This window comes from Rossellomorea marisflavi, assembly GCF_001274775.1.
GTDB lineage: Bacteria > Bacillota > Bacilli > Bacillales > Bacillaceae_B > Rossellomorea > Rossellomorea marisflavi.
Genome location: NZ_LGUE01000001.1, coordinates 633,303 through 746,402, shown reverse-complemented (window position 1 = coordinate 746,402; position 113,100 = coordinate 633,303). Strand labels below are relative to the sequence as shown.

General features: G+C 48.9%; 126 protein-coding genes, 1 other RNA gene and 1 pseudogene (2 of these 128 running past the window's edge). 16 read left to right on the top strand and 112 right to left on the bottom strand.

The annotated features are described in order from the left end of the window. The 4 genes from AF331_RS03785 to AF331_RS03770 all read right to left on the bottom strand — a co-directional run. Positions 1-501: the 5' portion of a M15 family metallopeptidase gene (locus AF331_RS03785; RefSeq protein ID WP_053426824.1), read on the bottom strand. 339 nt of this gene lie to the left of the window's left edge; 501 of the gene's 840 nt are visible here — the first part of the coding sequence; its start codon is at positions 499-501; its stop codon lies off the left edge, out of view. 136 nt (positions 502-637) lie between these two features. Then, positions 638-1,342 carry a purine-nucleoside phosphorylase gene (deoD, locus tag AF331_RS03780; protein WP_053427772.1) on the bottom strand — a complete coding sequence of 235 codons (705 nt, stop codon included), beginning with the start codon at positions 1,340-1,342 and terminating at the stop codon, positions 638-640. Between the two features lie 94 nt (positions 1,343-1,436). Then, entirely contained in the window at positions 1,437-1,757 is a 321-nt protein-coding gene (locus AF331_RS03775; protein WP_082346709.1) for a YodL domain-containing protein, read from the bottom strand. Between the two features lie 88 nt (positions 1,758-1,845). Then, the gene (locus tag AF331_RS03770; RefSeq protein ID WP_053426823.1) at positions 1,846-2,619 is read right to left on the bottom strand and encodes a sporulation protein; all 774 of its coding nucleotides are present in this window, start codon (positions 2,617-2,619) and stop codon (positions 1,846-1,848) included. A gap of 172 nt (positions 2,620-2,791) precedes the next feature. On the opposite strand from AF331_RS03770, the gene AF331_RS03765 reads away from it, so the two are divergent. After that, on the top strand, positions 2,792-3,868 hold the full coding sequence (locus AF331_RS03765) for a DUF2515 family protein (RefSeq protein WP_053426822.1): 1,077 nt from the start codon (positions 2,792-2,794) through the stop codon (positions 3,866-3,868). Positions 3,869-3,936: 68 nt separating this feature from the next. Here AF331_RS03765 and AF331_RS03760 read toward each other — a convergent pair whose 3' ends face one another. Then, complete coding sequence (locus AF331_RS03760) at positions 3,937-4,116, bottom strand: YozD family protein (protein WP_053426821.1); 180 nt, start codon at positions 4,114-4,116, stop codon at positions 3,937-3,939. A 166-nt stretch (positions 4,117-4,282) separates the two neighbouring features. Here AF331_RS03760 and AF331_RS22305 point away from each other — a divergent pair, with 166 nt between their 5' ends. Continuing rightward, positions 4,283-4,420: a hypothetical protein gene (locus AF331_RS22305; protein ID WP_160316480.1), complete on the top strand. Its 138-nt coding sequence runs from the start codon at positions 4,283-4,285 to the stop codon at positions 4,418-4,420. On the opposite strand, the gene AF331_RS03755 is transcribed toward AF331_RS22305, so the two are convergent. The 9 genes from AF331_RS03755 to AF331_RS03715 form a co-directional block, all read right to left on the bottom strand. Beyond that, positions 4,415-5,056, bottom strand: coding sequence for a hypothetical protein (locus AF331_RS03755; protein ID WP_053426820.1), 642 nt, complete (start codon positions 5,054-5,056; stop codon positions 4,415-4,417). The genes AF331_RS22305 and AF331_RS03755 overlap by 6 nt on opposite strands. A gap of 181 nt (positions 5,057-5,237) precedes the next feature. Further along, a complete protein-coding gene (locus AF331_RS03750; RefSeq protein WP_079516241.1) occupies positions 5,238-5,462 on the bottom strand; it encodes a YozE family protein in 225 nt (74 codons plus the stop codon). A gap of 85 nt (positions 5,463-5,547) precedes the next feature. Then, on the bottom strand, positions 5,548-5,832 hold the full coding sequence (locus AF331_RS03745) for a YokU family protein (protein ID WP_053426819.1): 285 nt from the start codon (positions 5,830-5,832) through the stop codon (positions 5,548-5,550). Then, entirely contained in the window at positions 5,829-7,244 is a 1,416-nt protein-coding gene (gene kamA, locus AF331_RS03740) for a lysine 2,3-aminomutase (RefSeq protein ID WP_053426818.1), read from the bottom strand. Before kamA ends, AF331_RS03745 begins: the two co-directional genes overlap by 4 nt. 46 nt (positions 7,245-7,290) lie before the next feature. Then, positions 7,291-8,121 carry a putative beta-lysine N-acetyltransferase gene (gene ablB / locus AF331_RS03735; protein ID WP_053426817.1) on the bottom strand — a complete coding sequence of 277 codons (831 nt, stop codon included), beginning with the start codon at positions 8,119-8,121 and terminating at the stop codon, positions 7,291-7,293. Positions 8,122-8,289: 168 nt separating this feature from the next. Next, positions 8,290-9,558, bottom strand: coding sequence for a peptidase (locus AF331_RS03730; RefSeq protein WP_053426816.1), 1,269 nt, complete (start codon positions 9,556-9,558; stop codon positions 8,290-8,292). 6 nt (positions 9,559-9,564) lie between these two features. Further along, positions 9,565-10,230, bottom strand: coding sequence for a 3-oxoacid CoA-transferase subunit B (locus tag AF331_RS03725; protein WP_053426815.1), 666 nt, complete (start codon positions 10,228-10,230; stop codon positions 9,565-9,567). Beyond that, positions 10,209-10,907, bottom strand: a complete 699-nt coding sequence (locus AF331_RS03720; RefSeq protein WP_053426814.1) for a 3-oxoacid CoA-transferase subunit A — start codon at positions 10,905-10,907, stop codon at positions 10,209-10,211. Before AF331_RS03720 ends, AF331_RS03725 begins: the two co-directional genes overlap by 22 nt. A 5-nt stretch (positions 10,908-10,912) precedes the next feature. Then, positions 10,913-12,220: an aspartate aminotransferase family protein gene (locus AF331_RS03715; RefSeq protein WP_053426813.1), complete on the bottom strand. Its 1,308-nt coding sequence runs from the start codon at positions 12,218-12,220 to the stop codon at positions 10,913-10,915. A 354-nt stretch (positions 12,221-12,574) separates the two neighbouring features. Between AF331_RS03715 and AF331_RS03710 the strand changes: the two genes are divergently transcribed. Continuing rightward, positions 12,575-14,341 carry a methyl-accepting chemotaxis protein gene (locus AF331_RS03710; RefSeq protein WP_082346706.1) on the top strand — a complete coding sequence of 589 codons (1,767 nt, stop codon included), beginning with the start codon at positions 12,575-12,577 and terminating at the stop codon, positions 14,339-14,341. A gap of 173 nt (positions 14,342-14,514) precedes the next feature. Here AF331_RS03710 and AF331_RS22850 read toward each other — a convergent pair. The 5 genes and pseudogenes from AF331_RS22850 to rsgA form a co-directional block, all read right to left on the bottom strand. Then, positions 14,515-14,604 (bottom strand): annotated as a pseudogene (locus AF331_RS22850) (YjcZ family sporulation protein); the annotation flags it as partial. 183 nt (positions 14,605-14,787) lie between these two features. Beyond that, the gene (locus tag AF331_RS03705) at positions 14,788-15,288 is read right to left on the bottom strand and encodes a PTS sugar transporter subunit IIA (protein ID WP_053426812.1); all 501 of its coding nucleotides are present in this window, start codon (positions 15,286-15,288) and stop codon (positions 14,788-14,790) included. 70 nt (positions 15,289-15,358) lie between these two features. After that, positions 15,359-15,784 carry a peptide-methionine (R)-S-oxide reductase MsrB gene (msrB, locus tag AF331_RS03700; protein WP_053426811.1) on the bottom strand — a complete coding sequence of 142 codons (426 nt, stop codon included), beginning with the start codon at positions 15,782-15,784 and terminating at the stop codon, positions 15,359-15,361. Next, the gene (gene msrA / locus AF331_RS03695) at positions 15,781-16,323 is read right to left on the bottom strand and encodes a peptide-methionine (S)-S-oxide reductase MsrA (RefSeq protein ID WP_053427769.1); all 543 of its coding nucleotides are present in this window, start codon (positions 16,321-16,323) and stop codon (positions 15,781-15,783) included. The genes msrB and msrA overlap by 4 nt, the downstream gene beginning before the upstream one ends. A 268-nt stretch (positions 16,324-16,591) precedes the next feature. Continuing rightward, positions 16,592-17,632: a ribosome small subunit-dependent GTPase A gene (gene rsgA, locus AF331_RS03690; RefSeq protein ID WP_053426810.1), complete on the bottom strand. Its 1,041-nt coding sequence runs from the start codon at positions 17,630-17,632 to the stop codon at positions 16,592-16,594. Between the two features lie 294 nt (positions 17,633-17,926). Here rsgA and AF331_RS03685 point away from each other — a divergent pair, with 294 nt between their 5' ends. After that, entirely contained in the window at positions 17,927-18,667 is a 741-nt protein-coding gene (locus AF331_RS03685; RefSeq protein WP_053426809.1) for a DUF4397 domain-containing protein, read from the top strand. Between the two features lie 35 nt (positions 18,668-18,702). Here the strand turns inward: AF331_RS03685 and AF331_RS03680 are convergent, their stop codons facing one another. Both AF331_RS03680 and AF331_RS03675 read right to left on the bottom strand, forming a co-directional pair. After that, positions 18,703-19,296 carry a YpmS family protein gene (locus AF331_RS03680; protein WP_048005813.1) on the bottom strand — a complete coding sequence of 198 codons (594 nt, stop codon included), beginning with the start codon at positions 19,294-19,296 and terminating at the stop codon, positions 18,703-18,705. A 14-nt stretch (positions 19,297-19,310) separates the two neighbouring features. After that, positions 19,311-20,078 (bottom strand): SGNH/GDSL hydrolase family protein, encoded by a 768-nt coding sequence (locus AF331_RS03675; protein WP_235576304.1) that lies wholly within the window; start codon positions 20,076-20,078, stop codon positions 19,311-19,313. Positions 20,079-20,420: 342 nt separating this feature from the next. Between AF331_RS03675 and AF331_RS03670 the strand changes: the two genes are divergently transcribed. Continuing rightward, the gene (locus AF331_RS03670) at positions 20,421-20,879 is read left to right on the top strand and encodes a PCYCGC motif-containing (lipo)protein (RefSeq protein ID WP_053427768.1); all 459 of its coding nucleotides are present in this window, start codon (positions 20,421-20,423) and stop codon (positions 20,877-20,879) included. A 42-nt stretch (positions 20,880-20,921) separates the two neighbouring features. Here AF331_RS03670 and AF331_RS03665 read toward each other — a convergent pair whose 3' ends face one another. Both AF331_RS03665 and AF331_RS03660 read right to left on the bottom strand, forming a co-directional pair. Continuing rightward, on the bottom strand, positions 20,922-21,764 hold the full coding sequence (locus tag AF331_RS03665; protein WP_053426807.1) for a DegV family protein: 843 nt from the start codon (positions 21,762-21,764) through the stop codon (positions 20,922-20,924). Between the two features lie 187 nt (positions 21,765-21,951). After that, the gene (locus AF331_RS03660; RefSeq protein ID WP_053426806.1) at positions 21,952-22,197 is read right to left on the bottom strand and encodes a DUF2535 family protein; all 246 of its coding nucleotides are present in this window, start codon (positions 22,195-22,197) and stop codon (positions 21,952-21,954) included. A 183-nt stretch (positions 22,198-22,380) separates the two neighbouring features. On the opposite strand from AF331_RS03660, the gene trhA reads away from it, so the two are divergent. Continuing rightward, the gene (gene trhA / locus AF331_RS03655; protein WP_053426805.1) at positions 22,381-23,019 is read left to right on the top strand and encodes a PAQR family membrane homeostasis protein TrhA; all 639 of its coding nucleotides are present in this window, start codon (positions 22,381-22,383) and stop codon (positions 23,017-23,019) included. Between the two features lie 317 nt (positions 23,020-23,336). Here the strand turns inward: trhA and AF331_RS03650 are convergent, their stop codons facing one another. The 13 genes from AF331_RS03650 to AF331_RS03590 form a co-directional block, all read right to left on the bottom strand. Next, complete coding sequence (locus AF331_RS03650; protein ID WP_053426804.1) at positions 23,337-23,822, bottom strand: dihydrofolate reductase; 486 nt, start codon at positions 23,820-23,822, stop codon at positions 23,337-23,339. Continuing rightward, positions 23,819-24,613: a thymidylate synthase gene (locus AF331_RS03645; protein ID WP_053426803.1), complete on the bottom strand. Its 795-nt coding sequence runs from the start codon at positions 24,611-24,613 to the stop codon at positions 23,819-23,821. Before AF331_RS03645 ends, AF331_RS03650 begins: the two co-directional genes overlap by 4 nt. Before the next feature lie 334 nt (positions 24,614-24,947). Then, positions 24,948-25,433 (bottom strand): NUDIX hydrolase, encoded by a 486-nt coding sequence (locus AF331_RS03640; RefSeq protein ID WP_053426802.1) that lies wholly within the window; start codon positions 25,431-25,433, stop codon positions 24,948-24,950. A gap of 232 nt (positions 25,434-25,665) precedes the next feature. Continuing rightward, the gene (locus AF331_RS03635) at positions 25,666-26,256 is read right to left on the bottom strand and encodes a YpjP family protein (RefSeq protein WP_053426801.1); all 591 of its coding nucleotides are present in this window, start codon (positions 26,254-26,256) and stop codon (positions 25,666-25,668) included. Between the two features lie 354 nt (positions 26,257-26,610). Then, positions 26,611-27,381, bottom strand: a complete 771-nt coding sequence (locus AF331_RS03630) for a class I SAM-dependent methyltransferase (protein WP_053427767.1) — start codon at positions 27,379-27,381, stop codon at positions 26,611-26,613. 83 nt (positions 27,382-27,464) lie between these two features. Beyond that, positions 27,465-27,896, bottom strand: coding sequence for a BrxA/BrxB family bacilliredoxin (locus tag AF331_RS03625; protein WP_053426800.1), 432 nt, complete (start codon positions 27,894-27,896; stop codon positions 27,465-27,467). Between the two features lie 16 nt (positions 27,897-27,912). Continuing rightward, a complete protein-coding gene (locus AF331_RS03620; protein ID WP_053426799.1) occupies positions 27,913-29,031 on the bottom strand; it encodes a conserved virulence factor C family protein in 1,119 nt (372 codons plus the stop codon). A gap of 71 nt (positions 29,032-29,102) precedes the next feature. Continuing rightward, positions 29,103-30,980, bottom strand: coding sequence for an ABC-F family ATP-binding cassette domain-containing protein (locus AF331_RS03615; RefSeq protein ID WP_053426798.1), 1,878 nt, complete (start codon positions 30,978-30,980; stop codon positions 29,103-29,105). Beyond that, a complete protein-coding gene (locus AF331_RS03610; RefSeq protein ID WP_053427766.1) occupies positions 30,977-31,597 on the bottom strand; it encodes an HD domain-containing protein in 621 nt (206 codons plus the stop codon). The genes AF331_RS03615 and AF331_RS03610 overlap by 4 nt, the downstream gene beginning before the upstream one ends. Positions 31,598-31,682: 85 nt before the next feature. Continuing rightward, positions 31,683-32,528 (bottom strand): DegV family protein, encoded by an 846-nt coding sequence (locus tag AF331_RS03605; protein WP_053426797.1) that lies wholly within the window; start codon positions 32,526-32,528, stop codon positions 31,683-31,685. Between the two features lie 40 nt (positions 32,529-32,568). After that, a complete protein-coding gene (locus tag AF331_RS03600) occupies positions 32,569-33,048 on the bottom strand; it encodes a hypothetical protein (RefSeq protein ID WP_048005827.1) in 480 nt (159 codons plus the stop codon). Between the two features lie 17 nt (positions 33,049-33,065). Then, positions 33,066-34,754, bottom strand: coding sequence for a formate--tetrahydrofolate ligase (locus AF331_RS03595; protein WP_053426796.1), 1,689 nt, complete (start codon positions 34,752-34,754; stop codon positions 33,066-33,068). A gap of 53 nt (positions 34,755-34,807) precedes the next feature. Beyond that, entirely contained in the window at positions 34,808-35,482 is a 675-nt protein-coding gene (locus AF331_RS03590; protein WP_053426795.1) for a class I SAM-dependent methyltransferase, read from the bottom strand. A 141-nt stretch (positions 35,483-35,623) separates the two neighbouring features. Between AF331_RS03590 and AF331_RS03585 the strand changes: the two genes are divergently transcribed. Next, positions 35,624-35,809 (top strand): DUF3892 domain-containing protein, encoded by a 186-nt coding sequence (locus AF331_RS03585; RefSeq protein ID WP_053426794.1) that lies wholly within the window; start codon positions 35,624-35,626, stop codon positions 35,807-35,809. 48 nt (positions 35,810-35,857) lie between these two features. On the opposite strand, the gene mntR is transcribed toward AF331_RS03585, so the two are convergent. The 5 genes from mntR to AF331_RS03560 form a co-directional block, all read right to left on the bottom strand. Next, positions 35,858-36,274, bottom strand: coding sequence for a transcriptional regulator MntR (mntR, locus tag AF331_RS03580; RefSeq protein WP_053426793.1), 417 nt, complete (start codon positions 36,272-36,274; stop codon positions 35,858-35,860). A gap of 71 nt (positions 36,275-36,345) precedes the next feature. After that, on the bottom strand, positions 36,346-37,221 hold the full coding sequence (locus AF331_RS03575) for a metal ABC transporter permease (RefSeq protein WP_053426792.1): 876 nt from the start codon (positions 37,219-37,221) through the stop codon (positions 36,346-36,348). Continuing rightward, a complete protein-coding gene (locus tag AF331_RS03570; RefSeq protein WP_082346701.1) occupies positions 37,218-38,477 on the bottom strand; it encodes a metal ABC transporter permease in 1,260 nt (419 codons plus the stop codon). The genes AF331_RS03575 and AF331_RS03570 overlap by 4 nt, the downstream gene beginning before the upstream one ends. Before the next feature lie 15 nt (positions 38,478-38,492). Next, positions 38,493-39,230, bottom strand: coding sequence for a metal ABC transporter ATP-binding protein (locus AF331_RS03565; protein ID WP_053426791.1), 738 nt, complete (start codon positions 39,228-39,230; stop codon positions 38,493-38,495). 12 nt (positions 39,231-39,242) lie between these two features. Next, positions 39,243-40,166, bottom strand: coding sequence for a metal ABC transporter solute-binding protein, Zn/Mn family (locus AF331_RS03560; RefSeq protein WP_053426790.1), 924 nt, complete (start codon positions 40,164-40,166; stop codon positions 39,243-39,245). A gap of 343 nt (positions 40,167-40,509) precedes the next feature. Between AF331_RS03560 and cspD the strand changes: the two genes are divergently transcribed. Then, positions 40,510-40,710, top strand: a complete 201-nt coding sequence (cspD, locus tag AF331_RS03555; protein WP_048005834.1) for a cold-shock protein CspD — start codon at positions 40,510-40,512, stop codon at positions 40,708-40,710. 55 nt (positions 40,711-40,765) lie between these two features. Here cspD and AF331_RS21730 read toward each other — a convergent pair whose 3' ends face one another. Next, the gene (locus AF331_RS21730) at positions 40,766-40,942 is read right to left on the bottom strand and encodes a zinc-finger domain-containing protein (RefSeq protein WP_079516262.1); all 177 of its coding nucleotides are present in this window, start codon (positions 40,940-40,942) and stop codon (positions 40,766-40,768) included. 65 nt (positions 40,943-41,007) lie between these two features. Then, positions 41,008-41,658: a reverse transcriptase-like protein gene (locus tag AF331_RS03550; protein WP_235576350.1), complete on the bottom strand. Its 651-nt coding sequence runs from the start codon at positions 41,656-41,658 to the stop codon at positions 41,008-41,010. Positions 41,659-41,737: 79 nt separating this feature from the next. Here AF331_RS03550 and AF331_RS03545 point away from each other — a divergent pair, with 79 nt between their 5' ends. Continuing rightward, on the top strand, positions 41,738-42,124 hold the full coding sequence (locus AF331_RS03545; protein ID WP_053426788.1) for a reverse transcriptase-like protein: 387 nt from the start codon (positions 41,738-41,740) through the stop codon (positions 42,122-42,124). 33 nt (positions 42,125-42,157) lie between these two features. On the opposite strand, the gene AF331_RS03540 is transcribed toward AF331_RS03545, so the two are convergent. The 9 genes from AF331_RS03540 to AF331_RS03505 form a co-directional block, all read right to left on the bottom strand. Next, positions 42,158-42,424, bottom strand: coding sequence for a DUF6123 family protein (locus AF331_RS03540; protein ID WP_053426787.1), 267 nt, complete (start codon positions 42,422-42,424; stop codon positions 42,158-42,160). A gap of 24 nt (positions 42,425-42,448) precedes the next feature. Next, on the bottom strand, positions 42,449-42,919 hold the full coding sequence (locus tag AF331_RS03535; protein WP_053426786.1) for a divergent PAP2 family protein: 471 nt from the start codon (positions 42,917-42,919) through the stop codon (positions 42,449-42,451). A gap of 48 nt (positions 42,920-42,967) precedes the next feature. Further along, positions 42,968-43,870 carry a 5'-3' exonuclease gene (locus AF331_RS03530; RefSeq protein ID WP_082346698.1) on the bottom strand — a complete coding sequence of 301 codons (903 nt, stop codon included), beginning with the start codon at positions 43,868-43,870 and terminating at the stop codon, positions 42,968-42,970. Between the two features lie 56 nt (positions 43,871-43,926). Then, on the bottom strand, positions 43,927-44,769 hold the full coding sequence (locus AF331_RS03525; protein ID WP_053426785.1) for a sulfurtransferase: 843 nt from the start codon (positions 44,767-44,769) through the stop codon (positions 43,927-43,929). Then, the gene (locus AF331_RS03520) at positions 44,766-44,954 is read right to left on the bottom strand and encodes a hypothetical protein (protein ID WP_053426784.1); all 189 of its coding nucleotides are present in this window, start codon (positions 44,952-44,954) and stop codon (positions 44,766-44,768) included. The genes AF331_RS03525 and AF331_RS03520 overlap by 4 nt, the downstream gene beginning before the upstream one ends. Beyond that, positions 44,941-48,522, bottom strand: a complete 3,582-nt coding sequence (locus tag AF331_RS03515; protein ID WP_053426783.1) for a dynamin family protein — start codon at positions 48,520-48,522, stop codon at positions 44,941-44,943. The genes AF331_RS03520 and AF331_RS03515 overlap by 14 nt, the downstream gene beginning before the upstream one ends. Positions 48,523-48,694: 172 nt before the next feature. Then, a complete protein-coding gene (locus AF331_RS22300; protein WP_160316479.1) occupies positions 48,695-48,859 on the bottom strand; it encodes a hypothetical protein in 165 nt (54 codons plus the stop codon). 62 nt (positions 48,860-48,921) lie between these two features. Further along, the gene (locus AF331_RS03510) at positions 48,922-49,488 is read right to left on the bottom strand and encodes an isoprenylcysteine carboxyl methyltransferase family protein (protein ID WP_053426782.1); all 567 of its coding nucleotides are present in this window, start codon (positions 49,486-49,488) and stop codon (positions 48,922-48,924) included. A gap of 2 nt (positions 49,489-49,490) precedes the next feature. Further along, positions 49,491-50,555 carry a type III polyketide synthase gene (locus AF331_RS03505; RefSeq protein ID WP_053426781.1) on the bottom strand — a complete coding sequence of 355 codons (1,065 nt, stop codon included), beginning with the start codon at positions 50,553-50,555 and terminating at the stop codon, positions 49,491-49,493. Positions 50,556-51,064: 509 nt separating this feature from the next. Here AF331_RS03505 and AF331_RS03500 point away from each other — a divergent pair. Both AF331_RS03500 and AF331_RS03495 read left to right on the top strand, forming a co-directional pair. Next, on the top strand, positions 51,065-51,541 hold the full coding sequence (locus AF331_RS03500; RefSeq protein WP_053426780.1) for a cupredoxin domain-containing protein: 477 nt from the start codon (positions 51,065-51,067) through the stop codon (positions 51,539-51,541). 1 nt (position 51,542) lies between these two features. Next, positions 51,543-53,177, top strand: a complete 1,635-nt coding sequence (locus tag AF331_RS03495; RefSeq protein WP_053426779.1) for a b(o/a)3-type cytochrome-c oxidase subunit 1 — start codon at positions 51,543-51,545, stop codon at positions 53,175-53,177. A gap of 138 nt (positions 53,178-53,315) precedes the next feature. Here AF331_RS03495 and AF331_RS03490 read toward each other — a convergent pair whose 3' ends face one another. From AF331_RS03490 to AF331_RS03455, 10 genes are all read right to left on the bottom strand, one after another. Next, entirely contained in the window at positions 53,316-54,827 is a 1,512-nt protein-coding gene (locus tag AF331_RS03490) for a carboxypeptidase M32 (protein WP_053426778.1), read from the bottom strand. Between the two features lie 153 nt (positions 54,828-54,980). Then, positions 54,981-56,897, bottom strand: a complete 1,917-nt coding sequence (locus AF331_RS03485; RefSeq protein ID WP_053426777.1) for an ATP-dependent DNA helicase — start codon at positions 56,895-56,897, stop codon at positions 54,981-54,983. A gap of 122 nt (positions 56,898-57,019) precedes the next feature. Continuing rightward, the gene (locus tag AF331_RS22295) at positions 57,020-57,190 is read right to left on the bottom strand and encodes a hypothetical protein (protein WP_159640171.1); all 171 of its coding nucleotides are present in this window, start codon (positions 57,188-57,190) and stop codon (positions 57,020-57,022) included. Between the two features lie 78 nt (positions 57,191-57,268). Continuing rightward, positions 57,269-58,417: a THUMP domain-containing class I SAM-dependent RNA methyltransferase gene (locus tag AF331_RS03480; protein WP_053426776.1), complete on the bottom strand. Its 1,149-nt coding sequence runs from the start codon at positions 58,415-58,417 to the stop codon at positions 57,269-57,271. Positions 58,418-58,564: 147 nt separating this feature from the next. Further along, positions 58,565-58,949, bottom strand: an RNA gene (rnpB, locus tag AF331_RS21725) — RNase P RNA component class B. Positions 58,950-59,010: 61 nt separating this feature from the next. Beyond that, complete coding sequence (gene gpsB, locus AF331_RS03475) at positions 59,011-59,322, bottom strand: cell division regulator GpsB (protein WP_053427764.1); 312 nt, start codon at positions 59,320-59,322, stop codon at positions 59,011-59,013. A 70-nt stretch (positions 59,323-59,392) separates the two neighbouring features. Continuing rightward, positions 59,393-59,944, bottom strand: a complete 552-nt coding sequence (locus AF331_RS03470) for an SLOG family protein (protein ID WP_053426775.1) — start codon at positions 59,942-59,944, stop codon at positions 59,393-59,395. A gap of 160 nt (positions 59,945-60,104) precedes the next feature. Beyond that, complete coding sequence (locus AF331_RS03465) at positions 60,105-60,392, bottom strand: CotD family spore coat protein (RefSeq protein ID WP_053426774.1); 288 nt, start codon at positions 60,390-60,392, stop codon at positions 60,105-60,107. Positions 60,393-60,725: 333 nt separating this feature from the next. Further along, complete coding sequence (locus AF331_RS03460; RefSeq protein ID WP_053426773.1) at positions 60,726-61,949, bottom strand: ribonuclease H-like domain-containing protein; 1,224 nt, start codon at positions 61,947-61,949, stop codon at positions 60,726-60,728. Between the two features lie 11 nt (positions 61,950-61,960). Beyond that, positions 61,961-64,225 (bottom strand): DEAD/DEAH box helicase, encoded by a 2,265-nt coding sequence (locus AF331_RS03455; protein WP_053426772.1) that lies wholly within the window; start codon positions 64,223-64,225, stop codon positions 61,961-61,963. 164 nt (positions 64,226-64,389) lie between these two features. Between AF331_RS03455 and AF331_RS03450 the strand changes: the two genes are divergently transcribed. Further along, the gene (locus AF331_RS03450; RefSeq protein WP_053426771.1) at positions 64,390-64,842 is read left to right on the top strand and encodes an Hsp20/alpha crystallin family protein; all 453 of its coding nucleotides are present in this window, start codon (positions 64,390-64,392) and stop codon (positions 64,840-64,842) included. Positions 64,843-65,097: 255 nt separating this feature from the next. Here the strand turns inward: AF331_RS03450 and AF331_RS03445 are convergent, their stop codons facing one another. Beyond that, positions 65,098-65,544: a YppG family protein gene (locus AF331_RS03445; protein ID WP_053426770.1), complete on the bottom strand. Its 447-nt coding sequence runs from the start codon at positions 65,542-65,544 to the stop codon at positions 65,098-65,100. Between the two features lie 225 nt (positions 65,545-65,769). Between AF331_RS03445 and yppF the strand changes: the two genes are divergently transcribed. Beyond that, positions 65,770-65,940 (top strand): YppF family protein, encoded by a 171-nt coding sequence (gene yppF, locus AF331_RS21720; RefSeq protein WP_079516278.1) that lies wholly within the window; start codon positions 65,770-65,772, stop codon positions 65,938-65,940. Between the two features lie 68 nt (positions 65,941-66,008). Here the strand turns inward: yppF and AF331_RS03440 are convergent, their stop codons facing one another. The 3 genes from AF331_RS03440 to AF331_RS03430 form a co-directional block, all read right to left on the bottom strand. Then, a complete protein-coding gene (locus tag AF331_RS03440) occupies positions 66,009-66,365 on the bottom strand; it encodes a YppE family protein (RefSeq protein WP_053426769.1) in 357 nt (118 codons plus the stop codon). A gap of 94 nt (positions 66,366-66,459) precedes the next feature. Then, entirely contained in the window at positions 66,460-66,669 is a 210-nt protein-coding gene (locus AF331_RS03435; protein ID WP_053426768.1) for a hypothetical protein, read from the bottom strand. A gap of 324 nt (positions 66,670-66,993) precedes the next feature. Then, positions 66,994-67,998 carry a DUF2515 family protein gene (locus AF331_RS03430; protein ID WP_152915528.1) on the bottom strand — a complete coding sequence of 335 codons (1,005 nt, stop codon included), beginning with the start codon at positions 67,996-67,998 and terminating at the stop codon, positions 66,994-66,996. 114 nt (positions 67,999-68,112) lie between these two features. On the opposite strand from AF331_RS03430, the gene recU reads away from it, so the two are divergent. Together recU and AF331_RS03420 are read left to right on the top strand one after the other, a co-directional pair. Then, a complete protein-coding gene (gene recU / locus AF331_RS03425; RefSeq protein ID WP_053426767.1) occupies positions 68,113-68,721 on the top strand; it encodes a Holliday junction resolvase RecU in 609 nt (202 codons plus the stop codon). A gap of 104 nt (positions 68,722-68,825) precedes the next feature. Continuing rightward, positions 68,826-71,546 (top strand): penicillin-binding protein 1A, encoded by a 2,721-nt coding sequence (locus tag AF331_RS03420; RefSeq protein ID WP_053426766.1) that lies wholly within the window; start codon positions 68,826-68,828, stop codon positions 71,544-71,546. A gap of 19 nt (positions 71,547-71,565) precedes the next feature. Here AF331_RS03420 and AF331_RS03415 read toward each other — a convergent pair whose 3' ends face one another. From AF331_RS03415 to AF331_RS03335, 18 genes are all read right to left on the bottom strand, one after another. Continuing rightward, positions 71,566-71,991 (bottom strand): YpoC family protein, encoded by a 426-nt coding sequence (locus AF331_RS03415; RefSeq protein WP_053426765.1) that lies wholly within the window; start codon positions 71,989-71,991, stop codon positions 71,566-71,568. Continuing rightward, positions 71,988-72,644, bottom strand: coding sequence for an endonuclease III (nth, locus tag AF331_RS03410; protein ID WP_053426764.1), 657 nt, complete (start codon positions 72,642-72,644; stop codon positions 71,988-71,990). The genes AF331_RS03415 and nth overlap by 4 nt, the downstream gene beginning before the upstream one ends. A 107-nt stretch (positions 72,645-72,751) precedes the next feature. Next, entirely contained in the window at positions 72,752-73,462 is a 711-nt protein-coding gene (locus tag AF331_RS03405) for a DnaD domain-containing protein (protein ID WP_053426763.1), read from the bottom strand. 133 nt (positions 73,463-73,595) lie between these two features. Then, entirely contained in the window at positions 73,596-74,888 is a 1,293-nt protein-coding gene (gene asnS / locus AF331_RS03400; protein WP_053426762.1) for an asparagine--tRNA ligase, read from the bottom strand. A 112-nt stretch (positions 74,889-75,000) separates the two neighbouring features. Beyond that, a complete protein-coding gene (locus tag AF331_RS03395; RefSeq protein WP_152915566.1) occupies positions 75,001-76,185 on the bottom strand; it encodes a pyridoxal phosphate-dependent aminotransferase in 1,185 nt (394 codons plus the stop codon). 23 nt (positions 76,186-76,208) lie between these two features. Beyond that, complete coding sequence (locus AF331_RS03390) at positions 76,209-76,685, bottom strand: cell wall elongation regulator TseB-like domain-containing protein (protein ID WP_152915527.1); 477 nt, start codon at positions 76,683-76,685, stop codon at positions 76,209-76,211. A 13-nt stretch (positions 76,686-76,698) separates the two neighbouring features. After that, on the bottom strand, positions 76,699-76,869 hold the full coding sequence (locus AF331_RS21715) for a YpmA family protein (RefSeq protein ID WP_079516288.1): 171 nt from the start codon (positions 76,867-76,869) through the stop codon (positions 76,699-76,701). 176 nt (positions 76,870-77,045) lie between these two features. Beyond that, a complete protein-coding gene (gene dinG / locus AF331_RS03385) occupies positions 77,046-79,829 on the bottom strand; it encodes an ATP-dependent DNA helicase DinG (protein WP_053426759.1) in 2,784 nt (927 codons plus the stop codon). 131 nt (positions 79,830-79,960) lie between these two features. Next, entirely contained in the window at positions 79,961-80,344 is a 384-nt protein-coding gene (panD, locus tag AF331_RS03380; protein WP_053426758.1) for an aspartate 1-decarboxylase, read from the bottom strand. After that, positions 80,337-81,200, bottom strand: coding sequence for a pantoate--beta-alanine ligase (gene panC / locus AF331_RS03375; protein WP_053426757.1), 864 nt, complete (start codon positions 81,198-81,200; stop codon positions 80,337-80,339). The genes panD and panC overlap by 8 nt, the downstream gene beginning before the upstream one ends. After that, the gene (gene panB, locus AF331_RS03370; protein ID WP_053426756.1) at positions 81,197-82,036 is read right to left on the bottom strand and encodes a 3-methyl-2-oxobutanoate hydroxymethyltransferase; all 840 of its coding nucleotides are present in this window, start codon (positions 82,034-82,036) and stop codon (positions 81,197-81,199) included. Before panB ends, panC begins: the two co-directional genes overlap by 4 nt. Positions 82,037-82,312: 276 nt before the next feature. Continuing rightward, positions 82,313-83,296 (bottom strand): biotin--[acetyl-CoA-carboxylase] ligase, encoded by a 984-nt coding sequence (locus AF331_RS03365; RefSeq protein ID WP_053426755.1) that lies wholly within the window; start codon positions 83,294-83,296, stop codon positions 82,313-82,315. Continuing rightward, positions 83,281-84,459: a CCA tRNA nucleotidyltransferase gene (locus AF331_RS03360; protein WP_053426754.1), complete on the bottom strand. Its 1,179-nt coding sequence runs from the start codon at positions 84,457-84,459 to the stop codon at positions 83,281-83,283. The genes AF331_RS03365 and AF331_RS03360 overlap by 16 nt, the downstream gene beginning before the upstream one ends. A gap of 12 nt (positions 84,460-84,471) precedes the next feature. Continuing rightward, a complete protein-coding gene (gene bshA / locus AF331_RS03355) occupies positions 84,472-85,593 on the bottom strand; it encodes an N-acetyl-alpha-D-glucosaminyl L-malate synthase BshA (protein ID WP_053426753.1) in 1,122 nt (373 codons plus the stop codon). 5 nt (positions 85,594-85,598) lie between these two features. Beyond that, a complete protein-coding gene (gene bshB1 / locus AF331_RS03350; RefSeq protein WP_053426752.1) occupies positions 85,599-86,300 on the bottom strand; it encodes a bacillithiol biosynthesis deacetylase BshB1 in 702 nt (233 codons plus the stop codon). Next, entirely contained in the window at positions 86,293-86,697 is a 405-nt protein-coding gene (gene mgsA / locus AF331_RS03345; protein WP_053426751.1) for a methylglyoxal synthase, read from the bottom strand. Before mgsA ends, bshB1 begins: the two co-directional genes overlap by 8 nt. Positions 86,698-86,709: 12 nt before the next feature. After that, the gene (dapB, locus tag AF331_RS03340) at positions 86,710-87,480 is read right to left on the bottom strand and encodes a 4-hydroxy-tetrahydrodipicolinate reductase (protein ID WP_053426750.1); all 771 of its coding nucleotides are present in this window, start codon (positions 87,478-87,480) and stop codon (positions 86,710-86,712) included. Beyond that, the gene (locus AF331_RS03335) at positions 87,467-87,817 is read right to left on the bottom strand and encodes a nucleotide pyrophosphohydrolase (protein WP_053426749.1); all 351 of its coding nucleotides are present in this window, start codon (positions 87,815-87,817) and stop codon (positions 87,467-87,469) included. The genes dapB and AF331_RS03335 overlap by 14 nt, the downstream gene beginning before the upstream one ends. Before the next feature lie 168 nt (positions 87,818-87,985). Here AF331_RS03335 and AF331_RS03330 point away from each other — a divergent pair, with 168 nt between their 5' ends. Continuing rightward, positions 87,986-88,855 (top strand): YitT family protein, encoded by an 870-nt coding sequence (locus tag AF331_RS03330; RefSeq protein ID WP_048005868.1) that lies wholly within the window; start codon positions 87,986-87,988, stop codon positions 88,853-88,855. A gap of 65 nt (positions 88,856-88,920) precedes the next feature. Here AF331_RS03330 and AF331_RS03325 read toward each other — a convergent pair whose 3' ends face one another. The 28 genes from AF331_RS03325 to AF331_RS03190 form a co-directional block, all read right to left on the bottom strand. Beyond that, positions 88,921-89,601, bottom strand: coding sequence for a zinc metallopeptidase (locus AF331_RS03325; protein ID WP_200908235.1), 681 nt, complete (start codon positions 89,599-89,601; stop codon positions 88,921-88,923). A gap of 59 nt (positions 89,602-89,660) precedes the next feature. After that, positions 89,661-90,449 (bottom strand): sporulation protein YpjB, encoded by a 789-nt coding sequence (ypjB, locus tag AF331_RS03320; RefSeq protein ID WP_053426747.1) that lies wholly within the window; start codon positions 90,447-90,449, stop codon positions 89,661-89,663. Between the two features lie 60 nt (positions 90,450-90,509). Continuing rightward, positions 90,510-91,100: a lipoprotein heptaprenylglyceryl N-acetyltransferase LhaT gene (lhaT, locus tag AF331_RS03315; RefSeq protein WP_053426746.1), complete on the bottom strand. Its 591-nt coding sequence runs from the start codon at positions 91,098-91,100 to the stop codon at positions 90,510-90,512. A gap of 65 nt (positions 91,101-91,165) precedes the next feature. After that, positions 91,166-91,933, bottom strand: coding sequence for a menaquinol-cytochrome c reductase cytochrome b/c subunit (locus tag AF331_RS03310; RefSeq protein WP_053426745.1), 768 nt, complete (start codon positions 91,931-91,933; stop codon positions 91,166-91,168). A 33-nt stretch (positions 91,934-91,966) separates the two neighbouring features. Beyond that, a complete protein-coding gene (qcrB, locus tag AF331_RS03305) occupies positions 91,967-92,641 on the bottom strand; it encodes a menaquinol-cytochrome c reductase cytochrome b subunit (RefSeq protein ID WP_048005872.1) in 675 nt (224 codons plus the stop codon). A 14-nt stretch (positions 92,642-92,655) separates the two neighbouring features. Then, positions 92,656-93,168: a QcrA and Rieske domain-containing protein gene (locus AF331_RS03300; RefSeq protein WP_053426744.1), complete on the bottom strand. Its 513-nt coding sequence runs from the start codon at positions 93,166-93,168 to the stop codon at positions 92,656-92,658. 141 nt (positions 93,169-93,309) lie between these two features. Next, positions 93,310-93,774, bottom strand: a complete 465-nt coding sequence (locus tag AF331_RS03295) for a YpiF family protein (protein ID WP_053426743.1) — start codon at positions 93,772-93,774, stop codon at positions 93,310-93,312. Positions 93,775-94,195: 421 nt separating this feature from the next. Then, on the bottom strand, positions 94,196-94,738 hold the full coding sequence (locus tag AF331_RS03290; protein ID WP_053426742.1) for a ReoY family proteolytic degradation factor: 543 nt from the start codon (positions 94,736-94,738) through the stop codon (positions 94,196-94,198). A gap of 69 nt (positions 94,739-94,807) precedes the next feature. Further along, the gene (locus AF331_RS03285) at positions 94,808-96,067 is read right to left on the bottom strand and encodes a tetratricopeptide repeat protein (RefSeq protein ID WP_053426741.1); all 1,260 of its coding nucleotides are present in this window, start codon (positions 96,065-96,067) and stop codon (positions 94,808-94,810) included. Positions 96,068-96,106: 39 nt separating this feature from the next. After that, on the bottom strand, positions 96,107-97,000 hold the full coding sequence (locus tag AF331_RS03280; protein WP_053426740.1) for a hypothetical protein: 894 nt from the start codon (positions 96,998-97,000) through the stop codon (positions 96,107-96,109). Between the two features lie 54 nt (positions 97,001-97,054). Next, on the bottom strand, positions 97,055-98,353 hold the full coding sequence (gene aroA, locus AF331_RS03275) for a 3-phosphoshikimate 1-carboxyvinyltransferase (RefSeq protein ID WP_053426739.1): 1,299 nt from the start codon (positions 98,351-98,353) through the stop codon (positions 97,055-97,057). Between the two features lie 11 nt (positions 98,354-98,364). Beyond that, positions 98,365-99,468 carry a prephenate dehydrogenase gene (locus AF331_RS03270; protein WP_053426738.1) on the bottom strand — a complete coding sequence of 368 codons (1,104 nt, stop codon included), beginning with the start codon at positions 99,466-99,468 and terminating at the stop codon, positions 98,365-98,367. Between the two features lie 64 nt (positions 99,469-99,532). Beyond that, complete coding sequence (gene hisC / locus AF331_RS03265; protein ID WP_053426737.1) at positions 99,533-100,633, bottom strand: histidinol-phosphate transaminase; 1,101 nt, start codon at positions 100,631-100,633, stop codon at positions 99,533-99,535. Positions 100,634-100,635: 2 nt separating this feature from the next. Beyond that, the gene (aroH, locus tag AF331_RS03260; protein WP_053426736.1) at positions 100,636-101,007 is read right to left on the bottom strand and encodes a chorismate mutase; all 372 of its coding nucleotides are present in this window, start codon (positions 101,005-101,007) and stop codon (positions 100,636-100,638) included. Positions 101,008-101,025: 18 nt separating this feature from the next. Continuing rightward, the gene (gene aroB / locus AF331_RS03255; RefSeq protein ID WP_053426735.1) at positions 101,026-102,114 is read right to left on the bottom strand and encodes a 3-dehydroquinate synthase; all 1,089 of its coding nucleotides are present in this window, start codon (positions 102,112-102,114) and stop codon (positions 101,026-101,028) included. A 2-nt stretch (positions 102,115-102,116) separates the two neighbouring features. Next, complete coding sequence (aroC, locus tag AF331_RS03250) at positions 102,117-103,283, bottom strand: chorismate synthase (RefSeq protein WP_053426734.1); 1,167 nt, start codon at positions 103,281-103,283, stop codon at positions 102,117-102,119. 235 nt (positions 103,284-103,518) lie between these two features. Beyond that, positions 103,519-104,286, bottom strand: coding sequence for a CheR family methyltransferase (locus AF331_RS03245; protein ID WP_053427762.1), 768 nt, complete (start codon positions 104,284-104,286; stop codon positions 103,519-103,521). A gap of 211 nt (positions 104,287-104,497) precedes the next feature. Further along, the gene (gene ndk / locus AF331_RS03240; RefSeq protein ID WP_053426733.1) at positions 104,498-104,944 is read right to left on the bottom strand and encodes a nucleoside-diphosphate kinase; all 447 of its coding nucleotides are present in this window, start codon (positions 104,942-104,944) and stop codon (positions 104,498-104,500) included. 111 nt (positions 104,945-105,055) lie between these two features. Then, on the bottom strand, positions 105,056-106,018 hold the full coding sequence (gene hepT / locus AF331_RS03235) for a heptaprenyl diphosphate synthase component II (protein WP_053426732.1): 963 nt from the start codon (positions 106,016-106,018) through the stop codon (positions 105,056-105,058). A gap of 35 nt (positions 106,019-106,053) precedes the next feature. Continuing rightward, positions 106,054-106,755 carry a demethylmenaquinone methyltransferase gene (locus tag AF331_RS03230; RefSeq protein WP_053426731.1) on the bottom strand — a complete coding sequence of 234 codons (702 nt, stop codon included), beginning with the start codon at positions 106,753-106,755 and terminating at the stop codon, positions 106,054-106,056. Between the two features lie 4 nt (positions 106,756-106,759). After that, a complete protein-coding gene (locus AF331_RS03225; protein ID WP_053426730.1) occupies positions 106,760-107,596 on the bottom strand; it encodes a heptaprenyl diphosphate synthase component 1 in 837 nt (278 codons plus the stop codon). 177 nt (positions 107,597-107,773) lie between these two features. Then, positions 107,774-107,995 carry a trp RNA-binding attenuation protein MtrB gene (gene mtrB, locus AF331_RS03220; protein WP_048005887.1) on the bottom strand — a complete coding sequence of 74 codons (222 nt, stop codon included), beginning with the start codon at positions 107,993-107,995 and terminating at the stop codon, positions 107,774-107,776. A 19-nt stretch (positions 107,996-108,014) separates the two neighbouring features. Next, positions 108,015-108,581: a GTP cyclohydrolase I FolE gene (gene folE, locus AF331_RS03215; RefSeq protein ID WP_053426729.1), complete on the bottom strand. Its 567-nt coding sequence runs from the start codon at positions 108,579-108,581 to the stop codon at positions 108,015-108,017. A gap of 162 nt (positions 108,582-108,743) precedes the next feature. After that, entirely contained in the window at positions 108,744-109,016 is a 273-nt protein-coding gene (locus AF331_RS03210; RefSeq protein ID WP_032087878.1) for an HU family DNA-binding protein, read from the bottom strand. A gap of 805 nt (positions 109,017-109,821) precedes the next feature. After that, positions 109,822-111,300 carry a stage IV sporulation protein A gene (gene spoIVA, locus AF331_RS03205; protein ID WP_048005889.1) on the bottom strand — a complete coding sequence of 493 codons (1,479 nt, stop codon included), beginning with the start codon at positions 111,298-111,300 and terminating at the stop codon, positions 109,822-109,824. 243 nt (positions 111,301-111,543) lie between these two features. Beyond that, a complete protein-coding gene (locus tag AF331_RS03200; RefSeq protein WP_412177705.1) occupies positions 111,544-112,251 on the bottom strand; it encodes a hypothetical protein in 708 nt (235 codons plus the stop codon). Between the two features lie 76 nt (positions 112,252-112,327). Further along, positions 112,328-112,525 (bottom strand): DUF2768 domain-containing protein, encoded by a 198-nt coding sequence (locus AF331_RS03195; RefSeq protein WP_053426728.1) that lies wholly within the window; start codon positions 112,523-112,525, stop codon positions 112,328-112,330. A gap of 284 nt (positions 112,526-112,809) precedes the next feature. Beyond that, positions 112,810-113,100, bottom strand: the end of a protein-coding gene (locus tag AF331_RS03190; protein WP_235576349.1) for an NAD(P)H-dependent glycerol-3-phosphate dehydrogenase. 699 nt of this gene lie beyond the right edge of the window; only the last 291 of its 990 coding nucleotides appear in the window; its start codon lies off the right edge, out of view; the stop codon is at positions 112,810-112,812.

Genomic DNA, 113,100 nt, shown 5'->3' with positions numbered 1-113,100 from the left:
GAGAAGCATTTTTTGATAATCATATGACCTGTATCCGGAAATAGCAGTCAGATAAAGATTGTCCTTTTTGGCACCGGCGAACATGTCTTCAAGATGTTCTGCCGCTTCCTTACGCATATGGGCTTTTTCCAGGTCCTCTTCGCCGAAAACGAATGGTACGTCCGGACGTACGAGATCATCCGGTTTGTATTCACCCAGTCCATAGTCCTTATTGACCATGGCGAGGATGTTGGAAGGGTTTTGAATGATGGCATGTCCATCCACTTCCTTGATGTCGTTGAAGAACCTGGCATCCAACTGAAGCTCTGATGGTGTGGTTTCTTCGGGTGCGGAGGCATTTCCTTTTTCATCCGCAGGTGTTTGTTCAGGTTTTTTTTCGTCTTGTTGTTTTTCTTCTGTCTGATCTTTTTTACCTGTAAGATCATTAGACCAGTCCTTGACTTGCTGACATCCTGAAAGCAGGACGAGGGATGCAGCAGAGACCATGATGATCTTTTTCATACTTTCACCTAGTTTCTATTTTGATTGCATTTAACATATTACCATTAATTTTTGATTCTGTAAGCAGGAGAAACTTCACAAAATAAAGACTGCGCCTCCCCAAGTTTTGGGAAAACGCAGTCTATTCAGCATGAGCTTACGCCTTGATGGCCGCTTCAAGTGCCACTTCGATCATATCGTTGAAGGTAGTCTGTCTTTCTTCTGCAGAAGTTTCTTCTCCTGTGATGATGTGATCACTCACAGTCAGGACGCTCAATGCATTCCGGCCGTATTTGGCAGCCAGTGTATATAGGGCACTCGTCTCCATTTCAATGGCAAGGATACCGTACTGTGCCCACTTCTCATGTTCTGCATTGTCATTGTAGAACATGTCAGCGGTGAAGACATTCCCCACCTTCAGGCTCAATCCTTTTTCCGTCCCACTGTCGTAAGCACGTTTGAGAAGGTCAAAGTTTGCCGTCGGGGCATAGTCGATACCGTTGAATGTCAGCTTGTTCATTTGGGAATCAGTCGAAGATGTCATGGCGAGGATGACATCCCTGACCTTCACATCTTTCTGGATCGCACCGCATGTCCCGACCCGGATGAGGTTCTGCACATTGTAGCTTTGCATCAGTTCATTGATATAGATCGAGATCGACGGGACACCCATACCTGTTCCCTGGACCGAAATCCGTTGTCCTTTATATGTTCCCGTATAACCGAACATATTGCGGACTTCATTGTAGCAGACAGGATTGTCAAGGAACGTCTCCGCTATATATTTCGCCCTTAGGGGATCACCCGGTAAAAGGACCGTTTCTGCAATTTCATTTTCTTTCGCACCAATATGTACACTCACCATTCATTCCTCCTGATAGTAGGTTTATGAACCTCCATTGTAATCCTTTTCAACAGTCGTGACAATGGGTGAGGAAAAAATGGTGAATGGGATGTCACTGAAGGATGACCCTGTTCACCTGGGCCCAGCCATCAGATTGAAGGCGATAATAGAAATGCCCTTTCCTTCCCTCATCGATGAAGACAATGTCTTTAGAGGTCAGGTATCGACCGTTGAAATCCTTCGGCATCAGGTCGGATACATTGAACATGCGGAATGTCCGATAAAGGGCATCGGCATGGTCTTCTGCTTCAATGGATAATCGATACACATTTCGATAACCTTTATCTTCCCCGTAGGATGGCGTTTGGAAGATGGTCATATCATAGGTCGTACGGGATCGCTTCGGGCGCATCATTCTATCAAGAGTCAGCATGGTCATCCCTCCAAAAGATCTTTTCAGATGTATTAGACAAATGCGCTGTCGAATCCTTCATCGACTGGTGGGAACCTTTGTCGAAACATTATGAGCAGACGCGGTCGATGGCCTTTTGGATGATCCGTTTAAGGTCGGGTGCATCGGAAGCATCCACATTGAGTGTGACGATTGACTCGTCCATGTCAAGTGCTTCTGCTAAGAACCCACCAAGCCCCCTTGCCCTGCGGTCCACTTCAAGTAGAATTTCCACCTTATCCTTGGACTGCTCATTGAACATGACCTCCAGCTCATCCAATTTTCCTGCATAAGGCCCCGACATGGGCACGAATTCAAACTCCTGGATGAATGGAAAATGTCTTCGAAGACGCTTTGGTGCCTGTTCACACTCCACTTTCCGCGTTCTGAATCCGAGGTCCTGGATAGCGGAGAGGACCGATTCCTTCAAGGGGTGAGGGGCGATTTCGATATAGTCCTTATCTTTGGGATCTATGGAATTCTTAATATCCATACCCGTGGATACCCATACTTTTGTATTCCCATAGGTGACGGGTGTTTCATAGGACAAATCAAACGCGAATGGAATCTCTTTCCTCTCATTCTCTTTGATGATGAACGGTTCTGCCACCTCGATTTTCTGGATGATCGCCTGATCGGTGAATTTCTTATCATCAGATTCACGGATGTACGTGGTGTGCAGGGTGAGATAGATGGCATCGACCTCCTGTTGGGTGCTGCCTCCCTTGATCCCGATCATGCCTTGTACCCTCTCTCCGGCCACATAATGTGATTTCTCCAGTACCGTATCCACCGTAGCTGCCCCGATACCGATTGTAGCGAGGACTTTATTAAAAAATGACATGTTGTTTCCCCCTCCGGAAATAGTTACTGACTTCCTTTAAGATGTTTCTCTCCTCTCGTCCCATAATCCTTCTTTTGACGTGCAGATGGACCGCCATTGCCAAGCATCGGGTATAATGCCCTGTAAAGTTAAATAGCTTAAGAGTACATGGTTCAAGAAAGGAGCGGGATTCATGTCACGCAAAATGGCCCGCGGGACTGTCATCAACGGGTCCCTTCCCCTGCTGCCAGTCCAGGAAGCGGAAGCCATGCTTCAGCCCTGGGAAGATGATCAACCCGTATTATTCTTTTCCGATGAGCGTGAAAGGCTTCAACACATGAAAGGGCAGACCACCAATGGAAACCGGGACAATTTGACGCGTACGTCAAGGTATTTGAACTTCTACCGGAAACACCCGGAAATCCATTGGGCATTCCTTGCCCATATGGTTTCACGGAACGCGGGTTATTATATGACCGATCTTCGGGGAAGCCTTCTATCAAATGTCTTGCCGAAGGGGGTCCAGGAAGATTTCTTTTCATTCCTTGAAACTTGCAATGCGGCGATCTTCGAGGATGCCTATCCTCAGCTGATGCTTTATGAAGAATGGAAGGAAAAGGGGTCATTTCACTGGGGCCTCCTGTCAAAACTCCAAGTGTCGTCCTTCATGAAGCCATTTTGGCAGGCTTTCTTCAAATCTGGAGATAGCAACCTTCTCACAACGGCACTGATCATCAATGAACAGATGCTCATCGAAAATCGAATCGTTTCACAATGGATGGAACAAAAGGAACTGACCAGGTGGTTATTTACCCTTCAGGATTCCCTGGGATTCACGTCGATCCTTTTCCCCTACGGAGAAGAGCCTTCCCTTTCTCTGGCTGGAGATACGATTTATGGATTTGACGATGTCCATGCGCGGATTGTAGCAGGTAAGAAGCTTTACCGGATCTTATTCCACCCTCACATCCATCAATCGTCCCTGCGATATGCCCTTATAAGGCGCCATACCGCTTCCCGGCAGGATTATTGGCCCCGTGTATATTCGAATGATCCTGCAAGCATCCGTACGTTGTACAGCCCCCGGCTAGTGGATGTTTGGCCGGATGCCGCCCGCCTGCCCTATCCATCTCGCGAATGGTACAAAGGTGATCCGTCCGAGATCAAAGAGCATCTTCTGTCCATTCCACCTCCAGGTAGCTTCACATTGACAAAACGTTGGAAGAGGGCTGTATCAGGTTTGATAAAATCTGCCTCGAAGAAGCGTTGATCCGGAAATGGTATGCACAGCAAAAAGAGGGTGCCCTCCAAAGGGCTCCCTCTGCTAATGATTGACCTCTATTCTATTTCTTCTTCCCATTCCTCATCGATGATGGACTTGGCAATCAAATACTCGAAAGTGATATCCGCGAGCTCTTCGATTTCGGCTTCAGAAGGGACAAAGCCTCTTTCGATCAACTCTTTCATAAAGAAATCCGCAATTTCCTCCGTATCGATAAAGACTTCGATTTCTCGCATAAGATCGCCCCCTTTGATTCTCAATTTATGAGCCGTCCTCCCATGTTATGACTGTAAAAAAGATTTCATAACATGGGAGGGACGGGCATACACTCTACTATTCAATCACGAACCGGACTGGTTCATAGAGGAGTGGAGTCAATTGTTGAATAAAGCGCTCAAGGTAATGGAAAGAAATGCAGATGAAGTGGAAACGACGATCCTGAAGGGAATGCAATGGGTCCTCCGCTTCATCTTGATCTCATTCATGATTCTCAGTGTTCCCATGTTCCTCTATCTCATGTGGATGATTCCTTCTTTATGATTCGTGGCTCGAATGGTACTTGAGCTGTTCAAGGACATGATCCATCTTGCTTTTGTACACAGGATCGTTAAATAACTCATAGAGAAGCTTGTAGTCATTATAGTGATCCAATAGTTGATCGATCCAGTTCGGCTTCTGACCCATCGGGGAAGGGAGCTTTTTTGTTTTCATCCCCTTCTTGGCCGGAAAGACGAACCCATATTTCTTGATGAAGGCCTCTGCCTGGCCTTCGTCGGCCACGAGGGTGATTTCGTTCTCATCCGCCTCCAGCCATTCACCATCCGTCACCCTCATGAGCTCATAGATGACATCTTCCCATGCATCATCTTTATAGCGCCAGATTTCAGTGCGAAACCCTACAATCTTGAAGAGGTCTTCGTCGTAACCCTTGACGACCACCAGATCGCCGAAAAGGAATTTGTATTCGATGTCGATTTGCTCCTGCTCGAAAATATATCCATCATACGATTCAAGGAGTTCGAGTGCTGATTCCTTGAACAGTCCTTCACTCTCATTTACTTCGTAGAGGAATTCCCCGTCGATTTTCTTAATATCGGTTATCTTCCCGACAGTCCCATATATGGTCACAACCACCGTTTCACCGACCCTGAACCTGGGATCTTTTCGCTTTTTCATTCTCCCCTCACCCTAATCGACTTTTTTATATGATATGCAGGGACCCTTGTATCGGTAAATAAGATTTACGTTTCAACAACAGAGCTTAGAGTTGGAGAAAGGCCGGGAAATGACGTCAGTCCCCGGCCTTTTGGCTATCGGCAGCGCATTTGCGCTTATGAAAATGTGCGGGTGCCTGCCCTCAGGCTTTTTCATCCTGCAGATACATCTCCCACGCACGGTCGAAGATGACCATGCTGTCGAGGTAATGACCGTTGAATTCCAAATAGGAACTGATTTCGTCATATTCTCCGGAGTGTTTCGGGAAGGCATGATCATCGTAGGCAGCATTGGCAAATGCTGTGAGATCATCCTTTGCAGATGGCTGTCTATGTTTCATCAGGTAGTGGTAAAATGATTTTCTCACTGGCCGTCACCTATCCTTCAATTCGTTTTCTAAAAGGATAGCCGATGATATTCCGTTCGTAAAGGGAAAGGCTCCGGACCAGGTGCTAAAACCGGAAGTAATTCTTTTTCAAGAATTTGGGCATCTGGAGCAACTCCTTGAAATCTACAGATTTTGGAATCGCCTTGGTGTCCATGAGCATGAGCTGATCTTCGATGTCCATGATCACCTCTTCATCTTGATATTCCATGCCGCATGACCCACAGAGGATCCCGGGAACATCATGGATTTCAATCGATCTTGTACCGTCCGGAAGCTCCCAATAGACGGTTGTCACTGAATCTGTCACACCACTGCCGCACCATTCACACGTCTTACCGTCTGCGGTCATTTTTCATTCCCCTCCTTAGGGGACGACTGATTTTCCAACTTGGACAGCATCGCCTGGTGCTTCTTCTCCTTCAATTGGTCCCGTTTGTCCCTGAAGTTCTTCAGGGAATGATGATCAGGGTTCTCTTCATACGCCTTTCTCCGTTCAAGCCGCTTCAGACCCGACGGCGTCAAGGACGCATGGGTATCGTGCATGAGTCCAGCAATGCCGATGGTAGGCTCCTTCAGTTCCTCATCATGATAGATGCCCTTAAAGTACTCATCTGCCCTTCCAGCTACGTAGCCTTCCGGTTCTGGATAGGTGGAAATGACCCCTTCGAAGTTCCTCACCACTACTTTCGATGCGCTCTGTGAGATCAGGTAGTTCGGTTGAAGGGAGATCTTCCCTCCTCCACCCGGTGCATCCAGAACGAAGGTAGGCACCGCATATCCCGACGTATGCCCCCTTAATCCCTCGATGATCTCCAACCCTTTGGAAACGGGGGCCCGGAAATGTCCGATTCCCTCGGACAGGTCACACTGATAGATGTAGTATGGGCGCACCCTGATCTTCACCAGGTCATGCATGAGCTTCTTCATGATCGGCACGCTGTCATTGATGCCTGCCAGTATGACTGCCTGATTGCCGACAGGCACCCCTGCATCTGCGAGCATCTCGCACGCTTTCTTCGATTCCTCCGTGATTTCAATCGACGTATTGAAGTGGGTATTCAGCCATATTGGATGATACTTTTTCAAGATGGAACATAGATTCTCTGTAATCCGCTGGGGGAATACCACAGGCGCTCGCGTCCCGATCCGGATGATCTCGACATGGGGGATCTCCCTGAGATTCTTCAGGATGTATTCAAGGATCTGATCATTGATGAGAAGACCATCACCTCCGGATAGCAACACATCCCGGACGGCAGGCGTATTCCTGATATAGTCGATGGCAGCGTCAAGTTGCTTTTTGGGTACACCCATTCCGATCTGTCCGGAAAACCTCCTTCTCGTGCAGTAACGGCAATACATGGAACATTGATTGGTCACGAGGAATAGTACACGATCCGGATAGCGGTGGGTGAGTCCCGGCACAGGAGAATCTTCATCCTCATGAAGGGGATCCTCCAGGTCATATCTCGTTTTGTTGATTTCCTGTCCGATCGGCACCGATTGCATGCGGATCGGACAGCGCGGGTCATCCTCATTCATGAGCCACGCGTAATAAGGGGTTATATTCAGTGGAATCGTTTTCGTGGAAATCTTGACTCCCTCTTCTTCTTCAGGGGTCAGATTGACCACCTTTTTCAGATCATCAAGGGTCCTGATCGTATTGGTCAGCTGCCAAAGCCAGTTATCCCATTGCTCCTCCGTGACATCTTTCCATAAGTCAATTTCCTTCCAATGCCTTTTAGGGGAATACAGATTCATTTTCAAATAAAACACCCGCTTTGCTCAATATTAAACCTGATCGCCATCAACGGCTCAGGTCTTTTTCCCAAATGTTCATATCTTCCATTTTATCGAAGATGATGCAGTTATTCGCCAGTCTCCCCATATACCGATAGCCAAGCTGCCAAAACGCCGCATTCATCCCGGGTGAAAGAGACCTGGCAATGGTATAGGAGCAGAAAATCTTCCTCTTCACGAGCTCTCGTTCAAGGCGGAGCAGAAGATGCTTCATGTGCCCGCCCTTTCTGTGCAAGGGGCTGGTTGCGCAGTCGGTCAGCTCTGCATTGCAAAACGTGGGGTTGACTTCCGCAGATGCTGCACTGATGATCGTCCCGTTTTCTTCGATGCACACAAAGATTGTCCCATTTTCCATCGAGTGCCGGATATAGGAAGGATCATGAAGTGGAACCGGATATACCTCGAATACGGCACGGTATAGGTCAGCAAGCTGTTCTACGTGGCTCTCCCCGCAAACCTGTATCTCCTGTTCCGGTGAAACCGCCCCCCCTTTCTTTTTCATGATTGCCTGGAGAATGTCATCTTCCTTTTTCCAGTACAAACTGTTACGCCGTTCATCCGTCAGGAATTTACTCATCCAGATGGCTTCACTTCCGTTGAAATAAGCAGACAGCCTTCCTTCCCTCACGTACCCCTGTTCCGTCAAGGAATCACACTGACCCTTCTTCGCTTTGACAATGATTTTTTCATACGCACCCGCTCGGCACTCCTCCTCCACATGCCGGACGACCTGATCGACACTGCCGTTGATTTCATCGATCCGCAGGCGGCGATTCGGTAGATCTTTATAGATGGATGCCTTTCCATGTGTCAGGGTGATGGTTTCATATGTTTGCATAGCAGCCTCCCCTTTTTACCAACATATGAATGCTCCAAGAGGGTTATGAAGTCTTCTTATAAGACCTTTACCCACAATTAGACAGGTCAAGATTATTTTTACTGTTTATTTTGAATTTTTTGTCTTTTTATTCCGACAGCGAGAAATTACGTTTACCATCACTCACCGTCATACGGGTTGGTTGCACCATTCAACGATGAATCCCGCCAGGATTTCTGCCGACTTGAATAGATGCTCAAGCTCGATGGACTCATCGGCGTCATGGGCGAGTTCCGTTGTCCCGGGTCCAAACACGGCAACCGGTATCCCCGCCCCTTTGGACAGGATCCCACCGTCGGTCCCCCATGGGGAAGCTTCGATTACCGGCCGGACAGCGCACACCTTTTGAAACTCCTCCGAGAGCGTTTGGATCAATGGATGACCGGGTTCAAGACTTCCGGGCTGCCACCTGCCGCCGAACCACTCGATTTCCACGGGGTGCTGATCGAACCATTCATCGATCTTCTTCAAATCTCCGAGTGCTTCAATCAATTCTTCCTCGACCGATTCCATATCCTCCCATGGACCGACGCCGATCCTCCCTTCGATGATGGCCACATCCGGAACACTTGACGGCCATTCACCGCTTGAAATCTTGCCGATATTAATAGGCAGGGGAATGGGGATGTTCTCATACAGCGGGTCGTCCACACGGTCGTTACGATCCCTTTCCAGTTCATGCAGTCTTTGGATGACGGTGACCGCATTGTCGATTGCACTAACACCTTCATACCTCGTGCCGCCATGGGCGGACTTCCCCTTCACCTTCAGCCTGAACCACATGGAGCCCTGCTGCTTCGGGAAAATCTTCATATTCGTCGGTTCCGGAATGATGGCCCCATCGGCTACATACCCCCTCTTGAGAGCAGCGAGTGTCCCGGCACCACCGCTTTCTTCTTCGATGACGCTCTGAAAGATCACCGATCCCTTCAATGGAACCCCAAGACTTTGGACCGCTTCGATGGCCAGAAGAAGGGAAGCTGTACCCCCTTTCATATCGGTGGATCCACGACCATATAAGCGGCCATTCTCCACCTTTCCACTATAGGGATCGGCACTCCAATCCTTTCTGTCTCCCGCGGGGACGACGTCGATATGTCCATTTAATATCAGGCTTTTTCCTCCCCCAGTTCCCTTCAGGACCCCTACGACATTGGGGTTGCCAGTAAACTGTTCGCGGTCGCATCGAAAAAAGGGATGGGATTCCACTTCGGTTCGATCAATCTCCCAAATATCGAGTTCCATTCCTAACTTCCGGCATTTTTCAATGATCACTGCCTGTGCTCCCGCTTCATTTCCTCTAATACTGTCCTCCTGTACAAGACGTTGAAGAAATGCAATGGTTTCTTTTCTTCGTTCCGCTACGGCCTGTGCAATCAGATGTCGCTCCACGGTCATCCCCCCTTATCCTTCCACGAACAACATATGCGGATCTACAGAAAACTCTGCTTCTGTCGATGAGCGAATGTCTTCGATGGTAAAAGGCTTGAAGATTTCCTTCAATACCATCTCTCCGTTCTCGAATCGGAATACCGCCTGATCCGTGATGATCATGGATACGCATTCCCTGGCTGTCAATGGGAGCGTACATTCCCCCAGGATCTTTGGGCCCCCGAACTTATCCGTATGGGTCATGACGACGATGACCCTGCGAGCACACGCCGCGAGTTCCGTCGCTCCGCCCATCCCCGGGACCTTCTTCCCCGGGATGATCCAATTCGCCAGGTCTCCCTTGCCGCTCACCTGCAAGGAGCCGAGGATCGTCAAATCGATGAGTCCCCTCCGGATCATGGCAAACGCCACCGCGCTGTCTGTGAATGCCCCGCCCTTCACCATTGTGACAGGGTAGCCCCCGGCATTGCAGAGGGCAGGATCTTCCCTTCCTTTTCCTGGTGCTTCCCCGATTCCGATGATCCCGTTCTCCGATTGAAAGAGGACTGGAAATCCCCCTGGAAGATAATCAGGAACCAGACTCGGGATCCCGATGCCTAGATTGACAACCGTATTCTCTTCCACTTCCTGAGCGGCCCTCCTTGCCAGGCGCTCTTTTAGACCGTTTCCCACACCCATCTCCAATCGACTCCTTCCGATGGTACAATGTAGTCCACAAATACTCCTGACGTCACGATTTCTTCAGGATCCAATTCCCCAAAGGGAACTATCTCCTCCGCCTCCACAATGGTGATATCAGAAGCCATGGCCACAACGGGGTTCGTGTTCCTGGCACTCTTGTCAAAGATGAGGTTACCGAATGTGTCTGCCGCTTTTGCCATGACAATCCCCACTTCCGCCGTCAGGGCCGTTTCAATCAGATAGTTCTGCCCATCCAGGAGAACGGTCTGCTTTCCTTGATTCAGGTAGGGGTCGTCAGAACCGATTGAAGTGATGATCGCCTGAATCCCCACCCCGCCTGCCCGGATGCGCTCGGCGAGGATTCCCTGAGGCGAGAACTCTACTTCAAGCCGGCCATCACTCATCATGGTCCCCGCGATGGGGTTCGAACCGATATGGGAAGCAATCACCTTCTTCACACGCTGTGCGGCCACAAGCTGTCCGATGCCGATATGGGGAAAACCCGTATCGTTCCCGATGATGGTCAGGTCCTTCACTCCCCATGACAATACATGCTTCACAATGGTCGGAGGGGTCCCGATTCCCCCGAATCCCCCAAACATCATGTGCATTCCGTCCCTGAAGACCGGTTTGATCTCTTCAAAACTACATAGCTTGCTTTTGTGAGCACCCATCCTTTCTACTCCTTCCATTCTGCCGCTGACTCCCTCAAGGCCGCTTTCAGCCGCAAACAGATTTCCTCCAAGTCCCGCTTTGAACTGTTGAGAGGTGGGGCAATCATGATGGCAGACCCGCTCCTTCCGTCGATCCCCGCTGCGGCAGGATACAGAAGGATCCCGTTTTGGATTCCCTTCTTGACAATCAGGGAAGTGAATGGGCTGCCCGCTCCTTCCACCATTTCTAGACCGATGAGCAGTCCTTTCCCACGGACCTCCTCGATAAAGTGGAATTCTCCCTTGAGCTTTTCAAGGAGATTGCGCATATACGTTCCTTTTGATTGGACTTGTGAAATGATGTCCTCTTTGTCGATCAATTTCAGTACTGCAAGGGCTGCTGCAGCCGATAAGGGATTACCGCTGAATGTATGCCCACTCATGACGACCTTCGATCCGCTCAGAACGGGATTCATGACCCGGTCAGAGACGAGTGTAGCCGCAATGGGGGCGTATCCAGCGCTCAACCCCTTTCCGATCGTCACGATATCCGCTTCCACTCCGGACTGTTCCAGAGTCAAAAATGTACCCGTCCTCCCGCAACCGGTCATGACTTCATCGGAAATGTAGAGAATGTCGTGGTGATCACAGATTTCCCGGATCCTTTTCTCGTATCCCTTCGGAGGCACAATCGCCCCTCCTGCAGCACCGATGACGGGCTCGGCAACAAAGGCGGCAATTTGATCTGCTCCTATGCGGCGGATCATGGTATCGAGTTGGTCTGCACAGAATAAGCCGCAAGATGGATATACTTTACCGAATGGACAGCGAAGGCAGTACGGGGGCTCCACTGTCGGCCAATCCCCCAGATGACCATCAAAACGTTCACGCCTGACAGGGTGACCGGATGCAGAGAGTGCACCCATCGTGATGCCGTGATAGCTCAGCCATCTTGATAGAATACGAGTCTTCGAGGATCTACCCTGCTCCTGCCAATGCTGAATCGCAATCTTGATTGCCGTCTCTACTGCTTCCGATCCGCTGTTGACAAAGAAACTCCAGGCATACCCCGTCTTTTCATATAAGAATGCAGCCAGATCCTCAGCCGGCTGATTGCTGAACTGCGAGCGATAGACGAATGCCACCTTATTGCCCTGCTGCACGATCGATTGCAGGATATCCTCCATCCCGTGACCCAGATTGGCGGTAACCGCCCCTGAACACGCATCAATATATTCTTGTCCACTATCATCATACAAATAGATCCCTTTTCCATAATCGATCGTCGGATAATATTCACCGATAAGCGGCTTGATCAAATGTGAACGAAGCATAGCGTCCCTCCTGAACGGATAATAATCTCTCTTTGTTCGATCTGGTTGGAGGCGATACATCAACCATCGATCCGGAAAATCCACGATTATTCAGCAGGATTCCAGCGGACACCATGTGTTGATAAGAAAATTCCTTCTCCACTATATTTATGTGGAAATCCTGGAATCTTTCGTCTTCCTTGAAAAAACTTTGATTCCATCCGTTTATCTGAAACAGGATAATAGTCCCGAAAAATTCTACCTTTTTCGACAATTTGATGGATTGACCACTAGATTAATCCTATGTATACAGTTAAAATAGTGGTAAGTTCAACCTGTCATACTACTTTTTTCTTATAAAAGGAGGGGGAAACGGTGAAGAAAAAAATAAAACACCGAAAAAAAAAGCAAGATAAAGAAAAAAAGGGAAAGAAAAACCCTTACTTTCGATCAATTCGTGGAAAAGTCGTCCTATCATTCAGCGTACTTGCCATCATCATATGGGTCATTGCGTATACATCCTATCTGAATACAACCAAGCTTGAAGCCGAAATGGACAAATTGATTGAATCGGACATGGCCATAGACGCCACAGCTAAGGATCTGTCGCGATTGCTCAATGAAATCGAGATCGGAGAACAAGGCTATGTGATCACAGGGGCGAGCGGTTTCCTTGCTCCGTATGATAATGGAAAAAAACAAGTGAATGAGAATTTGGCAGAATTAAAGAAGCTCCTTAAAGAGAACCCTGATCAAATGAGCAAGCTCGAAAAAATCGACAAGCAGTACTCATTCTGGATCCAATTCGTCGACCGCGTCATTGATAAGAGGGAAACAGATGGCTTCAAAGAGGCCGCAGCCCTTGTGGAAACCGGAACCGGTAAGAAATACATAGACGGAATCCGCTCCTATGTGGATATGATCACCGAGACACAGGAGAAAGATCTCGAAAAGCGTATGGATTCCCTCAATACCTTGGTGATGAACTCCAAGATCATCACGGGGAGCCTATCCATGCTAGCCATCATCCTGATTGTGATCTTCAGCATATGGCTGTCGAGGACGATCCTGAAGAATACACGTAAAATCAGTACATCCATACTCGAAATCGCCGATGCCGGCGGAGACTTGACGAAACGCATCCATGTCAAGAGCCGTGATGAGCTCGGTGGTCTCGCAGAGGATACGAATAAGCTGATTGCAGGCATATCCGTCCTTGTCCGCCAGGTGACTGAAATGGCGGAAAATGTATCAGCAAGCTCACAAGAACTGCTTGCTTCTGCAGAGGAAACCTCTCACACGATCTCATCCATTGCCGAAACTTCAAGTGAAATCGCGGCAGGTAGCGAAGACACCACGACCCGCATGTCTGCTTCATTACATAAGATGAACAGCCTTGAAGAAGCTTCCCGCTTCCTGTTCCAGCAGGCGGAGCAAGTGAAATCCACCGCAATCGGGATGAAGAACGCTGCAGAAAAAGGCGGAGAATCCGTACGGGAATCCTCTGCAAAGATGCAGGGAATCGAAGAAACAATGGCCCACACGACCCGGACAGTCGAAGCCCTTGGGAAGCGCTCATCTGAAATATCCGCCATCATTGCAACCATCACGGATATTTCAGAACAAACGAATCTTCTAGCACTGAATGCCGCCATTGAAGCCGCCCGGGCAGGAGAGCACGGACGCGGATTCGCCGTGGTGGCCGATGAAGTAAGAAAACTTGCCGAACAATCAAGGGATGCAGCAAAAGGTGTGACGGGAATCGTCCACAGCATCCAGGAGGAAGTCGATCTTATCATCGATCAGAATGCCGAGGGTGTGAAGGAAGTCATTGCTGGAGTGGAAACAACCAATATGACCAATTCTGCACTGAAGGATATCCTCAAGCACACAGAGAGAACTTCTTCCGTAGTGGAAGAAATGGTGGGGCATATCCATGAAACGCTTAACCTCTCCCAGGAAGTAGCTTCATCATTTGCCGCCGTAAACGAAATCAGTGAGTCTACGGCTGCCAATACCGAAACGACAGCGGCCGCTGCTGAAGAAGGTTCTGCGGCGATGGAACAAGTGACGGCAAGCGCCTCAGAGCTCTCAAAGCAGGCAGAAGCACTAAAAGGGATCATCTCGAACTTCAAGATTTAAGAATCCATCACCGATGCCATCCCTTACAAACCGGAGAAAAGATCCAATACAACGCAAAAACCACGCTTGGACTCCAAGCGTGGTTTTTGTATGTGCAAAGTTGAATTCATGGCTCCCCATCATCAGAGGGTATTCCCCTACCCAGGATTCCACGGGAGCTTCTGTTTGTTTTATCAATCCCCGCAGTAGCAAACGGCTCCAATAATGATCAATAGAATGAAAAGGACGACAATCAAGGCAAATCCGCCTGAATAGCCACCTGTCGGGTAGCCATACCCGCCCTGGTAACATGGGTCACAACCGTATCCATAATTCACGTAAACCACTCCTTAAGGTTAAGTGATTGAATCAAATTTCTATACACTGTATGTCAATCACCCACAAAAGGTTTGTGTTTTTCCCCAAAAAGAAAAGAGGACCGGTCATGATTCCCCGGTCCTCTCCGTTCATTTTGAAGAAATCTCCAGGATTTCTCCGCTTCCTGCCTCTACCTTGGTTCCATCCTTTTTCACAAGCTCTCCCATATCGTCTCCGTTTGTCAAAATGATCGGAGTGATGGTGCTCTTGGCCTTTTCTTCTACCAGCCTTACGTCAAACGTAATGAGGGGATCGCCCGCTTGTACCTTGGAGCCTTCAGACACATGAGCCTCGAACCCCTCTCCTTTCATGGAGACCGTTTCAAGTCCGATATGGATGAGTAATTCCGCACCGTTCGCTGCCTTGATGCCGACGGCGTGCTTGGTTGGGAATAGCTGCATGATTTCTCCGTCTACCGGGGAAACCACTTTTCCGTTATCGGGAACGATTGCGATCCCGTCCCCCATCATTTTTTGAGAGAACACTGGATCCGGTACTTCTTCCAATGATTTGATCGTTCCCGATAAAGGAGCAACGACCGAGATTGTTTTAGGGCTTTCTTCTTTCTTACCGAATAATTTCTTGAACATATCATTCACCATCCTACTGTATATTTACACCTATGTACTCCGCCATAAACCTGGCGGATGGCATGTTGATTCAATCAAAAAGCTTTTTGTATTCCCCGTAGCCTTCTTCTTCAAGTTCATCTAACGGGATGAATCTGAGGGCGGCCGAATTGATGCAATAACGGAGCTTGGTTGGACCAGGACCGTCATCGAATACATGCCCGAGATGAGAATCGGCTTCTTTGGAACGGACCTCTGTCCGAACCATGAAATGACTTCTGTCCTGTTTTTCGACGATGTCTTCCTTTTGGATCGGCTTCGTGAAGCTGGGCCATCCGCAGCCGGCGTCATATTTATCCCGTGAGCTGAAAAGGGCTTCACCGGACACGACATCCACATAGATCCCATCAGAGAATTGGTCCCAATACTCATTCCTGAAAGGAGGCTCGGTTCCATTGTTTTGTGTCACTTCATATTGTTCTGCTGTGAGTTTATTTTTGAGATCCTCTTTACTCATCCTTCATCCCTCCAATGATGCTGTATGAATCCGGCGCGTCCGGATCCTATGCTGTATTGACGATAGTGTGTGGGATTCTTTTTATAGTAATCCTGGTGATATTCCTCTGCTGGGTAGAACTCGGATGCAGGGAGGATCTTGGTTGCGATGGGCTGACTGAATCGCCCCGATGCTGCAAGTTCTTCTTTTGAAGCCTCCGCAGCCTCCTTTTGGCTGTCATCATGGTAAAAGATGACGGTCTGATACGATTGTCCCCGATCATGGAACTGCCCTCCGGGATCAGTCGGATCGATCTGCTGCCAGTAAAGCTCCAACAATTTTTCATATGGGAATACATCGGGGTCATATTCGATTTCGACTGCTTCATAGTGCCCGGTTGTCTCAGAGCATACCTGACGGTAAGTCGGATTCTTGACATGACCTCCCGTATAACCTGAAGTGATGCCATAAATACCAGGCTGTTCATCGAATGGTTTGACCATGCACCAGAAACATCCTCCGGCGAAGGTCGCCTTTTTTTTCTTCTTTTCACCCGTCATGATCAACACCCTTTCCTATTCGTGATTTCATACTGTAAGTGTACCCCAAATGCACTGAAAAGTTAAACAATCCGCCTTCCGGGACGTGGTACAGAAACATTGTCCGCATGATGCATTCAATCAATTTAAAAATCCCTTTACATACGGGTGTTGACACACCTCGTGTTAAAGGGACAAGACCGTTATCATCAGAAAATCGTTCTACCGGCTGTTCACTTTTCCAACCATCCCTATTCCATCCCAGGGTACAAAGAAAGGGACAGTTGCATCAGTTTTTCCGTTTCTTGCTCATGCTCTTCCATTTTTTCCTCTCAAGGGACTCGAGGCGTTTATTGCCGCGCCTTTCCATGTAGGCGATTTCCCTTTGCAGCTTCTCATAATGAAGGTATCGATCCTCACTTAACGACCCTTCCTCGATGGCGATTCTGATGGCACAGCCCGGTTCGCTCCCGTGAGAGCAATCATTGAATCTGCAGGAACGTGCAAGCTCCTCCACGTCGTTGAACTGGGTGGACAGACCTTCGCTTCCTTGGAGGATCTGGATCTCCCTCATACCGGGCGTATCGATAAGGGCAGCTCCCGAATCGAGGAGGAATAGCTCCCGATGGGTCGTGGTATGCCTTCCTTTATCATCTGAATCCCGGACTTCCTTCGTTTTCTGAAGGCTTTCTTGAAGAAGTTCATTAGTAAGGGTGGATTTTCCCACGCCGGAAGAGCCCGTCAAGGCGACGGTCTTACCAGGGGTAAGATACGGATACAGCGCCTCCAACCCTGTACGGTCCAGGGAACTGATGGCCAGGACGGGCACCCCTACGAGCGCAGCCTCTACTTCAGAGACCCGTTCAGCCACATCGGTACAGACATCTGCCTTTGTAAGGATCACAACGGGGTTAGCACCGCTCTCCCAGCACAGGATGACGTACCGCTCGATTCGATGAAGATTAAGATCGTCATTCAATGAGCTCAAAATGAAAACCGTATCAATATTCGCGGCGATGATTTGTTCTTCCGCCTCATTCCCTGCCATTTTCCGTGAGAACTTGCTCTTCCTGGGAAGGACACGCTCGATGATGGCTTCATCCTTCCTGATGGTCACCCAGTCACCGACTGCCGGAAGGTTTTCACGGGAAGCTGATCGGAACCTCATCTTTCCTGTCACCTGACACAGCAATCCTTCTTCCGTGTCCGTCATCACCTTATAGAATCCCTTTTGTTCCGTGACCACCCGTGCCACTTCCGAATGGTCTGCCAGATGAAGGGCATATTCCTGCCTGGCGGTATTAAAAATGATTGATTTATACTGATTCAATGGTAATTCCTCCTAAAATAAAAAATCCGTCCGCGTTCATCACGCAGACGGATTCTTCTTCAGGCAGAATGGTCCCTGTTAACCCCGTTAGAGCACGGAAGCGTGATGAATGCGGTTTTGGTATTGGTATGTGTGGTTGAATGCTCCAGTCGAGAATCCCATATTCATCACCTGCTCTCTTTTGTCGTTATTCCAATTATATCATCAATATTCCGAAGTGCAAGAATATTTTCACCGTTTGGGCGTTCATGCATATTCTATCCTGTCAAGTCCGTACGAAGGAGAGATGTCTTCATGAGCCAGGAACAGTATTTGAATAAAGCCGCGATGTATGATCTTTTATCCTGCTATTACAAATATTCCAATCCGAATATGCATCATCATTATTATCTGAAACACCTTAAATATATGAGGCTTGCCCTCGAGGCCCAGAGAGCCGATCTGACGACGGCTTCCCAACCGAGCTATGTCCGGGTATTCCACGGGGTGCCGGATGCAGGGGAAGTCGATGTATACGTCAACGGACACCGTGTACTGAGGAAACTCGCATTCAAGGATGTCAGCGACTACCTCACCCTGCCGGGAGGCAAGTATCATATTGATGTGTATCCGACAGGTACCAGCACAGAAACGATCATCAGCAAAAAGGTCAAGGTCGACCCGGGCAAAGCATACACGTTGGCAGCAGCCGGAACGACGAAAAAGCTGCAGCTCCTTCCGTATGTGGATGAACCTGGAGTACCGGCGGGAGAAACGAAAGTGAAGTTCATCCACCTTTCACCGGATGCACCTGCCGTCGACATCGCGGTCAAAGGAAGAGATGTCATCTTCCCGAATGTCTCCTTTAAGCAGGCAACGGAATACTTGGGATTGACCCCCATGACCGTCGACCTCGAAGTCAGGCCGGCAGGATCCAAGGACGTTGTCCTCTCCATCCCTGACGTCAAATTCGAGGCGAATCAGGCCTATACCATCATTGCAGCGGGCTTCGCAGGCGGCGAGCCTGCCCTGGAAGCTGTGCTCATCAAGGGATAAATGAGAAAGAAGGCAGCCGGGTCGGCTGCCTTCTTTTAATTTTGCAGGGCACGATCAACGGGAACGAGCAATCGGAATGAGATACGGTCATCCTTCAAATTGAATTCATTCGCACGCACCTTGATGTCGCTCTTCAGCTCCATATCCTGAAGGGCCACATAGATTTCTTCATCATTTGGTCGAATCTTCACCCACTCGGGGAAATTATAGGAGTCCCTAACGATTTTAAGCACGTAAGAGACTGGTAGCTTAAGTTTACCGAGTGAGATGGATTTTTGCTTCAGCAGGATATCCCCATTCTCGAGGGCTTCCGGTTCGAATGTCAATTTGAAATCAAGATTCGAGGTGAATACGGGTACAGAGCCGATAAGTTCAACATCATCCTTCAGCTGCACTCCGTAATCAACCGGGCCATCCATGCCCTCTTCTTCGATATAATGTTCGATGATCAGGTTCAAGTCCTCTTTATCTGTCTGGATATTGAATCCGACATCATTGTTTTCGTCAGGATTCCCTTTAGGAACCGGGTCGTCCTTGATCGGTGCAGACACCATGATCAGAAGGACGATGATCACTGCCAGCATCAGCCCGGCTAATGCAAAGAACCCCACTTTCCATTTGCTCTTCATGGCGACTCCTCTTCCTATTGATTTTTCTCTTTACGTGTCAACGAAGCTAATGTTTCCCCCTTCGTCATCCTTTTAAACATACGCTCTGCAATGAGCTCATACCCATCGTCATTCGGATGGAAATAATCCTCGAAGAGCAATTCGTCACCGGCATCAATGAACAGATCGTCGATCTCGACGAACAGGGAACGATCATAGTCATCCAGCACTTCACGACTTCCTTCATTCCAACTATCAATGATTTCTTCGACCTCTTCAATATCGGAAAACCATGTATTGAAAGGATTATAAAGCCCGACAAGGACGATTCCGGCATCGGGATTGTATTCCCTGATCGTATCGAGGATTTCTTTCAACCTCTCCTGATAGGCAATCTGCTCCTGTTGAAAGACATCAAGCTTGAGCTTGGAAAGATTCTGCTTGAAGATCTTCATGATATCATTGCCACCGATCGTGATCATGACCACATCGGATTTTTCGATGGAAGACTTCACTTCATCGGTTTTGATTTTCTTCAACAATTGATCGGTCCGATTGCCCCTGACGCCATAATTATGGAAGTCGGCATCCTTCACGCCATCGGTGGATTCAAGAAGCTTCTCAAGATAAGGTACATAACCCCCGCTGTCGGTACTGTCTCCAACCCCCTGAGTCAGGGAATCCCCGACGGAGGTGACATTCAAATTCTTCGGAATGAACGCTTCGGGAGGCTGGTCTTTTTCCCAGTCGGAAACCTGCCTCGAAACATGCTTCGCCGCATCTTCAATGGAACACCCCGACAAGAAAAATACAAAAGCGAGAATGAGAACACTCCATTTTTTCATCATATTCACCTCGCCTTTCCTTTATATATAGTATATCACTCTTCATTCAGACCGAAACATGATCCAGACGTTTTGAAGTTACTAGTGTATCAGATAAAGAGGCTTCAGGGCAATAAGTCCGTGTCACAAGCGACAGATGAAGGCGGATACAATCCACTAGCCGATTTGTGACAAAACGTTCAACATTCTATGACTATTGTATGTATGGCACGGTGATAAATGAATGTTACAATTCAATTACATACGATAGTATAGGGGGTTTTTTGAGTGAAACAACGTCATGTGTTTATCTCACCTTTCATGGTGATGACGCTTCTCATTGCCGGATGCTCCGAAGAGGAAAAAACAACAAAGGAGCATGATCACGAAAGTCATGCCATCATGAATGAGGATATCCAGGAAAAAACGGCGTCACCCGACATTCTTCCCTCATTCCTTGACGGGAAAGAGGATACCATGAGAACGATCTATGCGGCATCGGCACAGCACCAGGAACTTCTCGAGTACATACCGTGCTACTGCGGCTGTGGTGATTCTGCCGGACATAAAAGCAATTTTAACTGCTTTGTCCAACAGAAGGATGGTGAGGAGACCATATGGGATGACCATGGTACCCGCTGTGGGGTATGCCTTGAAATTGCCGCCGAATCCATTGTCGAATATAACAAGGGAAAGTCGATCAAGGAAATCCGCAAAGCCATTGATGAGAAATACAATGAGGGCTATGCCAAGCCGACCCCGACTCCCATGCCTTCCTGATAACAAAAAAGGACGAAAGCTCAGGCTTTCGTCCCTTTTTGATCAATCCGTATAATAGGTGAAGCCGATTGCCCCGATCCCCGTGTGGGTGCTGATGATCGGTGTCGTGACGCCGATATCGAATTGATCGTATCCGGTCTTTTCGGCGATTTTTGATTTAAGGTTCTGGGCGAGGGCCAGCCCGTCGGCATGACAAAGCCCTACGCCTTTTATGGTTTTGCCTTTCACATCTTCCATGAATTGCTGCACAAGGAATTTCACGACCTGGGTGTGGCTCCTGACTTTTGCCACCGGTGTGTATTCTCCTCCTGCGAGGGAAGCAATCGGCTTGATGTTCAGCAAGGAACCGATCATGGCTTTTCCTTTTCCGATACGCCCTCCCTTGACGAGATTTTCGAGCGTATCCACTACCACATAAAGCTGTGTCTTTTCGCGGATTTCTGTAATGGCCTTGAGGATTTCCTCCAAGCCTTTACCCTCCCTGGCGAGCCTCGCCGCCTCGATCACCTGAAAACCGAGTCCCCTTGAAATGAACCGGGAATCGACAACCGTGACATCTGTATCGGTGATCTCAGCCGCGGATTCCGCAGAACGGACTGTACCGCTCATGCCACCCGTCATATGGATGGAAATCACTTTCGATCCATCTTTGCCCAGTTCGTCATACAGTTCTGCGAACACCCCTGCTGAAGGCTGTGAACTTTTTGGTAGTTCATCCGACGCTTTCATCTTTTCCAGGAACATTTCAGGTGAAAGGTCCACTCTATCTAAATACGTTTCCCCTTCGATGAAAATCGAAAGTGGAACCACGTGTATATCCAACTCCCCGATCATGTCTTCCGATAAGTCTGCTGTTGAATCCGTTACAATTTTGATTTTCTCCATGTTAGCCACATCCTATCTTCCTTATCCCTCTCATTATAGCGTGCTTCGTTTGGGATTTAAATAGATGAAAAGGATTTCACCGTTTCTCCACAAACGGGACTCCTGGTGACCGCTGCCAGTAACCCGGTCACATACGAATAAAGTGCCACCGCCAAGCCATATAGCTTAGCAGTGGCACCCTCCCCGGTCAAGCGTTGCTCTTCAGCTCTTCTGATTGATAAATCTTTTCGAATTCCGACCATTTCAACGTTCTCTTCAAGTATTCCCTGAAACTGTAGGTCCCTGGTCCCTGCTTATGCAGGCCGCCCAGATAAAGGCGCAGCCTCATATTTACGGTGAACCAGTGGGGATGGTCATTCTTCATGACCGGGATCCCGTGGACTTTAATCTTCTGTCCATACTTTGTTTTGAACTCAATGGTTTTTGTCAGCAAAGTATCAATCCTCTTTTATGCCCGTTTGTACTTCTATTATACCTCAATTCCCACTGCAGAATATGTCAAAACCTACACTGGTAAAAAATTTATATCCCCATCCCTTTAATGTGATAAAGTTTGCATTCCCTCCTTAAGAGATTTATCATGGAGAGACAATCTCATTCAGAAAGGATGTTTTGATTGACCTATGATTTCGATTTTTCAAACTGGAAGGAAGAGATAGCCAACGCCATCACCCATGGAATCGGCTTGATCTTGAGTATCCCGGCACTCATCATGCTCGTCCTCTTCGCCGTGGATAAAGGTTCGGCCTGGCACGTGGTCAGTTTCTCCATTTTTGGAGCATCCATGATCCTGCTATATCTCTTCTCCACCCTCCTTCATAGCTTTAAACCTTCGAAGGCAAAGAATGTCTTCGCCGTCCTGGACCATTCAGCCATCTATGTGCTCATCGCCGGCACTTATACGCCACTCATGCTCGTGAGTGTGAGAAGTGCCCTTGGCTGGACATTATTCGGTATTGTTTGGGGGCTTGCCATCATAGGCATCATCTTCAAGTGTTACTTCGTGGATCGTTTTCAAATCGTATCGACCCTCTTTTACCTTGTCATGGGATGGCTCGTGCTTGCAGCCATCAAGCCCCTTTACGAAAGTCTGACTCCTGCGGGATTCGATTTGTTGCTTACAGGTGGTATCCTATATTCTGTCGGAGCCGTATTCTATGTATGGAAGAAGATCCCTTACAATCATGCCATCTGGCATCTTTTCGTACTGGCAGGCAGCAGCTTCATGTACTTCTGCATCCTTTTTTACGTATAAGATCACAGCAAAAAAGAGGCTGGGACAAAACTAAAAGAGTCCCCTTTAATGCCGAACACGATCAGTATAGGATCTTACTACCGCTCATGATCTCCGTGCAAGACTACGCTTTCCGCGGGTAGCCCGTGAGCCTCCTCGGCAAGCCTGCGGGGAGCCACTCTTCCCGCTGGAGTCTTCCTCTTGCACTCCGATCAACCGCTGGAAACGATGAAATTTGAATGTTCATCAAAAAATTCAAAACCCGCATCATTTGCTTTATCGTAGGCAAATGATGCGGGTTTTACTATGACTAAAACATAGTTGTCTCAGCCTCTTTTTCATTTACGCAAGAATGTCTTGAACTCATAATCATAAGGATTTTTTTCGTTTTTCAACCCTTTTTCCGACGAAACAAGGGTGAAGTCATCCCAAGGGACTTCCGCCATATGGGTGTCACCTTCGAATGCATGGTGGATCGTGGTCACATAAAGTTTATCCGCATGGGGCAGGAACTGTTCGTACACATTGCTTCCACCGATAATGAACGTCTCTCCCTGCTGTTTTTCAACAAATGCCAGGACTTCTTCCACGTGATGGAAGACCGTGCATTCATCATGTGAGAAAGAAGCATTCCTCGTCAGAATCACATTCTCCCTCTCCGGAAGCGGCTTGCCGAAAGACTCGAATGTTTTCCTCCCCATTACAACCGGATGACCCAGCGTCGTGCGCTTGAAGAATTTCAGATCTTCCGGTAGGCGCCACGGCAGGGCATTGTCCTTGCCTATCAACCCGTTTTCATCCATTGCCCAGATAAATGAAATCATACAGACACGACTCCTTTGATATGGGGATGGGGATCATAGCCGCTCAACGTGAAGTCTTCAAAGCTGAATCCGAATATATCCTTCACATCTGGGTTGATTCCGAGTTTCGGAAGTGGACGGGGATCCCTTGTCAGCTGCAGGTTCACCTGTTCCACATGGTTCTGATAGATGTGAACATCGCCGAATGTATGCACGAATTCACCCGGCTCCAGATCGCATACTTGTGCCACCATCATGGTAAGGAGAGCATACGAAGCGATGTTGAACGGCACACCGAGGAAGACATCGGCAGAACGCTGGTAGAGCTGACAGGACAGCTTGCCTTCCGACACGTAGAATTGGAACAAGCAATGACAAGGCGGGAGGGCCATGGAATCTACATCGGCAACGTTCCAAGCACTGACGATCATTCTCCTGGAGTCTGGATTATTTTTGATGGTGGTGATGAGATTTTTGATCTGGTCGATCGTTTCTCCGTCTTTTCCAGGCCATGATCTCCACTGATGACCATAAACAGGTCCCAACTCGCCGTTTTCATCGGCCCACTCATTCCAGATCCTTACCCCATTATCCTGCAGATATTTCACATTCGTATCCCCATTCAAAAACCAGAGAAGTTCATGGATGATGGATTTGACATGAAGTTTCTTCGTTGTAACGAGGGGGAAACCTTCCTGAAGATCGAACCTCATCTGGTATCCGAAAGTACTGATCGTACCCGTCCCAGTCCTGTCCCCTTTTTCCGTACCATGATCAAGTACATGTTTGCATAAATCTAAATATTGTTTCATCTGTCATCACCTTCATATCTTATTGATTGGCCGTCATCTTCTATCGGTCCATAGGGTGCAAAAGACCATTCTACCAGAAAGAGCCCGATTATCATATGATGACGGTAAACGGTATCCATATCCATAGTGTACATGATTGCTACTTTCCTCACAATGATCCGGAGATTTTGGAATACAGCGTTGGTGGATACAGGATTTTAAAATCCAGAATGGCCGCTTGATTCCAATTGTATGGATCTTCAATGTAAAAGCCAACCAGAGTATAGAGGACCTTATCCCTGTCGGCAGGTTTATTTCTTCTTGTCAGGAACGTTCGCTTGGAAGGCCCCCCGACTTATATGGTTCTCTTTGATTTCACTTCAAACTCCGGCTTGGTCACGTAGTCCATATAATGGACACTTCCCTCAAAATTCAAATAAGCCTGATAGCGTGTACGAAGGGCAGGGGCGGATATCATGTTCAGCACGTCTTCTTTATGGACCCAGCGGACATCTGATGTTTCATCCGAAGTGGTGAATTCACCGCCAACGGGTTCACAAACAAAATCAAACATCACTTTTGTCGGTACAATCTTAACTCCGCTATGTCCCTCATACGTGGCTGTGTTCGAAAAAACCCCTACCAGATGGGAAACTGTCACATCCATTCCGCTTTCTTCTTTGACCTCCCTGATCACCCCATCGATCAGGTTTTCCCCGACCTCTATTTGTCCTCCTGGAAACACCCAGTGACCGTCCCGTCGGGTTTTGACTAGTAAAACCTCATCGTTCTCATTTGTAACAAACCCTCCTGCTGCCACAATATGTACCGGCATTTGCATACGAATCTCCTCCAACATAGTTATAGTAAGCCCTCTTCCTTCAGAAGGAAATCGGGCGAGTGGGACATGATGGTAACTTACTCAGCATCGACTAAATGCCTTCAGACTTCTCCTGCTTCCAATCGTAGAAGCCTTGGTTCTTCATGCAAGAATGTACCTGGGTTCCAATAGGTGGACTCATTTTATCCTCCATATAAAAAAGCGCGACCACTGTGCATCGCGCATCTTCCTATCAAGAAAGGCTCCTCCACTGAGGAGGCATATTCTTGTTCCAGTAAATGCTTCCAAGATCATGATGGGCCATGAATTGATCATGTGCCGTATGGTAGTGGAAGTTGAAGTAATATCCATCTTTCGGTGGGTGATCTTTCCTTACATGGAACCGGATGACGTCCTTTCCTGTACGGCTGTCATAAATGTGAAAGATCTTCTCTGTTTTGGCGTATTCCGGCACTTCTGAAATGACAAGTGAGCTCAAGTCTTCATCAGGGAAATCGGTAGCGGTCTTTTCAATGGCTTTTTCAAGATTTGGGAGTACGACCGACCTGAATTCATCTTCGATCACAGGTTTGATTTTCGTACCGAATTTTTCATATGAATGAAGTTCAGCCTGAGCCATGATGGTATCCAGGAAGTCCTCCCTTGAAAGCATCCCCTCTTCTTCCACCGGGTCTTCCGTACTTGATTCGAAGGTGGATGATTTCCCGTTACCCTTTGCAAGGGCATGATTGTCCTCATTCAGGAATGGCTGAGTAGGAGAAACCAGACCGAATGTCAGGATGGATAATAGGATGAAAAACGATTTTTTGATCCAGATCGACATAGGGAACGTCCTTTCTTTTTTTGGTAGCGTATATCGTCGTTGGAATGGTCGTGTGATGTTTCATTGGATAAACTGCCCATAGCATGTATGGGTCTAAGCTTGATTATCTATCATTATACTATCTTTTCTGAAAAAGTGGTGAAAAAGCTTTCATTTTCCGAGGATAACATGCAATGGATGTGGTAGTATAGGATTAGAAGTATGTGTAAAGGAGAGAAAAAGATGGATACTGGCTTGATGATCAGCATTGGTTTCTTGCTATTGTTAGGGTATTTTTGTGTTTTGGCTGTTACCGATTGAGTAATAAAGGGACCTGGAAGCGAATGCTTCCAGGTCCCTTTATTTTCACGCCCATCAAAGATCGATGGTGCCATAGTGGAATTTCGAGGAAGGTCTGATCAGGACCTTGAAGTCATGTTCCACGAACAAAGTAGAACGGAAATGTTCCTTCAGGAGGACCCTCTCTTTTGCCACCCGTTTTGCTTCTTCTATCGTTTCACCGGTGAGCCGTTCATAGTGGGCCCAGCTCCGGATCGGGTTGATGCCATGTGAATCGGTCAAGCCTTCTTCAAACATGGGATCGAAGTAGACAACGTCGAAGGAGTCATCCGGCAGTTGCTTCAAGAGGGACTGTGACAGACCACTGATCACCTTGACTCTCTTCATGGCATCATTGAGCTCAGGCAGTGGGGATACCCACTCCTTCAGTCCACGTTTTAAGATATGGGCGACATACGGATTAGCTTCGACTCCCGTTACAGATCCGGTCCGGCCGACCACCGCACTCGCGATGATACTATCTGATGCAAGGCCCAATGTGCAGTCGAGCATGGTCATTCCCTTTTTCAATCCGGCCGCTTCAATGAACGGATCGGATTCTCCCCTCAGGACTCTTTTGATCCGGAATGAAGCGGAGTTCGGATGGAAGAAGAAAGGCTGCTCACCCCTTCGATGCAATTCATCGCGCTCTTTCCCCAGGACCAGGCAGTCTGCCTGATGGTGCCCCATATAATTGGCGATGGACCTTTTCTTCCGTTCAATATAGGGGATCTGGAAATCCCCTGCAAGGGTTTTAGCTCTCAACTTGACGGATTCATCGGCCCTGCCAGAAGTTGTAACAAACATCTCTTCCATTTGGATTCACCTGTTTTCCTGATAAAGTCTCTACATAAAAAAAGGACGGATGGCCATACGCCATCCGCTGCCTATTAGCAGTGCTTCTCGAACGCACCTGTCAAATTGGAGATGATGCTTCCGATATCATGGTCTTCAATTTCTTCACGTGGAATGAAATGGACGACTTCCTTTCCTTTCAGGAGTGCCATGGAAGGAGAGGAAGGCTCGTAGCCCTTGAAGTACTCACGCATCTTCATCGTGGCTTCTTTGTCCTGCCCTGCGAATACCGTGACCAGATGATCCGGGGCCTTGTCATTCAATACCGATTGCGTCGCAGCCGGACGGGCAAGTCCTGCTGCACACCCGCAAACCGAGTTCACGACAACAAGGGTCGTACCTTCCGCTGCTTCCATAAAGGTTTTTACTTCCTCTTCATCCTTCAATTCTTTGAATCCTGCTCCAGTCAGCTCTTGTCTCATAGGCTGTACAAGCTGTCTCATATATTCTTCATATGCCATTGACATATTGTCATCATCCTTTCTAGTCTTTTTTTGAACGGGCTTCAGTCATTTGCTTCCAAACGGATCCTTTGGCTTCTTCTCCACCTTCAATCCTTTCGATGGCCATCTTCACCTGTAGTCGCACCTCGAACTCTGGATCATCCTCTGCAGCCTTCAATCCCTCGAGTGCGCTCTCATCACCAACCTCATACAGATACATGGCGGCGCGCCAGCGGACCAGCTTGCTCTTGTCTTTCAAGGCATCTATCATGAACGGAATCGCCTGTGTGAATCCAAGATCCGAAAGACAGTCACCTGCTGTACGCCTGACGGACACAGAGGAATCCTCCAACCCTTTATATAATAGGGGAAGGACCTTCTCATTCTCGATCATTCCTGCATAAACGACCGCCAGCCTACGGATAGACACTTTTTCATCATCCAGCGCCTTTTCCAAGAGGGGAAGGTCGTCAAGTGTAGGATCTTCCATGGCATCGAGACGCTCATAGCGAATTTTCCAATCCGCTTCTTCAAGATCAGCAGGAGTGAGCTTACGTCTTTTCCTCGGCTCGGGGATGGTGGTATCGCCAGCCTGCTCGACCAGTTCATTCAGGCGCCTTTCAGGGAAGGCTGCCTGAAGTTCATCCACTACCTGGGCACCAATCTCCTCCAAGTCTCCGTATCGGATACCGTAGTCTTTCCATTTTCTGAGCAGGACGACGTTGTCCCCTTCTTTTTGAGCCTCACCGATGGCTTCAATATAAGCTGAAGGAAGAGAGAATCGTTTTTCAACTTCCCCGTCGGTCAGTTTTACCTGCATCGGGATTCCTTTGAACATCTGTACGGACACATTTACCTCTCCGAAATGTTCTTCCATCTGTCCCGTTTCCGATTGGGATCCCTCTTCACCAAAAGCCTGTCTTACTTCTGACAGGAGGGCCTGCCAGTCGAACTTGGCATTACGCTCGACTGCAAGGAAATCCGCGACATGATAGACCCCTTTGATCCCTTCTATGGAAAGGATGCTTTTAATGATGGCAGGTGCCCCGTCTGCTTGATCTTTCTTATAATTATTACTCCGGCCGGCCTTCAATTCTTCGTCGAGAAGAACCTTCATTGTATTCGGACTCGGAGTCGGTTCGATCGAGAGTATCCTCATTGCACGCTCCCCTTTCTCAAGATCTTTTACTCATTTTATCATAACGTGTGCTTTCGTCTAAATGATCGGCCCTACTCGGCGAATTCAGACAGATAGCTCCACCGTTCAATCAGGTGTTCAAGCTGTTCGTTGAGCTTGGCACTCTCGTCCATAAGCTGCTGGGCTTTTGTGAAATCACTGCCGATCCCCTGCAGTTCCATATTGACCTGTTCGATTCTTGATTCGATGTCTGCCATCTTGTCTTCCAGCTCATCCCATTCCCTTTTTTCCATATAGGATAGGCGTTTCTTCTCTTTCTGGACTGCCTGGGGAGCCGGTTCCTTCTTCGCGGCCGGGGATTTGACGGCTACCTGCTGAGATCGTTCAAGGTATTCGGTATATTCCCCTATATAGGAATCGATGCTTCCCTGCCCGTTGAAGATCAAGAGCTCTCTTGCCGTCTTGTCGAGGAAATAACGATCATGTGATACGGTGATGACCACGCCGGTAAATTCATGGATATAATCCTCCAGGACTGTCAATGTTTCCGTATCAAGGTCATTCGTCGGCTCATCCAGAAGCAGGACATTGGGTTTCCCCATGAGGAGCCTCAAAAGGAACAATCTCCTCTTCTCTCCACCAGAAAGCTTCCGTATCAGGGTCCCATGTGTGCTCATCGGGAACAGGAACCGCTCGAGCATGGATGTGACTGAAATCTGCTCACCCTTATCGGTGGTCACGTACTCCCCAGCTTCCCTGAGATATTCAATCATCCTCATGTTTTCATCAAGTTCTTCATGCTCTTGGGTATAATAAGCAATCTTTACGGTCTGACCCGTAATGAGTTCACCGGAGGTCAATTCCTCGCGGCCGGCAAGGATATTCAAGAGCGTGGACTTGCCACTGCCGTTCTTCCCGACAATCCCGATCCGGTCCTTCGGTTTGATGAGCCGGTTGTATCCATCCAGGATGACATTCCCTTTGAAAGTCTTCACGGCATCCTTCAACTCGAATACCTGCTTCCCGAGTCGATCACCGCCGATGGAAACCTCCATCTCCGAACTCCTCCCACCTGATCCTTTCGCATCCTCCAGCTCGTCAAAGCGCTGGATGCGTGCTTTTTGCTTGGTGGAACGGGCCTTCGCACCCCTCCTCATCCAGGCGAGCTCACGGCGATAGAGGTTGTTCTGCTTGATCGACTGTTGACGTTCATTTTCTTCCCGGACGGCCTTGGCTTCGATGAAGTCGGCATAGTTCCCTTTATAATGGAACAGCTTCCCACCATCCAGTTCAAAGATGCGATTCGTGACCGCATCAAGGAAATAGCGGTCATGGGTGACCAATAGGACCGATCCATTGTATCTGCCCAGGTAATCTTCCAGCCATTTGATGGACTGGTAGTCGAGATGGTTCGTCGGCTCGTCCAAAATGAGAAGATCCGGTGTCTCGATGAGTACGCCGGCAAGTGCGACACGCTTCTTCTGTCCTCCCGATAATTCCCCCATCCGCTTTGAGAATTCGGTGATTCCAAGCTTGGTCAGGATCGCTTTCGCCTCTGCACTCGCTTCCCACGCATTCAAAGTATCCATCTCTTTCTGCGCGTTCATGAATTCAGATTGGATCCCTTCATCTTCGTAGCCGCTTTCCATTTGGATGAGGGCCGATTCGTATCTCCTCATGGCCTTCATCACAGCGGCCTCCCCTTTAAAGATCTGCTGCAAGACCGACAGATCAGGATCGAAGGATGGATCCTGTGGAAGATACGCAATCCTGTAGTCATTCGGCTTCATGATTTCGCCTGAATCACCTTCTTCTATGCCGGCAATCAGTTTCAACAGACTCGACTTACCCGTTCCATTGACGCCGATGAGGCCGACACGCTCCCTTTCTGCAATGGAGAAGGAAATCGCATTGAAGATCGTCTTCTCCCCATATGTTTTCGACAGGTGTTCCCCTGTAATCATTCTCATTGTGGACCATTCCATTCTATAGTGAATTGCCTGATGAAGTCTTCCATGACTGCATGGCGCTCTTCTGCGAGGCGTTTTCCCGTCGGTGTCAGCATGAGGTCTTTCAACTTGAACAGTTTCTCATGGAAATGATTGATGCTTGTGGAAGGCCCCTTCCTGTATTCATCGTTCGTCATTCGCTCCCTGACGGGAAGGTCGGGAAGATGGATCGGTTGGCCCTTCCAACCGCCATAAGCGAAAACCCTTGAAATGCCGATTGCACCCATGGCATCGAGACGGTCTGCATCCCTGAGCACCTTTGCTTCAGGTAATACGGGGTCATCGGTGCTTCCACCTTTGAACCCCATAGCGTGTATCACTTCCCGGATCGTCTCCAAGGTTTCTGTTGTAACAGGCAATTGACGGAGCCACCCTTCAAGCTTCCTTGTTCCTTCAGCGGGTGTCGAATTGAGCTTTTCGTCGGCCACGTCGTGGAGGATCGCTGCCCACTCTAAAACGTCTCGATCTCCGATTTGGTCTTCTTCTGCTATGTATAAAGCGAGCTTCCTCACGCGCTCCAGATGATGCCAGTCATGACCACCAGGGTCGAGACCATACGTCCGGCGCATCTCTTCCATCAGATCTAGCTTATCCAAAACCCTCACACCTTTCACCCCATTGTACCAATTTCCCCTCCCCATTTGAAGAAAAAGAGCGGAAGGCTTAAGCCTTTCCGCTCCCATTTTCCTCGTACCAGCTGATCCCAAGTGTATCCGAGCCCGCATGGATCCCGATCACGGCAGCAAGGGGATAGGGAGAGAAGTGAATCTTGGGAAATTCACCTTTCAGTTCCTCCATCCACTTGTTGGCTTCCTCCCTGTTCAATCCATAGAGGATGAATGCCTCCCTGACATTGGACGCAGAGAGCCGTTCTTTCATAAGGGCAAGGCCCTTCCGGTGATTCCTTACCCGTTGATCGACGGAAAGCTTCCCGTCACGTATGGTGAGGAGAGGTTTGATGTGAAGCATGCTTCCGAGAAAAAAACTGAGGCCGCTCATCCTTCCGCTCCTATGAAGCTGTTCAAGACTTCCCACCATCACAAACGTCCTTGACTGTGCAGCCCTTTCTTCAAGGCGCGTTTTGATCTCTTCATGCGAGACGCCCTCCCGGTCAAGGTCCTGCCCATAACGGATGAGATCCGTCAGAGGATAGGATAGGATCTTGGAATCCACGCAGTAGATGGATGGGAAATCATCTTTCATCAGATCCGCCGCCTGGACCGCCGAAGCATACGTGCCGCTGAAATGGGATGAAACATGCACAGAGAAGATGGCATCATGATCTTTAGCCAATTCCTCATACAAAGAGGCAAATGTCCCGATGGACGGCTGGGAGGTCTTGCCTGCCACCCGTTCCTCCTCCAGCTTTTCGTATAACCCTTCCAGCGTCAGGTCTACTCCATCCAAATATTCACGATCCCCGAAGCTGATATGCATGGGAACCACATGGAAGTCTTCAATGCCATCCCCCACAAATGCTGTGCTGTCTGTCACCCAGGCCACTTTCATCTGGACGACCCCCTTTTTCCCTACTATATGTGAATTCCTTTTATTTCAGAAGCGATTCGATGGAATGAGCCACCATTTCAATCACATCATCGACCATTTCCTCTGTAATGACCCTGAAGAATGTGAGGATGCCTTCCACCCGGGTCTCCCCATGTGATGAAGAGATGGTGAGCCATTCCCATGAGGTTCCTTGCCCCCAAAACTCTTCCAGAGCGTTACGGGATGACAGGAGGGATTCATCCCCCAGGTAGGTGAACGCTATAACGGCACCTGCACGATTCCCCCTGACAAAACCATTCCGTTCTGCCAAGAAGTGACCGGCATCGGCCTTCAGTTCCAGACGGACAGATGCTCCCTGTGTTCCTTTCAACCGGTACTGTATCTGATACTTTCTCTCATAATGGGCGAAATCGAAGAGATCCTTGCGATCAACGATGTCGATTTCCCCGCCGAGATCGAAGTCATAGACGGCACCTTCCAGTACCACCTTCAAATTATCAAATGCCGTAGGGTCGAACATCTCTCCCCCTCCTCTCGTTAAAACAGGCCGATGGCCCTGCCATCGGAAGCCACGTCCATTTGATTGGCCGCCGGTGATTTCGGCAGGCCAGGCATGGTCATGACGTCACCGGTCAGGGCGACGATGAATCCAGCACCGATCTTTGGCTTCAATTCCCTGATCGTAATTCTGAATCCAGATGGGCGGCCAAGTTTAACAGGATCATCAGACAGTGAGTATTGGGTCTTCGCCATACATACAGGAAGGCCTCCCCATCCTTCTGATTCGAATTGCTCGATCTGTTTAAATGCCTTCGGGGAAAAGTCGACTCCCTCGGCACCATAGACGGTCATGGCAATTTTTTCGATCTTTTCGGAAATGGAATCGGTCAGCTCATAGATCGGCTTCAAGACTTTTTTGTTCGTCTCGATTTCTGATAGGACTTTTTCGGCAAGCTCCAGTCCCCCTTCGCCGCCGTTGGCCCAAACATCGGTAAGGGCAACAGACACACCACGGTCTTCACACCACTTCTTCAACAGGGTGATTTCAGTTTCACTATCGGTGATGAACCGGTTGATGGCCACCACATAAGGGACCTCGAATGCCTCGAGGGTTTCCATATGCTTCTCGAGATTGGCCAGACCCGCTTCTAGTGCCTTTGTATTTTCCGTTGCCAGTTCCATCTTATTGACCCCTCCGTGCATCTTCAGGGCGCGTATGGTGGCCACCAATACAACGGCGGAAGGGGCAATACCCGCCGCCCTGCTCTTGATATTCAGGAACTTCTCGGCACCGAGATCCGCTCCGAAGCCCGATTCCGTCACAACATAGTCGCCGAGCTTCATGGCTGTACGCGTGGCCATGACACTGTTGCACCCATGGGCGATATTGGCGAAAGGACCGCCATGCACCAGTGCAGGAGTGTGTTCGATGGTCTGTACCAGATTGGGTTTAAGGGCATCCTTCAACAGGAGGGTAAGAGCCCCCTCTACCCCAAGGTCTCTGACGTAGACGGGCTTACGGTCATATCCATAGGCGATGACCATGCCGGCAAGCCTGTCTTTCAGTTCATCCAGGCTGTTCGACAGACACAGGACGGCCATGATTTCGGAAGCCACCGTGATATCAAAACCTTCTTCACGCGGTACACCTTGAACCGGTCCTCCGAGACCGATGACCGTATGCCGCAGGGCCCGGTCATTCATATCAAGCGCACGCTTCCATACGATTCTCCGCGGGTCGATCCCGAGCTCGTTTCCTTGATGGATATGATTATCGAGGAGGGCGGCCAGGGCATTATTGGCTGATGTGATGGCATGGATGTCCCCGGTGAAATGAAGATTGATGTCTTCCATCGGGACGACCTGGGCATATCCACCTCCAGCTGCCCCGCCTTTGATCCCCATCGTGGGGCCGAGGGAAGGCTCCCTCATGGCGATGATGGACTGTTTCCCCAGACGGGTCAGGGCATCCCCAAGTCCTACTGTCACCGTGGATTTCCCCTCACCCGCAGGGGTCGGATTGATGGATGTGACCAGAATCACCTTTCCTTCAGTCGCCCCCTTGCGTTTTTCAATCGCATCAAAGGTGATTTTGCCTTTGAACCTGCCGTATAGCTCGACTTCATCCTCTGCAAGGCCGATGGATGAAGCGATGTCCAGGATCGGATGCAGCTCGGCTTCCTGGGCGATGGTAATATCGGATTTCACTTGTTTCGTCGTTGTCATATATGTGTCACCTACTCATGAAAGATAGAATCATTCCATTATTCTATCATGATTCAGCCGGAGGATGTAAACATGAACAGCGTCATGAATGACAGTGCCTGTTTCAGCTCAGGATCAAGTCCTGTGATAGCGTCCCCTTTCACACCTTTCTTGAATACCCATTCTTCATCCACAGCCTCCCATCCAAGCTCGTTTGAAAGTTTCACGAGCTCCCAGGGCATCATCGTATTGCACACCGCTTTCCCGCCCGTCAATCGAGGAAAGGCATTCTCCCTCGGATGTGCCGTCGGACCGAGGAGCCCGATGACGATATGCCCCCCAGGGACCACTACCCGTTCCACTTCTTTGAGTGCCTTGAGTGGATCTTCCACCCACTCGATGGAATTGATGGCCATCACACCATTGAATGCATGATCACGGAAGGGCATGGATGTCAGATCACCCTGGACAAATCGAAGATCATCCCCTTCGTATCGCTTCGCAAGATCGATCATATTGTTCGAAAAATCCATTCCTGTCACTTCGTAGCCCGCTTGCCGCAACAGATGGGAACCGGCCCCGTCACCACAGCCGAGATCCCCTATGTGAGAAGCTTTCTTAACATGCTTCTCCACAAAAGGCAAAATCTGTTTCCTGCTGCCCGTCAGCCACATCTCTTCGCTTCTGGAATGCCAGCTTCCCGCATTCCCCTCCCATTTTTCCTGTGCTGTTTTTCCCCATTCTTCCATAATGATCCTTCCTTTCACTGATTCTCTCTCCCTTCATTCGCGAGAAGGGGGGTAAAAACCTCCCTATGGGAAGCAAGTTATGAATCTGGCGCTTTCAGTCCATACTAACATACGAACCTTTGTGAAACAGGAGGAATCCCCATGGAACAGATTGTCGCAGTACAGAGGAATGAAGCAGGTGGGATCATCAACTTCGAGACCTCATCCGGTCGCATCATTTCATACAGGAAGGCCGTCATGGAGGCGAATGAAGGCACACTCCAGTTCCCACCCGACGGTGAGGGAGAATCGGATGACCAGTTCGAGCAGTATCCTTCGATCTTTTAATTCCATCAAAAAAAGGAAGGGCTGAATCTCAATCAGCCCTTCCCTTGCTTATTCACTTCGATTTTGTATGAAGCGGAGCTCTTCCACCCGCTTTTTGTCTTCTTCAAAATACTGTACAAGGTCCCCGATCCGGTCGATGGAATCCCAGCTGAGGTGATGTTCGATCCCCTCCACGTCTTCATAGATATGTTCATCCTTCACGCCGATGACGGTCAGGAATTGCTCCAGCAGTTCATGTCTATACACTAAACGTTTTCCAACTTTATTCCCTTTGGGAGTCAGAACGAGCCCACGGTATTTCTCATAAACGAGGTAGTCATCCTTATCTAGCTTCTGCACCATTTTGGTTACTGAGGAGGGATGGACGGACAATGCCTCTGCAATATCCGATACTCTTGCGTATCCTTTATTCTCAATCAGCAAATAAATTTGTTCTATATAATCTTCCATGCTTGGTGTAGGCATTCTGTACCCTCCAAATTCCCTTCAATATCATTAAAAGTTTACTATAAGAATTGGATGAATACAACCCGAGCTTATCCCCTGCCTGCCCTCAAAACGGAAAATCGTGCCATCAGCCCATGACGGGGTGACAGGATCCAGGTCAGAAGGAAAACCAATCCGGCGGCGACTGCCATGCTTCCTGATATGGAAACATCCAACCACTTGGCTGCATAGTAACCGGCGATGCTATCGAATACACCGATGATTACACTCAATAAAATCATCTTCAGGTAGCGGTCGGTCCATAAATAGGCCGTGGCCCCAGGTGCGATGAGCATGGCCACCACCAGGATCGCCCCCACGCTGTCAAATGCCGATACGGTCGTAACCGAAACAAGGGTCATCATGACATAATGAAGGAGGAGGATGGGAAAGCCCATGGCTGCCGCCATACCCGGGTCGAATGATGTCAGTTTGAACTCCTTGAAAAGCAGGAGGACCACGACAAGATCGAGGAGCAGTACGGCTGTCAGCATCACCACCGATTTAGGAACCTCACCAAACATGGGGAGGGTCAATGTATCCCATGGGATGAACGCAATCTCACCCATGAGGGCATGCTCCACGTCCAGATGGACGTTCTGTGCGAACAAAGAAATCAGGATGACGCCAATCGCGAAGAGGGTCGTGAACACCACACCGATCGAAGCATCCTCTTGTATGCCCTTTGCATTCAGCACCTGTATCAAGTAGGTAGTGAACAGACCGGCAGCGGCTGCCCCCACGAGCATGATGCCGCCGTTCAAAGACTGACTGATCAAAAAGGCAAGCACCAGGCCGAGGAGAACCGTGTGGCTGATTGCGTCGGCAAGCATCGCCATCTTCCTCAGGATGAGAAAACACCCCATCATTCCACAGGTCCCCCCGACCAAAGCCCCTGTAAGCAGGATCCAAAACTCATATGTCATTGTCCTCTTACTCCTTTCAGCATGTAGGGATGGCGGTTGTATACGTCTTTTCTTTCATGGATCAACACCATCAGGTTCTCATATGAAGGAGCCTGCCCCGCAGCTTCTTCCAACCAGCCTTCGTCATATGCTGCCATTTCGGCAGGATACATTTCCTTCAGTTCACGGAGTTCATCCGCGTAAAGAATGTGGGTGGCTTGGAGACGCCCTTGTTCTGTCAGCACAATTTCGTCCTCATCACTGTACAGCCATCCGGAATGCATGCAATGGTGGATCGCATCATTCATTTTCCGCTCATTCGTGCCCAGGCGCACGTGCATCTCTGAAATCCCCCACCCCCCGGCTAGACATGCTTTCAACAGGCTCCGTCTGAGGAGGATCTGATCATTCCTTCTCCGTTCCACTCCTTTTGAAATCATGCCCTTGGATGGAGCAAACAGAATGGATATAACAAAGATCGCACTCGCGGTCAGTACGATGAACGGACCAGTGGAAAGCCCTTTTCCCATGGCACTGATGATGGTACCCACGACACCGGATACACCACCGAAGGCCCCAGCGATTGCGACCATCCGATGCAGGGAATCCGTCCAGTAGCGTGCAGAGATGGCAGGTGTAATCAATAATGCCGCCATCAGGATCACACCCACCGCCTGAATGCCTACGATGACGGTGATGACGAGGAGCGACAAGAACAAGAAATTCAGGCGCTGTACCGGCAATCCGATCCCTTTGGCAAACTGGGCATCGAACGTAATCAGCTTGAACTCTTTGAAAAGGACGGTGATCATCAGGATCATAACGAAGGCCGTCCCCCCCATCAACCAGACATCCTTGCCAACCAGGGAGGCTGCCTGACCGAAGATGAAGTGATCAAGACCGCTTTGATTCCCGCTCGGCATCTGGGCCACCTTGGTCAAGAGGACGATCCCCAGGCCGAAAAAGACAGAAAGGAAGAGACAAATGGCCGTATCTTCCTTGATCTTGGACGTACGTGTGACAGCCTGGATCAAGTAGGCCGCAATCAGTCCCGTGACAGCAGCTCCCACCAAAAGTCCAAAAAAGTCCTTCTCACCCATGATCATGAAGGCGAGGCAAATGCCCGGTAGCGCACTATGGGCTACGGCATCACCGATAAGGCTTTGTTTCCTCAGGAGGGCGAAACTCCCCATCACCCCGCTTGCGATTCCGAGCAAGAGGGTGCTCAGGAGGACCCACTGTGTATTGCCATCCTTTAAGATGCTTAACCATTCCATTCCGTACTTCCTCCTTCACCGGCTCCCGATCTTATCCAAAAAGGCTAGCTTTCCACCGTACGTACTCCTTAAATTCTCTGTGGTAAAGACTTCTTCAGTCGGGCCGCACGCGATCACCCTGCGATTGAGCAAAAGGGTCCAGTCAAAATAGTCGGTAACCGTCTGAAGATCATGATGGACCACCAGGACCGTCTTGCCCTGATCCTTCAGTTCGGTCAACAGGGCGATGATGGATTTTTCCGTTGCAGCATCGACTCCTGCAAAAGGTTCATCCATAAAATAGACTTCGGTATCCTGGGCAAGTGCCCGTGCCAGGAAGACTCTTTGCTGCTGTCCGCCGGAAAGCTGGCTGATCTGTCTCCCAGCAAACCCCTCCATGCCTACTTGCTTCAGGCAATCCAGGGCCATTACAGTATCCTTTTTGGAAGGAAGTCGGAACCAACCGGTGTGTCGGTATCTCCCCATGCGGACGACATCAAGGGCATCCGTCGGAAAGTCCCAATCCACCGTTCCCCTCTGTGGCACATATCCTACTTTGTTGGACTTGGGGGAATATGCTTCACCCAGGACACTCACCTCTCCGGTGGAGCGCTGGACGAGACCCAGGATCGCTTTCATCAATGTCGTCTTACCCGCCCCGTTTGGCCCCAATATCCCGATGATCACTCCCTTCGGCAGTTCGAATGTTACATCGGACAAAACAGGTTTTCGATGGTAGGCCACCGTCAGACCATGCACGTTTATCGAAGTCATCTTCTCATCCCCCTATTTCAATGCTTTCACGATTGTATCGACATTATGTTTATACATCCCTACATAGGTTCCTGTTTCCGTGCCCTCTTTTCCCATGGCATCGGAGTACAGCTCACCGCCGAGATCGATGTCTTTCCCCTTTTTCCTTACGCCCTCCATCACGGCTGTGATTGATTTCTCCGAAATGCTTGATTCGACGAAAACGGCCTTGATCTCCCTTTCCGCAAGAGTCTCAACAAGCCCCTGGACGTCCCCCAATCCGTATTCGGCATCCGTACTCAAACCCTGAAGTCCCATTACCTCCATGTCATACGCATCACCGAAATAGTGAAAAGCATCATGTGCCGTCACCAGGACGCGCTGCTCAGGGGGGATCGAGCCTATTTTCTCTTCAGCATATTTCTTCAATTCATCCAGCTTGTCGTAGTAGGCTTCTGTATTTTTTCTGTATTCCTTCTCATGGGCGGGATCCTCCTTGATCAATCCATCCCTTACCTCACCGACAGCGATCTTCCAGAGCTCGATATCGAACCATACATGCGGATCCACAGCCGCAGCATTGGCCTCATCTGCACGAAGGCGTTCTTTTGGAATGCTTTCGGAAATCGCATAAGCGGGCTTCGTTTCGTTCACTTTCTGAAGTACTTCGAGCATCTTCCCTTCAAGATGAAGTCCGCTATAGAAGATAAGGTCTGCTTCTTGAAGCTTTCCGATATCAGATTGCTTCGCTTTGTAGAGATGGGGATCGACTCCAGGTCCCATCAGCGTTTGCACCTCCACACGGTCTCCACCGATCTCCTTGACGGCATCCCCGATCTGCCCGATCGTCGCCGTCACCCTCACCTTCCCGCTCTCTTTTGTGCCACTCTCCTGAGCGCAGCCACCCATCATGAAGACAACTGCCATCACCGTGGCGATCATGAATCTCCCTTTCATTCGACCATTCCTCCCTTTCTCTCCACTTACCCTATTCAATACTTTTACTCTTTGCCACCATTTTTGCTAAAGTTTATTTATTTTACCTTTATCTATAAAAGTTTCCTTAGTGCAAATTTTAAGGTGTGACCATCCAGTTGTCAATCCTGTTTTCTTAATGATTTGTAAAATTTACTCAAAAAGCCCCTCCTGATGTTGACTCGAAAAACGTCATATTGTATAGTAAAGACATCATTGAAGTGAACGATTAGTAGGCGCTTGCAAAAGCGGGAATATCAACATTTCGTGATAAATATTTCCCATGGCACTCAACGTGCTTGAACGACTTAGGAGGATTTAGATTATGCAAAATGGTAAAGTAAAATGGTTCAACAACGAAAAAGGTTTCGGTTTCATCGAAGTTGAAGGTGGAGACGACGTATTCGTACACTTCTCTGCTATTCAAGGTGACGGCTTCAAGTCTCTTGAAGAAGGTCAAGACGTTTCTTTCGATATCGTTGAAGGAAATCGCGGACCACAAGCAGCAAACGTTGTAAAATTATAATCCATAACCACCCATAAATGAAAAAGGCATCGATCCTCCGGATCGATGCTTTTTCTTATCCCAGTCTTTCTCCGTAGCGTCGGATTTCCCTTCCTACGGTACATTCTTCTATGCAAAAACGGTGGGCATGGGTTTTGCCATACTCCTTGCGGAAATGAGCCTTCAAAAGGCAACCCTTGCAATAAGCATCCGACAGCTCATCCACCTTATCGATCAATTCTTTGCGCTCCACTTTCCGGTTTCACCTCCGTGTTCCATGTTCATGATCTTTTATAGGATATAATGATCGGTGCTACTTTATTCCAGACTTTTGTGGCTTTCCACCCTTGTTCCTTCAAGTGCCTGGTTGGCGAGCTTATCAGCTTCTTTATTATCTTTCCGGCCGATCACGTGCAGGGAAGTTTTGATCCTGATCTTTTTGATGAGGGTTTCGGTCCTCTCCAGCCATTTTGCCAGACCGGCTTCATAGCAGGGCCACTCTCCACCAAGCTGATTCAGTACTACCTGAGAGTCTCCGTAAATAGCGCAAGGCTGGTTTTTGACCCCCAATTCTTGAAGGATCGATAGGGCGTAATGAAGCGCTGCGTATTCTGCTTCATTGTTGTTTTCAAGTGAATCCAGCAGATCATTCCGCCGGATCCGGAAACCTTCACCGTCCTTTTCGTAATAAATGACGATGCCGATTCCCGTCATGGACGATTCCTTATCAAAGCCCCCATCAAAGTATAGCCGGATGTTTTCCGGCTCCTTTTCCAATTCTTCATTCAGCTTGATGAATTCTTTCCTCGTCCAGGATGAACCCATCTCGTCGATGATTTCAAGGTCAAGCACCCTTCCCGTCTTCATGAGATCATCTACATGGATGAGGGTTTCCTTCCTCGGGAAAGGACTTGATTCGAACTCTATTGATGATTTTGTTTTCGTCTTATACGTAAATCGGATGCGCATATCCACGTTTCAACACTCCTTGGTTAGGTGATTGACTCCGTCCTTGCCCTGATATAAGGTAGGGAGGAGGTGAATGCATATGATCGAGTTAAACATCGATGGTGCGAGCGCAGGCAACCCCGGGCCGAGCGGTGCAGGTATCTTCATTAAAGAAAATGGCAAGATCACCACTTTTTCTTTACCCCTTGGCACGATGGATAACCACTCGGCCGAGTTCACCGCCTGCCTGAAAGCGCTCGAGTATTGTACGGGTGAAAAGCCGGACATCGTATGGCTTCGCAGTGATTCACAAGCCGTGATCCATGCGATTGAAAAACGCTTTGTCCGTCATTCCGAATACAAACCGATCCTTGCAGCCATCCTTGAAGAAATCGATAAGCTGGATCTCTTCTTCTGCAAATGGATTCCAAGCAAGGAAAATAAGGCAGCCGATGAGCTCGCACGAAAAGCCATCCATTTGAACTAAAAGAAAAAGGAAGCCACTCGGCCTTCCTTTTTCTTATGCAAGTCCTTGGGCATCCATCCACTTCAGCGCTTCTTTCCTGGAGGAAATCCTCTGCGTATGGAGCCTTTCAAGTATGGACATATAAAAGCTGCTGTCAAATGCCTTCTGGGCCTTCAGGGTGATTTCGATGGCGCTGTTGACAACTTCATCAGGTGCACCGGTATATTGTTTACCGAAGTATATGAAACCGATGGCATCTTCTTGAAATTTAAATCCCCTGCTTTCCAGATCAATCAGAAATTCCTCTGTTGTTATTTTCACGTTTCCCCTCACCCTACTGAAGCGTTATCTGCTTTTACGATTTCCCCAGGTCCTATGGGAGATCAGCCCTGTGATCACTCCGAGGACCGCACCGCCTACCACTTCTTCCGGACGATGCCCGAGCATCTCCTTCAAGCGTTTTGGCTGCTTCTCTTCAAATGGGACCCCTTCTTGTTCATTTGCTTTCTGGACCAGGTCATTCAAGCTGTTCACCTTTAACGTGAGTTCACCCGTCTGTCTCCTGATCCCCTGGGCATCATACATGACGATGATGCCAAAAATGAATGCCAGGGCAAAATCCATCGTCCTGAATCCTCTCTTCAGGGCAATGAAGGTTGCAAGAGATGCGACCCCGGCGCTATGGGAGCTCGGCATCCCGCCGGTCTGGAAGAACAACCCGCCCTTCCATTTGCCTGATTTCACGTAATGAAGCGGAATCTTGAGGCCTTGTGCCACGATGATGCTTACTAATGCCGTGAGTATTCCCTTATTCATGCCCATCCCCTCCTATGAGGATAGTGTGCCCTGAAGGAGGGTTTCCTTTCATCCGGAGATAGGGAGCATGACATTGGAACCGAGGAGGTACCTTCTGAGCACCTTCAGCTCCATTTCCTCTACTACATCAAGATGTTCCGATGATACTTGATTCCACACACACTCTGAAAGCTTCACATCCAGGGGAACCTGACAGTGAATTTCAGCCAGTTTCCTTGAGAGATGGAGCATATCCAGGTCGGCTTCGATTTTTTTCTTTTGGGAAGGCGTCAAGGAAGACAGGTTTTGAAGGATGCCCTCGATATCCCCGTGCTCCTGAATGAGTTTCATGGCCGTCTTTTCCCCGATTCCCTTGACTCCAGGATACCCGTCACTTGTGTCACCCATGAGGGCCTTAACATCGATGAATTGTTCGGGTGTGATGCCTTTTTCTTCTACAAACCCGTTCTTCGTATACGTTTTGTAGTTGCCGAACCCTTTTTGTAGGAGCATGATTTCAATGCCTTCATCGAGTAGCTGCAGGAGGTCCTGATCACCGCTGACAACCGAAACTTTCCGCTCACCCTTGTATTCCTTTGCAAGGGTCCCGATGCAGTCATCTGCTTCATAACCTGAAACACCTACATTCGACAAGTTGAATCGACCTGCGACCTCTTTGGCGAGATCAAACTGGGGAATGAGCTCCACCGGCGGGGCATTCCGATTCGATTTATAGTCTTGATACACTTCATTCCTGAACGTTTTACTCCCCATGTCCCAACAGATGATAATATGCGTTGGATCCGCGTGCTCCGCTGCCATGAAGAGATGCTTCATGAATCCCTGGACGCCGTTTGTCGGCAACCCCTGAGAATTCACCATGAACTGACCGCTGACGGCCGTTGCAAAAAAGGAACGGAATAAAAGCGCCATTCCGTCCACAAGTAATATATGCTCTTGTCTTGATTCCAAACTGAACACCACTTTTCATCAAATTCGATGATTACAGTATACCATAGATATACGGCTTACTGGTTGGAAATACCCGGATTCGCCACTATGTGTTCAGGGTAGGAAACCCAGTCGCTGTAGCTTCCCGCATACAGTCTGACATCTTCAAACCCTGATTCGAGCATAGAGATGATATTCGGGGTGGCCGTAATTCCTGAACCGCAATAAACGATGACCCGCTGTTTTTTGTCCAAACCGGCGTACCGATGTTCCTGGAATTCCAGATCAAGGTATCTTCCATCTTGGAGTGCATCCAGCCATGGAAAATTGACGGCACCGGGGATATGACCCGCTACACGGTCGAGTGGTTCTTCCTCTCCGCGATATCTCTCACTGCTCCTTGAATCGATGAGGGCCACTTCACTCTCTCCACGTGCAATGGACCTCACTTCCTCTACTCCTGCCAACATGTCCGTTTTCAGTGTGGGGTGATACTGTCTTTCCACAGGGTCAGGAACTTCTTTTGTGATAGGGAAGCCCTTTTTCCTCCATTCCTTCAGACCACCATCCATTACATAGACCTTTTCATGACCGATAAAGCGGAACAGCCACCAGCCCCTTGCAGCAGGGGCAGCGTCTCCGCCATCATAGAGGACGATGGTCGAATCTTGATGGATGCCGGCTTTTCCGACTTTATCCACGAAAACAGCTAAATCGGGCAGCGGGTGACGTCCACCGTGTTCTTGGACTGGACCGCTAAGATCCTGACCAAGGTCGAAGTGGACGGCTCCCGGTATATGTTCTTCATTATAAAGACTTGATCCTTCACCGGTGGATAGGACTGCTTGACAATCGATCACAGCGAGTGACGGATCCCCTAAGCGTTCGTAGACCCACTCACAGCTTTTGATGAAGTTCATGATTTCCACCCTCTCTTTTCCATTAATTTCACAACCTGATCTTTAGGTACCCAGCAGTCGAACCGGTAGGATGGCTGGGTATCGAAGCCGAGACGTGCACACATGTAGCGCGTTCCTCCGGGCTCTTTGTAAGCACGGAAATGGATGCAGGTGGCACAGACGTGGAAAGGATTAGGCTTCGGCATTCTTCACATCCTCCAGACGTGCAAGATCCGATGCCAGACTTTCAAGGTCCAGCACTTGGGTCGTCACGTTGATGAGCGCGTCGAGCTGCTCTGATAACTGTTCCTTGGAATCGACCATCAGCTTTTCATGGTCCCTTTCCAGTAGGGATTCAGCCCACGTTGATAGGCGTGTTTCTTCTGTTGAAAGATAGGCATCTGCAGGAGACGAAAGGGATTTTTCCACTCTTGCCTGTATTTCTTTCTTCCCTCCACCTTCAAAGAAGTGCTTGGCATTTTTAAACGAGTGGAACGCACTCTCCACATCTGCTTCCTGAAGCCCTTCGGTAAATTCGATAGACGGCCGGTCGTCAAAATCAGGCTGAGCTAGGTAAAGCTCTGATTCCATTGCTTTGATCCGCCTTTCCAACTCCTCCATCTTCCCTTTCAATGCCCGGTCGATGAATCGCTCGATCCGGAGTGAGGTCGCCCTCATTTCCTGTGTAAAATCATAGGATATGCTCTGCTTCAACTCTTCTGATCCGGCAGAGATGGCTTCGCCGGGGTTCCCATTTGAAGGAAATTTCCCTGGATGGAAGGCTTCCTTGAAGAAATCGGGGAGCCTGTAAAACACCCTTTGCTTCACATAGTGTAGGAGCTCGGAAAGTTCTTGACGCATTTCGGTGAGTAGAGGGGCTGGTGTTTCCCCATTCAACATGCGCAGGACACCCTCTTTCGTTTCCAAAAGTTGCTCCCTGCGACTTTCCTTGGATGCCTGATCCGTTGAGGCGAATCCCACCCACTGACGGAATCGGTTGTAGCCCCTTTCCCATTCGTGGATGGCGGCATCGATACTCATCTGTACGAGTTCCTCTTCTATGAAGGAGTGGAATGCCTCCCTGAACGGGATCATTCCCGAGGCCGCTTCTTCCTCCATGGCCTGAAGGGAGGAGACACCGTAAATGCGAGGGAAACGGATGCCGTACTGCAGGAGCTGGGACTCCACGTAGCCGAGGACCTCATCTTTTTCTCCTTCGTTTGCGGCAAGGTCGATGGCATTCACGATGAAGAACATTTTATCAAGCTCAAAGGAATCCTTCACCCTTCCAAGCTGTATGAGGAATTCCCTATCTGCCTTGGCAAAAGCGTGATTGTAATACGTAACGAAAAGGACGGCATCCGCATTCTTGATGTACTCGAACGCCACTCCTGTATGACGTGCATTGATGGAATCGGCACCCGGCGTATCCACAAGGGTAATCCCCTGACGTGTAAGGGGACAATCATAATAAAGATCAATGCTCTCCACGAAACATGAGCGTGATTCATTGGCTACGTATGTGCGGTACTCGTCGATTGGTACTCGTTTGACAGAGCCTAGATCCGCTGCAAGCTTTTCATAACCTGAGTGGAATGCCGACAGGAAGGACCAATGGACATTTTCTCGATCCTTCGACTGAAGGATCGATGGAATCAACGAGTAAACCGACTCCAAGGAATCCGCCTTTTCACCGAAATGGGATAGAGAGTGATTCAGGTCACCTAGCATCTGCTGGGGTGATTTGAAATGAATATCGGCGGTCTCATGCACGTGATGATCCGATACCGGACAGATCCTATTGATCGAAGCCGTGGTGGGATTCGGACTTACAGGCAAAACCGATCGTCCGAGGAGTGCATTGGCAAAGGAAGATTTGCCTGCGCTGAATGCCCCGAACAAGGCGATTGTAAATGATTGATTGGAGATGCGCTCCCGTTTCCCTCTAAGGTAACCCGCGGTTCTCCGGAATCCTTCATACTTGGTGAAAACTTCTTCAAGGACAGTCAGCTTTCTGGCGGCTTCTTCCCTGGTTATACGGTCAGGCGATTCTTTGAGAAGCTCGGGGGCCTCCGAGTGAATCTCCTCCGTGGTTGTGGCCGAAGGTTTTTCAAGATCTTCCTGACTGCGGTAATGGGTATGTCTGATGTCCCACTTCTTCAGCCAGGATGACATGATCTCCTCCAAAACGGTCGGGTCTCCCGTTCCTTTACGGATGCGGGTGGCCTGCTCCAATCGCTCTTCTTCGATCTGGTTCCATTTCAAAAACACAGCCGTTTTTTCCTGCACAGTCCGAAGTTCTTCTTCCATACGCTCATTTTCATCTGCAAATGCCGTGTTTACCTCTTCTGTCATTTCTGTCATAAGGTCGTTGGTTTCCAACCGGCACCTCTTCTTGATCTCTTCTGCCAGTTCATTGCAGTATTGAAGGACATAATCCCCATTCAATCCTGCCCCCTCGCGGATAACGTCCGTGATGAAAGCTGAATCGACTTCAAGAGACAATTCGTCCCATCTCTCAATGAATTGTCCGGAAAGACCGGCACTTTTCACTAATTTTTTCCCAAGGGTCCTGATATGCCACTGAAGCTGTGAGTCGATTCTGCCATTGAGATCGGAGAGGAAGGCGTCCAGCCTCAATTCCTTCTCTTCTTCGGTTTTCTGACCCGTGAAGAGGAAGCCTACTTTGAAGCCTTTTTGACGACTTTCAAGAAACCGTTCCGCTAATTCCCTCGTTTCAAAGGGCATGAGATACGCATTCTTAAGGATATCGGCCCGCTCCTCTTCGAATGTATTCCTTATTCCGGTCCTGGCCAATAATCGGTCTATCAGTTCTTTTTCCAGGGTGAACGCACTGTCCATATCTTCCCATTCTTTATCTTCAAGTCCGCTTTCTTCCTTTAGATGGTCAAGTTTGGTTTTATACCATTCATCATGCTCATGGATCAATTGGGAGAGGGATGCTTGAAGGGAGTCCTCGATAAGGGATTGTCTATTCGTAACCTGTCGTTCAACGAGTTCCTCCAGTTCAGGCAGGTCATTCCCCTCCATATCCGGTTTCCTGAGGCTCGTATAGAAAATGCCTTCCGGCTCCACTCCCCACGATTGGAACGCATCCTTCACAGCCGTCTTGAAATCCCCGAAAGAGATTTCCCTTTCATTATGTTTGTCGATCTGATTGATCACAAGATACTGCTTTACTCCGTGCAGGCTCAGTTCCCTGGTGAATTCAAAGTTCACTTGTGATTGGACATGGTTGTAATCCATCACGTAAAATACAGCATCCGCCAGATGCAGGGCAGATTCCGTTGACAGACGGTGAGCATCATCCGTGCTATCTACACCGGGAGTATCAAGGATGGATACATGTTTATCCATATCCGACCTGCCGATTTCAACCGAATATACATCACGATCTTTGCACCATTCCCTCACCTTGTCTTCATCATACGGGGCAGGAATGTAGACAGGATGCTGATGCTGATAGTAGATCTTGGCATAGTCAGAATCCGTTTTCTTCACCTTTACCAGGTTGGCACTGGTGGGTATGGGGGATGCGGGAAGGACACTCTCGCCAATAAGGTGATTGATCATACTGGACTTCCCTGCGGAAAAATGTCCGCAGAATGCAAGGATGAGCTCCTCCTCATACATTTTTTCAGCCAAGCGTTCAGCCTTCTCAACCCGTTCCTCGTCGCCCGCCAAACGGAAGCGCTCACTGAGGGAAGCGATTGTTTGCATGGATGTATGTATGGTTCGTTTCGTTGTATTCATTGGACAATCCTCTTTTCAACCCGAGTTATGGTAACGCTTCTATTTTAGCGCATTTCCGTTATATTCTCTATGATATTCTCCCTTGAAGTGTTTGGTTTACCCAACCTTCTTTTTCTCCGAGCCCGCTCCTTTTCTACATAAAAAAACCACCCCTGCAGGATGGTTTTGTAAGTTATCTGGTCGTTTCGTTCGGAATGAGATTGGACCTTGAGGCGGTTCGCTTCTCGAACTTCAATGCCGTTTTACGAGGTTTTTCAGCTTTCATCACGTTGGATAATACATTTTTCATCACAAATCCGTAAACCAGCACCGTCAGTAGTACAAGAAACCAAACCATATACGTCCACTCCTTAATGAGAATCATCTTCAATTAGATCTTATCAAAAACGATAATCATTTTCAATAGGAATCGCTATTTTTTCTGAAAACGGGGTATCCCCTTGTCCTTCCATGCTTGTCGCAGTAGTCGGTTTCATTCTGTAAAGCCCGTTCTTCTTCGGGAATCCTGACAGAAAGCATCCACTGATTGAGGAGGGTGAACACCACCATTGTGAGATAGGCATTGAAAAGCAGCGGGATGAGGATGAGTTCCAGGGTGACGATCAGGTAATTGGGATGTTTGAAAAAGCGGTATGGACCTTTTGCTACAACACGGGCACCCTTGCAAACGATGATCTTCGTATTCCAGTAGCGACCAAGGGATACGATGGCCCACACCCTCCCGCACTGCACAGCAAGGAATAGGGCGAACAAAGGAATCCAATATGGATTCAACTCGAATCCTATGCTCCATGCTTCCATGAGAAGGACAAGAAAGAAAGCGGCATGCATGGCCACCATCCATTTGTAGTGATTTTGTCCGTATTCTACACCTCCCCGCTCCTTCATCCATTTTTCATTGGAACGGGCGATGAGGAGTTCCCCGAGCCTCTGGAGGATCAGGATCATGAATATGACGCCAAACATGTTCATCCCTCCCACCTGAGCAACAATAATTCGGAGCTGAATCCCGGTCCAAGTGCCATGGCAAGGCCATGCTCCCCTTCTTTACCTGCATGCAGCATTTCCTTCATCACATACAGGATCGTAGCGGAGGACATATTTCCGTATTCCTGCAGGACAGCAAGGGACGGGGCCATCATGGTTTTGGGGAATCCGAGTGATTTTTCATACGCATCGAGTACTTTCTTCCCCCCGGGATGGGCCACGAATTGCCGGATATCGGCAAGGTCCACTCCTTCTTTTCGGAGGAACTCTTCCACATTCGGTCTCAGCCATGTTTCTACGAGATTTGGGATGGACTTCGAAAATACGACATACAGCCCATCATTCCTGACTTCCCACCCCATGACGTCCAGAGAGTCCCGCAGGAGGGTCGAACGAGTCGAGATGACCCGGGGGAGCGGCTTATCTCGTTTTTGCAAAAGGGGACTGTCATCTCCGCACAAAACGGCACATCCGATACCGTCGGCAAATAAAGAGGTCCCGATCAAATTGCTTTTGGAACGGTCCCCGTGCTGGAAGGTGAGGGAGCAAAGTTCGACGGCTAGAACGAGCACCGTCGAGGATGGAAAGGCACGGCAATATTCATGGGCCCTTGCCAGGCCGCTCGCTCCGCCGGCGCAGCCAAGACCCCAGATCGGAATCCGTTTGATATGTGGATCAAGACCGAGCTCATTCATGATCCTCGCTTCGATGGAAGGGGTGGCGATTCCAGAGGTGGAGATGGTGAATATCGCCTCCACGGGCCCCCCTCCTATCGTTTCAAGCGCTTTTCTTACAGCATCTTTGCCCAATTGCACAGCAAACTTGATGTATTCTTCATTTTTTTCTTCGAAGGAGTGTGGGGTGCCGAACCACTCCAAATCCTTTACAAAATACCTGCTGTTGATCTCCCCGTTTTGGAAAACGGTCAGTAGTCGATCGATATCTTTGAAACTTTCCTGAAAAAGCTGTTTGGCGAAAACGGAGGCATCCTCCTGATCGATCCGATGAGGGGGGATCGCCGTTTCAACTGAATAAATGACAGGCACGCTCAATCCATCTCCTTGTTTTACAGATATGGATAGAATCCCCTGTTCAGGATGGATCCATGCATGCACTCATGACTTTTTAGGCTGATGGTGAAGGATGATATCAATCTCTATATCTGCCGGGGCCAGGCAGAATCTACATGACTGTTTCCTCACATAAAGGAAACAGCAGTGGCTGCAATAAAACCGTTTCATATTCATTCCCCCATTCCTTTTTAACACTATATGCCGACATTTCCTTCTCAAGGCAATGAAATCTTCGAGACCTTCACATTCTGTTCAAAAGTAGTGTGACTTATATCACAGAAGTCTTCCGCCAGTTCAGCTAAGATGATGGGGAAGGAACAATTAGGATGGGAGTGAGGAAGGTGAAAGATCCTCAAAAGAAAGACAGCTCTTTACAGGGGTCCTTCGTGTCTGTATTGGCTATGGGACTCTTTTTGGCCTTGAGCTGGCTAGGGGTATTTCTATTATTCATGTCGCGATTTTAACGCAAGGAGTGAAGGGTCATGCATATGCATCGTTATGAAAAATGGTGGTTGACGCTTGGGACGGGTGCCCTTGTCCTTTTCTTATTCATACTGGGGGTCAGCGCCTTTCATCAGGGCCATAAGCCACCGAGTGCCAAGGCGTTTATCAATCCTGAACGGGTGGATGCAACAGCCCCGTTCGACCAACCGGGGCTTAAAGAGGTAACCGGAAAAGACTGGGATTATGAATTGGTGATCGTCGCCTCTGCCTTTCATTATGAGCCTGGGGAATTCACCATTCCAAAGGGCTCAAAGGTGAAGATCATGGCTACAACCAAAGATGTGATCCACGGGTTCGAAGTAGCGGGTACCAACATCAATATGATGCTTGAACCCGGGTATGTCAGTGAATATGTGACCACCCTCGATCAAACAGGGGAATTCCTGATCGTGTGCAATGAATACTGCGGGGCGGGACACCATACGATGAAATCCATGCTGAAGGTGGTAGAGTAATATGAAAAACATGTCTGACACGCGGGGCAGAAGCCTCTCTCTCGCTCATCTGTATGTCGCTTATTCCGCCCTGGCACTGGGGGGACTCGCTGGTCTCCTGCAGGTTCTGGTCCGCTCCGGCGGCTTGACCCTGCCTGCTGGGATCGACTACTATCAGATCCTTACCGTGCACGGGGTGCTATTAGGATTGATCCTCACCACTTTCTTCATCATCGGCTTCCTTCATGCCTCCATCATCCGGACTTCCGGACCCTACTCCAACCGTTCAATTGTATTGGGATGGCTGGGATTCTGGATCATGCTCATAGGCACAATCATGAGTGCATCCATGATCTTGTTGAATGAGGCAACCGTGCTCTATACCTTTTACGCCCCCCTCATGGCCCATTGGCTTTTTTACCTCGGCCTCACCTTCGTGGTCGTGGGGAGCTGGTTTTCCGGCGCCGCCATGATTTCAGCCTATCGTCATTGGAGAAAAGAACACCCTGGTCAGACGAGCCCATTATTGACCTTCATGGCGATCATCACCATCGTACTTTGGATCATTGCCACGCTCGGGGTCGCAGGGACCGTGCTCTTTCAACTTCTCCCATGGTCCCTCGGCATCGTGGAGCGGGTCGATGTGTTGACGAGTAGGACGCTGTTCTGGTATTTCGGTCACCCCCTAGTCTATTTTTGGCTGCTTCCCGCCTATATGGCCTGGTATGCGATCATTCCGAAAGTCATCGGCGGCAGGGTATTTTCAGACTCACTTGCCAGACTATCTTTTCTTTTATTCCTGTTGTTCTCGATTCCCGTCGGATTCCACCACCAGCTCGTAGAGCCCGGGATCGATGCCTTTTGGAAGTATCTCCAGGTGGTGCTCACCTTCATGGTGGTCATCCCCTCCCTCATGACCGCCTTTTCGCTCTTTGCCACGTTTGAAATCAGGGGAAGGGAGCTCGGGGCAAAGGGTTTATTCGGCTGGCTGCGAAAGCTTCCTTGGAAGGATGCTCGCTTTACGGTCCCCTTCATCGGAATGCTCGCTTTCATACCTGCAGGCGCAGGCGGATTGATCAATGCTTCCAACCAGATGAATCAGGTGGTTCATAACACCATCTGGGTGACGGGTCATTTCCACCTCACCCTTGCGACGACCGTCGTCCTTACGTTCTTTGGAATCTCCTATTGGCTCATCCCCCATCTGACGGGACGTGTCCTCACAAAAGAGATGAACAGGCTTGCCATCATACAGGCAATCGTTTGGACAGTGGGGATGGGCATCATGTCCTTGTCCATGCATGCGGCCGGATTGCTCGGAGCACCGAGACGATCAGCGTTCTCCACTTATGGGGATGCCCCGCAGGCACTTGCCTGGATCCCTTATCAGGCAGCTCAGGCAATTGGAGGTACGATTCTTTTCATCGGCATCATCCTTGTTCTCTATATCGTGGTGAGCCTGGCCTTCTTTTCACCAAAAGGCACCGAAACATTTCCTGTCGCTGATTCCGGATCTGCCAAGACCCCGAAAGCCCTTGAGGACTGGCGGATCTGGCTGACCATCCTCACCGCCCTGATCCTGATTGCTTACAGTGTCCCTTTCATCGATATGATCCAACAGGCTCCCCCAGCGTCGAAGGGATATCGCCTTTGGTGACAGGAAACAGGCATGGAGGTTTGTTCACGTGTGTTTCGGAATAAAGATGGTTTGAATAAAAAAATCCGAACGGATTCGACTTTCTCCAGGGAAAGTCGGATCATCGTTCGGATTTTTTTGCTACCCACTTCGTCCGGGTCAGAGAGAATAGACGCCGGCATACTTCTCTGTGAGGTAGTCCGCGAGGTATTTGGCATTCAATCCCTCACCGGTGACGTCTTCAAGAATTTCCAAAGGCTTCTTCAGTTTGCCCCATTGATGGACCCTCTCCGTCAACCATTCCTTCACGGGTACGAGATTCCCCTCTTCCAGGAGCTGATCAAAGTTCGGAATGTCTTCTCTCATGGCTTCCCTGAACTGGGCGGCGTACATATACCCGAGTGCGTAAGAAGGGAAATACCCGAAGCTCCCGCCGGCCCAGTGTACATCCTGCAGGACCCCTTCCCCATCGTTAGACGGACGGATGCCGAGATACTCTTCATATTTTTCATTCCAGATGCGCGGGAGATCTTTTACCTCGATCTCATCGTTGAATAGGCCCTTCTCGATTTCATAGCGGATGATGATATGCAGTGCATACGTCAACTCATCTGCTTCGATCCGGATCAGGGAAGGTTTGGATTCATTGATGGCACGGTAAAATTCTTCGAGGCCAACCTCATCGAATTGCCCCGTGCTGAAGTCTTTCAATAGGGCATAATTCTTTTTCCAGAAGGAAAGATTCCTGCCAACGAAATTTTCATAGAAAAGTGACTGAGATTCGTGGATTCCCATGGAGGTACCTGTGCAAAGAGGTGTCCCGACGAGCTTTTCTGATATATTTTGCTCGTAGAGGGCATGTCCCCCTTCATGGATCGTGCCGAATACGGCCGTCCGCCAGTCCTTTTCATCATACTTTGTGGTGACCCTTACGTCCCCGGGATTCAAGCCGATGGCAAATGGATGGACCGTTTCGTCGAGGCGTCCGGCACTGAAATCATATCCCATCTGTTCGAGGACCTTGAGACTGAAGTCCTTTTGCTTTTCCTTAGGGAAGTGATCGAAAAGGAATTCTGTCCGAGGAGCTTCTGCATGCGATATTTTATGTACGAGCGGAACGATTTTCCCTTTAAGTTCATTGAACACTTCATCCAGTACACCGACCGTCACGCCAGGTTCGTATAAGTCGAGCAATGTATCATATTTGTTCTCTCCGTACCCCCAGTAGTCGGTGAACCGTTTTGTCGTGGCCACAAGTTTTTCAAGGTACGGCTGGAACATGGAGAAGTCTCCTTTTTCTTTTGCCTCTTCCCAGATCCCCTCGGCTTTTGATTGAAGGACCACATAGTCCCGGTATTCCTTGGCCGGGATCTTTTTATTCCGGTCATATTCCTTTTGACACTCATCCAACAGGGCGCATGTGATCTCATCAAGATCACCGTCAACCGGCGTCAGCTTTGCCAGATAGGCGGCCATCTCACTTGATGTGGACATTTCGAATACTTCAGACGAAAGCATACCGATGACTTCGGAGCGCTGTGAGGCACCCTTCTTCGGTGCACCCGTCCTCAAATCCCAGAACATGAGTCCCAATGCTTCATTATAGGCGCTCATCTTACTTGAGTATTCCTTGAATGCTGTACTCACTTTTTTAATCTCTTCTTTATTCATGTTTCATTCCCCCTTTACCCTCCTATTTTACCACAAAAGTCAGACTAGGCAGATGATTCAATCTTGAAATCAGCGGGGCTTTCACCGGTGGGCGAAATCGGAATAAAAAACGGCTCCACCCGCCCTTGGAAAGGACGGAATGGAGCCGGCTCTTCATGCTTCGATGGATTCAATGCCCACAGGCAGGATCGCCTGTACTTCTTTTTGGAATGCCCGGTCGCTTTCATTCAGGAGGATATGGATGCTTCCACGGTCGCCTTCCGTCCTGATCAAGCGTCCGATCCCCTGGCGAAGACGGAGGAGCATGTATGGGATATCGACATCTGCTTCAGCATTGCCGCTATGCTTCCGCTTTGCATCGAAAACGGGATCCTTCGGAGGGAACGGCAGGGAATGGATCACCACTTGGGAAAGGGACGAACCCGGAATATCGAGACCTTCCCATAAATGATAGGAGCACAGGACGGAAGATTCATCTTCCTGGAAACGCTTGACCGTATCACTGATCTCCCTGTCCCCCTCGTAGATCACATCGAAAGGTACGTTCCGTTCATTCATATGTCCCCTGAAGGCTTCCATTTCTTCTTTTGAGTTGAACAACACAAGGGACCTTCCTCCATGGTCGATCAATCGGCTGTCAATATAGCCGTATGATTCCGACCGTTGAACATGAGGCAGGCTCACACTCATCACTTCGTCGTACTCATATGGGGATTCGACGGAGAACGATTCATACGAAGCGATGCCCAGAGACGACGATACATAGGAAAAATCACCGTGGTAAGATAGGGTTGCAGAAGAGAAGATGAAAGGGATGTTTTGGGAAAACACATGTTCTTTCAAGATTTCTTCCACGAGCCTTGGCATGACGACGAAAGTTTCTTCTTTGTCGGTTGATTCGAGCCAGTAGATCCCCTTATCATCCTCCACATAAAGCTTCAGTGAATAATGGATCTGTTCGAGGTATTCCTCCACCACCTTGAGAAGATATTCCTCTACCACATACATTTCCGATTCAAATACAAGTTCATTCAGGAGACCTTCGATCCTGGAAGCGAGGCCTTTTGCATGAGTCAGAATATGAGGAGCACGGGACACATAGTGACGATCGCTTCCAGCCACCTTGTTCGACTCCTCTTCAAGAAGCTCGAACCAGCGGTCGTTATCAGCAAGGATTTCTTCAATCAGATAAAGTGTTTCCTCCCTAAGATCGGAAGCAGATAACCGCTCCAATAGATGCTCGATGGTTTCTTTGGTCATTCGGTAGGTCATGGCTTTTTGGGAAGCGTACTCCAATAGATGGCCTTCATCAAAGACGACAGAGCTTGCTTCAGGGAGAAGGGGGAGCTGTCCTTCCCTTTTTCGGGAGTCCTTCGTCCAGATATGCTCCATATAGAAATCATGGGAGCAGATGATCAGATCTTTTGCCTGCCGGTAATGCTCCCGGTGCAACGTCAGACCGCAGCGGTGGCGTTTCGGACAGGCCATGCAGTCTTGAAGGGGATCCCATGCGATGGGTTCCCACTCTTCATCTGAGAGCTCTGCGTATTCCTTTCTATCACCGTAAGGATAAAATCCCGACATGGACCCACTTTCGTGGACGAATGACGGGAGGTCACCCCAGATCCGCTCGTATTCGTCATGAGCAGACAGATTATCCTCGAGCTTTTTGATACAAAGGTATTGATCGCGTGATTTTGCCAGGCGGACATCGATATCGAGGCCAAGTGCCTCCTGGAGCTTGTCCACATCGCCACCCTCTTTGACGATCTGTTCGATGAGGGTCTCATCTGCACACGATATGATGGCAGGTTTACCCGTGTAACGCGCATAGCTTAAGGCATAGAGCAGGTAAACGAGGGTCTTTCCGGTTCCGACCCCCGCTTCTGCAAATATGACCTGATTCTGTTTATAGGCCTGATTGAGTTGAAATGCCATGAACACCTGTTCATCACGCAGATCAAAGCCTTTTTCAGGCAGAATATCGTAAAACACATCTCCGACCCAGTCGGATAATGCTTCATAGAATGATTGTTCCTTCGATAAGGGGAACGGCAGCGTTTGTCTCATAAAATCCTCCTACATGAACACAGTATATCTACTTTACTAGATTTCCCACGGGATGAAAAGCAGCAGCACATAAAAAGAGAGCATCCTCCGTCCGCCATGGGACCGGATGCCCTTTCTCCCGTTCAATCGTACAGCCGTCTGGTGGCCAGTTCATATTGAATCGCCTGATCCAGTACCTTGGAGGCCTCGTCGAGGGAAAGGGGATTTCTTCCTTCCCCTTCTCCCTGCAGTGAAGCCATGGAACGTTGGATGGCCTGATAGATTTTATGATAGTCGATGCGATCCTGAATCATCGTACCCATTCCCCCTCTGATTAATAGAACCAGTTTATGCAGGAATGGGCCAATTTATACTTGGGATCGCCTACTATTTTATTCTTCTATCTTCTTGCGCGGCGGTCTTGGTCCCCAATATTGATAGTAATCGGTCCGGATGAAACCATTGAACAGCTTACGCTTCTTCGTGGCTTTCTTGCCATAGCATTCTTCGAAATGCTCCAGGCTCGTCATCATATAGACCGACCATGTATCAAGCTTGGAGAAGGCCTGTCCCATTTCACGATACATCAGTTCGACTTCCTTGCGATCGCCGAGACGCTCACCATAAGGAGGATTTCCGACGATGACGCCATACTCGAGCTCCGACGTGAAGTCCCTTACCTGCATCTGCTTGAATTTCACCAAGTCACCGAGCCCTGCCTCTATGGCATTTTCCTTCGCAATGGCAATCATGCGGTGATCGATGTCGGTGCCTAGGATTTCAAGGGGTTGATCATAATTCGCTTGATCCTCTGCCTCCATCCTCGTACGATCCCATACATCACCGTCCATCATCGGCCATGCTTCAGAAAGGAATTCACGGTTGAACCCAGGAGCGATATTCTGTCCGATGAGGGCTGCTTCAATGGCGATCGTGCCTGAGCCACAGAAAGGATCCACAAAGGGGCGGTCCGGATTCCATGTTGTCAGCTGGATCAACGCAGCAGCCAGGGTTTCCTTCAGAGGAGCGTCCCCTTGACCTACACGATAGCCCCTTTTATGAAGACCCTGACCGCTGGTATCAAGGGTCAGGCTCACTTTATCTTTAAGGATGGCTACTTCGATCTTGAAAAGCGGTCCTGTTTCATCAAGCCAGGATGTTTTCTTATAAGCGGTTTTCAACTTTTCCACGATTGCTTTCTTCACGATCGCCTGACAGTCTGGCACACTGTATAGTTTCGACTTGACGGATTTCCCCTGAACAGGGAACTCCGCATCCACAGGAAGGAATGACTCCCACGGAAGGGCTTTCGTCCGTTCAAATAATTCATCAAAGGAATACGCATTGAATTCCCCGACGAGGATCTTGACGCGATCTGCCGTCCTTAGCCACATATTGGCCCTGGCGATGGCCGTTTCATCTCCTTGGAAGATAACCTTGCCGTTTTCAACCTGACATTCATACCCGAGATCCTTCACTTCTTTGGCAACGATCGACTCCAGCCCCATTGCGGCCGTTGCGATCAGTGTATACTTACCCAATACCTTCACCTCTATCATCATCGTTTGCACGTATTTTCAATCAAAAGTATTTTCTACAAATAAAAAGGACTGACACATCAGGCTCCAAAAAACCCTGTATCAGTCACTTCGATCGTTGTATCCATTATTGCTCTCCCCGTAACAGCGTCCTGTAAGCCATGTTTTGTTCCGTTGTACTGCAGGCGACTTGACGTCTCGTACTCTGGTGGTAATCATCTATCTACAAAGGCAAGCCTTTGTCCCTCTCTTCGTTCAATTCCTCCAAGAGGATTCCCCTACCAAATTTGGGTTTCTCACTCGCGGGGTTTACCTCGTTCCACTCCTGCCATTTCTAACAGGACTTCGTCACTGTGGCACTTTCAAGGTATTCACACCATATCCGTGAGGACGTAGGTGTTTTCCCTGCCGTCAGCCCGTTTGACCGGACTGCCCTAGCTTATGAATTGGCTAGGCACGAACACTACGGGCATCTCAGCACCGTGTGAGCATGGACTTTCCTCTACAGCCGGAGCTGCAGCGATTACCCAAACACCATTAAAGGATCAGCAATTTCTAATTATATAGCATCCCTCTTTACATTACAAGGGGGAATTTCAATCGTACAGTTTATTTCCGAACACATGCTTCTCAAGATTCGAGAGGCGCTTCAAGATATCGAAGTTCGTCGTACCTGATGGCTGTGGGGGCGCAGCAGAGCGCTGTTGCTTGCCGGCTTCCTCAACCTGCTTCTTCAGACGAAGGTTCTCCTGCTGGAGTTCTTCGATTTCCTGGTGGAAGACTTCATAGTCCTTGATGACGAGATCGAGGAACTTGTCCACATCTTCGGGTTTATACCCTCGCATACCGCTTTTAAATTCTTTTTCTAAAATATCCTTTGCAGTCAATTTCACTTTATCTGAGATCATCATATTCACCTCTGCGTTTATGTTAATCATATTTCCATATTCCCGTTCGTTTGTCAATGGCATTTCTCCGCTAACCCCATTGGGCCTCTTCTACCACCCATTGAAGATCGTCAAACGTGATGGTCTTGAGCATGAAAGAAGGATCTTGTTCCTGTTTCCTCTGTGCTTCCTCGTAGAAGTACCTCGGAGAGCCTTCGCGCTCGGGATCGTAGAGGATGATGCATGACTGGCTTTTATGCAGGAACAGCAGATTCCGATTCTTGAACTGTCCCGGATTCTGGTATGGGCTTTTGGAGATGGAATCGACAAAATCAGCTTGCGACAGGATCATCTCATAATACTCCTTGTTCTGATCATTCCATTTTTCCTCCTGCTGCAGGAAAGGGGTGAGGATGGCGAGCTTTAAATCCGGATATTCTTCCTGAAGCTCGAATACGACTTCTGCGGCCCATAGCTCCACTCCGAGCTGACCGGAAATGAGGACCCATTCCAATCCGGAATCCAGAAGGGTAAGCAGCTCTTTCCTGATGGCTAGCTTTATGTATTGTACAGCCTGATCGTCTTGCTTGAAGATGCCCAGCTCAAATGATTTATATCCTGTGATCGATGCGACCCCGCCCATGCTACCGAAGCTCCTTTACTCATAGTCTGTCCTTATTGCTTCCATTGTAGCATACATTTCGATGAGATGGCCCCTTACAACCATTGAAAAAAGCACCTGTTCCCGGCCATTCCCTTTGGTATAGGGAAATGAGCCGATCAGGTGCCTATCGTTCATTCATTTAAAATCCGAATGGCCGCGGCCGTGGGCCGAATCCAGGGCCGAATCCCGGTCCGCCTGGTCCGCCCATCCCCCCACCGCAGTTGAACTGCTGGTTGGATACATTGTCCACCATTGAATTGGTATGAGGGAAGTAGTGTTTGTGCTGATAGTTCACATGATTCACCGTTGTGGTATGCACGGGATGGATATGGGGTACCTCCAGGGTCGTGAAGGTGTGATTCACACAGCACTTCGTCGGGTGCATGACGGCCGGAAGGACTTGGTTTGGTCTTGGTCTACAGTACATCGTGACATGATCTCCTTTCATCTCATGGTGTCTACACTAACAACCTATGATGAATCGGAGCCACGGGTACTGATGCATTTACCTATTTTAAATCAGTTGGCACTGTAAAGGGTTCCAGAGAAATTGGAAAACACGAAAGCCGTCAGTCCGATCACGACAAAAAACAACAAGAGAATAGCTCGGTTCAATCTTCATCATCCTATCCGAAAAATTTCATCACAATGTATTATTTTACATCTACATTAGAAAATTCTCAATATTCCCGGATGAAATTTTTCGAAGCTTTTCACTGGGAATTTTTTCACGTTACCAACACCCCGTCATCCCTCCTGCTTACTGCTTCTCCATTTTCCGGAGGAGCCTGTCGATCCGGTGCTGAAGGTGGTCGGATTCCCTTCCTTCCCGGACCAAAGGGACAGCACGCTCTGCGTATTGCTTCGCACGATCCAGATCTTTGAACCTATGCTCATGGAGCTTGGACAGTTCGATGTAGGCCGCTTTTTGCCATTTTGCCGGAGCCTCTTCACCGATCCTCCCCCAAAGCTTGGCCGCCTGTTCAAAATCCTTCTCCTTCTTCAATTCGAGCGCGAGAAGATGCAGGGCTTGGTCATTTCCCTCATCCCCCTCATCCACGATCTTCTGAAAAAGGGTCCTCGCCCTCTCCTTGTTTCCTGTGTACTGAAGCCATCTGCCGACTTCGAAGGATTCGGGCTCACCCGGATTCAGGAGAGTGAGAGAGAGGTGGGCATACAAGGTGATGAGGGACAGGATATCGAGTTCATTATGTTCGAGAACCTTGAAGATCCCCTCAGGATCCCTCCTCTCCACATAATCAAAGTAGATCATCGGCGCCAAATAGCCGGGAACATCGTCCTTGCGATGAAAACCAAGTACCTCCTTCTCGACATTCACGAGTTTCACAGATCCAAGCCTTTCTTTGAACAGGCGCCTGGAGCCGTGGTAGAGGTCAAAGTGACCGAAGGACGGAAGTTTGGGAACGTGCTCCCTGATCAGGGTATGACGCGTTTTCACCTGAGGCCAGTCGAATGCTTTCCCGTTATAGGTGACAAGGGTCGTGTAATCGACCTTTGATAGAAAACTATGATAGAGGGGGATCTCACTCCCCGGACGTGGAAGTACATGCTGGGTGACAACGACTTCCGATTCTGTGATGCGAGCATGACCAAGGAGGAAAATCGTATTGCCTGCCCCACCGCCCAATCCCGTCGTCTCCGTATCAAAAAAGAACAGATCCTGCGGTGAAAGGCCTCTGGCGGACAAGGGATGCTCCCCATCAAAATCTTGCCAAGCCTTCACTGCCCTTACAGCATCCCTGAAGGAATAGCTTCCGTGGATGTGATCCAGGGGGTACCTCTTTTCCCTGACGATGCAATAGTCCTCATCCAGGACATATGGTGCTGCCCCGATCGCTCCCCATTGATCTGCGTGGGGAAGGGCATCTTCCGGAAGCTCGTTCAACGGGGCCTTATCAACCGGTTCAGCCTCCTCACGGATAATATGCTTTTTCATCCGATTCAGCTTATTCTTGAGTGACATTCTTTCACCTCCTATGCGAGGAACAGCTCGAATAATTTCAGCGTATCCGTCTTGGCCGTTTCCAACGAGTGCTCGGTCCCTATGCAGGATGGGCAGCCTGTTTCACACGGACATCGTTCCACCATGTTCTTCGTTTCGTTTAGTACTTCTTCGACCTGGTCGTATACTTTTTCGCTCAGTCCCACCCCTCCAGGGTAGCGGTCGTAAATAAAGATCGTCGGTCTTTCATTGTGAGCCGCCTTGATCTGGGGTACGACGAAGATGTCGCTCGGATCGCACATCACATAAAGGGGGACGATGGCTTTCAAGCTTTCCGCCGCCCCGATCAAGCCTTCCTCCAGCCGCTCCTGTGACAATCCTGTATCGTCCTTGAGTGAAATCCAACTGGAACTTGTGTGCATCTCTTCTTCCGGAAGATGGATCGGTCCCGATCCGATGTTTTCATGTGTATCGAACTTTATTTTTTTGAAGATGGTGGCCATGGCGCGCACCATGACATCACCGAATGCCGCTTCCCAGGAGCCTGATTCCCTCTCCTTGTCCTGTTCAAGGACACTCAGTTCAACGGCAAGATTCGCATCCGTATAGTAATCGACGTCCACTTCGCGAACAAACGCCTTCTTCTCATCCCAGTCCAGGAACTCCACTTGATACTGTATGCCCTGATGAAGATAGATTGCTTCATCGTGAAGGAGGGTCATAGCCGAGAAACGATCCATCTCCCCGATCACCTTCACGGCCGCCACGTTCGTCTGGTCGACGATGATGACGTTCTCCTGTGAGGCAGAGCGCAAGCTGATGTTATGAGCAGGGAATGCGTCGTTCATCCAGTACCACTTGCTTCCGTTTTTGTGGACGACCCTTTCTTCTGCAAGGAATTCCATCATATCCTCGACATCGAGCCCGCCGAATGTATCATCTTCCTTGAATGGAAGTTCGAAGGCCGCGCATTTGATGTGGTCCACCAGGATGATGAGATTATCAGGATTGATCCTGGCGGTTTCAGGCGTCTGGCCGAAGAAATATTCAGGATGATCGACGATGAACTGATCCAGGGGGCTAGAGCTTGCCACCATGATCACGAGTGACTCGCCGTGGCGTCTTCCGGCACGTCCCGCCTGCTGCCAAGCGCTTGCGATCGTTCCCGGATACCCCGTCATGATGCAGACCTGCAACTGTCCGATGTCCACACCGAGCTCAAGGGCATTGGTGCTGACAACCCCATAGATATCACCTGACCTCAAGCCTTTTTCAATCTCTCGCCTCTGAGTGGGTAGATATCCCCCGCGGTAGCCTCGTATCGACTTTGCGCCGAGCTCACCTTTCACAAGCTCTTGAAGATACGTGAGGATGATTTCCACCCGGACACGGCTCCGTGCGAAGACGATCGTCTGGATCTTATTCTTCAGGAGCTCCCCCGCAAGCCTCCTGACCTCTAACGTCGCACTTCTTCTTATATTAAGCGGTTTGTTGACGATGGGAGGATTATAGAACACAAAATGCTTCCTACCCGAAGGAGCCCCATTGTTATCTACAAGGGCCATCTCCTCTCCCGTCAGTCCTTCTGCAAGCTCTTTTGGATTCGCAATCGTTGCGGATGTACAGATGAAGGTCGGGTTTGAACCATAGTACGCACATATCCTTTTCAACCTGCGGATCACATTCGCCACATGGGATCCGAACACCCCCCTGTAGATATGGAGTTCATCGATCACCACGTACTTCAGGTTCTCAAAAAGGGACACCCATTTTGTATGATGGGGAAGGATGGCGGAATGGAGCATATCAGGATTGGTGATGACGATGTGACCCGCCTTCCTGACTTTTTGACGGATATTTGCCGCTGTGTCTCCGTCATAGGTATAACTATTGATGGCAGCGCCCGTTTCAGAAATGATTTCGTTCAGCTCACTCTTCTGGTCCTGGGCCAGTGCCTTCGTCGGGAAGATATACAGGGCCCTTGAATCGGGATTTTCCATGACCGATTGGAGGACGGGAAGATTGTAGCAGAGCGTCTTACCGGATGCTGTTGGTGTTACTGCCGTGAAACTTTGACTTGCCTGTGCGTGATCAAATGCCGATCGCTGGTGCGTGTAGAGGTTGCCGATCCCCCGTACTTCAAGTGCATGCCTGATGCGGTGATCTAGGCTCTCTGGAAAATCCACTGTGTCTGCCTGCTTTTCTTCTATAGTATGCCAATGGCCGATCTGATCGCTGAACCGTTCATCGGTCTTTAATTGTTGAATGAGTTGTTGCAGATTGCTTTTTCGAAACATCTTGTTCACCTCACCTCCTATTTTAGCGAATCTATGTTCGAATACAAAGGAAAAAATATGGGGGATGACTTTCCTTCACCACGAGCATGCCCAAAAGTTCATTCACATCGTGTGGGCTTTCGTCATACACTGGATGCAAAAGGCATGGCGAAAGGGGAATCAAGATGGATAAACAACCAAAACATCCATTCGGCTTCGGAAATCTTATGAATTCCATGAATCAATTCTTCCACGAAAAGCCGATGAAAGGAATGCTCCAAAGCATTGATGAGTTTTTCTCCTCCTCCCAGAATCCCTGGGGTTCCTTCCCTGTGGCCCTGGAGGAGCGGACCGATTGCTTCGTCGTCACCGCTGAGGTCCCAGGAATCAAAAAAGAGCAAATCGAGCTCGACATCTTCCCTGAATATATGACCATCAACATCACCAGAATCGAAGAGTTCACTGAAGACAATCAACCCAATCGCACGTTCAGCTATCAAAAGTCCACCTCGCGTAGCAGCAGGAGCATCGCTTTTCCGGGCACGATCGATGGGGTGGGACAAAAAGCTTCCTTGGCAGACGGCATCCTCACTGTCATCCTGAAAAAAGACACTGGCAACAGACTCCGGATCGAATGACGAAAGAGGCTGGAACAAACGTGTTTCAGCCATAGTAAAACCCGAAATCAATTGCCCACGATCAGGCAAATGATTTCGGGTTTTTACATTGTTTCATGGACATTACGATAAAGTATTTCCGGCGGTTGATCGGAGTGCGAGACGTAGACCACTGCAGGATAAGTAGGATCCTGCAGGCACGTAAGAGGTTAACGGCCACCTTGCGCGGAAATCAAGAATGGTATAATCTCGTCCGTCATGAAATGGTGCTTTATTCTACTTCAAAAATGCCCCGAATCCCTTCACCAGGGAAGACACCTGGTTGATCGCCCCCATCATTTGACTGCCGGTATTCATCATTTTATTCAGATCGAATTTGCCATCCTGTGATTTGAACGAATTCAGCATACCACCCATTCCCCCGGAAGAAGGCTTCGCCATGAATTTCGCCTTCGGATAGGGATTGGCATACCCTTGTTGGGAAGCATAGGCCTGATACGGATTGTATTCCTTTGACTGCAGCGGATTATCGAAATACGGATTCGAATAATAGGTTTGTGACGGCATTTGTGAATAAGGCATCATTTGATGGACCGGTTCTTGAGGGGGAAGCTGTTGCTGAAAGGGATCCATCCCGAGATTCGGAAGTCCCCCGTATGGATTCTGCCCATACGCGGGATGCATGTATGGATGAGCTTGCCTTTGGTGATGGTGTGGATACATATGAACCCTCCCGTTCGATTTCATCATTTAGTACACCATATGACACTTCAGGCAAAATGGTGAAAACACCCAGGAGGTCAGATTTTTCGACAATCATTGTCGATAGTTACACTATTCTTACAACTCAAATCCACCGTCTTCCCATGATAGAATTGTGTCAGGAATCCTCTGTGGTATCACGCGGGGATCGAGCCTGTTGAAAAGACGGTAAAGGGAGGAAACACAATGAGTTTAAATGAATTGATTCAATGCTACAAGACGAGTAAACACGACGATGCAGCCAATCACCTCGACCTTCTGACCATGGCCAAAAAACTTTATATTTCCAATGAAATCACTTTTCAACATTATAAGGAGCTCATCAGAGACCTTGAGCCGACAATGGACCATCAATAAATAGAACGAACAAAAAAATCCGGGGCCCCGTTTGATGGGGTCCCGGATTTTTCAGGTACATCTTCCCTTCAATCCTTCCTCAGTTCATGGAGCTGTGTCCCCAGCACATAGGAAACAGATTGATAATGACTGATGAATCGATTATAGCTTGATTCCGGGAAGAAACAGTGAACCGAAAGCATTTCGATATTATCGTACGTATTGGAAATTTGCGGAAGATGAAGGTGTTTCGGCCTGGACGTGGCCACCCATTCCTCAGATAAAGACCTCCACTGATCGTTCAAGCTTTTGACCTTATCGGCGTAGGGTTTTACATCCCGGTAAAAATCCCCTTTCTCCCCACTTTCCCTTCTTCGTTTGTATTCTTCTATCATAAAACCTGCTTCAGTGAGCAGGCTATCCGTTACACCGATCAACTTGTCCATCGACGAATCCCCCAGGTTCAAAATAAAAAGCAGCCTAAACCAAGGCTGCTTCATTACAGTCATTTTATGATGTCTTCATGGATAATTCAAGCTTTTACACTGCAAATGATGAGGACGGACGGCGGATGTCCCTGATCCCTTCACATCGATCCAGCTGATTTTCAACCTTCTGCACCTCGATGTGGAAACTGTCGACTCTATCCTGCTTCTCGATCCGGATCCGGTCATACAAATTTTGTTCCAACTGATTAAGACTTTCCTCGATCTCGGCAAGCTTTAACATGATTTCCTGTTTCTGATGCATAATGGGGTCCTCCCAGCATTTTGATTTACTAAGAGTATTCTCCCTTTTGAAGACATCCCCTTCCCCTCTGACAAAACTAGAAGCGATTCGGCAAAGATAGTGGGCAACAGACAAGGCTTCGACATGATTGAATAAAAGGTGATCCCACACTTCATACTAGGGATGGAGGTGGAAAACATGAAAAAGCAAACGAAAGATCCCAAGCAACAGGAATCCAAGCAAAATGCTGCTAAAGGGAATCCTAAACTTACTGGGCCGGACCGCCCTTCCACTTAATAGAAGAATGACGAAGACCCGCAGGCTGAAGCCCGGGTCTTCGTCTATTCATGACATCCATCTCAATGGGGGGAATAGCTTCTTCATGCATTTAGCGAGGCCGTTCATTCTCATCAGCTGCTTTTCCTTATGTACGAACCAACTTTTGATCTCCACTTCTGAGGGGAGATCAACGGGATCGAACCATTCGTTCTTGACCGATCTGCCTTTCGACCAGTCCCTCTTCCCTCTCAAATGATGGGGAACTTCACCGTATACACTCCGGAGCTCGGGCGACGATGAACCGGTCGTCCCTTCTGCATATTCCCTTCGTGACCCCTTCGGTTCAACCATATCTGCCCATTTCTTGATATCGGTAAAGTGATCGCTGTGGAAAAGGATGCGATACAGCTTCTTTCCCAGAAGGATCCTGTTGTCCAAGTCCCTGAACCCATGTACACTAGCTCCATAAAGGCGCCCATCAAGGGTCGGGAAGATCACCGAGCTGAAGTGGAGGCGGTCTTCCACTAAAAATAGCGGGGATGTAAAGACCCTGCGATACACGGGATCAAGGATCACAGGTTCCTGGATCAAATTTTGTTCGTTGATAATCAGCGCCGTCACGAGTCGGTCAAGATCCCGGTGCTCCCAAAAGTAGATCCACTCTGCCTTCATGAAAGAAGAGACCTGCAACTCATCGAGGAGATGAAACATCCCCTTCCCCGCCCGCACCGAATAATGGTAGACGAGAAGCTGGGGATAGGCATCTTCAAAGATCGTCCAATTGGCCCGTTCATACGTCATGAACAGGCCATTCCTGCGCCTCCGGGAAAGAAGATCACCGAGGATCCCTCCTTTGAGGTCAGTCATATTCCATCCGGCATTCCTCGATACGAGTGATGCCAGCAGAGACCATCTGACTTCACGGTGCAAGTCAAAGAAGCCTTGATAGGCCTTCGTCCGCGAGATATTATCCTTATTGTGATCACGTACCTGGGCGCGTATCATCATGATCCAATAGCGAAGAGGTTTATCCTCTCCGATAGAGGGTATATTCGGATAGATTCTTTTCATCTGATCCTCCCCGAATCCTTAATATATCTAGGGTGAGGAGATTTGTAATGATTTATTCACACAAAGTCGGGGACTTTCTGGTATGATATAGATTAGTCTGCGAGGTGTATTACCATGAAATTCCATTATCCGAATGGAAAGAAATATGTGGAACCGGAACGACCCTCAAAAAAACCCGGGGCTAAACCGAAACAAGTAACGTATGGCAACAGGGGGATGACACTCGAAGAAGATATCAATGAAACCAATCTGTATTATCTGGCACAAGGGAAGGCAGTCATTCATAAAAAGCCCACACCTGTGCAAATCGTCGATGTCCTCTACCCTTCAAGAAGCGCCGCAGTCATCAAGGAGGCCTATTTCAAGCAGCCTTCCACGACGGACTACAACGGTGTCTTCAAGGGCAGGTACATCGATTTTGAAGCCAAAGAAACCAAAAACAGTACGTCCTTCCCTCTCAAAAACTTCCATGAACATCAAATTACCCACATGGAAGACGTTTATAAACATGACGGGATCACCTTCGTCCTCCTTCGCTTCTCGGCGACGGAAGAAGTGTTCCTGCTTCCCTTCCCTTCTCTCCATGCCTATTGGAAGAGGATGTTGGACGGTGGACGCAAATCCATCACCAAGGAGGAAATCGAGCGCGACGGGACAAGGATACGCCTTGGACTCCATCCAAGGGTCGACTACCTAAAAATAGTCCAAGAGTTATATTTTTAGCTCTATGAAAATGAGTTAATCTATATTTTGTCTTCTTCCATGTTGTATATTTCAAAACGTGGACAATACTAAAATAGACAGAAGATTGAAAGCGAGGAACCAAAATGGCTGGTGAGTACAAATCCAGAGAAGAAAAACGCCTTGCCCAGCAGAAACAAAAGCCCTCAGGTAAAAAAGGGAAGAAACGTTCGCTGTTCAAGCGTGTCATTTTAACATTATTCGTCATCGGAATCATCGGGATGATCGCAGGAGGCGGGCTGTTCGCCTATTACGCCTCAAGTGCCCCGGACCTTGATGAGAAATTATTGAAAGATCCGATTGCTTCGGAAATCTTCGACATGAACGGTGATCTCATCACCACGGTCGGAAAGGAAAAGCGTGAATACGCCAACTTCGAGGATATTCCCAAGGTGATGCAGGACGCGGTCCTCGCCACAGAGGATAACCGTTTCTACAAGCATCACGGGATCGACCTCATTCGCCTTGGAGGAGCCGTCATGGCCAATATTACGGGCGGCTTCGGTTCCGAAGGTGCCTCCACGATCACACAGCAGGTGATCAAAGGCTCATTCCTGAATCCCGAGAAGACGTTGAAACGTAAAGCACAGGAAGCATGGCTCGCCATCAAACTCGAGCAGGATTACACGAAAGAAGAAATCTTCGAGATGTACTTCAACAAAGTATATATGTCTGATGGCATCAACGGGATGGCTACAGCAGCAGATTATTACTACGGCAAAGATGTCAAGGATATCAAGCTGAATGAGGCTGCGGTCATTGCCGGTCTTCCTCAAAGTCCTAATAACTACAATCCGTTTAAGCACCCCGAGGCTGCAGAGAAGCGACGGAACATCGTCCTCTCCCTTATGGCCCAGCATGGAAGAATAACGGAAAAACAAAAAGAAGAAGCACAAAAGATCCCGATCACGGAAGGCCTTGTGTCAGAAAAGGATCGTGCCAATCGGAACGATAATAAATACCCTGCCTTTGTCGATGCAGTAATCGAAGAAGTCGAAGACATGGGCGATTACAACATCTATTCAGATGGACTGAAGGTCTATACGACGGTCGATCCGAAAGCACAGGATCGCGTGGAAGAAATCCTTGCAGGTGAAAACACATCCTTCACCTATCCTGAAAAATACGACCAGCCGATGCAGGCCGGCATCACCCTCCTTGACACAAAAACCGGTGAAATCCGTGCCATCGGAGGAGGACGTGAACAGGATAAAAACGTACAGCGTGGATTCAACTATGCAACCGACATCAAACGCCAACCGGGCTCCACGATCAAACCGCTGATCGACTATGCCCCGGCCGTTGAATACTTGAAATGGTCCACATATCATATCCTGGATGATGAACCATACAAATATTCCGACGGAACGGAACTGAACAACTACGATGGACAATTCAAAGGACCGATCACCATGAGGGAAGCCCTCTGGGATTCGCGGAACATCCCGGCCCTGAAGGCATTCCAGGAAGTCGGACCGGAAAAAGCCGAGGATTTCGTGAATGGACTCGGATTGAATTTCGACCATTACTATGAATCTGCCTCCATCGGCGGTGTATCACCTGGGGTCAACTCCGTCCAAATGGCTGGTGCGTATGCTGCCTTCGGTAATGAAGGTGTCTATACGAAACCTCATGCCATTCAAAAACTGGTACTCCGTGACGGAGAAACGGAAGTCAAACCTGATATCAAGCCAAAAGCCGCCATGAAAGAATATACGGCTTACATGATTTCTGATGTCCTGAAAAGCGTCATCGATAACCCAAGGGGTACAGGACTGTACGCGAAAGTACCGGGGCTTCCGATGGCAGGTAAATCAGGGACCACCAACTATTCACAGAAAGATCGCGAGAAGCTCGGTATCCCGAAAGCCAATGCTCCGGATTCATGGTTCGTCGGGTATACGACCAACTACACGGCGGCTGTCTGGACAGGGTACGAAAAACAATCCAACTCCCTCGACCCGACCGACAGGCATATCGCCCAGTATATCGTGAGTGACTTGATGAGTTCCGTACATGAAGGCGTCGACACGGCAGACTTCAAAAAACCGAACTCCGTTGTCGAATCGAAAGTCGAAATGGGAAGCAACCCTGCAAGACTCCCTAGCGATTATACGCCTGATGACCGCATCATCACGGAACTGTTCGTACGCGGTACAGAACCGTCCAAAGTCTCGTCAGAATTCGATAAGATCGATGCACCTAGCGGACTGAATGCAAAATACGATGATAAGAAACAGTCCATCAAGCTATCGTGGGATTATAAGAAAAAGAAAGACGTCAAGTTCGAGGTCTCCGTTTCAATCAACGGAGAATCGAAACAAACCTTGACAACCACGGATAAAAAAGGCTTGAATGTCGATAACATACAAGGCGACGGTACGTATGCATTCGAAGTCGTCGCCATCTCTGGCGGTCAGCGAAGCGACCCTGCTTCCACAAGCGTGACAGTGAGCGGCAACGACGAAGAAGACCAAGCAGAAGAACCGGAAGATCAACCCGATGACAATGCCGACGACGGCAATACCGAGAATCCGGACACCCCTGGGAATGAAGATGACCAGGACAACGGAGGAGATAACGGGAACGGGAATGACAATGGAAATGGAAACGGAAATGGAAATGACAACGGGAACGGCGGAGGAAACGATAACGGCTCCGATAATGGAGACGGCGGCACCCCTCCAGGTGATGAGAATCCTCCGGCTGAGGGTGACGGAGATCAAGGAGGTACCGATACCGAGCCACCAAGTGACGGTGGTACGACAGACGGTACCCAAGATCAAGCCCCTTCACCTGCCCAATAGAAAAAAGCAGCGAGTACGTCTACTCGCTGCTTTTTTTTATGGATTTCATCGCCCTATCCTTCGCATATCTCTTCCATTGTTCTTCAAAAAGCTCCTGCAGCTGCAGGAAGGAATGAGCAAGTCTTGGGTTCTCCTGGATGAAAGTCAGCCGGTCCACGACGTTGTGGGGCTTCAACTCCAGCCGCTCCACCGCCTTCTGCCAATCGGACAGATCGACCTCAGATCCATTACTCCAGAATAAAAGCTGATGGAACCATAGGATCGCCCTTCCCATTTCATCTGCCGATGAGGCATCACGCGTCTTGAACAGGGTGGAAATCAGACCCTTGCCCTCTTCCCAATTCTGATAGGCCTCTTCTGGATGAAAGCTATTTCCTCCGTCGTCTGGAATCTTATGTGCTTCCGAACAGTATTTATCCGGCTGCCCTTCTGCCCTATCCTTCATCCCCTCACCTTTTTCTTCATCCGCTTCTGCCCTTCCCTGCATAAATCAAGCAGAGGACAAATATCACACTGAGGAGACTGCGCCTTGCAGTGGTAGCGACCGAAGAAAATCAGGCGGTGATGCGTTTCGCTCCATTCTTCACGGGGAATCTTGCGCATGAGCGTCTTCTCGACTTCGAGGACGCTGTCCTTCCAGCGGCATATACCCAGACGCTTACTGACTCTCTCCACGTGGGTATCCACGGCCAGGGCCGGTACACCGAAGGCGACGGAGACGACAACATTCGCTGTCTTCCTTCCTACTCCCGGCAGCTTCACAAGCTCTTCGTGTTCTCTCGGGACCTCCCCCCCATACTCCTCAAGAAGGATTTCACAGAGGCTGCGGATGTTCTTCGCTTTGTTCCGGTACAGTCCGATGGACCTGATATCCTGCTGGAGCTCTTCCAATGTGACGGCCAAATAGTCCTCAGGTTCCTTGTATTTCTGAAAAAGATTCTTTGTCACTTTATTGACCAGTACATCTGTACACTGTGCAGAGAGCAGCACGGCTATGACGAGCTCGAAAGGATTGTCATGGACGAGTTCACAATGGGCCTCCGGGTACATACCTCTCATTTCATCCAGGCATATGGCAATCTGTTTATTGTTCAGCAATGAAATACATCCTCCTTTTCACGTGTGGGGGGGGTAACCTTACTCAGTAATGCCCCTCCCCTATGCGTTTGAAAAAAGACCGGCCACGATGGCCGGTCTTTTATACCCTATTGCTCCAACCAGTTATAAAAGGGAACCGACTTGCGCTTCCCTTCGGATTTCATTTCCTTCGGTGCAACCGCTTTTTGATGCGGGCGGAAGCGCTGACTCTGATTCCGGGCATCTTCGATGGTCTTCACGCCGTTTTTCTTCCATTCGAATAAAATGCGGTCGATATATCGAAAATTAAGTTTACCGGAGATGACAGACTCCCTCAGGGCCGCCTTGATAATGGTTGGATTATGTTCATCCTGATCCAGCCACATGGCAAGGGTCTCGCATTCCAGGGGAGACAGGGGACGAGAAAATTCTTGTTCGAACACGGAATAGATATCCGCTTCTTCCTCCATCGCCTGAACGGTCTGCTCCCTCTTGCTATCCTGAATGATATGGTCCGTCAATTTACTCCAAAGGGGCATCAGGCTGTACCGTTCGAAAAGGATGCCCTCCGGGGAAGCTCCTTCTTCGATCCCGAGGAATTGATGTTGGATCAGTTTCCTCAAAAGGGAAGAACAGTGTTCAGCACTTAAGGTCATGCTTTCGGAAAGGTCAGTGGGTGTAGGGAACTGATTCCCCTTATCCAGATGCCTGTAGATATTGAGTAATAGGACAAGCTCGGTTTCATTCAATCCGAGAGCTTGATAGTGTTTCAATAATAAATGGGGGATGTTCAATGTCCCTTCTTCAATCCAGGACAACATCAATCGTTTATGATCCATAGTACTAACACCTCCTAACCAGTATATCATGGCTACGGGTCATTTTCTGCTATTACAGGGTGTTTTTCTTTTCCATAAGCCCTTCAAAAAAAAGAAGACCATCCCGTGCATCATGCACAGGACGGCGTTTTACTTACGGATATAGACGATTCAACAGACGTGGGAACGGGATGGTTTCCCTGACATGCTCCACGCCGCTGATCCATGCAACGGTCCGCTCCAGACCAAGTCCGAATCCTGAATGGGGAACTGAACCGTACTCCCTCAATTCAAGGTACCATTTGTATGCATCCGTCGCGAGATCGTGTTCTTCGATGCGCTGCTTCAACAGTTCGGCATCGTGGATCCGTTCTGATCCACCGATGATTTCCCCGTATCCTTCCGGTGCGATCAGATCGGCGCACAGGACAACATCATCGCGGTCTGCATCCGGCTGCATATAGAACGGCTTCAATGAAGTCGGGTAGTGCGTGATGAAGACCGGTTTATCGTAACTTTCGGCAATGGCCGTTTCATGAGGCGCACCAAAATCATCGCCCCAAGTGATATCATCGAATCCTTTTTCGTGAAGGAGCTTGATGGCATCATCATAGGAGATGCGTGGGAATGGAGCTTTGATCTGTTCAAGCTTGCTTGTGTCACGTCCAAGACGCTCTAGCTCAAGCTTACAGTTCTCAAGCACACTCTGCACGATATAGGACACGTACTGTTCCTGTACTTCGAGGTTTTCATTGAATGTTACAAAAGCCATTTCCGGTTCAATCATCCAAAACTCGATGAGATGACGTCGGGTCTTCGATTTTTCAGCACGGAATGTCGGTCCGAATGAGAAGACTTTCCCAAGGGCCATGGCCGCAGCTTCCATATACAGCTGACCACTTTGAGAAAGATAGGCGTCCTCATCGAAGTATTTCGTTGCGAATAGTTCAGTCGTTCCCTCCGGTGCACTTCCGGTCAGGATCGGTGGATCCACTTTCACGAATCCTTCTTTATTGAAGAATTCATACGTTGCCCTGATGATTTCATTCCGAACTTTCATCACGGCGTGCTGCTTGCGTGAGCGCAACCACAGATGACGGTGGTCCATAAGGAACTCTGTCCCGTGTTCCTTCGGTGTGATCGGGTAATCAACGGCTTCATGGATCACTTCGACGTCCTTCACCTGAAGTTCATATCCGAAAGGTGAACGTTCGTCTTCCGTGACGACACCTGTCACATAGAGAGACGTTTCCTGGGTAAGAGACTTGGCCTTTTTGAAGATTTCCTCTTCGACTTCAGCCTTGACGACGACACCCTGGATGAAGCCGGTACCGTCACGCAGTTGTAGAAAAGCGATCTTGCCGCTTGAACGTTTGTTGGCGAGCCATGCACCAATGGTCACTTCTTCCCCAACAAAACGATTAACTTGAGATATTGTGGTTTTCACGATTTTTTCCCTCCAAAAACTTATACACTTATGTATCGTACCCTATTATACCTTCCTGATCATCACGTCGCAACAGATTGGGAAAAAGAGCCCCTTCAAGAGGGGCCGTTCCTTACTTGCTGCGCTCTACGACGAATGTATGAATCCGTTTCAGTGCTTCCTCCAAGGAATCCAGGCTGGTCGCGTAAGACAAACGGATGTTATCAGGTGATCCGAATCCGGAACCTGGGATCACGGCCACTTTCGCTTCCTCAAGGAGGGCCTTCGTGAAGGCGTCCACATCTTCATAGCCTGTCTGCTCTGCCGCATTCTTGACATTGGGGAAAAGGTAGAATGCCCCTTGAGGCTTGATGCACTTGAATCCCGGGATGGCATTGAGCTTCTCGAATAGGATGTTCAGTCTCTCTTCGAATGCCTGCCTCATATGTTCAACAGGTGCTTGATCCCCCTCGTATGCCGCGATGGCTCCGTATTGGGAGGTAGTGGTCGGATTTGAAGTCGAGTGGCTTGCCAGATTGGTCATCGCCTTGATGATCGTTGCATCGCCCGCTGCGTAACCGATCCTCCACCCTGTCATGGAGTGTGATTTCGACACTCCGTTGATGACGATGGTTTGAGCCTTGAGATCCGGTGATAGTTGGGCAATGGAGATATGCTTATTCCCATCATATACAAGCTTCTCATAGATTTCATCAGATACAATGAGTACATCATGCTTGATGCACGCCTCACCGATTGCACGCAGTTCTTCTTCGGAGTACAGCATCCCTGTCGGATTGCTCGGGGAATTGAGGATGAGGGCTTTTGTCTTGGATGAAAGCACTTCTTCAAGCTGCCCTGACGTGATTTTATATTCGTTTTCCTCTTTTCCCTCGACCATCACCGGAACACCTCCGGCGAGCTTCACCTGTTCCGGGTAGCTCACCCAGTAAGGCGTCGGGATGATGACTTCGTCCCCTTCATCAAGGAGTACCTGGAACAAGGTATAGAGGGCGTGCTTCGCACCGCTTGTCACGATGACTTCACCGGGGCCATACTCGAGTCCCTGGTCAGTCTTGAATTTTTGGATGATGGCTTCCTTGAGGGCTGGAGTACCGCCTGAAGGGGTGTACTTGGTCTGACCGCCGATCATCGACTCATGTGCCGCATTGATGATATGGTCAGGGGTGTTGAAGTCGGGTTCACCCGCTCCAAGTCCGATCACATCGATTCCCTGCTGCTTCATCTCTTTCGCCTTGGCCGTGATGGCCAGTGTTGTGGAAGGTGTTAGTGCACTTACTCTTTGAGCTAATGAAATGTTCATCGTGACTCACTCCTGTATTATAGATTCTCTATTTTTTTCCACCATTCTCCATTGGAGAACAGCATATAGAAATAATTCAGTTGTTCCTGATCATCTAGGTATGTGATTTCCCAGACGGGGCCGACGGATTCGTAGCCAAGCCTGACGGAAAGAAACTCCTTGGGCTCGATCTCACTTCTGAGCTTTTTGACAGCCTCTTCCTTCGAGATGCCACCGTCCCAGTCCCTCTCGATGATTTTCCCTTTACCTTCAGGAACCCATGCGACCTTTTTCTTGCCGCCATCATCTTTACCGATGATGACAGAATATGCTTTGGTTCCGTTATAGAAGCTTGTGTCCTCGATTTTGGTGATGCCTGTTTCTTCTTTGACGCGGTCGATTGCCGCCTCCGATTGTTTATGAAGCGGGCTTCGTGAATTTTTATAAATCAAGAAGGCCGAAGTGCCGCCGATGAGCACAAAGGCTATCACGATTATCGTTATCCATTTTTTCATCATCATCACTCTTTTATGTACGATAGATTGTTAGTACTGCCACCTGCTGATCTTCCGGATCAAGTGCAAGGCCAAACATATAGTCGTCTTTCTTCAACGTCCTGTTCAATTCGTCTACCACTTTATAAAGGTTATCTGTATAGTCGATCCGAAGGGTAGATAAAATCTCAATCTTGCTTTCCATGATGTTCCTCCTTCATCGATTGGTTTGTTACATTCTACACACATTATAACAACATTTCTCCATTGTGTAATCGCAGAATATAAAAACTTCACTCCTTCTTTTCAAGACACTTCATGGATGCGGCTTCCGTTCACCGCAATCCGGCCTCTTCCCCGGTGGCTTCCTTATCACCGGGTTCAAAGCCAATCTTCAATCTGATCGATGAGTTCGAACAGATCTCCTTCCTGAACAGGCATATCCGGGATCGATTCCAGGAACGCCTTCCCGTACCTTGTCGATATGATGCGCCGATCATAGACGATGATGATCCCCCTGTCACTGCTCCTTCTGATAAGCCTTCCGATCCCTTGTTTAAAACGGATGATGGCTTCGGGGAGTGAGAGGGCCGAAAATGCATTTTTTCCAGCCGCCTTGAGGATTTCCGCCTTTGCCTGTGTGACCGGCTCATCGGGAGGGGAGAATGGAAGGCGCACCATGGCCAGGCATGATAGGTCCTCACCAGGTATGTCGACCCCTTCCCAGAAGCTGCTTGTGCCGAAGAGGATTGCTTTATCGAATCGCTGAAAATTCTTTGTCAGTCTCGTTCGGCTTCCCGACGTGATCCCCTGGGCCATCAGGACATACTCTTCAAGGATCCCCGAATCCTTCATAAGCTCATACGTCTTCCGGAGCATGTCGTACGAGGTGAAGAGGATGAGCATCCTCCCCTTCGTCGCCTGTGCCACTCCGATCAGATGGGAGCTGATGGACTCGATGTATTCTTCATTGGTCACCTGCTGGATTTCCGGTACATCCGAAGGGATGAACAACCTCGTAGCTTCCCGGTAGTCGAATGGTGAAGGGAGTCGGAGAGTGCCGGCTCCCTTCAGCCCGATTTCCTGCAGGAAGAAATCAAATGAATCACTGACCGTAAGCGTCGCCGATGTGAGGATGACACTTTCCTTTTTGACAAATACTTCATCCCGGAGTTGATCTGACACCGTCACGGGCTGACCTTGGATGGTCAGGGAATTGGGCAGTGATCTTGTATCCCCTTCAAGCCAGATGACATACTCATCCAACGCTCTGAGGAAGAGGGTGGAGAGTCCGGAATACAGTTCATTCCAATCAAGCAGGAACGAGAAGAATTCCTCGATGAAGGCTTTTTCAGGATCGCTGAGCTTGATTTTCTTTTCCTTTACGGTATCAAGCACCTTCCTGAATTGTCCTTCGATCGTTTTCATATGGGAAACGACCCTTTCGATGATCATCCTGACGGGCATCCATTGCCTGCTTTTCTTCACATCTTCCGTCAGGCGCCATTGGATCTTGTTGACGCCGGATCGCTTTTTGGACTGCTTATAAAATGTCGAAGCAAGCACCGTGAACGCTTCTTCGAGTTCTCTATAAAAGTCCGTGATGAGACGGTCCATCTCAAAGGGGTGGAGTTCCATAGAGACCGAATGGTTGGCCAACAGTTCATCAAGACGCTTATACAGCTGGTGATGGTCCAAGGATCCGAGCTGGGAAACCGTGAATTTAATGGAAGGGTAGTCCATCATGATCCCAAGATGCTGCCTTGCAGCCTTTTCCAGATGATGAGCCTCATCGATCACCAGATAGTTGAAGTCGGGGAGCATCTTTTTCTCCATTTTCACATCGGTCAGAAGCATGGAATGGTTGGTGATGATGAGATCAGCCTCCAGTGCCTCCTTCCTTGCAGAAAGGTAGAAGTCCTTCGACACCCACGGATCTTTGTGATGAGGCAGATGCCATCCGTCCTGCTTCAAGCGGTTCCAGAACAATTGTCCGCCCGAGCTCAGATTGAGTTCGCTCATATCTCCGGTTTCAGTCCTTGTAAGCCAGACAAGAATCTGCATTTTCGTCAATGCAGCATCATACTGCGCTTCGTCTTCCCTCAGGGACTGCTCGAATTTGAACAGATTGATATAATGATTTTTCCCCTTCAGAAGGACCGTTTTGAACGGAAAGGGAGCGATGGCTTCCAGTCGCTTGATTTCCTGCTGGAGAAGCTGCTCCTGGAGCTGGATCGTATATGTACTGATGACCACCCTTTCCCCCTTGCGGATTGCAAAGTCGAGGCTTGGCCATAGATAGCCGAGGGATTTCCCTACCCCCGTTCCCGCTTCGATCACCATGTTTTTGGATAGATGAAAAGCGTCCGTGATGCTTTCCATCATATCCAGCTGTGCACCCCTCCGTTCATAATGGGGGACGGTCCTCTTCAGGAGCTCCTCTATTCCTTCTCCCTCGTCAGCTTTCCCTGTGGAGATCTTCAGACTTCCCTTTTTCCTGATGGCCAGGCCCCGGTGGACCTCAAGACCTTCCGGAAGATCCTCGATCCTCTCATATTTGTCATGGAGGATCTGCTCAAAGATCAAATAGAGATCACTCTTCAGATGATCGGAAAGCTTCCTTAGCTTTTCCAGTGTCACCAAGGGCAATCCATTGAGGGTATCGATGAAGTATAAAAGGATCTCCGCTGTGACGTAGGCATCACTGTCGGCCTGATGAGGTCTCACATGACTGACATCAAGGGTGCTTGACAGCTCGGATAGTTTAAAGCTATCTGCCGAAGGGAACGCGACTTTTGCCAATTCCACCGTATCGACAGACGGACCGTCAAACGGTACATACCCGCTTTCTTCAAACTCCGCCTGTAGAAAGGATAGATCGAAATTGACATTATGGGCAACAAACACCGCCCCTTCAAGAATCTTATGGACCACAGGGGCGATTTCGTCAAAGGCCGGGGCATCCTGCACCATTTCATCATTGATGCCGGTCAACTCCTCGATGAATGCCGGAATCGGCTTGCCCGGCGAAACAAAGCTCGTATATTGGTCGGTAATCTTACCGTTTTCGATCGTGACTGCCGATAGTTGAATGATCCGTTCCCCTCTCTTAGGGGAATTACCGGTCGTTTCGAGATCGACGACTACAAATTTCAATGGATCCATCTTCTTCACTGCCTTCGTTTAATCACTACACGTTATCTTCAACAGTGTACCACAATCCATTCACCTCGAGCCACCATGCGGGCATAAGAAAAGAGGGATGATCCCGGGATCTCCCTCTTTCGTGTTCACTGTCAAAAGATCGTTGCTTCCGGTTCAGTACCGAGCATTTCCACGATGGTGTTATTCTCATCCATGATCGCCACTTTCGGCACATGACGGGTAATGTGTTCTTCCCCGATGAGCTTATAGGAGACGATGATCACGATATCCCCCTCCTGAACCTTCCGAGCAGCTGCTCCATTCAGGCAGATGACACCACTCCCACGCTTACCGGGGATGATATAGGTTTCCAGGCGTTCTCCATTGTTATTATTGACCACTTGGACCTTTTCATTTGCCACCATCCCCACTGCGTCAAGGATCTCCTCATCAATCGTGATGCTGCCCACATAATTCAAATTCGCTTCCGTCACGCGGGCCCTGTGGATCTTCCCGCTCATCATTGTCCTAAACATGTTTATCCTCCTCTGAGACTGTGATAATCATATTATCAATCAACCTTGCCTTCTCGTATTGGACGGCGAGTGCTACGATGATTTCCCCATCCCACTCTTCCACCGGGCACAGTCCAGGGTAAGAGAGAACTTCGATATAATCGATGACTCCTGACGTCCCTGATTCGATCGTTTCACGTACGAGTGAGATGACTTCTTCAGGTGAACGGGCCCCCTGTTGTATCGCCTTCCGTGCACGCTGCAGGCTATGTTGCAAAACAGGGGCTTCCTCCCTTTCTCGGGTAGAAAGATAGACGTTCCGGGAGCTTTTGGCAAGCCCGTCGCTTTCCCTCATGGTCGGTACCCTGACGATGGTAAGTGGAAAGAAGTAGTCTTTTACAAGTCTCTCCACCACGGCCACCTGCTGGGCATCCTTCAGCCCCATATACACATGGTCCGGCTGTACGATGTGAAATAGTTTTGTGAGGATGGTCACCACACCATCAAAGTGACCCGGCCGTTTCTTGCCGCACATCACGTGCACCCCTTCTGTTACATGAAGGGTGACCGATGCTGTCCCGGCGTATATTTCTTCCGTGCGGGGAAGGAACAGGATATCGACCCCCGCTTCTTCTGCCAGTGCCTTGTCTCTGTCCAGATCCCTTGGGTACCGGTCAAAATCCTCATTCGGTCCAAATTGGGTGGGATTCACATAAATGCTCATCACCACAAGATCAGTCTCTTCCCTTGCTCTCTTTACAAGGGAGAGATGCCCTTCGTGAAGATAACCCATGGTGGGAACGAAGCCGATCCCTGAGCCCTGCTTTTTATGTGTCAGGACGTCTGTCAGCTCCCTGATGTTGTCTATGCATCTCATTTCTGTCCACCACCGTAAAGGCTATTGAGCTCTTCTTCCTTCATCGAGAAGGAGTGCTCATCGTCCGGGAACCTCTTCTCCTTGACATCTTCAATATAGGAAGCAATTCCACCCCTGACAGCACGGGACACGTCCGTATACGATTTGACGAACTTGGGCGTCCTGTCGACTCCGAACAGGACCATGTCATGAAAGACCAGTACTTGCCCATCGGTATCTTTTCCGGCCCCGATCCCGATGACCGGGATGGAGAGGGCTTCGGAGACTTCTTTAGCAATCTGCTTAGGCACGCATTCGAGAACGAGGGCAAAGGCTCCTGCCGCCTCGCACTCCCTGGCATCCCTGATCAGCTTTTCCGCCTGGGAAGCTGTTTTCCCTTGGACCTTATACCCTCCGAGGACCCCGACGGATTGCGGGGTGAGGCCGAGATGGGCCATGACAGGGACCCCGGCAGCCGTAAGGGCATGGATCCGATCGACGACCGTACCCGCTCCTTCGACCTTCACGGCATGGGCCCCGCCTTCCTGCATGAGTTTTGCTGCCGTCTTCAATGTCTCCTCTGTTGAGAGGTGATAGGTCATGAAGGGTAGATCTGTCACCGTGAACGTGTCTGGAGCACCTCTCCTGACCGCTTTCGTATGGTGGATCATATCAGCGGTGGTAACAGCTACCGTTGAATCATATCCGAGTACGACCATACCGAGGCTGTCACCTACCAGAAGCAGGTCGATCCCTGCTTCCTGAGCAAGCTTCGCCGTGGGATAATCATAGGCCGTCAGCATGGAGATCTTTTCTCCGCTTTCTTTCATCTTTAGAAATTGTGTCGTCTGTTTCATAAGTTCCTCCTTCTTTTCAGTCAGAGGTGACGAAACAAAATGATGTAAAAAGGATCCTTCTGCAAAGAAATTGACAGAAGGATCCCTGGATTATCGTAAAGTTTCGACCCTCTGTCCCAGTCCTGAACGGATCAAGGCAGATTTTAGTTTTCACGTATGGATGTAACCGCTTTAAGGTGCAGTTCCTGAGAGATACTGCCCAATTCCGATTATAGCATATGGCGAAGAAGAAGATGCAAGTCAGAACGTAAAAAAAAGAGGAGCTTTTTGCTCCTCTTATCGGGACAACTCAATATCAGCCGAATAAATATGGTGAAGTTGGCCGGTATCATCTTCGATCTGAAGGACCCCTTCTTCTGTGATCCCCCGGGCATATCCTTCGATGGACCCGTTGATCGTCCGGGCCGTGATTCTCTTCCCGATACTGACGGCATAGCTTTCCCACATGAGTTTGATGGGAGTGAACCCCTTAGCCATATACAGTTCATAGAGTGCCTCCATCCGTTCTAACACCTTCTGGACGATGTCAGATCGGGAAAGTGAACGACCAGCTACCATTCCATAGGAGGTGGCAATGCTTTGCAACTCATCGGGAAAATGCTCTTGGGTCTGGTTGACGTTCATGCCGATCCCGATGATGATGGAGCTGATTTTATCCGGTTCCGCCTGAAGCTCCGTCAGGATCCCGGTCGCTTTCTTGCCATTGATCAGAATATCGTTCGGCCATTTGATCTGTGGCTCCAGTCCCGTTGTCTCCTGAATGGCCTGTACGACAGCCACAGCTGCGATCAATGTGAACTGGGGAGCTTTTTGGGGTGGGAGGAGCGGCTTCAAGATCAGGCTCATCCACACACCTGTCCCTTTCGATGAATGCCACTCCCGCATCAGCCTGCCCCGTCCATCCGTCTGCTCATCTGCAATGACAAGCGTTCCCTCAGGAGCGCCATTGGCAGCCAGTTCATGTGCAACTTTCTGGGTACTTCCCACCGTTTCTTCATAATGGATATACTGGCCGAGTGTCTTCGTCTTCAGACCGATTTTCAATTTGTTTGCGGTCACACTGTCAGGCGAACCGATGATCCGGTACCCTTTCTTCCTGACAGCTTCAAGGACGAATCCTTCTTTCCTCAGCTCTTCAATATGCTTCCACACGGCAGCCCGTGAACAGCCCGCAATGTCAGCGAGTGCCTGGCCGGACAGGAAATCATCCGGTGAATCCGATAATGCCGACAAAAGCTTCTCTCTTATGACCGATTGCATGTTTTCACCCACTTTTTGATTGACGCCTTTTCATTCGGAAGTTCTCCGTTTAAGATGGCCGCTTCGATTTTTGCTATCTCCTCTTTCACCCATGGTCCTCCCGGCTTCCCTTTCCATTTGATAAACTCTGAGCCGGTCGCCTCGATATCCTTTACTGAATGGATGGGCAGTTCGTCGTAGCGATCGAGTACTTCAGAACGGGGAGAGCCTGAGATACAGGAAGCAACGGATTCTACGTTCACTACCCCGTTCCTTCCTGTCTTATACAGTAGAAGTGGAGACCAGTCTCCTTCAAGGCGTTTCTTCAACGATTCCCGCTCTTTTTCCCTCTCTTTGATTTCCTTTTTAGGCAGTCGCCAGGATTTCAAGAATCCGCCATCCATCACATGGAAGAGCAGGAATAGCCATGACTGATCCTTTGAGAGTGATCTCACTGCAGGGTTCTCCCTCATGGCTTCCATAACGCTCCCATACTCTTTCAGCATCGGAAGCTCACGGTATAGCCTGGTACGGATCAGGAGGTCAAAGGCCAAATGTTTGTTCACTGAAGCGAGGATCTTTTCAAATTCCATGGTCTTTCTCTCGACGGCGATATGGCTCATCAAGGAGCTGTGGCGGACAATCGCCTCTCTTGTTTCATCTTCCATATGGAAACCAAGCTGGGCAACGAAGCGTATCCCCCTCATCATCCGGAGGGCATCCTCAGAAAATCGTTCATCAGGGAGACCGACCGTGCGGATCTTCTTGTCGTGAAGATCCCCCCTGCCTCCAAACGGATCCTTTATCCTGCCCCTTGCATCCATGGCCATGCTGTTGATGGTGAAGTCCCTCCTTTGAAGATCTTCCTCAAGGGACCTTACAAAATCGACGGAATCGGGTCTCCTGAAATCCTGATAGCCTGCTTCCGTCCTGAAGGTCGTCACTTCAAACCTTCCCGAGCCCGTCAATACCAAAACGGTTCCGTGGTCGATTCCGATATCCACCGTATCTTTGAAAATGCTTTTCACCTCTTCAGGAAGGGCAGAAGTAGCAATATCGACATCATTGATGGGCCGTCCAATGAGATGATCCCTGACTGATCCACCGACAAAATACGCCTCATATCCGTTCGCTTCCAATTCAAGGAGAACGGGCAGCGCCTGGGAAAATTCCCTCGGTAACATCCTATCTCCCCCTTAGATCAATTCCTTGTAGATCGACTCATACTGGTCGACCACTCGATTGCGGTGGAATTTTGTGCGTACGGTTTCAAGTGCATTCCTCGAGAGCTCTGCATAAAGAGCTCCGTCCTTCAATGCCTTGACGGCTTTACTTGCCACGGCTTCAAGGTCACCGAGTGGACAGATGAAGCCATTCACCCCATCTTCGATCACTTCCGGGATCCCCCCGATATCAGTGCCGATCGCAGGTACTCCACAGGCCATGGCCTCCAGGGCCACAAGACCGAAGCTCTCTTTTTCGGACAGGAGCAGCTTCAGGTCGCTGATGGAGTAGAGTTCTTCCAAGTTATTTTGTTTACCCAGGAATAAGACATATTCCTCGATCCCCAGTTCTTTTACGAGAGAAGAGATTGTCCCCATTTCTGGGCCGTCTCCTACCAGGAGGAGCTTTGAAGGAACAGCTTCCCGGATCTTGGCAAATGCACCTACGACATCCTTCACCCGTTTGACCCCTCTGAAATTCGAAACGTGGATGAGCACTTTTTCATGAGGCTCTATCCCGTATTCCGTTCTAAGGTGGGCTGAGTCGGTTTTCCGGTACACCCTTTCATCGATAAAATTGTATACCGTGCGTATATCTTTGTCTGGACGGATCAAATCGTCTGTCTGCTTCACGAGGGCAGTCGATACCGCTGTTACAACATCGGATTTTTCAATTCCGAAGCGGATCGCCCCCGTCAGTGAGGCGTCATATCCGAGCACCGTGATATCCGTGCCGTGAAGAGTGGTGACGATCTTCACGTCCCTACCCGACATTTGTTTCCCAAGGATGGCACAGACGGCATGAGGGATCGCATAATGGACGTGGAGGATATCAAGTTCCTCCCGTTCCACGACCTCGGCCATTTTATTGGCCAGTGCGATATCATAAGGCGGATACTGGAAGACGGAGTACTGATTCACCTCCACCTGGTGGAAGTAGATATTATGGTACATCTTGTCCAATCTGAAAGGGATGCTCGAGGTGATGAAATGGATCTCATGCCCTCTTTCTGCAAGCAGTTTTCCAAGCTCTGTTGCCACGACTCCCGAGCCCCCGACTGTCGGGTAGCATGTGATTCCGATTTTCAACTTCATTATTGTTACTCTCCTAATAAATCATGATGCAATGTAATGGGGGAATGAGTGAAGAACCCTTCGGCGTGAAGGGAGCCTACTTCCTTCCCCATCATGGTTTCCCTCGCCTCCACGGACTCTATATAGCCTTTTGTGAGCGGTGTCGCCACGCCTGACGCCTGAATGAACTGACTCGTATAGGCACGGAGGCTGTCCACCTTCTTATCCATATAGCCTTCGATATCCACCATGAAGTCCGGACGGTGGAAACCGTTGATCATGTAGTAATATAAATGCTGGGGTTTATGGGCGTCCAACTCCCCGTGGAACTTACGGATCCCCGCCGAGAAGTACGCTTCAGTGATCAGACGGGATGCGTTACCGTGATCGGGGTGGCGGTCCTTTTCATACGGGGCAAAGATGGCTTTGGGACGCAACGTACGTATGACTTCGACGACCTTTTTCAAGTGATACTCGTTTATGTATATGCCCCGATCGGGAATATCGAGGGTGATCCTCTCTGATGCACCAAGGATCTCTGCGGCCTTATTCGCTTCTTCCAAGCGAAGATCCACCGTTCCATTGGATGACAGTTCGGCATGGGTAAGATCGCAGATGACGATGCGTTTCCCTTTTGCGGCGTATTTGGCAATGGTACCCCCCATACCGATTTCGACATCATCGGCATGGGCTCCAAAGGCCAGGATATCGATTGGTGGCTCACTCATTCCCATTGATGATGCTCCTCCATTCGATATCTCCTCTTTCCAGCCCCTTGACCAGAACTTCCGCACTCCCCATATTCGTTGCAAGTGGAACACAATACACGTCACATAGGCGTATCAAGGCTGATACGTCCGGTTCGTGGGGTTGGGCAGTCAATGGGTCCCTGAAGAACAGGACAAGGTCCATCTTATCATTAGCGATATAAGCTCCGATTTCCTGATCTCCCCCAAGGGGTCCGGACCTGAAGCGATGGACCGGCAATCCGGTTTCTGTCGTGATCCTTGTACCGGTCGTCCCGGTGGCAAAAAGGGAGTGCTGCTCAAAGATGGGCTGATAAGCCAAAACGAAACGAATCAGATCGTCTTTTTTCTTATCATGGGCGATTAGCGCAATATTCATGAATGTCACCTTCTATTCCAGTATATTTTCAAGGCCGTAGACGAGGGTCTTCAGCTCCATGACCGTCTCCACGCATACCTTCACGCCCGACATGAAGCTCTTTCGATGGAATGAATCATGACGGATCGTCAACAGTTCCCCTTCACCGCCAAGCATGACCTGCTGATGGGCCACGAGTCCCGGAAGACGCACACTGTGAATGTGTATACCATCCATTTCGGCACCACGTGCCCCCTGGAGGGTTTCCTTTTCATCGGGATGTCCCTGTTCTTTCGACTCCCTAACTTCCCTGATCATCTCAGCCGTCTTCACCGCCGTTCCGGACGGTGCATCAAGCTTCTGATCATGATGGAGCTCGAGGATCTCGATATCCGGGAAATATTTTGACGCCATTTGTGAGAACTTCATCATCAAGACGGCCCCGATGGCAAAGTTCGGTGCGATGATGCAACCGATGCCCTTATCTTCCGCCAGGGTTTTAAGCTCTTCCAACTGTTCCGCTGTAAATCCCGTTGTACCGACAACCGATCTCACACCGTGCTCCAATGCGGTCTTCGTATGCGTATACCCCACTTCAGGGGTTGTAAGGTCGATCAGGACGTCCGGAAGTTCATGAGCGAAACATTCTTCCAGCGAAGCAAACACAGGGACCCCGGCAGAAGCTTCCTGTTTATGATCGATCACACTCACCAACTCGAAATGATTCGTTTCTTCCACAAGGGTGACGGCTTCCTTCCCCATTCTTCCCCTCGGCCCTGCTATCGACACCTTAATCATTTCCATTGTCATCCCCTCCTTCTATACGGGTCCAGCGATCTTTATCACGGGTAGTGAATTTTTCCATCACTCGCTCATGTGCATCATCGAGGCTTATACCAAGCGAATTGGCAAGGCAGATCACCACGAACAAAAGGTCACCCAGCTCCTCATCGATGGCCTTTTCAGTTTCCGAATCTTTTTTTGGCTTTTCACCATAATAATGATTGATTTCCCTGGCTAGTTCGCCCAATTCTTCGGTCAGCCTGGCCATCATGGCCAATGGGCTGAAGTACCCTTCCTTGAATTGACTTATGTATGCATCCACATCGTTTTGCATTTGTTCCATCGTCTTCTTATTCATGAGTTCCCACACTCCTCTATTATCTTTTATCATGTTAGCTAAACTTTACCGTCAATACAACTATTACGCATGCCCCCGGTCGTTTATAAATGTTATTGCCAGTTTGTATCCCTTCCTATATAATGTCTCTGTCAACCAGTTCATTACGGCATTGAGGGAGGTTTCAACATGTTAGGGCTCCGCCTTAAAAATATCATCTTCATCATCCTGGGTTCAGCCATCTTCGCATTCGGATTAGTTCATTTTAACATGAGAAATGAATTGGCGGAGGGCGGATTCACCGGGATCACCCTGATCCTATATTTTTTGTTCCACATCGATCCATCCTATTCGAACCTTGCCCTCAACATCCCTCTGTTCATTCTCGGGTGGAAGCTCCTGGGTAAGAAATCGTTCGGGTATACCGTCATCGGCACCGTCGGACTTTCCGTCTTCCTATGGATATTCCAGCGCTATCAGATGAATATCAATCTGGAAGGAGACCTGTTCCTTGCCGCCCTGTTTGCCGGTGTGTTTGTCGGGATCGGACTCGGAACGATCTTCCGTTTCGGCGGGACGACGGGAGGAGTCGACATCCTGGCAAGACTTGCCCATAAGTACATCGGCTGGAGCATGGGAAGGACCATGTTCATGTTTGACGCCGTCGTCATCCTAGCTTCCCTCCTCACCTATCTTCAATACCGGGAAGCCATGTATACGCTCGTCGCCGTGTTCGTGGGGGCAAGGGTCATCGACTTCATGCAGGAAGGCGCGTATGCGGCCAGGGGCGCCATGATCATCTCCGACCATCACGAAGAGATCGCCAAGATGGTCCATGACAAGATGGATCGCGGCGTCACCGTGCTGAAGGGGCACGGATCCTTCACAAAGCAAGACCGGGAAGTCCTCTATTGCGTGGTAGGGAAAAACGAAATCGTCCGGCTTAAAAATATCATCAATGCCATAGATCCTCACGCCTTCGTATCTGTTACCGTCGTGCATGACGTCCTTGGAGAAGGTTTCACCTTGGATGCGGATAAGAATCCCCTCGACCTTTGAGAGCCCTTTTAAGATAAAAAAACAGCTCCAGCAGATCCCTTCAGGATCGTCTGGAGCTGTTTTTATTAATCATCGTTGTTCATACCGGTATAGATCAAGATCAGACGGAGAAGCTCGATGATAGCCACCGCCGCTGCCGCCACGTACGTCATGGCCGCCGCGTTCAGCACCTTCTTCGCGTGACGCTCCTCCTCATTGCGGATCAAACCGAGTGAAACCACCTGGTTCATGGCCCGTGAGGATGCGTTGAACTCAACCGGCAGTGTAACGAGCTGAAACACGACACCGAGTGCCATGAGGATGATCCCAAGCATGAACATGCCTGTCGCTTGGGTAAAGATCCCGATCATGAGGAAGATCCATGACATGTTGGAACCAATATTCGCAAGGGGGACCAACCTGTGACGGAACCTTAGGAATGCATAGCTTTCCGCATCCTGAATTGCATGTCCGACCTCATGCGCTGCAACGGCCGCACCGGCAACGGAATGACCGTGATAATTATCCGGGGATAGTGCCACCGTTTTGGTGACCGGGTTGTAGTGGTCACTCAGGAATCCCCTGCCTTCTACAACTTTTACATCATACAATCCGTTATCATCCAGGATCCTGCGGGCTACTTCCATACCCGTCATTCCTGAAGTGGATCTGACTTTGGAATATTTATTGAATGTGCTTTTTACTCTCATCTGTGCAATGATCGGAATGAGAGCGATCAGTAGAAAGTAAATCAAAAATCCTACCATTATCGCCATAACCTCCACATGTTAAATTACCTAAATTCTATAGTGATATAAGGTTCATGTCAATTTTTTTGTCTTTCTGTTGTTTTCGCTTCCTTTTGACCCTTATATTTTCTCCAACCTACGTAAGATAATGTGGAAATGATGATGCTTCCTGTAGAAATGATCACCCACCATAAGGACGGATCGGCCTCATCCTCGGTCACATTTTCAAATAAGTCCTTCAAATCTCCTTCCAACGTGGTCAATTCCGTCATCCCCTCGCTCTTGAGCACGCTTTTACGATAGTGATCCAAATAGGTGATTTTGGCATCAAGCGCCTGGGAACGTTCCACAGGCAGATCGAGCCTCACACTTGGCTGAATGATATTATATTTGGAAAGAAATGCATTCAATGTGGAGTGGTAGGCCTCCATATCCCCTTCTTCGGCTGCAGTCTTCACGTCGCTGAAAGCTTCCATGATGGGGTCCTCCATCTCAACCCAAAGGGGCTGATAGCGGCTTGACAGTGTATCGATCACGAGCCTGAACTTGGTTACCGCATTCACCTTTTGGGCATGGTCAGCGGAAACCTGATTGATGCTTTCCACGGCATAGTCATGGGACATCGTCAGGATCCTCAGCTCATCCATGGACAAGGGGCGGCTGCCACCCGAAGCGGGGAATACCTCAGAAAAGTGGGTAAGGAACTTTTTTGCCTCTTCATATTTCCCTGCCTTCGTCATCTGAAGTGCCTGGTCGGCCAATTCATCAAGTTCCCCTGTACCGGCAGGCGATTCCCCCAGGGCATGAAATGGTTTCGGTACCAGCATGAGCGCTATGACAATAAATAATAGTTGAATGACTTTCATTCTCGTCCCCCCTATTGCTACTAGTAAAGTGTATGAAGGGGTGGACAAGAGTAGACCTCTTTACAAACTCAGGGAGTTCCTCGCCGTCTTCTGGGTGAAATAATAGGCAATTGCAATAGAGGCGATGCTGAGCCAGAAGGTAAAATAACCGATGTGCTGTATGTACATGTATAGCTGGGAATAGACCGGATATTGCATATACACATAATCAATGATGTCATTATGGACTGCCCATACGGCCCCTACCATGATATGCCAAGGCTTCACCCGATAAAACGAGGAGTATAGGATTCCCTGGACCGCCATGGCCCCGTGGGACACCATGAGCATGTATCCTTCCCAAGGAAGATCACCCGATACCCAAAGAGTCAGCAGATTCATGACAATCGCCCACACCCCGTACTTGAAGAGGGTGATGATGGCCAGAACCTCGAATATCGGCCAATTCCGCTTAAGCAGGAAGGCGATAAGGACAAAGCAGAAAAACAGGCTTGCTGTCGGACTGTCCGGTACAAACGGGATGAAGATCCCCGGTGTCCTCTCAAGCTGAGGCATATACCATATGTATCCGTATATCGTGCCGAGCACGTTGACCACCAGAAGCAGCCACAAAAAACTTCGATTCTTTAACAATGACCATAACCAGATCATATTCATCCTCACCTTTCTGTCCATGAGAAAAGAGAGCCAGCGTTAGCGGCTCTCTTCAACATTATTCATTCTAGACCTGAAATGAATTCTGCCAGCTTATCAAGTTCCTCATCGGAGCCTTGAAATAGATCGGCAGGCATTCCAGGCGGCTTACCGTTCACAGCGATATCCGCCACTTCATCGGCTGAGAGTCCCGTCCCAACAAGGGATGGTCCTGCTCCGCCTTGGAGATTTTCACCGTGACAGTTGATACAACCATTCTTTTGATCTGCAAAGATCTTATACCCCTCTGACTCTTTATCAAAGTCAGCTTCTGCCTGGATCTTCCCCTGCTCCTTCGCTGCAGCCCAGTCATGTGTCGCGACGGACTCCCATGTCAGGAAGTAGGTTGCAGCCAGTGCAAGAAGCATGAAGCCGGTTGCAAATGGACGCTTTGTCGGGCGTCGTTCCGGACCCCTGTCGATGAAAGGAGCCAGGAGAAGCGCACCGAAAGCGATTCCCGGAATGATGAAGGCACCAATCACATTATAAGGACCAGATGCGTACGTGTACTTCAATAATTGATAGAGAAATAAGAAATACCAGTCAGGCAGCGGAATATATCCCGTATCCGTCGGGTCGGCGATCCGTTCCAACGGAGATGGATGAGCCACTGTCAAGCAAAGATAACCGATCAGGAAAACAGCTCCCACCAGCCATTCCTTCAGCAGGAAGTTCGGCCAGAAGGCTTCTGTTTTACCAGGGAACTCCGAATAGTCTTTCGGAATATTCGGTTTTCGTTCAGCAGGAACACGCGAGTCCCCTACAAACTTCATCCCTTTACCACGATGCATAATGTCCCCTCCTTTTAATAGGTTTGTTCGATTTTACAACGGTCCAGATATACCCTGCTTACGGATCATGAGGAAGTGAGCTCCCATCAGTCCGAGTAAAGCTGCCGGCAGGAAGAATACGTGGATCGCGAAGAATCGTGTAAGCGTCTGCGCCCCTACGATATGGGGATCACCCGCGAGGAGGGATTTGACCTGATCACCTATGAACGGGGTTGCTCCCGCAATCTCAAGGCCGACCTTCGTCGCAAATAGCGCTTTCATATCCCAAGGCAATAAGTAGCCCGTGAAGCCTAGACCCAACATGACGAAGAAGATCAATACCCCAACGACCCAGTTCAATTCACGAGGTTTTTTATAGGCTCCCTGGAAGAATACGCGCAGGGTATGTAGGAACATCATGACGATTACGAGACTGGCACCCCAGTGGTGCATCCCGCGTACGATCTGTCCGAATGCCACTTCATTTTGCAGATAATAAACCGATTCCCATGCATTTTTGATATCCGGAACATAGTACATCGTCAAGAACATCCCGGACAGGATTTGAATAACGGTAACGAAAAACGTCAAACCGCCAAAGCAGTAAACGAACGCAGAAAAGTGATGCGCAGGGTTTACGTGTTCAGGCACTTCGTGATCCGCAATATCACGCCATAGCGGCGTAATGTCTAGACGCTCGTCCACCCAATCATAGATCTTGTTAAGCACTGAATACGCCCTCCCTACTTCTTAACGAATTTATTTGGTTCAGGTTGTCCAAGATACAGGATCCCGTCTTTCTCTTTTGTCGGATATGAATCCAACGGAGCGGTAGGCGGTGTCCCGGGAACGTTTTCACCATTCTTGTGGTAAAGTCCGCCGTGACATGGACAATAGAACATTTCTTTGTGATCTTCACTTGCGTTCCAGTTGACCGTACAACCCAAGTGCTTACAGATCGGTGAAAGGGCAATGATCTTGCCTTCCTTGTTTTTGTAGACCCAGGCCGTCTGTGTCACATCCGATGTATACCAGGCATCTTTCTGCTCATAAGAGAAGTCGACACGCACAGGCTCATTGGAAAGTTCGGACACTTTTTGTTTCGTTGCTTTAAAATCCCCAGATGCTTCCGCTTTCAAAACTGGATCAACAGCAAAACGGACCATCGGCATCAGCATCCCGGCTGCCATGAAACCGCCTACACCCGTGAGTGTATAGTTAAGGAATTGACGTCTGGAAACACGCTGTTTGCTCATCCTTTTCCCCCCTCTGTCGTAAGGTAAGTCCATCCCGGACATATTTCGCACAAATATAAAACTAGGACATAACCATGATATATTAAACTTTTTGTAAAATCAATAACTGTATTGTCTAAATAATACAACAATGTGAAGTTTTTATGAATTTTTCTGCCACTTCTGAACAATCACATTCAGGAGCTGTTTCACCTGATCTTCCATGATCGAATGCTTGTATTGCTCGTCGAGATGCTCAAGCGGGATCGAAGGCACCCAGATCAACCCGTCCCCCATCAGCTCCTCCACCCCTTTCCATCCGCTGTCCGACGTCAGGAAGAAGCAATGCTTCACACCGCTCTCCTTCAGCCCGTTTCCCCACTGGGCGAGACGTTCCTGCTCACCGTGATATGGGGTATTGAGGGAGTAGGTGTAAGGCGGGGTGATGATCATCCGGCCTTTGAACTGCCTTTCGAGATGGAAGCACAGGAGGGTGATGAATTCCATCTGTGCTGCAGACGTGCGGATTCCACTTCCGAAATCGGTCGGGATGAGCGGTATGACGGCGGTGTCTATGTATTCCTTCTGCTGTTCAAATACGTCTATATCATGTGTATTCCAATTCATTTTAAACCCTCTCTTTACAAATCTATCCTTCGTTACCATCATATCATTAGTCCACCCTGTTTTAAAGCGATTTCATCAGTGGAGCCAGGCAAATAAAAAGAAGATGGGACAAAACTAAAAGAGTCCCCTTTAATGCCGAACACGATCAGTATAGGATCTTAATACCGCTCATGATCTCCATGCAAGACTTCGCTTTCCGCGGGTAGCCCGTGAGACTCCTCGGCACGCCTGCGGGGTCTCACATCAGCTACTCTTCCCGCAGGAGTCTTCGTCTTACACTCCGATCAACCGCTGGNAAACGAAACGATGAAATTTGAATGTTCATTAAACAAATTTAAAACCCGAATCATTTGCTTTATCGTAGGCAAATGATTCGGGTTTTACTATGACTAAAACATGGTTGTCTCAGCCTCTTATCATTTCATCCTTCCAGCGTTTGAAGTTTCGAAGTCAAATCAAGGAATGCGTCCTTGTCCCCCTCATCAAGGGCACGGTCGATCGCCTCCAGGAGACGGTCCTTATGGAAGGAGTGCAGGCTTTCCGTCAGGAACTGCTCCGCAACGGCCTTATCCTTCTCATTGATCAGAAGGTATTTCGGCATGAACGGATTCTCTTCCAGGACGGCAGCGAACTGATAGCTTGCATTTGCCTTGCTGAAATTAAGCTGGATGTAAATGTCTTCTTCTTTGTTCAAACGGATATCGTGAAATGACTTTTCCGCGTCGGTCGTCATGATATTCTCTTTATAGAACCTGAACGGAACTTCTTCCACACAGTGGGTGGACATGACGAGTCCTCTCGGGCAATACTGGGATTCTTCGACGAAATGAACCTTCTTCATCAATTGGTCATGACTCATCAAATAATTCAGGATCCACACGCATTCTCTGCGCTTCAGTTGATATCGATTCAAAAACCAGCGGATAAAATCTTTCTTCTCGTTGACAGAAACAGGGGTGGCCATGGTATTCCCTCCTCTGCGAAAATGGTCTGTTACAATCTATATTCGGACATGCCTTCTGTGATGCCTGGTTTAGTCTTGCAATCTTTCAATCAGATCCTGCCACTCATCGTTGGACGGGTCCATGACGATCAGCTGTTTATATACTTCTACCGCTTCTGTCCGAAGTCCTTCCTCTACAAGAAACTCTCCATACTCGAGAAGGAATTCCTGATGATTCTTAAAGTCAGTATATGCAAGACGATAATGGTTTAATGCATCCTTATATTGTTCAAGCCCCTCATATGCTTTGGCAAGGTCCCAGGAAAGTTGCGGTTCCTCCTCTCCTTCCCCTTTGACAATCGCTGCGATTTCAAGCACGTCTTCGTATTTGTCATAGGCGAAGAATAACTTATTCAGGACCAGGGCCGCTTCCAGATATCCGGGATCCAGGGCAAGGGCATTCCTCAGGAGTTCTTCTGCATCGGAGTCCAGACCGAGTTTCAATGCAATCCTGCCCCCGAAGAAGCTGAGCTCCTTGTTGAACTCATCTTGTTTTTGTCCTTCCCTGACCGTTTCCAAACTTTCCTCGAGGCGTTCATCATGCTCATACGCCCGTGCCAATAGGAGATATACGGAGTGATACTCGGGGTCCAGTTCTTTGACAGACTCCAATTTTTCGATGGCCGTTTCATAGAATCCCGCTTGATAGGCCGTGAATCCGTAGCCGAACAGGGTATTGATCTCAAGGTGCTCCTCAAGGGCTATCTCATAATGCTTCAGGGCTTCCTCGAATGCCCCTCCAACACTATATGCCTCAGCCAGCCTCTGATGGATATGGACACCGCTGAACTCTGTGTGGCCTGCTTCGACAAGGGCCGTATAGTACCTTATAGCCTCAAGGAATCTGCCTGTTTCCGAATAAAGCTCGGCTAGCCCAAAGTCGATGACAGGTTCATCCGGGAGAAGGACCTTGGCACACTTGAGCTTCTGCTCACTGACTTCAAATAGTCCCTGCATCTGATAAAGATCTGCCAACAGGAGAAGTCCCCTCGGATAGACGGGATCTTCCTCATCAAGTTCCGACAGGCGTTCCACGGCTTCTTCTTCCTTATCCATCTCCACCAGGATCTCAGCGATTTCGATAAGGAGCTCCCCTTCACCAGGATAGTACTCCAGCAGATTCTCATAGAGCGATTTGGCTTCTTCAAGGAAGCCGAGGTGATGCAGTTCCTCTGCGAGTGAGAACTTTTCTTCATGTGTGCCGAACTTCATTGTTTCATCAAGGTGCTTCATTGCTTCTTCCAGTTTGCCTTCTTCCAGGGAAGCGATCATTTTTTCTCCAGTGGTCATGGTCAATCTCTTCATCCTTTACATGTATGTTCCTCGGCATTACAGCCGGTATGGAGTAGGCTCCACAAAAAATCCAGGGGTGCGTATGACAATCTCTTCTCCTTTTCCTTCACAAGCTATGGGACGCCCGTCCAGGAAAAGACATTCCCCTTTACTCATCGTACATTTTAGCACAAGTTGGGTATCCCGAACGAGCAAGTCGCCCTCCTCATCCTTCTCCAAATAAAGGTTATAACTAATTTCTCTGCCGGGAGATAGAATTCCTCTATGTGGGTATATCCCGATTTTTTTCAAAACCTCGTCATCAAGAGGGACTTTTTGTCCAATCGGGAGACCGATATGGGGAATCTTCACCGATTTCATCGTATTTTGCCAGATCCTCAGATGCCTTTCACGGGTTTTGGTGTCCGGTTCCGTCGAAAAAAAAGGGACAAAAGTAATGGGGTAGTGATTGAGGGCCTCTCTGATCCACCCCCACGGGACCGCCAAAAGTGCATCGATATCCATGATGTCAGTCCAGATGACAGGGACTCTGCGGGACCTGCACTGACGGATGATCCCCGGTGTGATCCTTTGAGGGGCTGTCTTCATCCCGATGATGAAATCGAGGGGACTTGATTCCATCGTTTTCTTGATGCCCCTCCAATTTTCTTCAAATCGATATTCATATTCAAGGTGAAAGGCCGTCAGGATGGTTGTGCACCCTTTGCCTATGAAGTCATCCATGGACCCTTGATGGATCAGGTGCCCCGGATAGTCAAGGTCGCAAAAAACATGGGATGGCCCCATGATAAAGGGAGAAACATCCACCCGCATGAAACGATACTGGGGAAAAGAACGTCTGATGGCCGAGATGATCCCCTCTTCCACCAGGATCGAGACGGGTTCCGAGCCACCAACCATCCTTACATGTTCCAAGATATATGAAGTCATGAAAACATCACCTTCCTTTATAGACAAGCTATGAAGGAGGTGATGCTTCCATGACTATGTGCGTGCTATCAATTGATCGATATGTTCGAAGAATTGAGGATATGAAATATTAATGGCTTCATGGTTTTGCAATACCACATCAGAAGTCGTGATCAAGGACGCGATGGCCAGTGTCATGCCGATACGGTGATCCCCCCATGAATGGACTTCTCCTCCGTGCAGGTCCGTCTTCCCGCGTATGATCATCCCGTCATCCGTGGCTTCGATATCGGCGCCGAGCTTTTTCAGTTCCTCGACGATCGCATCGATGCGATTCGTCTCTTTCACCTTCAGCTCTTCTGCATTTTTGATCACAGTCGTCCCTTCTGCCTGGGTGGCGAGGAGAGCGATAATGGGGATTTCATCGATCAAGGTCGGGATGATATCGCCTCCGATTTCGATTCCATGCAGACTGGATGTTTCAACGACAAGGTCCCCTACAGGTTCCCCTTTATCATCATTCGAAGGAATGACTTCGATTGATGCACCCATCTTATTCATGACAGATAGGATTCCCGTCCTTGTCTCATTAAGCCCTACCTGTTTCAAGCGAACACGACTTCCTGGAACGATGGCTGCCGCCACCATGAAAAAGGCTGCCGAAGATATATCTCCAGGCACATCGACCGTACAGCCCTTGAATGCCTGGCCTCCCGTCACTTTGATGCTTTGCCCATCCCTTGAGACTTCTCCCCCGAACTGGAGGATCATCCTTTCGGTGTGGTCCCTGGTCCGCTCCGGTTCGATTACTTCTGTCACCCCTTCGGCCTGTATGCCGGCAAGAAGGATCGCAGACTTCACTTGGGCGCTTGCAACGGGTAGTTCATATCGGATCCCTTGAAGATCCCCACCCCTGATGGAAAGGGGTGTATAATCCCCGCCTGCGCGCCCATCGATCTTTGTCCCAAGCTGCTTCAACGGGTCGGCCACCCGCTTCATCGGCCGTCTGGCAATGGATTCATCACCGATGAGGACGGAATGGAAAGGCCGCCCTGCAAGGAGCCCCATGATGAGCCGGGTTGTGGTTCCGGAGTTTCCTGTGTCAAGAATATCAACAGGTTCCTCCAGTCCGTCCCAGCCCTTACCGTGTACGATGATTTCATCATCAGAGACGTCGATCTGCACCCCGAGTTTCCTGAAGCATGAGATTGTACTCAAACAGTCGTCACCCATAAGGAAGTTATGTACCTTCGTCTCCCCTTCTGCAATGGAGCCGAACATGATGGCACGGTGGGAGATGGATTTATCACCCGGCACATTGATTTCTCCATTCAGTCCATTTGCCGGTTTCGCCAGTCTTTTACTGTCCTGCATATCGATTCACCTCATCCTAGAAATAGTTCATAATCTGTTTTATTGGTCAGGCATTTCATCGCCTTTTCCCTGTCCTGGGACGTTTGAAAGCTGATGACCAGCACGCCATATATGTCTTCCCTTGTCTCCATGATCCGGATATTGGTCAAACTGATCTCTTCTTCGGCAAGATACCCCGTGACCTCGGAGATCACACCAGGATAGTCGGGGACATCCACAAAGAGATCATAAAAGGAAGGGATGGCGCCTTTGGAAAGGATCGGCAGCTCGTCCCTGAATGATTTTGCTTCCTGAAAGTACGTTGCAATCACGTCGGGATCATTTTCAACAATCATATCAATGACTTCTTTCATTTCCTGATTCCACTGAGCAAGCTGGGCAAGGAGGACTTCCCTATTCTGCATGGTGATGTCCTTCCACATGACGGGGCTCGATGAAGCGATCCGGGTGATATCGCGGAACCCTCCTGCAGCGAGCCTCCTCACATACGGATGATCTTCAGCATGGCGTTTCGCCTGCTGCACAAGGGAGGCTGCCACAATGTGTGGAAAATGACTGATCGTTCCTGTTACCTCATCATGTTCTTTCGGGTCGATCACGATGAACTTCGCCTGTGTCCCGCTGAGCCACTGCTTCAGCTCCTCAACCCTCTCTTTTGAACGTCCTTTACCGGGAGTGAGCATGTAAAAGGCATTTTCAAATAGAAAGTCCTTGGCAGCTGTGACGCCGCTTTTATGGGAGCCCGCCATGGGGTGTCCGCCTATGAAGCACCACTCTTCGGGAAGGAGCGTCTCCGCCCTCTTCATGATTTGTGCTTTTGTGCTCCCTGTATCGGTAATGATGACAGACGGTTTCAAATCGAAATCCCTGAATGCGTCAAGAAGTTTTTCCGTCTGGAAGACAGGTGTCGATATGATGATCAGATCCGCTGATTCAACTGCATCCTTCAAAGAGTCGACGGCCTGATCGATGATTCCGAGGCTGAGTCCAAGCTTCATTTCCTTCTCCTGCACGTCAAACCCAGCAACCCTTGCTTCTGGATGCTGATTCTTTATACACAGGGCAAGTGACCCCCCGATGAGTCCAAGCCCGATCACTACTACATTACCTTTCATGGTCCTTCCACCTCGTCCTGTTAGAAAAAAGTCGGAAAGAATATTCTTTCCGACTGGTCACTATTCATTGTGTCAATCTTGCCCCGAGGAATTCTTTCATCCTGGAGATCACTTCATCGTTCTGTTCAGCAGAACCGACTGTCACCCTCACAGTATTCGGGATCCCGAGAGCCTCCCCAGATCGTACGATGTAGCCCTTGCTCATGAGGAACTGGAAAACTTCATCCCCGCTCACGCCGAAATCGATCAGGATGAAATTAGCCTGGGACGGAAAATACTTCAGGCCCTTTTCTTCGCAGAAATCATAATATTGCTGGAGGCCCCTGCGGTTTTCCTCCTTGCATTTTTCAATGAACGCCTGATCCGCAAGTGCCGCGAGGGCAGCACCCTGACCGAGGGCATTATTATTGAAGGGTTCCCTGATCGGTTCAAGCTTGCCGATGACCTCAGTACTCGCCACACCGTACCCGACACGGAATCCGGCGAGGCCGTATGCCTTGGAGAACGTCCGTGTGATCAACAGCTGTGGGTAATGCGGAAGAAGATCGATCGATTGGTAATAGTCACCGGCCACAACATATTCATAATACGCTTCATCCAGTACCACCAGCACGTGCTGAGGTACCGCATCAAGGAATGCGACAAGCTCACTTTTACGGATATACTCTCCTGTAGGATTATTCGGCGAACACAGCCACACAACAGATGTGTCTGCATCTATGGCGGAAAGCATAGCATCCAGATCGTGGGTGCCATCCCCCTTCAATGGAATCTCGCGGATTTCTGCTCCCTCGACGAGTGCATTGTGCTTGTATTGTGGGAAGGTCGGCACCGCCATCACCGTGTTCGTCTCACTGCTCAGCAAAGCCCTGGCGATTATTTCGATCACCTCATCAGAGCCGTTCCCGAATAAAAGCTGACCCGGTTCGACTCCAAGGAAACGGGCGGTTCCCTCACGAAGTTCTTTGGCGTATCCATCGGGGTAAATCGCATGGGACAAAGCATGATCAGCGAGATATTCCTTCACTGCCGGAGAGCAACCGAATGGATTTTCATTCGAGGCAAGCTTGACGACTTTATCCAAGTTGAACTGTTCTTTGACGTCGTCCATCGTTTTCCCAGGTTGATATGATTTCAGGTTATGAATTTGCGTTTTCCACTTCATGATTAACTTCCTTTCGTTCCGAGATCCGGCCGTAATCGGATGGCTTCGTTCTTATAAATATGCTGGATTTCTTCCTGCGGCTCATCCGTGTTGTAGTGGATCATCACACGTATGCATAGCGGCAGCCCGCCTTCCACATCCAGCTCCTGCATGCACATGACGGGTACATACGTCCAGCCCTCCAGCTGCCGAAGTGCTTTTGCAGGAAAGACGCTTCCAATGTCATTGGTTCCTGAAATGAACACAGAAGCGATCCTTTCAGGCATGATACGATTATGTAGGATCATTTCGTCCAGTAATTGCTTGGTTGATAGGAGGACTTCCTGTTCCTTGTTAGATGCCGCAGTGGTTGCTCCCCTGATTCCACGGATCATTCCATCATCTCCTTCTTTCTATCTATTGATTGTGCGGATGAATGTGTCCGCTTCTTCCAGGTCTTCCTTTGATACCCGGGTAAGGTAGGGTTCTCCGATGTTTCGGAGGAGAACGAATTGAGGTTCCCCGTTCTTCGCTTTTTTATCCCGTGTCATAAGGGCATAAAGGTCTGCAAACGACAGCTCTTCCGGGATGGTCAGATCATATCCGAGAGAAGCTGCCCAATGGGCAAACCCTTCGACGTCAAAGGTCATCCCTGACATTTTCCTGCTGAGATAAAGGGCATAAATCATTCCGACCACCACGCATTCCCCGTGGGTACGATTCCCGTATCCACTTGCGCTCTCGACGGCATGACCGTACGTATGACCAAAGTTCAGGTAGGCGCGCACACTTGATTCCCGTTCATCCCTGGCGACGATATCAGCCTTTACTTTTATTCCCCGTTCAAGGCACTCTTCGAGAAAGGCATCATTCAGGGATCCAGGTCCCCGGAACGAATTCTTGATGTCCTGAAGGAAATCTTCACCGGATAGGAATGCATGCTTGATGACTTCCCCGAATCCGGAAAGTACTTCCCGCTCAGGCAGGGATTTAAGATGATCAAGATCAAAAAAGACCGCCTCAGGCTGATGGAACTGCCCGATCATATTCTTACCAAGAGGATGGTTGATCGCCACCTTCCCACCGACTGAACTATCGTGTGCAAGGATGGTAGTCGGTACACCGATGAAGGGGATCCCCCTCATGAACGTAGAGGCCACGAATCCACCCATATCCCCGATGGCACCGCCGCCAAGAGCGATGACGACTGAACTCCGGTCGACTCCATTCGTAAGGCCATGTGTCATGGCCCGTTCGAACTCCTCAAGCGTCTTCGCACGCTCTCCGCTCGGTGCGAGGTGGACTGTTACATCGAAGGTCTTCTCAAGATTCTCCACGAGAACCATGCCATGAAGATGGTAGACGGCTTCATCTGCAATGATCCAGATTTTACGGTCTCTATACCCCTTTTCTATAAGAAAGGATGAAATGGATTCCGTCAAATGATTCCCGATGATGACGTCATACGTTTTGGAAGCTGTCTCGATCGCTACCTTTTTCATGATTAAAACTCCCTTGATGCCCGTCGCTGTCTTTCCACATTGTCCAATAGCTGGTCGAAGCGGTCACTATGGAATTGCTCCACAATCGCCGAAGCAAGCTCCCAGGCCACCACGGCTTCTGCTACGACGCTTGCTGCAGGGACTGCACAGCTGTCAGAGCGTTCGATGCTTGCCCTGAACGGTTCTTTCGTTTCAATATCGACACTTTCGAGGGGCTTGTAAAGGGTAGGGATCGGCTTCATGACACCTTTGACGCTGATCGGCATGCCCGTTGACATACCACCTTCGAATCCACCGAGGCGATTGGTCCTTCTCGTATATCCATTCTGTTCATCCCAGATGATTTCATCGTGCACTTCACTTCCGGGTTTTCTCGCCATTTCGAAACCAAGTCCGAATTCCACGCCTTTAAAGGCATTGATGCTCATGACTGCCCTAGCAATCTTCGCATCCAGCTTACGGTCGTAATGCACATAGCTTCCGACACCTGCCGGCATGCCTTCGACAACGACTTCCACGACGCCGCCGATGGAATCTCCATTTTTCTTCGCTTCATCGATGAGATCCATCATTTTCTGTCCTGCTTCTTCATCGAGACAACGGACCGGAGATTCCTCCGTTACCGTCCTTAGGTGATCGATGGACTCATACGCTCCGTTTTCGGACTTGATGCCACCGATTTCAAGTACGTGGCCAACGACTTCGATGCCGAGGAGCTTCAATAGCTTCTTCGCTACACTCCCAGCCGCTACACGTACCGTCGTTTCACGTGCCGATGAACGCTCAAGCACGTTCCTCAGGTCTCTGTGTCCGTATTTCATACCGCCTACAAGATCGGCATGCCCGGGACGGGGCCTGGATATTTGACGTTTTACTTCATCGGATTCTTCAAAAGGCTCGATTCCCATGATCTTTGTCCAATGGGTCCAGTCCTTGTTTTCTACTACCAGTCCTACGGGAGAGCCGAGCGTCTGCCCATGACGGACACCTCCGACGATCTGAGCCTGGTCTTTTTCAATCTGCATCCGCCTGCCACGGCCATGACCTTTTTGACGGCGCGCAAGATCTTCATTTATATCTTCAGCCAATAATGGCATTCCTGCTGGAAGTCCTTCGATAATGGTCGTTAATTGCGGACCATGGGATTCTCCTGATGTTAAATATCTCATAACACTTTCCCCCTTCAACTCGTTAAAGAATTATGTATCAATATAACATAACTGTCCTCGGAATTCCTAGTACTTATACGTAAAAAAACCAGATTTCCTGTAAAGTTCCCAACCCTTTCAGTGCTTTAGCAGAGCGCATCAACCCGCCCAGGATCAGGGTAAGGGAGTACTGTGGACGGATGCGTAAGCACTTGCATGATCATTGTTAAAAAAACAGGATGACCCCTTGCAGGAGTCATCCCGTTACATTGGACTTTCTGTAAAAGAAGGTCTCCTCCGATTGAAAACCATATTGTGAAGGAGTAAAGATCTGTTCTGTGCTCCCCACGAATAAAAATCCTCCAGGGCTTAAAGCCTCATTGAATTTCCTGTAGAGGGACGTTTTCGCTTCCTCTGTAAAATAAATGAGAACATTCCTGCAAATGATCAAATCCACATGTGTGTCAAAGGGATCCGCCAGTAGATTCTGTTGCTTGAAGGTGACAGAATCGACAATGCGACGGTCCAGCATATACCTCGTCCCATCTTTCACAAAGTATTTTTGCTTCAGCGACTCGGGTATTTCCTGAAGAGAGCGCTCTGGATATACGGCCGTCCTTGCCCGTTGAAGGGCATTTTTATCAAGATCTGTCGCAATGATGGTGAATTGCTCGGGTTTCAAATGCTTCAATAGGATCATGGCAATCGTATACGGTTCTTCACCCGTCGAACAGGCAGCGCTCCACACCTTCAATTTTGTTCCTTTCATCAACCTCGGTAAAACAGACTCTTCAAGGACCTCCCAGCGCTTTTGGTTCCTGAAAAACTCCGATACGTTGATGGTCATGCGATCCAGGAATTCTTCCATCTGCTCCCTGTCGTTTTGGATCAGGTTGAAATACTCCTTGAACCCACGGCACCCTTTCTTTTCATACAAAGCTGTCAGACGTCGTTTCATTTGTGCTTCTTTGTAGAGAGAAAGGTCGATATTGGTTTTACGCTTGACTGATTGAATGAACTCCATATATTCATTGGACAACTGGTTCACACTTTCTTCTTTCGGATTTTGCTACACCTAGTATATCGAACGGAATGCATAAAAGTTTATGGGAAACAGGAAAACTTTATGACCATGGAGAGTAATCGACTTTCCGTTCCACCTCAGGGGGCGGCAATCCCTACTTATCCTGAAGTCGAAAAAAAGACAAACCGTTACGACGGTTTGTCGGGATGGATCAGTAGACCCACTCGTTCATCAATTTTGAGTATTCAAGGAGCTCTTCCTCTTTGAAGAACAATCCGATTTCCCTGACAGCGCTTTCAGATGAGTCAGAACCGTGAATGATATTTTTACCGACCGTCAGCCCGAAGTCCCCGCGGATCGTACCTAGATTCGCGTCTTTAGGGTTTGTGGCACCCATCATTCCACGAGCGGTGGTGATGACATTCTCCCCTTGCCAAACCATGGCAAAAACCGGTCCGGAAGTGATGAAATCGACTAATTCCCCGAAGAAAGGTCTTTCTTTATGCTCGCCATAGTGCTCCTTTGCGAGCTCTTCTGATACGTTCATCAACTTGGCTCCTGCAAGCTGAAACCCCTTTTTTTCGAAACGTGCGACAATATCACCGATTAGTCCGCGTTGCACTCCGTCCGGTTTGACCATTAAAAACGTTTTTTCCATGCTCCCCACTCCTATTATGTATGTATAGTATGTCTTAGGACATTACAAAAAAATAGTAACAGAGTTTCGCATGTTTGGCAACGTTTCCATTTTAAATTTTCACAATATTTCTCAATATTTTCTTTTTCCAATATAATTTGCAATGTTTTTCAACGTACGCTTCACCTTGTTTGCAGGCAAGTGATCCAAGTCTTCAAGTGCCCTGTCGAGATACCTTTTGCTCAAGGCATAGGATCGTTCGATGGCATCCGTACCACGTATGGCTTCGATGACTGATTGGATTTCTTCCGGTGAACTTTCTTCCCTTACGCGTATGATCTTTCCTTTCACTTCTGGAACATCCATGGCGTAAAGGACCGGAAGAGTGATATTCCCTTGCCAAAGGTCGCTTCCCGCAGGTTTTCCGAGCTCCTTCTCCGTTGAAGTAAGATCAAGGATATCATCGATGATCTGATAGCTCATCCCGACGTTGTATCCGAAGTTGAACAGTCTTTTATGTACTTCTTCCGGTGCTCCAGAAGAGATGGCGCCCAGCTGGCAACTGACCGCGATAAGGAGTGCCGTCTTCCGTTTGATCCGGAGGAGATAATCCCTGAGATGCTGGTCATATCGATACTTATCCTGAATCTGTGCAATTTCTCCTTTGCATAGCTCCACTAGAGTATGGGACAGGATCCTGTGGGCTTCCGGCACCCTGATGTGGGTCATGTACTCCAGGGCACGAGCGAAAATATAATCGCCTGTATACATGGCAACCCGATTGTCCCATTGCGCCTTGATGGTCGGTTTCCCCCTTCTGAGTTCCGCATCATCAATGACGTCATCATGGACAAGGGAGGCCATATGCATGAGCTCGAGGGATACAGCCGCATGTTTGACCACATTGATATCATAATCGCCATACTTGGCAGACAGCAGGACAAATACAGGTCGTATCCGTTTACCCCCGGCCTGAAGAAGGTGAAGGGAAGCTTCTTGTAAAAGGGAAGAATCCGATTGGATCGCTACTTCCAGCTCTTTTTCTATTTCCTCGATATCCGCTTTGAGAAACGAATACAATCTATTTAACTTCATAGTTTCTCCACCCATTTACCCAAAATATCGTACGTTCACTTTTTCCCGGAATGCATCGCTGCCACACCGCCGCTGAATGGCTTCACGTGAACATCCTTGAAGCCTGCTTCCCGGAACATCGTTGCGAGCTCTTTCATGCCCGGGAAATCCCTGGCCGATTCCTGCAGCCATGAATATTCATTGAAGCTCTTGGCAAACAGCTTTCCGAAGATCGGCATGATGAACCGGAAGTAGCCATAATACATCTGTTTGAAGACCGGCATCGTAGGCTGGGATGTTTCAAGGCAAACCGCCATTCCTCCAGGCTTCAGTACGCGATTCATTTCTTTGAGGACATGAAGATAATCGGGTACGTTCCTAAGACCGAAGCCGATGGTCACATAGTCGAATGTATCGTCTTCAAAAGGCAGTTCCATGGCATTCCCATGAATCAGCTCGATATTGTCAAAGCGTGAGTCCCGTACTTTCTCTTCCCCGATTGAAAGCATGTTCTGACTGAAATCGAGTCCTTTTACCTCTCCCGTCTCCCCGACTTCTTCAGCGATGGCCAATGTCCAGTCCGCCGTGCCGCAACATACATCCAGTGCCTTGCTTCCCGGTTCCACCGACATATGCTTCATTGTTTCCTTGCGCCACTTTTTATGCTGTTGAAAGCTGATGACGGAATTCATCTTATCGTAATTCCCATATATTTTTTCAAATACTCCATGTACTCTCTGTTCTTTAGACTGCTGCATTCCGTTACCCTTCTTCCGCATATAATTTCGTCATTTCCCGTGGTTCGGCATAGGGCAGCAGTTCAAGTACAATCTTCTTCAGATTGGGAGCAATAAGACCCCCATCCTCCATATTCCGATGAACGGCCGCTTTCACACCCTCAATGAGCCGGTCTAGGGACGAAAGCAAATGCCTATGACCTTCACTTTTCTTTTTCAAGAGCCCACTCTCCCTCAAGGCCGACGGTAGGCTAACCTTCGCCAGTGCCTGCAGGAAGGTAGTCGTTTCGGTCTCTTCCAAACTGCTTCGCTCCTGGATGAGCCTCTTGTATACAAGCACATCCGAGACGACTTCTTCCCACCGTGAATCGTCCATGAATGCGAAGAAATTGGAAATGATAGAGGCCTCCCTCTTCTTCAGGGTCTTCATAAGGGCGGTGATATCGGCGTGATCCCCCTTGTAGATGGATATCTTGCTCTCGTTGACTTCCTTGATTGCTTTTGCGAGAATCGCAATCAAATCAACCTCATCCGTTTCAGCGAGGATTTTGTAATATAGACTACTGAAATACACTCCGGCAAGGACCGTGAGCTGCCTTTCTTTCAGCGGATCAAACTCCGAATTAGTGACTTTTTCATGGGTATCAAGGGCAATCTGCAAAAGCATGGCAGTAGAAATCCACTGAACCTCTTCCAAGCTGATGTCCCCATCCGCCTCTGCAAACGGAAGTAAAAGGAAATGGATCCGATCCCGATCAATATAGGGATGATCGATATATTCCTTTAAATAAGAGTGGTGCAGCTGCTCTTCCACATATTGATGAATGATATTCGCTTGATGGTTGCAATCAATGAATTTCATACCCGGTAATCCCCATTTCTACTATGTATCGATCTATAATTTTCAGCACTATGTATTATATCATAAATTCATGTCCAATTGGGTAAACCGCCGCGAGGTTTATAGTGAAGGGGACGATGGCGAAGGCAGTACCTTCTTCCTCGTCCCGCGGATTGTGCACCCTATTCACGGTCGACCTTATTTCCGGCTGTCGCTTTCCATTTCGCCATAGGCCGTCTGGATGGACGCCTTGCCACGAATCTTGATGGCAGATGTGTGATCGGTGAATTGAGCGATCATCACTTCCCCTTTATCAAGCTTCTCAGAATGGTGGAAACGAGTATCCGTTCCCCGGGTCAGACCGATGACATTCACTCCATCTTCAATCGCTTTGATTACAATGTAGTCGTTGCTGTTCATCCACGTTCACTCCCGAGTATTAGTCCTTGATGAACGAAAGCACTTCGTTCCTCGCTTGTGCGTCTTCCTTGTAGCTTCCGCGCACAGCCGTTGTAACGGTACTTGCCCCCGGCTTCTTCACACCACGCATTGTCATGCACATATGTTCAGCTTCAACCACGACCATGACACCGTGAGGGTCAAGCGTCTCCATGATGGTATCTGCAACGGTCGATGTGATCCTCTCTTGAAGCTGAGGACGTTTTGCAACCGTCTCTACCGCACGTGCAAGTTTACTAAGCCCAGTCACCCTGCCATTACGGGGAATATAAGCTACATGAGCCTTCCCGAAGAATGGTACAAGATGATGTTCGCACATGGAGTGGAACGGAATATCTTTGACAAGTACAAGCTCTTCATGATCTTCACCGAAGATCGTTTCAAAATATTCCTTCGGATCCTGATGCATTCCCGAAAATACTTCGGCATACATTTTGGCTACCCTTTTAGGTGTATCAAGCAAACCTTCTCTATTAGGATTATCTCCTATCGCTTCCAGAATTAATCGGACAGCGTCTTCTATCTGGCGGTAATTCACTTCAGCCATCGTCGTTTCCTCCTAAAGTAACTTAAAGAAATAGTAACATTGTATATAGTATCACAAGCCATCACCCCCATCAAAGCAGAGTGCTTTGTGAACGCGCCGCGTGATGCCATTCGATAAAAAAAAGACCGCACAATGTGCGGTCTTTACGCTCAAAGTATGTAATTATTTTACAGCTTCTTTAAGCGCTTTACCTGGTTTGAAAGCAGGTACTTTGCTTGCTGAGATCTCGATTTCTTCACCAGTTTGTGGGTTGCGGCCTTTACGGGCAGCACGCTCGCGTACCTCGAAGTTACCGAATCCGATCAACTGTACTTTATCACCATTTGCCAGTGATTCCTGGATTGTATCAAAAACAGCGTCGACTGCTTTTGTTGCGTCCTTCTTAGAAAGTTCAGCAGCTTCTGCAACAGCATTGATTAGTTCTGTCTTGTTCATGCCATTCACCTCCTCCCAAGGAAATGCCTCAGTTTTGGTTCATTTACTTTTACTATCATTAGTAAACAAGTTTAGCGAATTCTATACATGAACAGTAAAAAATCGCTTGAAAACGTTGATGAATCAATATTCAACAACAATTCTGTTAGTAGATTATCATAATAGATTGGCCTTAGCAAGAATAAAACCAGAAATAATGGGAATCTTTTCTTATTTGATACACAAATGTAATAGAAACCCCTCTTTTTGGCTTTAAATACAAGGTTTATCCATCATTCCACCCTTGGTCACTCTACCCTTCGGCACTTATTATTAAACCTTCTGACGCCTGCCTTCTCAGAGGATAACGAGAAAAATTGTTTCATCCCTGATCAAAATAATACAGATATCAGATTCTCGCCTCCACCCTGTCCCCTCATCGCCAGCCGGGTGTTCGAGCCACAGGGTCCTTCATGGACGGTCACTCACTGGGACAGGATCATTCGACCGGTTTCGCATTTTTCATAGTACTCTAAGAATTCCTCACACCTCTCCAGTTCCGACTGCAGGGGAGATCCGGGTACACCCATCCCTGAGCACATTCATGCTTCCAGCCGGGCACCACTCATCTCATAGGCTGGTACACCTCTTTTAGAGATCACCTTCTTGCATGCCCCGGCGAAACGACCTGTCCGCTCAGTATGGACATTTGATAAGGCTTTACCGTATGGACATCACCGATACAAAGCCGGAATAATCCATGATGCACGTCAGGAATTTCACATAAAAAAACCTCCCGACGTTTGCTCCTGTCGGGAGGTTCCGGTTAGAGGATGATGGCGATCAGACCGCCTGACCCTTCATTGATGATCCGTTCCAAGGTGTCCTTGAGTTTGTAGCGGGCATTTTCAGGCATGAGGGATAGCTTTGCCTGGATGCCTTCCCTTACGATCGAGCTCAGGGAACGTCCGAAGATATCTGAATTCCAGATTGATAGTGGATCGTCTTCGAAGTCCTGCATGAGGTAGCGTACGAGTTCTTCGCTCTGCTTCTCCGTCCCGATGATCGGTTCGAACTTGGATTGTACATCGACCTTGATCATATGGATCGACGGGGCGACGGCTTTCAGGCTGACGCCGAAACGTGAACCCTGCCTGATGATTTCCGGCTCATCGAGGCTCATGTCGGACAAGGAAGGAGCTGCAATGCCATATCCCGTCTGTTTCACCATCCGCAACGCATCTGATATTTGGTCATATTCGGCTTTTGCATGGGCGAAATCCTGCATGAGCTCAAGGAGATGATCTTTCCCCCTGATCTCGACGCCGACGATTTCCTTCAGCACCTCATCGTAGAGCTCATCCGGTGCATACAGGTCGATTTCGGCTATCCCCTGCCCCATGTCGATACCGGCCAATCCGGCCCTCTCGATATGCTCGATTTCGCTGAAATGGTGGACGACCCGGTCCACATCCCTCAGGCGCTTGATATCTTTCACCGTCTCCTTGACGGCCTCCTGATAGTTCTGTCTCAACCAATGCTCTTCTTTCAGCACCATGACCCAGCTCGGTAGATTGACGTTCACTTCCAAGACCGGGAATTCGAACAGCGCTTCCCTCAGGACGTTCATGACATCCGAATCCCTCATGCTTTCGACGCTCATGGCAAGCACCGGGATATCGTATTTATCCTGAAGCTTCAGTCGCAGGTCTTCGGTTTCCGGCGCATGAGGCCTTGCCGAGTTGATGACCATGATGAACGGCTTACCGACTTCCTTCAGTTCTTCAATCACTCTCTCTTCCGCTTCGATGTAATCTCCGCGGCCGATTTCTCCGATGGATCCGTCGGTCGTGACGACCACACCGATCGTGGAATGCTCCTGGATGACTTTACGTGTCCCGATCTCAGCCGCTTCATGGAACGGGATCGGCTCTTCATACCACGGCGTGTTGATCATCCTCGGGCCATTCTCATCTTCATATCCCTTGGCACCAGGCACGGTATACCCCACACAGTCTACCAATCTTATATTCACTTCAAGGCCCTCGTCCACATGCACGGAAATGGCCTGATTCGGTACAAATTTCGGCTCTGTCGTCATGATGGTCCTTCCGGCAGCGCTCTGAGGCAGTTCATCCTGTGCCCTGGCCCGCTCGGATTCACTTGCAATATTGGGTAGGACCACCAGTTCCATGAATTTCTTAATGAACGTCGACTTCCCGGTCCTCACAGCCCCTACAACCCCCAGGTAAATATCCCCACCCGTTCTTTCGGCAATGTCTTTAAATAGATCGACTCTTTCCAAGAGACTCCCTCCTATCTTCTATTCCAAGGATCGAATTCATCCGCTTATGCTGTCTCTCACAGTAGGTTTGATGTTGTCCTAATGTCTTAAGACTATTAATATGCACCTTTTACCCCCTTATGAATGATTTCAGAAATTTATTATGTCTTGGCATTTATGATCCTTCATACAGAGAAGGGAATAAAAAATGTCATAATAAAAAACCCTTCTCCTACACTATATTTTGCAGAAGAAGGGTTATGCCTATTTTGTCATGAAGACCGGTTCATTCTTATCATCAATCGTATATGGGAGTGAGTAGGCAGGGACGAATAGAGAATCGTCGGTCAATAGCCTGCGGATGTCCTCCCCTTCCTTCACATCGTTTCGATCTTTCACCTTATCGTACAGATCCATCGAGTAGTCTACGAAGATCTCTCCGTCTCCGTTGATGACAAGAGGGAGATTATGATTCGTGTATGGACTTTGTACATATACTTCATCATCATATCCAAGTTCTTTATAGTTGAGCTTGTATACATTTTCCGCCACCTGCTTTTCAAAAGGAGGATAATCCTGAGCCTGGATACGGATATTCACTTCCCTGATCCTTTCAGCCATCCGGAGATCAAAGATCTTCACTTCGGGATCCTCTTCTGCATCGATGATGACATATTGGAATATTCCACCGCTCTCAAATGCATTACCCGGTACTTCATTGAGATACTGAGGAACGAGCTTTTTGAAATCCAGGGGATATTTCTGATAGATGGGGGTGTCTTCTTCCTTTGTTTTGATCGGAAGAAGCCCGCCCGTGTCTTTCTGATATGTATCGACGGCTTCTTGAACCGATTTTACCTGGGCATCATAAGGAATTTTGTTCTGGCTTTTATTTTCTTCCGGATACAAGCATCCCGATAGGAGGCTCATGGTGATGACCAGAAGCAAGGCTAGTACTCCGTTCTTATTCAATCATAATCGTCCTTTCACAGTGGAGCTGTTCAACCCGCCGTTTTTACACGGCACCTATGGACAGGATTGAAGCGCTTTAATTTGACGGTCCGCTCAATACGATATAGAGCATTGTGAGCCCTCCGGCTATCATCATGATATAGGCCGCAAAGGCAGTGACGAATTTCAATATCTTTTGCTTGATTTTATAACGGCTGAAGTAAATGGTCATGATTGCAAAAAACATAAATCCCATCGATGCGAATGAAATCCACATCTTCATCATTGATGTCATGATGTATCCCCTCCCATTTATCGAATTGTATTATAACATAAGAATTTCCGAAAAAAACAAAAAATCTGAATCTGAAACAAAGTTTCCATCATTATGTGATGCAGCTCATTCATTTCCAACATGTCGCAAAAAAAAACAGCCGATAATATCCAGGGAACCCCCCATCATTACCGGCTGAACAGCTTGAGACCTACCCATCCATAAGCAAAGCTGTATATATTCAAGACAGTGTATGCACATTTGTTGGTTGCGTATCCTCTAAATGCCCATGGATGGCTGTTTTTTTAATCCGTCAGACGTTCTCCGAGGATATTGACGAGATCTTCCATCTCGTTCGTCTTGACCCTTGCCATGAGATGGTCGACCGCTTCCTTCGCCTTTACCTCATTGAATAGGACATCATAAAGAACATTCGTGATCGGCATCTTCACGTCATACTTTTCGGCTAGCTGATGGGCAGCCTTCGTCGTACGGACGCCTTCCACCACCATCCCCATGTTTTCCAGGACTTCATCGAGATTCTTGCCTTGACCGAGAAGATTTCCGGCTCTCCAGTTCCTGGAGTGGACGCTTGT

What these genes read in the sequence shown, in the direction of transcription:
- AF331_RS03775 (WP_082346709.1), bottom strand. Translation starts at nt 1,757, where the DNA reads ATGCTGACTCTTGATAGAATGATGCGCCCGAAGCGATCCCGTACGACC.
- AF331_RS03770 (WP_053426823.1), bottom strand. Translation starts at nt 2,619, where the DNA reads ATGTCATTTTTTAATAAAGTCCTCGCTACAATCGGTATCGGGGCAGCT.
- AF331_RS03765 (WP_053426822.1), top strand. Translation starts at nt 2,792, where the DNA reads ATGTCACGCAAAATGGCCCGCGGGACTGTCATCAACGGGTCCCTTCCC.
- AF331_RS03760 (WP_053426821.1), bottom strand. Translation starts at nt 4,116, where the DNA reads ATGCGAGAAATCGAAGTCTTTATCGATACGGAGGAAATTGCGGATTTC.
- AF331_RS22305 (WP_160316480.1), top strand. Translation starts at nt 4,283, where the DNA reads ATGGAAAGAAATGCAGATGAAGTGGAAACGACGATCCTGAAGGGAATG.
- AF331_RS03755 (WP_053426820.1), bottom strand. Translation starts at nt 5,056, where the DNA reads ATGAAAAAGCGAAAAGATCCCAGGTTCAGGGTCGGTGAAACGGTGGTT.
- AF331_RS03745 (WP_053426819.1), bottom strand. Translation starts at nt 5,832, where the DNA reads ATGACCGCAGACGGTAAGACGTGTGAATGGTGCGGCAGTGGTGTGACA.
- kamA (WP_053426818.1), bottom strand. Translation starts at nt 7,244, where the DNA reads ATGAATCTGTATTCCCCTAAAAGGCATTGGAAGGAAATTGACTTATGG.
- ablB (WP_053426817.1), bottom strand. Translation starts at nt 8,121, where the DNA reads ATGCAAACATATGAAACCATCACCCTGACACATGGAAAGGCATCCATC.
- AF331_RS03730 (WP_053426816.1), bottom strand. Translation starts at nt 9,558, where the DNA reads ATGACCGTGGAGCGACATCTGATTGCACAGGCCGTAGCGGAACGAAGA.
- AF331_RS03725 (WP_053426815.1), bottom strand. Translation starts at nt 10,230, where the DNA reads ATGGGTGTGGGAAACGGTCTAAAAGAGCGCCTGGCAAGGAGGGCCGCT.
- AF331_RS03720 (WP_053426814.1), bottom strand. Translation starts at nt 10,907, where the DNA reads ATGGGTGCTCACAAAAGCAAGCTATGTAGTTTTGAAGAGATCAAACCG.
- AF331_RS03715 (WP_053426813.1), bottom strand. Translation starts at nt 12,220, where the DNA reads ATGCTTCGTTCACATTTGATCAAGCCGCTTATCGGTGAATATTATCCG.
- AF331_RS03705 (WP_053426812.1), bottom strand. Translation starts at nt 15,288, where the DNA reads ATGTTCAAGAAATTATTCGGTAAGAAAGAAGAAAGCCCTAAAACAATC.
- msrB (WP_053426811.1), bottom strand. Translation starts at nt 15,784, where the DNA reads ATGAGTAAAGAGGATCTCAAAAATAAACTCACAGCAGAACAATATGAA.
- msrA (WP_053427769.1), bottom strand. Translation starts at nt 16,323, where the DNA reads ATGACGGGTGAAAAGAAGAAAAAAAAGGCGACCTTCGCCGGAGGATGT.
- AF331_RS03685 (WP_053426809.1), top strand. Translation starts at nt 17,927, where the DNA reads ATGAGCCAGGAACAGTATTTGAATAAAGCCGCGATGTATGATCTTTTA.
- AF331_RS03680 (WP_048005813.1), bottom strand. Translation starts at nt 19,296, where the DNA reads ATGAAGAGCAAATGGAAAGTGGGGTTCTTTGCATTAGCCGGGCTGATG.
- AF331_RS03670 (WP_053427768.1), top strand. Translation starts at nt 20,421, where the DNA reads ATGGTGATGACGCTTCTCATTGCCGGATGCTCCGAAGAGGAAAAAACA.
- AF331_RS03665 (WP_053426807.1), bottom strand. Translation starts at nt 21,764, where the DNA reads ATGGAGAAAATCAAAATTGTAACGGATTCAACAGCAGACTTATCGGAA.
- AF331_RS03650 (WP_053426804.1), bottom strand. Translation starts at nt 23,822, where the DNA reads ATGATTTCATTTATCTGGGCAATGGATGAAAACGGGTTGATAGGCAAG.
- AF331_RS03645 (WP_053426803.1), bottom strand. Translation starts at nt 24,613, where the DNA reads ATGAAACAATATTTAGATTTATGCAAACATGTACTTGATCATGGTACG.
- AF331_RS03640 (WP_053426802.1), bottom strand. Translation starts at nt 25,433, where the DNA reads ATGCAAATGCCGGTACATATTGTGGCAGCAGGAGGGTTTGTTACAAAT.
- AF331_RS03635 (WP_053426801.1), bottom strand. Translation starts at nt 26,256, where the DNA reads ATGTCGATCTGGATCAAAAAATCGTTTTTCATCCTATTATCCATCCTG.
- AF331_RS03630 (WP_053427767.1), bottom strand. Translation starts at nt 27,381, where the DNA reads ATGTTTGTTACAACTTCTGGCAGGGCCGATGAATCCGTCAAGTTGAGA.
- AF331_RS03625 (WP_053426800.1), bottom strand. Translation starts at nt 27,896, where the DNA reads ATGTCAATGGCATATGAAGAATATATGAGACAGCTTGTACAGCCTATG.
- AF331_RS03620 (WP_053426799.1), bottom strand. Translation starts at nt 29,031, where the DNA reads ATGAGGATACTCTCGATCGAACCGACTCCGAGTCCGAATACAATGAAG.
- AF331_RS03615 (WP_053426798.1), bottom strand. Translation starts at nt 30,980, where the DNA reads ATGAGAATGATTACAGGGGAACACCTGTCGAAAACATATGGGGAGAAG.
- AF331_RS03610 (WP_053427766.1), bottom strand. Translation starts at nt 31,597, where the DNA reads ATGGAAGAGATGCGCCGGACGTATGGTCTCGACCCTGGTGGTCATGAC.
- AF331_RS03605 (WP_053426797.1), bottom strand. Translation starts at nt 32,528, where the DNA reads ATGAAAGTGGCCTGGGTGACAGACAGCACAGCATTTGTGGGGGATGGC.
- AF331_RS03600 (WP_048005827.1), bottom strand. Translation starts at nt 33,048, where the DNA reads ATGTTCGACCCTACGGCATTTGATAATTTGAAGGTGGTACTGGAAGGT.
- AF331_RS03595 (WP_053426796.1), bottom strand. Translation starts at nt 34,754, where the DNA reads ATGACAACGACGAAACAAGTGAAATCCGATATTACCATCGCCCAGGAA.
- AF331_RS03590 (WP_053426795.1), bottom strand. Translation starts at nt 35,482, where the DNA reads ATGGAAGAATGGGGAAAAACAGCACAGGAAAAATGGGAGGGGAATGCG.
- AF331_RS03585 (WP_053426794.1), top strand. Translation starts at nt 35,624, where the DNA reads ATGGAACAGATTGTCGCAGTACAGAGGAATGAAGCAGGTGGGATCATC.
- mntR (WP_053426793.1), bottom strand. Translation starts at nt 36,274, where the DNA reads ATGCCTACACCAAGCATGGAAGATTATATAGAACAAATTTATTTGCTG.
- AF331_RS03575 (WP_053426792.1), bottom strand. Translation starts at nt 37,221, where the DNA reads ATGACATATGAGTTTTGGATCCTGCTTACAGGGGCTTTGGTCGGGGGG.
- AF331_RS03570 (WP_082346701.1), bottom strand. Translation starts at nt 38,477, where the DNA reads ATGGAATGGTTAAGCATCTTAAAGGATGGCAATACACAGTGGGTCCTC.
- AF331_RS03565 (WP_053426791.1), bottom strand. Translation starts at nt 39,230, where the DNA reads ATGACTTCGATAAACGTGCATGGTCTGACGGTGGCCTACCATCGAAAA.
- AF331_RS03560 (WP_053426790.1), bottom strand. Translation starts at nt 40,166, where the DNA reads ATGAAAGGGAGATTCATGATCGCCACGGTGATGGCAGTTGTCTTCATG.
- cspD (WP_048005834.1), top strand. Translation starts at nt 40,510, where the DNA reads ATGCAAAATGGTAAAGTAAAATGGTTCAACAACGAAAAAGGTTTCGGT.
- AF331_RS03550 (WP_235576350.1), bottom strand. Translation starts at nt 41,658, where the DNA reads ATGCGCATCCGATTTACGTATAAGACGAAAACAAAATCATCAATAGAG.
- AF331_RS03545 (WP_053426788.1), top strand. Translation starts at nt 41,738, where the DNA reads ATGATCGAGTTAAACATCGATGGTGCGAGCGCAGGCAACCCCGGGCCG.
- AF331_RS03535 (WP_053426786.1), bottom strand. Translation starts at nt 42,919, where the DNA reads ATGAATAAGGGAATACTCACGGCATTAGTAAGCATCATCGTGGCACAA.
- AF331_RS03525 (WP_053426785.1), bottom strand. Translation starts at nt 44,769, where the DNA reads ATGAACTTCATCAAAAGCTGTGAGTGGGTCTACGAACGCTTAGGGGAT.
- AF331_RS03520 (WP_053426784.1), bottom strand. Translation starts at nt 44,954, where the DNA reads ATGCCGAAGCCTAATCCTTTCCACGTCTGTGCCACCTGCATCCATTTC.
- AF331_RS03515 (WP_053426783.1), bottom strand. Translation starts at nt 48,522, where the DNA reads ATGAATACAACGAAACGAACCATACATACATCCATGCAAACAATCGCT.
- AF331_RS22300 (WP_160316479.1), bottom strand. Translation starts at nt 48,859, where the DNA reads ATGGTTTGGTTTCTTGTACTACTGACGGTGCTGGTTTACGGATTTGTG.
- AF331_RS03510 (WP_053426782.1), bottom strand. Translation starts at nt 49,488, where the DNA reads ATGTTTGGCGTCATATTCATGATCCTGATCCTCCAGAGGCTCGGGGAA.
- AF331_RS03500 (WP_053426780.1), top strand. Translation starts at nt 51,065, where the DNA reads ATGCATATGCATCGTTATGAAAAATGGTGGTTGACGCTTGGGACGGGT.
- AF331_RS03495 (WP_053426779.1), top strand. Translation starts at nt 51,543, where the DNA reads ATGAAAAACATGTCTGACACGCGGGGCAGAAGCCTCTCTCTCGCTCAT.
- AF331_RS03490 (WP_053426778.1), bottom strand. Translation starts at nt 54,827, where the DNA reads ATGAATAAAGAAGAGATTAAAAAAGTGAGTACAGCATTCAAGGAATAC.
- AF331_RS03485 (WP_053426777.1), bottom strand. Translation starts at nt 56,897, where the DNA reads ATGAGACAAACGCTGCCGTTCCCCTTATCGAAGGAACAATCATTCTAT.
- AF331_RS22295 (WP_159640171.1), bottom strand. Translation starts at nt 57,190, where the DNA reads ATGATTCAGGATCGCATCGACTATCATAAAATCTATCAGGCCATCCAA.
- gpsB (WP_053427764.1), bottom strand. Translation starts at nt 59,322, where the DNA reads ATGATCTCAGATAAAGTGAAATTGACTGCAAAGGATATTTTAGAAAAA.
- AF331_RS03470 (WP_053426775.1), bottom strand. Translation starts at nt 59,944, where the DNA reads ATGGGCGGGGTCGCATCGATCACAGGATATAAATCATTTGAGCTGGGC.
- AF331_RS03465 (WP_053426774.1), bottom strand. Translation starts at nt 60,392, where the DNA reads ATGTACTGTAGACCAAGACCAAACCAAGTCCTTCCGGCCGTCATGCAC.
- AF331_RS03460 (WP_053426773.1), bottom strand. Translation starts at nt 61,949, where the DNA reads ATGTCACTCAAGAATAAGCTGAATCGGATGAAAAAGCATATTATCCGT.
- AF331_RS03455 (WP_053426772.1), bottom strand. Translation starts at nt 64,225, where the DNA reads ATGTTTCGAAAAAGCAATCTGCAACAACTCATTCAACAATTAAAGACC.
- AF331_RS03450 (WP_053426771.1), top strand. Translation starts at nt 64,390, where the DNA reads ATGGATAAACAACCAAAACATCCATTCGGCTTCGGAAATCTTATGAAT.
- AF331_RS03445 (WP_053426770.1), bottom strand. Translation starts at nt 65,544, where the DNA reads ATGTATCCACACCATCACCAAAGGCAAGCTCATCCATACATGCATCCC.
- yppF (WP_079516278.1), top strand. Translation starts at nt 65,770, where the DNA reads ATGAGTTTAAATGAATTGATTCAATGCTACAAGACGAGTAAACACGAC.
- AF331_RS03440 (WP_053426769.1), bottom strand. Translation starts at nt 66,365, where the DNA reads ATGGACAAGTTGATCGGTGTAACGGATAGCCTGCTCACTGAAGCAGGT.
- AF331_RS03435 (WP_053426768.1), bottom strand. Translation starts at nt 66,669, where the DNA reads ATGCATCAGAAACAGGAAATCATGTTAAAGCTTGCCGAGATCGAGGAA.
- AF331_RS03430 (WP_152915528.1), bottom strand. Translation starts at nt 67,998, where the DNA reads ATGAAAAGAATCTATCCGAATATACCCTCTATCGGAGAGGATAAACCT.
- recU (WP_053426767.1), top strand. Translation starts at nt 68,113, where the DNA reads ATGAAATTCCATTATCCGAATGGAAAGAAATATGTGGAACCGGAACGA.
- AF331_RS03420 (WP_053426766.1), top strand. Translation starts at nt 68,826, where the DNA reads ATGGCTGGTGAGTACAAATCCAGAGAAGAAAAACGCCTTGCCCAGCAG.
- AF331_RS03415 (WP_053426765.1), bottom strand. Translation starts at nt 71,991, where the DNA reads ATGAAGGATAGGGCAGAAGGGCAGCCGGATAAATACTGTTCGGAAGCA.
- AF331_RS03405 (WP_053426763.1), bottom strand. Translation starts at nt 73,462, where the DNA reads ATGGATCATAAACGATTGATGTTGTCCTGGATTGAAGAAGGGACATTG.
- AF331_RS03390 (WP_152915527.1), bottom strand. Translation starts at nt 76,685, where the DNA reads ATGAAAAAATGGATAACGATAATCGTGATAGCCTTTGTGCTCATCGGC.
- AF331_RS21715 (WP_079516288.1), bottom strand. Translation starts at nt 76,869, where the DNA reads ATGGAAAGCAAGATTGAGATTTTATCTACCCTTCGGATCGACTATACA.
- dinG (WP_053426759.1), bottom strand. Translation starts at nt 79,829, where the DNA reads ATGGATCCATTGAAATTTGTAGTCGTCGATCTCGAAACGACCGGTAAT.
- panD (WP_053426758.1), bottom strand. Translation starts at nt 80,344, where the DNA reads ATGTTTAGGACAATGATGAGCGGGAAGATCCACAGGGCCCGCGTGACG.
- panC (WP_053426757.1), bottom strand. Translation starts at nt 81,200, where the DNA reads ATGAGATGCATAGACAACATCAGGGAGCTGACAGACGTCCTGACACAT.
- panB (WP_053426756.1), bottom strand. Translation starts at nt 82,036, where the DNA reads ATGAAACAGACGACACAATTTCTAAAGATGAAAGAAAGCGGAGAAAAG.
- AF331_RS03365 (WP_053426755.1), bottom strand. Translation starts at nt 83,296, where the DNA reads ATGCAATCGGTCATAAGAGAGAAGCTTTTGTCGGCATTATCGGATTCA.
- AF331_RS03360 (WP_053426754.1), bottom strand. Translation starts at nt 84,459, where the DNA reads ATGTTACCGAGGGAATTTTCCCAGGCGCTGCCCGTTCTCCTTGAATTG.
- bshA (WP_053426753.1), bottom strand. Translation starts at nt 85,593, where the DNA reads ATGAAGTTGAAAATCGGAATCACATGCTACCCGACAGTCGGGGGCTCG.
- bshB1 (WP_053426752.1), bottom strand. Translation starts at nt 86,300, where the DNA reads ATGAGTGAGCCACCAATCGATATCCTGGCCTTTGGAGCCCATGCCGAT.
- mgsA (WP_053426751.1), bottom strand. Translation starts at nt 86,697, where the DNA reads ATGAATATTGCGCTAATCGCCCATGATAAGAAAAAAGACGATCTGATT.
- dapB (WP_053426750.1), bottom strand. Translation starts at nt 87,480, where the DNA reads ATGGAAATGATTAAGGTGTCGATAGCAGGGCCGAGGGGAAGAATGGGG.
- AF331_RS03335 (WP_053426749.1), bottom strand. Translation starts at nt 87,817, where the DNA reads ATGAATAAGAAGACGATGGAACAAATGCAAAACGATGTGGATGCATAC.
- AF331_RS03330 (WP_048005868.1), top strand. Translation starts at nt 87,986, where the DNA reads ATGTTAGGGCTCCGCCTTAAAAATATCATCTTCATCATCCTGGGTTCA.
- AF331_RS03325 (WP_200908235.1), bottom strand. Translation starts at nt 89,601, where the DNA reads ATGGTAGGATTTTTGATTTACTTTCTACTGATCGCTCTCATTCCGATC.
- ypjB (WP_053426747.1), bottom strand. Translation starts at nt 90,449, where the DNA reads ATGAAAGTCATTCAACTATTATTTATTGTCATAGCGCTCATGCTGGTA.
- lhaT (WP_053426746.1), bottom strand. Translation starts at nt 91,100, where the DNA reads ATGATCTGGTTATGGTCATTGTTAAAGAATCGAAGTTTTTTGTGGCTG.
- AF331_RS03310 (WP_053426745.1), bottom strand. Translation starts at nt 91,933, where the DNA reads ATGCATCGTGGTAAAGGGATGAAGTTTGTAGGGGACTCGCGTGTTCCT.
- AF331_RS03300 (WP_053426744.1), bottom strand. Translation starts at nt 93,168, where the DNA reads ATGAGCAAACAGCGTGTTTCCAGACGTCAATTCCTTAACTATACACTC.
- AF331_RS03295 (WP_053426743.1), bottom strand. Translation starts at nt 93,774, where the DNA reads ATGAATTGGAATACACATGATATAGACGTATTTGAACAGCAGAAGGAA.
- AF331_RS03290 (WP_053426742.1), bottom strand. Translation starts at nt 94,738, where the DNA reads ATGGCCACCCCTGTTTCTGTCAACGAGAAGAAAGATTTTATCCGCTGG.
- AF331_RS03285 (WP_053426741.1), bottom strand. Translation starts at nt 96,067, where the DNA reads ATGACCACTGGAGAAAAAATGATCGCTTCCCTGGAAGAAGGCAAACTG.
- AF331_RS03280 (WP_053426740.1), bottom strand. Translation starts at nt 97,000, where the DNA reads ATGACTTCATATATCTTGGAACATGTAAGGATGGTTGGTGGCTCGGAA.
- aroA (WP_053426739.1), bottom strand. Translation starts at nt 98,353, where the DNA reads ATGCAGGACAGTAAAAGACTGGCGAAACCGGCAAATGGACTGAATGGA.
- AF331_RS03270 (WP_053426738.1), bottom strand. Translation starts at nt 99,468, where the DNA reads ATGAAAGGTAATGTAGTAGTGATCGGGCTTGGACTCATCGGGGGGTCA.
- hisC (WP_053426737.1), bottom strand. Translation starts at nt 100,633, where the DNA reads ATGAAGTGGAAAACGCAAATTCATAACCTGAAATCATATCAACCTGGG.
- aroH (WP_053426736.1), bottom strand. Translation starts at nt 101,007, where the DNA reads ATGATCCGTGGAATCAGGGGAGCAACCACTGCGGCATCTAACAAGGAA.
- aroB (WP_053426735.1), bottom strand. Translation starts at nt 102,114, where the DNA reads ATGAAAAAGGTAGCGATCGAGACAGCTTCCAAAACGTATGACGTCATC.
- aroC (WP_053426734.1), bottom strand. Translation starts at nt 103,283, where the DNA reads ATGAGATATTTAACATCAGGAGAATCCCATGGTCCGCAATTAACGACC.
- AF331_RS03245 (WP_053427762.1), bottom strand. Translation starts at nt 104,286, where the DNA reads ATGGAGTTCATTCAATCAGTCAAGCGTAAAACCAATATCGACCTTTCT.
- ndk (WP_053426733.1), bottom strand. Translation starts at nt 104,944, where the DNA reads ATGGAAAAAACGTTTTTAATGGTCAAACCGGACGGAGTGCAACGCGGA.
- hepT (WP_053426732.1), bottom strand. Translation starts at nt 106,018, where the DNA reads ATGAAGTTAAATAGATTGTATTCGTTTCTCAAAGCGGATATCGAGGAA.
- AF331_RS03230 (WP_053426731.1), bottom strand. Translation starts at nt 106,755, where the DNA reads ATGCAGCAGTCTAAAGAACAGAGAGTACATGGAGTATTTGAAAAAATA.
- AF331_RS03225 (WP_053426730.1), bottom strand. Translation starts at nt 107,596, where the DNA reads ATGAAATTCATTGATTGCAACCATCAAGCGAATATCATTCATCAATAT.
- mtrB (WP_048005887.1), bottom strand. Translation starts at nt 107,995, where the DNA reads ATGAACAGCAACGACTACATTGTAATCAAAGCGATTGAAGATGGAGTG.
- folE (WP_053426729.1), bottom strand. Translation starts at nt 108,581, where the DNA reads ATGGCTGAAGTGAATTACCGCCAGATAGAAGACGCTGTCCGATTAATT.
- AF331_RS03210 (WP_032087878.1), bottom strand. Translation starts at nt 109,016, where the DNA reads ATGAACAAGACAGAACTAATCAATGCTGTTGCAGAAGCTGCTGAACTT.
- AF331_RS03195 (WP_053426728.1), bottom strand. Translation starts at nt 112,525, where the DNA reads ATGACATCAATGATGAAGATGTGGATTTCATTCGCATCGATGGGATTT.